Origin of the sequence: Streptomyces sp. enrichment culture (genome assembly GCF_964273255.1) — a bacterium.
In the GTDB taxonomy this organism is placed as follows: domain Bacteria; phylum Actinomycetota; class Actinomycetes; order Streptomycetales; family Streptomycetaceae; genus Streptomyces.
This window is the reverse complement of record NZ_OZ186835.1, coordinates 3,661,536-3,775,857: the sequence shown is the minus strand read 5'-3', so window position 1 is coordinate 3,775,857 and position 114,322 is coordinate 3,661,536. Positions and strand designations below refer to the sequence as shown.

Annotated in this window: 93 protein-coding genes, 12 tRNA genes, 1 other RNA gene and 3 pseudogenes (2 of these 109 only partly in view); 59 read left to right on the top strand and 50 right to left on the bottom strand. The window is 73.3% G+C overall.

From position 1 onward, the window contains the following. The 5 genes from ACSU53_RS16310 to ACSU53_RS16290 all read left to right on the top strand — a co-directional run. Window positions 1-4, top strand: a tRNA-Asp gene (locus ACSU53_RS16310); it begins 71 nt to the left of the window's first position. A 24-nt stretch (window positions 5-28) separates the two neighbouring features. Continuing rightward, window positions 29-102 (top strand) — tRNA-Phe (locus ACSU53_RS16305). Window positions 103-218: 116 nt separating this feature from the next. Continuing rightward, the gene (gene hrpA / locus ACSU53_RS16300) at window positions 219-4,196 is read left to right on the top strand and encodes an ATP-dependent RNA helicase HrpA (protein ID WP_437028452.1); all 3,978 of its coding nucleotides are present in this window, start codon (window positions 219-221) and stop codon (window positions 4,194-4,196) included. A 92-nt stretch (window positions 4,197-4,288) separates the two neighbouring features. Next, window positions 4,289-4,363: transfer RNA gene (locus ACSU53_RS16295), tRNA-Asp, on the top strand. Between the two features lie 641 nt (window positions 4,364-5,004). Further along, the gene (locus ACSU53_RS16290) at window positions 5,005-5,250 is read left to right on the top strand and encodes a DUF6274 family protein (RefSeq protein WP_437028450.1); all 246 of its coding nucleotides are present in this window, start codon (window positions 5,005-5,007) and stop codon (window positions 5,248-5,250) included. Between the two features lie 515 nt (window positions 5,251-5,765). Here ACSU53_RS16290 and bldC read toward each other — a convergent pair. After that, window positions 5,766-5,972: a developmental transcriptional regulator BldC gene (gene bldC, locus ACSU53_RS16285; RefSeq protein WP_003949541.1), complete on the bottom strand. Its 207-nt coding sequence runs from the start codon at window positions 5,970-5,972 to the stop codon at window positions 5,766-5,768. A gap of 551 nt (window positions 5,973-6,523) precedes the next feature. Continuing rightward, a complete protein-coding gene (locus ACSU53_RS16280; RefSeq protein WP_437028448.1) occupies window positions 6,524-7,366 on the bottom strand; it encodes a hypothetical protein in 843 nt (280 codons plus the stop codon). 247 nt (window positions 7,367-7,613) lie between these two features. Between ACSU53_RS16280 and ACSU53_RS16275 the strand changes: the two genes are divergently transcribed. Both ACSU53_RS16275 and ACSU53_RS16270 read left to right on the top strand, forming a co-directional pair. After that, complete coding sequence (locus ACSU53_RS16275) at window positions 7,614-8,702, top strand: Leu/Phe/Val dehydrogenase (RefSeq protein ID WP_437028446.1); 1,089 nt, start codon at window positions 7,614-7,616, stop codon at window positions 8,700-8,702. Window positions 8,703-9,024: 322 nt separating this feature from the next. Beyond that, complete coding sequence (locus ACSU53_RS16270; RefSeq protein WP_437028444.1) at window positions 9,025-9,276, top strand: DUF3073 domain-containing protein; 252 nt, start codon at window positions 9,025-9,027, stop codon at window positions 9,274-9,276. Between the two features lie 108 nt (window positions 9,277-9,384). Here ACSU53_RS16270 and purM read toward each other — a convergent pair whose 3' ends face one another. The 9 genes from purM to purS form a co-directional block, all read right to left on the bottom strand. Then, entirely contained in the window at window positions 9,385-10,464 is a 1,080-nt protein-coding gene (gene purM, locus ACSU53_RS16265) for a phosphoribosylformylglycinamidine cyclo-ligase (RefSeq protein WP_437028442.1), read from the bottom strand. 33 nt (window positions 10,465-10,497) lie between these two features. Further along, on the bottom strand, window positions 10,498-12,024 hold the full coding sequence (gene purF / locus ACSU53_RS16260) for an amidophosphoribosyltransferase (RefSeq protein ID WP_164338831.1): 1,527 nt from the start codon (window positions 12,022-12,024) through the stop codon (window positions 10,498-10,500). Window positions 12,025-12,086: 62 nt separating this feature from the next. Next, window positions 12,087-12,917, bottom strand: a complete 831-nt coding sequence (locus ACSU53_RS16255) for an META domain-containing protein (RefSeq protein WP_437028439.1) — start codon at window positions 12,915-12,917, stop codon at window positions 12,087-12,089. Between the two features lie 57 nt (window positions 12,918-12,974). After that, entirely contained in the window at window positions 12,975-13,772 is a 798-nt protein-coding gene (locus ACSU53_RS16250) for a sterol carrier family protein (RefSeq protein ID WP_437028437.1), read from the bottom strand. A 9-nt stretch (window positions 13,773-13,781) separates the two neighbouring features. Then, complete coding sequence (locus tag ACSU53_RS16245; RefSeq protein ID WP_437028435.1) at window positions 13,782-14,618, bottom strand: M23 family metallopeptidase; 837 nt, start codon at window positions 14,616-14,618, stop codon at window positions 13,782-13,784. 30 nt (window positions 14,619-14,648) lie between these two features. Further along, window positions 14,649-15,149 carry an ArsR/SmtB family transcription factor gene (locus ACSU53_RS16240; protein WP_437028433.1) on the bottom strand — a complete coding sequence of 167 codons (501 nt, stop codon included), beginning with the start codon at window positions 15,147-15,149 and terminating at the stop codon, window positions 14,649-14,651. A gap of 155 nt (window positions 15,150-15,304) precedes the next feature. Further along, a complete protein-coding gene (gene purL / locus ACSU53_RS16235; RefSeq protein WP_437028431.1) occupies window positions 15,305-17,563 on the bottom strand; it encodes a phosphoribosylformylglycinamidine synthase subunit PurL in 2,259 nt (752 codons plus the stop codon). Next, complete coding sequence (gene purQ, locus ACSU53_RS16230; protein ID WP_437028429.1) at window positions 17,560-18,240, bottom strand: phosphoribosylformylglycinamidine synthase subunit PurQ; 681 nt, start codon at window positions 18,238-18,240, stop codon at window positions 17,560-17,562. Before purQ ends, purL begins: the two co-directional genes overlap by 4 nt. Continuing rightward, entirely contained in the window at window positions 18,237-18,500 is a 264-nt protein-coding gene (gene purS, locus ACSU53_RS16225; protein ID WP_362093692.1) for a phosphoribosylformylglycinamidine synthase subunit PurS, read from the bottom strand. Before purS ends, purQ begins: the two co-directional genes overlap by 4 nt. Before the next feature lie 364 nt (window positions 18,501-18,864). Here purS and ACSU53_RS16220 point away from each other — a divergent pair, with 364 nt between their 5' ends. The 8 genes from ACSU53_RS16220 (at window position 18,865) to ACSU53_RS16185 (ending at window position 24,177) form a co-directional block, all read left to right on the top strand. Further along, window positions 18,865-19,182, top strand: coding sequence for a histone-like nucleoid-structuring protein Lsr2 (locus tag ACSU53_RS16220; RefSeq protein ID WP_437028427.1), 318 nt, complete (start codon window positions 18,865-18,867; stop codon window positions 19,180-19,182). Between the two features lie 496 nt (window positions 19,183-19,678). Continuing rightward, window positions 19,679-19,750, top strand: a tRNA-Gly gene (locus tag ACSU53_RS16215). A gap of 78 nt (window positions 19,751-19,828) precedes the next feature. After that, window positions 19,829-19,901: transfer RNA gene (locus tag ACSU53_RS16210), tRNA-Gly, on the top strand. Between the two features lie 398 nt (window positions 19,902-20,299). Then, window positions 20,300-21,304 carry an ABC transporter ATP-binding protein gene (locus tag ACSU53_RS16205; protein WP_437028425.1) on the top strand — a complete coding sequence of 335 codons (1,005 nt, stop codon included), beginning with the start codon at window positions 20,300-20,302 and terminating at the stop codon, window positions 21,302-21,304. Continuing rightward, on the top strand, window positions 21,301-22,113 hold the full coding sequence (locus ACSU53_RS16200) for an ABC transporter permease (RefSeq protein ID WP_437028423.1): 813 nt from the start codon (window positions 21,301-21,303) through the stop codon (window positions 22,111-22,113). Before ACSU53_RS16205 ends, ACSU53_RS16200 begins: the two co-directional genes overlap by 4 nt. A 38-nt stretch (window positions 22,114-22,151) precedes the next feature. Beyond that, entirely contained in the window at window positions 22,152-23,471 is a 1,320-nt protein-coding gene (locus ACSU53_RS16195; protein ID WP_437033235.1) for a sensor histidine kinase, read from the top strand. Next, window positions 23,468-24,082: a response regulator gene (locus ACSU53_RS16190; RefSeq protein ID WP_437028421.1), complete on the top strand. Its 615-nt coding sequence runs from the start codon at window positions 23,468-23,470 to the stop codon at window positions 24,080-24,082. Before ACSU53_RS16195 ends, ACSU53_RS16190 begins: the two co-directional genes overlap by 4 nt. A gap of 22 nt (window positions 24,083-24,104) precedes the next feature. Then, window positions 24,105-24,177: transfer RNA gene (locus tag ACSU53_RS16185), tRNA-Gly, on the top strand. A 63-nt stretch (window positions 24,178-24,240) separates the two neighbouring features. On the opposite strand, the gene ACSU53_RS16180 is transcribed toward ACSU53_RS16185, so the two are convergent. From ACSU53_RS16180 to ffs, 6 genes are all read right to left on the bottom strand, one after another. Beyond that, window positions 24,241-25,140 (bottom strand): phosphoribosylaminoimidazolesuccinocarboxamide synthase, encoded by a 900-nt coding sequence (locus tag ACSU53_RS16180; protein WP_437028419.1) that lies wholly within the window; start codon window positions 25,138-25,140, stop codon window positions 24,241-24,243. Between the two features lie 406 nt (window positions 25,141-25,546). Next, entirely contained in the window at window positions 25,547-27,040 is a 1,494-nt protein-coding gene (locus ACSU53_RS16175) for a N,N-dimethylformamidase beta subunit family domain-containing protein (RefSeq protein ID WP_437028417.1), read from the bottom strand. A 259-nt stretch (window positions 27,041-27,299) separates the two neighbouring features. Further along, a complete protein-coding gene (locus ACSU53_RS16170; RefSeq protein ID WP_437028415.1) occupies window positions 27,300-29,330 on the bottom strand; it encodes a hypothetical protein in 2,031 nt (676 codons plus the stop codon). 679 nt (window positions 29,331-30,009) lie between these two features. Beyond that, window positions 30,010-31,326, bottom strand: coding sequence for a phosphoribosylamine--glycine ligase (gene purD, locus ACSU53_RS16165; protein WP_437028413.1), 1,317 nt, complete (start codon window positions 31,324-31,326; stop codon window positions 30,010-30,012). A 99-nt stretch (window positions 31,327-31,425) separates the two neighbouring features. After that, complete coding sequence (locus ACSU53_RS16160) at window positions 31,426-33,750, bottom strand: DNA polymerase III subunit gamma and tau (RefSeq protein ID WP_437028411.1); 2,325 nt, start codon at window positions 33,748-33,750, stop codon at window positions 31,426-31,428. A gap of 61 nt (window positions 33,751-33,811) precedes the next feature. Continuing rightward, window positions 33,812-33,910: signal recognition particle sRNA small type (gene ffs / locus ACSU53_RS16155), an RNA gene on the bottom strand. A 72-nt stretch (window positions 33,911-33,982) separates the two neighbouring features. Here ffs and ACSU53_RS16150 point away from each other — a divergent pair. Continuing rightward, a tRNA-Ser gene (locus ACSU53_RS16150) sits at window positions 33,983-34,070 on the top strand. A gap of 189 nt (window positions 34,071-34,259) precedes the next feature. Here the strand turns inward: ACSU53_RS16150 and ACSU53_RS16145 are convergent. Continuing rightward, the gene (locus ACSU53_RS16145) at window positions 34,260-34,649 is read right to left on the bottom strand and encodes a hypothetical protein (protein WP_437033233.1); all 390 of its coding nucleotides are present in this window, start codon (window positions 34,647-34,649) and stop codon (window positions 34,260-34,262) included. A gap of 31 nt (window positions 34,650-34,680) precedes the next feature. Beyond that, window positions 34,681-35,286: a hypothetical protein gene (locus ACSU53_RS16140; protein WP_437028409.1), complete on the bottom strand. Its 606-nt coding sequence runs from the start codon at window positions 35,284-35,286 to the stop codon at window positions 34,681-34,683. A 485-nt stretch (window positions 35,287-35,771) separates the two neighbouring features. On the opposite strand from ACSU53_RS16140, the gene ACSU53_RS16135 reads away from it, so the two are divergent. Beyond that, window positions 35,772-37,496, top strand: coding sequence for a SpoIIE family protein phosphatase (locus ACSU53_RS16135; RefSeq protein ID WP_437028407.1), 1,725 nt, complete (start codon window positions 35,772-35,774; stop codon window positions 37,494-37,496). A 75-nt stretch (window positions 37,497-37,571) separates the two neighbouring features. Beyond that, window positions 37,572-38,432, top strand: a complete 861-nt coding sequence (locus ACSU53_RS16130) for a DUF72 domain-containing protein (protein ID WP_437028405.1) — start codon at window positions 37,572-37,574, stop codon at window positions 38,430-38,432. Window positions 38,433-38,564: 132 nt separating this feature from the next. Here ACSU53_RS16130 and ACSU53_RS16125 read toward each other — a convergent pair whose 3' ends face one another. From ACSU53_RS16125 to ACSU53_RS16105, 5 genes are all read right to left on the bottom strand, one after another. Further along, the gene (locus ACSU53_RS16125) at window positions 38,565-40,721 is read right to left on the bottom strand and encodes a copper resistance protein CopC (protein WP_437028403.1); all 2,157 of its coding nucleotides are present in this window, start codon (window positions 40,719-40,721) and stop codon (window positions 38,565-38,567) included. Between the two features lie 337 nt (window positions 40,722-41,058). Further along, complete coding sequence (locus ACSU53_RS16120) at window positions 41,059-41,952, bottom strand: SDR family NAD(P)-dependent oxidoreductase (protein ID WP_437028401.1); 894 nt, start codon at window positions 41,950-41,952, stop codon at window positions 41,059-41,061. Continuing rightward, the gene (locus ACSU53_RS16115; RefSeq protein ID WP_437028399.1) at window positions 41,949-42,428 is read right to left on the bottom strand and encodes a cupin domain-containing protein; all 480 of its coding nucleotides are present in this window, start codon (window positions 42,426-42,428) and stop codon (window positions 41,949-41,951) included. Before ACSU53_RS16115 ends, ACSU53_RS16120 begins: the two co-directional genes overlap by 4 nt. Beyond that, window positions 42,425-43,030 carry a GNAT family N-acetyltransferase gene (locus ACSU53_RS16110; RefSeq protein ID WP_437033231.1) on the bottom strand — a complete coding sequence of 202 codons (606 nt, stop codon included), beginning with the start codon at window positions 43,028-43,030 and terminating at the stop codon, window positions 42,425-42,427. The genes ACSU53_RS16115 and ACSU53_RS16110 overlap by 4 nt, the downstream gene beginning before the upstream one ends. A 1-nt stretch (window position 43,031) precedes the next feature. After that, window positions 43,032-45,176: a penicillin acylase family protein gene (locus ACSU53_RS16105; protein ID WP_437028397.1), complete on the bottom strand. Its 2,145-nt coding sequence runs from the start codon at window positions 45,174-45,176 to the stop codon at window positions 43,032-43,034. A 63-nt stretch (window positions 45,177-45,239) separates the two neighbouring features. Between ACSU53_RS16105 and ACSU53_RS16100 the strand changes: the two genes are divergently transcribed. Next, window positions 45,240-45,962: a siderophore-interacting protein gene (locus ACSU53_RS16100; protein ID WP_437028395.1), complete on the top strand. Its 723-nt coding sequence runs from the start codon at window positions 45,240-45,242 to the stop codon at window positions 45,960-45,962. A 115-nt stretch (window positions 45,963-46,077) separates the two neighbouring features. Next, complete coding sequence (locus ACSU53_RS16095; RefSeq protein ID WP_437028394.1) at window positions 46,078-46,698, top strand: HhH-GPD-type base excision DNA repair protein; 621 nt, start codon at window positions 46,078-46,080, stop codon at window positions 46,696-46,698. Between the two features lie 59 nt (window positions 46,699-46,757). Here ACSU53_RS16095 and ACSU53_RS16090 read toward each other — a convergent pair whose 3' ends face one another. Then, window positions 46,758-48,425 (bottom strand): helicase HerA-like domain-containing protein, encoded by a 1,668-nt coding sequence (locus ACSU53_RS16090; protein WP_437028392.1) that lies wholly within the window; start codon window positions 48,423-48,425, stop codon window positions 46,758-46,760. Between the two features lie 105 nt (window positions 48,426-48,530). Here ACSU53_RS16090 and ACSU53_RS16085 point away from each other — a divergent pair, with 105 nt between their 5' ends. Then, window positions 48,531-48,827 (top strand): type II toxin-antitoxin system VapB family antitoxin, encoded by a 297-nt coding sequence (locus ACSU53_RS16085; protein WP_004943146.1) that lies wholly within the window; start codon window positions 48,531-48,533, stop codon window positions 48,825-48,827. A 280-nt stretch (window positions 48,828-49,107) separates the two neighbouring features. Beyond that, a complete protein-coding gene (locus ACSU53_RS16080; RefSeq protein ID WP_437033230.1) occupies window positions 49,108-49,716 on the top strand; it encodes a LytR C-terminal domain-containing protein in 609 nt (202 codons plus the stop codon). Between the two features lie 266 nt (window positions 49,717-49,982). On the opposite strand, the gene upp is transcribed toward ACSU53_RS16080, so the two are convergent. Next, a complete protein-coding gene (upp, locus tag ACSU53_RS16075; RefSeq protein WP_362093739.1) occupies window positions 49,983-50,618 on the bottom strand; it encodes a uracil phosphoribosyltransferase in 636 nt (211 codons plus the stop codon). Window positions 50,619-50,753: 135 nt separating this feature from the next. Between upp and ACSU53_RS16070 the strand changes: the two genes are divergently transcribed. The 8 genes from ACSU53_RS16070 to ACSU53_RS16035 all read left to right on the top strand — a co-directional run bounded on the left by ACSU53_RS16070 (window position 50,754) and on the right by ACSU53_RS16035 (window position 55,538). Next, the gene (locus tag ACSU53_RS16070) at window positions 50,754-51,056 is read left to right on the top strand and encodes a hypothetical protein (RefSeq protein WP_437028390.1); all 303 of its coding nucleotides are present in this window, start codon (window positions 50,754-50,756) and stop codon (window positions 51,054-51,056) included. Window positions 51,057-51,409: 353 nt separating this feature from the next. After that, window positions 51,410-51,949 (top strand): tRNA adenosine deaminase-associated protein, encoded by a 540-nt coding sequence (locus ACSU53_RS16065; protein WP_437028388.1) that lies wholly within the window; start codon window positions 51,410-51,412, stop codon window positions 51,947-51,949. Window positions 51,950-52,005: 56 nt separating this feature from the next. Then, window positions 52,006-52,437, top strand: coding sequence for a tRNA adenosine(34) deaminase TadA (gene tadA / locus ACSU53_RS16060; protein ID WP_437033228.1), 432 nt, complete (start codon window positions 52,006-52,008; stop codon window positions 52,435-52,437). A 45-nt stretch (window positions 52,438-52,482) separates the two neighbouring features. Further along, window positions 52,483-52,567: transfer RNA gene (locus ACSU53_RS16055), tRNA-Ser, on the top strand. A 101-nt stretch (window positions 52,568-52,668) separates the two neighbouring features. Then, complete coding sequence (locus ACSU53_RS16050) at window positions 52,669-52,845, top strand: hypothetical protein (protein ID WP_437028386.1); 177 nt, start codon at window positions 52,669-52,671, stop codon at window positions 52,843-52,845. After that, complete coding sequence (locus ACSU53_RS16045; protein ID WP_437028384.1) at window positions 52,845-53,138, top strand: Dabb family protein; 294 nt, start codon at window positions 52,845-52,847, stop codon at window positions 53,136-53,138. Before ACSU53_RS16050 ends, ACSU53_RS16045 begins: the two co-directional genes overlap by 1 nt. Window positions 53,139-53,339: 201 nt before the next feature. Beyond that, on the top strand, window positions 53,340-54,386 hold the full coding sequence (locus ACSU53_RS16040) for a SigB/SigF/SigG family RNA polymerase sigma factor (protein WP_437028382.1): 1,047 nt from the start codon (window positions 53,340-53,342) through the stop codon (window positions 54,384-54,386). 249 nt (window positions 54,387-54,635) lie between these two features. After that, a complete protein-coding gene (locus tag ACSU53_RS16035) occupies window positions 54,636-55,538 on the top strand; it encodes an RNA polymerase sigma factor SigF (protein ID WP_437028380.1) in 903 nt (300 codons plus the stop codon). 261 nt (window positions 55,539-55,799) lie between these two features. Here the strand turns inward: ACSU53_RS16035 and ACSU53_RS16030 are convergent, their stop codons facing one another. Further along, entirely contained in the window at window positions 55,800-55,994 is a 195-nt protein-coding gene (locus ACSU53_RS16030) for a hypothetical protein (protein WP_362093753.1), read from the bottom strand. Between the two features lie 617 nt (window positions 55,995-56,611). Between ACSU53_RS16030 and ACSU53_RS16025 the strand changes: the two genes are divergently transcribed. From ACSU53_RS16025 to ACSU53_RS16015, 3 genes are all read left to right on the top strand, one after another. Then, entirely contained in the window at window positions 56,612-57,124 is a 513-nt protein-coding gene (locus ACSU53_RS16025; RefSeq protein WP_437028378.1) for a MarR family winged helix-turn-helix transcriptional regulator, read from the top strand. Between the two features lie 11 nt (window positions 57,125-57,135). Beyond that, the gene (locus ACSU53_RS16020) at window positions 57,136-59,811 is read left to right on the top strand and encodes an MFS transporter (protein WP_437028376.1); all 2,676 of its coding nucleotides are present in this window, start codon (window positions 57,136-57,138) and stop codon (window positions 59,809-59,811) included. Between the two features lie 261 nt (window positions 59,812-60,072). Continuing rightward, window positions 60,073-60,897: a YceI family protein gene (locus ACSU53_RS16015; protein ID WP_437028374.1), complete on the top strand. Its 825-nt coding sequence runs from the start codon at window positions 60,073-60,075 to the stop codon at window positions 60,895-60,897. A 62-nt stretch (window positions 60,898-60,959) separates the two neighbouring features. Here ACSU53_RS16015 and ACSU53_RS16010 read toward each other — a convergent pair whose 3' ends face one another. After that, window positions 60,960-61,661: an ANTAR domain-containing protein gene (locus ACSU53_RS16010; RefSeq protein WP_437028373.1), complete on the bottom strand. Its 702-nt coding sequence runs from the start codon at window positions 61,659-61,661 to the stop codon at window positions 60,960-60,962. 334 nt (window positions 61,662-61,995) lie between these two features. Further along, complete coding sequence (locus ACSU53_RS16005) at window positions 61,996-62,754, bottom strand: GAF and ANTAR domain-containing protein (RefSeq protein ID WP_437028371.1); 759 nt, start codon at window positions 62,752-62,754, stop codon at window positions 61,996-61,998. A 236-nt stretch (window positions 62,755-62,990) separates the two neighbouring features. On the opposite strand from ACSU53_RS16005, the gene ACSU53_RS16000 reads away from it, so the two are divergent. After that, window positions 62,991-63,356, top strand: a complete 366-nt coding sequence (locus ACSU53_RS16000) for an STAS domain-containing protein (RefSeq protein WP_437028369.1) — start codon at window positions 62,991-62,993, stop codon at window positions 63,354-63,356. A 9-nt stretch (window positions 63,357-63,365) separates the two neighbouring features. Next, window positions 63,366-63,833, top strand: a pseudogene (locus ACSU53_RS15995) (PPOX class F420-dependent oxidoreductase); the annotation flags it as partial. A gap of 130 nt (window positions 63,834-63,963) precedes the next feature. Here ACSU53_RS15995 and ACSU53_RS15990 read toward each other — a convergent pair. The 5 genes from ACSU53_RS15990 to ACSU53_RS15970 form a co-directional block, all read right to left on the bottom strand. Continuing rightward, window positions 63,964-64,743 carry a TetR/AcrR family transcriptional regulator gene (locus tag ACSU53_RS15990; RefSeq protein ID WP_437028368.1) on the bottom strand — a complete coding sequence of 260 codons (780 nt, stop codon included), beginning with the start codon at window positions 64,741-64,743 and terminating at the stop codon, window positions 63,964-63,966. Between the two features lie 264 nt (window positions 64,744-65,007). After that, complete coding sequence (locus tag ACSU53_RS15985) at window positions 65,008-66,549, bottom strand: MFS transporter (RefSeq protein WP_437028366.1); 1,542 nt, start codon at window positions 66,547-66,549, stop codon at window positions 65,008-65,010. A gap of 227 nt (window positions 66,550-66,776) precedes the next feature. After that, window positions 66,777-67,529 carry a response regulator transcription factor gene (locus tag ACSU53_RS15980; RefSeq protein ID WP_437028364.1) on the bottom strand — a complete coding sequence of 251 codons (753 nt, stop codon included), beginning with the start codon at window positions 67,527-67,529 and terminating at the stop codon, window positions 66,777-66,779. A 371-nt stretch (window positions 67,530-67,900) separates the two neighbouring features. Then, a complete protein-coding gene (locus tag ACSU53_RS15975) occupies window positions 67,901-68,818 on the bottom strand; it encodes an amidohydrolase family protein (RefSeq protein ID WP_437028362.1) in 918 nt (305 codons plus the stop codon). Window positions 68,819-68,872: 54 nt separating this feature from the next. Beyond that, on the bottom strand, window positions 68,873-69,766 hold the full coding sequence (locus tag ACSU53_RS15970; protein ID WP_437028360.1) for a DUF2797 domain-containing protein: 894 nt from the start codon (window positions 69,764-69,766) through the stop codon (window positions 68,873-68,875). A gap of 275 nt (window positions 69,767-70,041) precedes the next feature. Here ACSU53_RS15970 and ACSU53_RS15965 point away from each other — a divergent pair, with 275 nt between their 5' ends. The 3 genes from ACSU53_RS15965 (at window position 70,042) to ACSU53_RS15955 (ending at window position 71,577) form a co-directional block, all read left to right on the top strand. After that, window positions 70,042-70,473 (top strand): DUF7144 family membrane protein, encoded by a 432-nt coding sequence (locus tag ACSU53_RS15965; protein ID WP_437028358.1) that lies wholly within the window; start codon window positions 70,042-70,044, stop codon window positions 70,471-70,473. 98 nt (window positions 70,474-70,571) lie between these two features. Further along, complete coding sequence (locus tag ACSU53_RS15960) at window positions 70,572-71,066, top strand: potassium channel family protein (protein WP_437033226.1); 495 nt, start codon at window positions 70,572-70,574, stop codon at window positions 71,064-71,066. Window positions 71,067-71,178: 112 nt separating this feature from the next. After that, complete coding sequence (locus ACSU53_RS15955; RefSeq protein WP_437028356.1) at window positions 71,179-71,577, top strand: pyridoxamine 5'-phosphate oxidase family protein; 399 nt, start codon at window positions 71,179-71,181, stop codon at window positions 71,575-71,577. Window positions 71,578-72,221: 644 nt separating this feature from the next. On the opposite strand, the gene ACSU53_RS15950 is transcribed toward ACSU53_RS15955, so the two are convergent. Both ACSU53_RS15950 and ACSU53_RS15945 read right to left on the bottom strand, forming a co-directional pair. After that, window positions 72,222-72,294 (bottom strand) — tRNA-Arg (locus tag ACSU53_RS15950). A gap of 191 nt (window positions 72,295-72,485) precedes the next feature. Beyond that, window positions 72,486-72,576 (bottom strand) — tRNA-Ser (locus ACSU53_RS15945). A 177-nt stretch (window positions 72,577-72,753) separates the two neighbouring features. Between ACSU53_RS15945 and ACSU53_RS15940 the strand changes: the two genes are divergently transcribed. Both ACSU53_RS15940 and ACSU53_RS15935 read left to right on the top strand, forming a co-directional pair. Continuing rightward, window positions 72,754-73,383: an SSI family serine proteinase inhibitor gene (locus ACSU53_RS15940; protein WP_437028355.1), complete on the top strand. Its 630-nt coding sequence runs from the start codon at window positions 72,754-72,756 to the stop codon at window positions 73,381-73,383. A gap of 250 nt (window positions 73,384-73,633) precedes the next feature. Then, window positions 73,634-78,450: pseudogene (locus ACSU53_RS15935) on the top strand (PAS domain-containing protein). Between the two features lie 496 nt (window positions 78,451-78,946). Here the strand turns inward: ACSU53_RS15935 and ACSU53_RS15930 are convergent. The 3 genes from ACSU53_RS15930 to ACSU53_RS15920 all read right to left on the bottom strand — a co-directional run bounded on the left by ACSU53_RS15930 (window position 78,947) and on the right by ACSU53_RS15920 (window position 82,446). Further along, window positions 78,947-80,662, bottom strand: a complete 1,716-nt coding sequence (locus ACSU53_RS15930) for a long-chain fatty acid--CoA ligase (RefSeq protein ID WP_437028353.1) — start codon at window positions 80,660-80,662, stop codon at window positions 78,947-78,949. 62 nt (window positions 80,663-80,724) lie between these two features. Next, entirely contained in the window at window positions 80,725-81,285 is a 561-nt protein-coding gene (locus tag ACSU53_RS15925) for a SigE family RNA polymerase sigma factor (RefSeq protein ID WP_437028351.1), read from the bottom strand. Window positions 81,286-82,119: 834 nt separating this feature from the next. Then, window positions 82,120-82,446 carry a hypothetical protein gene (locus tag ACSU53_RS15920; RefSeq protein WP_437028350.1) on the bottom strand — a complete coding sequence of 109 codons (327 nt, stop codon included), beginning with the start codon at window positions 82,444-82,446 and terminating at the stop codon, window positions 82,120-82,122. A 360-nt stretch (window positions 82,447-82,806) separates the two neighbouring features. Here ACSU53_RS15920 and ACSU53_RS15915 point away from each other — a divergent pair, with 360 nt between their 5' ends. From ACSU53_RS15915 to ACSU53_RS15905, 3 genes are all read left to right on the top strand, one after another. Further along, entirely contained in the window at window positions 82,807-83,676 is an 870-nt protein-coding gene (locus ACSU53_RS15915) for a bifunctional DNA primase/polymerase (protein ID WP_437028348.1), read from the top strand. Window positions 83,677-83,750: 74 nt separating this feature from the next. Further along, window positions 83,751-84,182, top strand: a complete 432-nt coding sequence (locus tag ACSU53_RS15910; RefSeq protein ID WP_437028346.1) for a hypothetical protein — start codon at window positions 83,751-83,753, stop codon at window positions 84,180-84,182. 98 nt (window positions 84,183-84,280) lie between these two features. Beyond that, the gene (locus tag ACSU53_RS15905; protein WP_437028344.1) at window positions 84,281-84,841 is read left to right on the top strand and encodes a DinB family protein; all 561 of its coding nucleotides are present in this window, start codon (window positions 84,281-84,283) and stop codon (window positions 84,839-84,841) included. Between the two features lie 176 nt (window positions 84,842-85,017). Here ACSU53_RS15905 and ACSU53_RS15900 read toward each other — a convergent pair whose 3' ends face one another. Further along, window positions 85,018-85,332 carry a hypothetical protein gene (locus ACSU53_RS15900; RefSeq protein ID WP_437028342.1) on the bottom strand — a complete coding sequence of 105 codons (315 nt, stop codon included), beginning with the start codon at window positions 85,330-85,332 and terminating at the stop codon, window positions 85,018-85,020. 1,198 nt (window positions 85,333-86,530) lie between these two features. On the opposite strand from ACSU53_RS15900, the pseudogene ACSU53_RS15895 reads away from it, so the two are divergent. Next, window positions 86,531-86,893, top strand: a pseudogene (locus ACSU53_RS15895) (UTRA domain-containing protein); the annotation flags it as partial. Between the two features lie 148 nt (window positions 86,894-87,041). Here the strand turns inward: ACSU53_RS15895 and ACSU53_RS15890 are convergent. Continuing rightward, window positions 87,042-87,128: transfer RNA gene (locus ACSU53_RS15890), tRNA-Ser, on the bottom strand. Between the two features lie 64 nt (window positions 87,129-87,192). Continuing rightward, on the bottom strand, window positions 87,193-88,725 hold the full coding sequence (locus ACSU53_RS15885) for a S1C family serine protease (protein ID WP_437028340.1): 1,533 nt from the start codon (window positions 88,723-88,725) through the stop codon (window positions 87,193-87,195). 287 nt (window positions 88,726-89,012) lie between these two features. On the opposite strand from ACSU53_RS15885, the gene ACSU53_RS15880 reads away from it, so the two are divergent. The 3 genes from ACSU53_RS15880 (at window position 89,013) to ACSU53_RS15870 (ending at window position 92,082) form a co-directional block, all read left to right on the top strand. Continuing rightward, window positions 89,013-89,840 carry a glycerophosphodiester phosphodiesterase gene (locus ACSU53_RS15880; RefSeq protein ID WP_437028338.1) on the top strand — a complete coding sequence of 276 codons (828 nt, stop codon included), beginning with the start codon at window positions 89,013-89,015 and terminating at the stop codon, window positions 89,838-89,840. A 219-nt stretch (window positions 89,841-90,059) separates the two neighbouring features. After that, window positions 90,060-90,695 (top strand): ATP-binding protein, encoded by a 636-nt coding sequence (locus ACSU53_RS15875; protein ID WP_437028336.1) that lies wholly within the window; start codon window positions 90,060-90,062, stop codon window positions 90,693-90,695. Between the two features lie 418 nt (window positions 90,696-91,113). Beyond that, the gene (locus ACSU53_RS15870; protein WP_437028334.1) at window positions 91,114-92,082 is read left to right on the top strand and encodes a DUF5926 family protein; all 969 of its coding nucleotides are present in this window, start codon (window positions 91,114-91,116) and stop codon (window positions 92,080-92,082) included. Window positions 92,083-92,530: 448 nt separating this feature from the next. Here the strand turns inward: ACSU53_RS15870 and ACSU53_RS15865 are convergent, their stop codons facing one another. Both ACSU53_RS15865 and ACSU53_RS15860 read right to left on the bottom strand, forming a co-directional pair. Further along, window positions 92,531-92,920 carry a hypothetical protein gene (locus ACSU53_RS15865; protein WP_437028332.1) on the bottom strand — a complete coding sequence of 130 codons (390 nt, stop codon included), beginning with the start codon at window positions 92,918-92,920 and terminating at the stop codon, window positions 92,531-92,533. 543 nt (window positions 92,921-93,463) lie between these two features. Next, on the bottom strand, window positions 93,464-94,129 hold the full coding sequence (locus tag ACSU53_RS15860) for a bifunctional DNA primase/polymerase (RefSeq protein ID WP_437028330.1): 666 nt from the start codon (window positions 94,127-94,129) through the stop codon (window positions 93,464-93,466). 505 nt (window positions 94,130-94,634) lie between these two features. Here ACSU53_RS15860 and ACSU53_RS15855 point away from each other — a divergent pair. Together ACSU53_RS15855 and ACSU53_RS15850 are read left to right on the top strand one after the other, a co-directional pair. Then, complete coding sequence (locus tag ACSU53_RS15855; RefSeq protein WP_437028328.1) at window positions 94,635-96,161, top strand: PP2C family protein-serine/threonine phosphatase; 1,527 nt, start codon at window positions 94,635-94,637, stop codon at window positions 96,159-96,161. 126 nt (window positions 96,162-96,287) lie between these two features. Further along, window positions 96,288-97,760, top strand: coding sequence for an aminopeptidase P family protein (locus tag ACSU53_RS15850; RefSeq protein ID WP_437028326.1), 1,473 nt, complete (start codon window positions 96,288-96,290; stop codon window positions 97,758-97,760). A gap of 138 nt (window positions 97,761-97,898) precedes the next feature. On the opposite strand, the gene ACSU53_RS15845 is transcribed toward ACSU53_RS15850, so the two are convergent. After that, complete coding sequence (locus tag ACSU53_RS15845) at window positions 97,899-98,360, bottom strand: ATP-binding protein (protein ID WP_437028325.1); 462 nt, start codon at window positions 98,358-98,360, stop codon at window positions 97,899-97,901. 220 nt (window positions 98,361-98,580) lie between these two features. On the opposite strand from ACSU53_RS15845, the gene ACSU53_RS15840 reads away from it, so the two are divergent. The 9 genes from ACSU53_RS15840 to ACSU53_RS15800 all read left to right on the top strand — a co-directional run bounded on the left by ACSU53_RS15840 (window position 98,581) and on the right by ACSU53_RS15800 (window position 108,996). Further along, on the top strand, window positions 98,581-99,411 hold the full coding sequence (locus ACSU53_RS15840) for a hypothetical protein (RefSeq protein ID WP_437028323.1): 831 nt from the start codon (window positions 98,581-98,583) through the stop codon (window positions 99,409-99,411). 284 nt (window positions 99,412-99,695) lie between these two features. After that, complete coding sequence (locus ACSU53_RS15835) at window positions 99,696-100,442, top strand: YcnI family copper-binding membrane protein (RefSeq protein WP_437028321.1); 747 nt, start codon at window positions 99,696-99,698, stop codon at window positions 100,440-100,442. Window positions 100,443-100,537: 95 nt separating this feature from the next. Further along, on the top strand, window positions 100,538-101,194 hold the full coding sequence (locus ACSU53_RS15830) for an SCO family protein (protein ID WP_437028319.1): 657 nt from the start codon (window positions 100,538-100,540) through the stop codon (window positions 101,192-101,194). Continuing rightward, window positions 101,191-101,661, top strand: a complete 471-nt coding sequence (locus ACSU53_RS15825; protein ID WP_437028317.1) for a copper chaperone PCu(A)C — start codon at window positions 101,191-101,193, stop codon at window positions 101,659-101,661. The genes ACSU53_RS15830 and ACSU53_RS15825 overlap by 4 nt, the downstream gene beginning before the upstream one ends. Window positions 101,662-101,673: 12 nt before the next feature. Then, the gene (locus ACSU53_RS15820; protein WP_437028315.1) at window positions 101,674-103,956 is read left to right on the top strand and encodes a copper resistance CopC/CopD family protein; all 2,283 of its coding nucleotides are present in this window, start codon (window positions 101,674-101,676) and stop codon (window positions 103,954-103,956) included. Between the two features lie 6 nt (window positions 103,957-103,962). Further along, on the top strand, window positions 103,963-105,261 hold the full coding sequence (efeB, locus tag ACSU53_RS15815) for an iron uptake transporter deferrochelatase/peroxidase subunit (RefSeq protein WP_437028313.1): 1,299 nt from the start codon (window positions 103,963-103,965) through the stop codon (window positions 105,259-105,261). Between the two features lie 69 nt (window positions 105,262-105,330). Further along, window positions 105,331-106,263 carry a prephenate dehydratase gene (pheA, locus tag ACSU53_RS15810; RefSeq protein WP_437028311.1) on the top strand — a complete coding sequence of 311 codons (933 nt, stop codon included), beginning with the start codon at window positions 105,331-105,333 and terminating at the stop codon, window positions 106,261-106,263. Window positions 106,264-106,909: 646 nt separating this feature from the next. Further along, on the top strand, window positions 106,910-108,187 hold the full coding sequence (gene serS / locus ACSU53_RS15805) for a serine--tRNA ligase (protein ID WP_437028309.1): 1,278 nt from the start codon (window positions 106,910-106,912) through the stop codon (window positions 108,185-108,187). Then, window positions 108,184-108,996 carry an HAD family hydrolase gene (locus ACSU53_RS15800; RefSeq protein ID WP_437028307.1) on the top strand — a complete coding sequence of 271 codons (813 nt, stop codon included), beginning with the start codon at window positions 108,184-108,186 and terminating at the stop codon, window positions 108,994-108,996. The genes serS and ACSU53_RS15800 overlap by 4 nt, the downstream gene beginning before the upstream one ends. A gap of 113 nt (window positions 108,997-109,109) precedes the next feature. Here the strand turns inward: ACSU53_RS15800 and ACSU53_RS15795 are convergent. From ACSU53_RS15795 to ACSU53_RS15775, 5 genes are all read right to left on the bottom strand, one after another. Continuing rightward, window positions 109,110-109,228 (bottom strand) — tRNA-OTHER (locus ACSU53_RS15795). Between the two features lie 399 nt (window positions 109,229-109,627). Continuing rightward, entirely contained in the window at window positions 109,628-110,347 is a 720-nt protein-coding gene (locus tag ACSU53_RS15790; protein WP_437028305.1) for an ABC transporter permease subunit, read from the bottom strand. A gap of 9 nt (window positions 110,348-110,356) precedes the next feature. Next, window positions 110,357-111,268: an ABC transporter ATP-binding protein gene (locus tag ACSU53_RS15785; protein WP_437028303.1), complete on the bottom strand. Its 912-nt coding sequence runs from the start codon at window positions 111,266-111,268 to the stop codon at window positions 110,357-110,359. A 52-nt stretch (window positions 111,269-111,320) separates the two neighbouring features. Further along, the gene (locus ACSU53_RS15780) at window positions 111,321-112,238 is read right to left on the bottom strand and encodes an ABC transporter permease (RefSeq protein WP_437028302.1); all 918 of its coding nucleotides are present in this window, start codon (window positions 112,236-112,238) and stop codon (window positions 111,321-111,323) included. Continuing rightward, window positions 112,228-113,190 (bottom strand): ABC transporter ATP-binding protein, encoded by a 963-nt coding sequence (locus tag ACSU53_RS15775; protein ID WP_437033224.1) that lies wholly within the window; start codon window positions 113,188-113,190, stop codon window positions 112,228-112,230. The genes ACSU53_RS15780 and ACSU53_RS15775 overlap by 11 nt, the downstream gene beginning before the upstream one ends. A 204-nt stretch (window positions 113,191-113,394) precedes the next feature. Between ACSU53_RS15775 and ACSU53_RS15770 the strand changes: the two genes are divergently transcribed. After that, a protein-coding gene (locus tag ACSU53_RS15770; RefSeq protein WP_437028300.1) for an SDR family oxidoreductase crosses the window boundary here: on the top strand, window positions 113,395-114,322 show its 5' portion. 830 nt of this gene lie beyond the right edge of the window; 928 of the gene's 1,758 nt are visible here — the first part of the coding sequence; its start codon is at window positions 113,395-113,397; its stop codon lies beyond the right edge, outside the window.

The window sequence follows — 114,322 nt, the reverse complement described above, 5'->3', positions numbered from 1 at the left end:
ACCGCTGGTGTTTCACGTGAAACATCGCGGCTGGGTAGCTCAGTTGGTACGAGCGTCCGCCTGAAAAGCGGAAGGTCGCCGGTTCGACCCCGGCCCCAGCCACAGCAAAGGCCCCGATCACCGATCGGGGCCTTGTTGCGTCCCCCGGGTCCTGCGGCCCGGCTCCCCGGCAAAACCGTTGGCCGCGTATTTCCGCGGGATGAGATCCTGGAATCGGTATGTCTACGCACCCTGCCCCCGCTCTCGGTTCCCTCGCCTCCCGCCTCGCCGACCTGTCGCTGCGCGACGCGCACCGGCTCGGCCGGCGGCTGGAGGGCGCCCGCAAGATCCGCAAGCCCGAGGCCCGTGTCGCCGTGCTCGCGGAGATCGAGACGGAGGTCACCGGGGCCGAGGAGCGCATGGCCGCACGCCGCTCGCGCGTGCCCGAGGTGCGGTATCCGGAGCAGCTGCCGGTCAGCCAGAAGAAGGACGAGATCGCCGAGGCGATCCGCGATCACCAGGTGGTGATCGTCGCGGGCGAGACGGGGTCCGGCAAGACCACGCAGATCCCGAAGATCTGCCTGGAACTGGGCCGCGGCGTACGGGGCATGATCGGGCACACCCAGCCCCGGCGGATCGCCGCCCGCACGGTGGCCGAGCGGGTGGCCGAGGAGCTCGAATCGCCGCTCGGGGAAGCCGTCGGCTGGAAGGTCCGGTTCACCGATCAGGTGAACCCCGAGGCCACGTTCATCAAGCTGATGACCGACGGCATCCTGCTCGCGGAGATCCAGACCGACCGCGAGCTGCGCGCCTACGACACGATCATCATCGACGAGGCGCACGAGCGGTCCCTGAACATCGACTTCCTGCTCGGCTACCTCGCGCAGCTGCTGCCCAAGCGCCCGGACCTCAAGGTCGTCATCACCTCGGCGACCATCGACCCGGAGCGTTTCTCCCGGCACTTCGGCGACGCCCCCATCGTCGAGGTCAGCGGCCGGACGTACCCGGTGGAGGTGCGCTACCGTCCGCTGCTGGAGGAGGACTCCGAGGACGCGGACCGCGACCAGATCACGGCGATCACGGACGCGGTCGAGGAGCTGATGACCGAAGGGCCCGGGGACATCCTGGTCTTCCTCTCCGGCGAACGCGAGATCCGCGACACCGCCGACGCCCTGACGAAGAAGCGGTACCGCTCGACCGAAGTGCTGCCCCTGTACGCGCGGCTCTCCCATGCCGAGCAGCACCGCGTGTTCCAGCAGCACAGCGGCCGCAGGATCGTTCTGGCCACCAACGTGGCCGAGACGTCCCTGACCGTGCCGGGCATCAAGTACGTCATCGACCCGGGCTTCGCCCGCATCTCCCGCTACAGCCACCGCACCAAGGTGCAGCGGCTGCCCATCGAACCCGTCTCGCAGGCCAGCGCCAACCAGCGCAAGGGCCGCTGCGGCCGTACGTCGGACGGCATCTGCATCCGGCTGTACAGCGAGGACGACTTCCTGTCCCGTCCGGAGTTCACGGACGCGGAGATCCTCCGCACCAACCTGGCCTCGGTCATCCTGCAGATGACCGCGGCCGGACTCGGCGACATCGAGAAGTTCCCCTTCATCGACCCGCCCGACCACCGCAACATCCGCGACGGTGTGCAGCTGCTCCAGGAACTGGGCGCGCTGGACGCCTCGCAGAAGGACCCGCGCAAGCGGCTCACGCAGACCGGCCGCAAGCTGGCCCAGCTGCCGGTGGACCCGCGGCTGGCGCGCATGGTGCTGGAGGCCGACCGCAACGGCTGCGTCCGCGAGGTCATGGTGATCGCCGCCGCCCTGTCCATCCAGGACCCGCGCGAGCGCCCGGCCGACAAGCAGACCCAGGCCGACCAGCAGCACGCCCGCTTCCGCGACGAGACCAGCGACTTCCTCGCCTACCTGAACCTGTGGCGCTACGTGCGCGAGCAGCAGAAGGAGCGGGGCTCCTCCTCGTTCCGCCGCATGTGCAAGCAGGAGTTCCTCAACTTCCTGCGCATCCGCGAGTGGCAGGACATCTACACCCAGCTGCGCACGGTCGCCAAGCAGATGGGCATCCACCTCAACGACCAGGACGCCCCCGCCGACCGCATCCACGTCTCCCTGCTGGCCGGGCTGCTGTCCCACATCGGCATGAAGGACGTCAAGGAGTCCAAGGACTCCGCCCCGGCCGGCCGCAAGGACGGCGGGCGCGGCGAGTACATCGGCGCCCGCAACGCCAAGTTCGCGATCTTCCCCGGCTCCGCCCTGTTCAAGAAGCCGCCGCGGTTCGTGATGTCGGCGGAGCTGGTCGAGACGTCCCGGCTGTGGGCGCGGGTCAACGCGAAGATCGAGCCGGAGTGGGTGGAACCGCTCGCGGAGCACCTGCTCAAGCGCACCTACAGCGAGCCGCACTGGGAGAAGGACCAGGCGGCGGTGATGGCCTACGAGAAGGTCACCCTGTACGGCGTGCCGATCGTGGCGCACCGCAAGGTGAACTACGGCCGGATCGATCCCGAGGTCTCCCGCGAGCTGTTCATCCGCCACGCCCTGGTGGAGGGCGACTGGCGCACGCACCACAAGTTCTTCGCCGACAACCGCCGGCTGCTCACCGAGGTGGAGGAACTGGAGCACCGGGCCCGGCGACGGGACATCCTGGTGGACGACGAGACGCTGTTCGACTTCTACGAGCAGCGGATCCCCGAACACGTCGTCTCCGGCGCCCACTTCGACTCCTGGTGGAAGCGCAAGCGGCACGAGCAGCCCGATTACCTGGACTTCGAGCGGGAGATGCTCATCCGGGAGTCGGCTCAGGCCGTCACCAAGGCCGACTACCCCGACACCTGGCGGCAGGGTCCGCTGAAGTTCCGGGTGACGTACCAGTTCGAGCCCGGCGCCGACGCCGACGGCGTGACCGTGCACATCCCGCTCCAGGTGCTGAACCAGGTCACCGACGAGGGCTTCGACTGGCAGATCCCCGGCCTGCGCGAACAGGTCGTCACGGAGCTGATCCGCTCCCTGCCCAAGCCGGTGCGCCGGCACTACGTCCCGGCGCCCAACTACGCCAAGGCGTTCCTGGAGCGGGCGGTCCCGCTCCAGGAGCCGCTGACCGTGACGATGGCCCGCGAGCTGAAGCGCATGGTGGGTGTCCCCTTCGACGCGGAGGACTTCGACTGGTCGCGGGTCCCCGACCACCTGCGGATCACCTTCCGGATCGTCGACGAACGGCGGCGCACGCTCGCCGAGGACAAGGACCTGGAGGCGTTGCGGCTGCGGCTGAAGCCGCGCGCCCGCAAGGCGTTGAGCCGCGCCGCCGCGGCCACCGCCGAGCGCAGCGGCGGCGAGTCGCTGGAACGCTCGGGGCTCACCGACTGGACCCTCGGCACGCTCACCCGGGTCTTCGAGACCCGCCGGGCCGGCCAGCCCGTCAAGGCCTACCCGGCGCTGGTGGACGACGGCGACACCGTGTCGGTGCGGCTGTTCGACACCGAGGCCGAGCAGCAGGAGGCGATGTGGAAGGGCACCCGCCGCCTCATCCTGCGGAACATCCCGGTCAACCCCGCGAAGTTCGCATCCGAAAAGCTGACGAACCAGCAGAAGCTGGCGCTGTCCGCGAATCCGCACGGTTCGATGCAGGCGCTGTTCGACGACTGCGCCATGGCGGCGGCCGACCGGCTGATCGCCGACTTCGGCGGACCGGTGTGGGACGAAGAGTCGTACCGCAAGCTGTTCGACCGGGTGCGCGCCGAGATCGTGGACACCACCGTCCGGGCGGTGGGGCAGGTGCAGCAGGTGCTCGCCGCCTGGCAGGCGTGCGAGCGACGGCTGAAGGCGGTCCGCAGCCCGGCGCTCCTGGCGAACCTGCGGGATGTCCGGGAGCAGTTGGATGCGCTGGTGGGGCCGGGCTTCGTGACGGCCGCCGGACTGCGCAGGCTGCCGGACCTGATGCGGTATCTGGTGGCCGCCGACCGGCGGCTCCAGCAGATGCCCGCCAACGCCCAGCGGGACACCACCCGCATGGAGAAGGTCCGGGAGATGCAGGACGAGTACGCGTGGCTGCTGGAGCAGATGCCCCAGGGCCGCCCGGTCCCGCAGCAGGTGCGGGACGTCCGGTGGATGATCGAGGAGCTGCGGGTCAGCTACTTCGCGCACGCGCTGGGCACCGCGCACCCCGTCTCGGACAAGCGGATCATCAAGGCGATCGACGCGCTGGCACCGTGACGGTGCGGCCACCCAGGGTGAGTTCGACCAGGCGGCCACCCTCCTGTACAGTCTCTTTTCGCAGCGCACGGCAGTGACCGCGCCGCACATCTGGTCCTGTGGAGCAGTTTGGAGTGCTCGCCACCCTGTCAAGGTGGAGGCCGCGGGTTCAAATCCCGTCAGGACCGCATCACCGAGAAGGCCCGCCCCCGTGAGGGAGCGGGCCTTCCGCATGTCGGGCCCGGGGCCGGCACCCGTCCAGCACGGGCTCCTGGGCGGCGCCCAGCAACTGGTTCCGTCGGGCCCGGCGCGGCAGGCCGGTGGGCCCGGCACCGGTCGGACTCCGGGGCCCAGCACCGGCCGAGCCCCGCCCCGCCGCTCCCCGTCGCACGCCGCCCGGCCGTCCTCCGCACCGGCACGGCACGGGGCCGCTCGTCCCGGAGGGCCCGTGACCGGCGGTCGCCCAGCCGCACGGTCGACCGGCCGGCGGCCGTACGGCTCCACCCCGCACCTCCCGTCCCCGGTGACTTTTCACTCCGGCGGCAGGACGGCGGCTCCGCGCGCCGGGGGGCCGCCACTCCACGGCTTCGCCCCACGGCCCGTCACATGTGCCCGCACGCCGGTCGACCGCCCCCTGCCTGCCCCCTCCGTCCGGGCGACGCCGCTCTGGAAGCCCTCAGGGCCGTCCGGACCCACCGGCGTCGCGTCTCCGGCCACCGGGGCCCTGTGACGGCCCCGTACGGCCCTCAGGGCGTCTTGACGGGACCTCTTTCCCTCGGTAGTCCAGAAGACAGGGACCGCTTTCCCCGCGGCCCTCTGGAGGTGGCGCATGGCGGCTTCGGCGAGGCACGAGACGCGGGCGCTGCTCCGCGCGCACCTGTCGGCCGCGTCGGGGTACCGGCACGTCACCCGCCACTGTCCGATCTGTCATCGCCTGCTGCGGCTGGCGATGGACTCCGCGCCCCGCTCCGCCGGCTCTCCGGCGCGCACCCCGCAGGGGGAACCGGACGCGGCCCGTTCCGCCTCCGCCGAGGCCGAGTTGGCGCCCACCGAACCCAAGGCCCGGCCCCAATAGCGCATATGCCAACAGCTCAACAAGCCGGTCGGTATGTGACGGGTGTCACCGTATGAGTTTTGGGAAGTGTGGCACTTACCCCCGCCCTACAACGAGTCGATTTAATATGTGCAATTGCACTACCCCCGGCACGGTGGCCACGACTCCGCTGCGTCACCGGACGGCAGGTGCTCCCGGCGCCCCGCAGGCCCGCCGACCGCCCGGAGGGGTCCGCCGAGGGCCTGCCGCCGTCCGCTCCGCCCTATGAGCCGCCGGGCCCACGCGCCGTCCCGCACGGGCCCGTTGGGACCTCGCCCGCACCGCACACACTCGCACGGGGACGCACAAAAAAGATCGCGCTGGACCCGGCGGGAGTCCAGCGCGATCGACGACGCACCCGTGTTCAGTTGCCTGGGAAGCCCCTGGAGGCTTGGGCGAGGGGGCTGTTGGGGCAGTCCCCGCGTCGCTTGGAGCTGTGGTTCCGGGCGCTTCGGCAGGTTTGGGGACCAGCCGGATTGCCCAGGTCAATCAGTTGTTCAGGCCTCGCTGCGCTGCTGCGGAATGCCCGCGAGCAGGGCGCGGACCTCGGCTTCGCGGTAGCGGCGGTGCCCGCCGAGCGTGCGGATCGACGTGAGCTTGCCGGCCTTCGCCCAGCGCGTGACCGTCTTCGGGTCGACGCGGAACATGGTGGCGACCTCAGCCGGGGTCAGCAGCGGCTCGGCATCAGGGGTGCGAGCGGTCATGAGCGGCCTCCTCGGGAGAACCGAACCTTCTCGGTTCTTTCCTCTAAATTCTGCACCTTGACCCGCGTTGCCCGAAATGGCGGACGCGAGTCGAGTCGGTTATAGGACGAACGGCTTGTCCTCGGCACTACAACTACACCATCTGTCCAGCCGCGTCGGCCAAACCGATGGAATTGCCCTCCCAGGTGTTCATCAGCCGCGGAAGCCGATGGACCATGCCATAGCGGACAGTCACGCCACTGTGACGATCAGTCACAGGGCGATCAGGAGTCACCAGACCCCCCAAAGCGTGCAATGCTGAGAATCCGCCCATGATGGAGCACAGCAGGACGGAGGAGTCCTCCCCGGACTCCTTGTCCTATTTTGGCATGAGGGTGGGCAACGGGCGCAAGGGTCCCGTACGTGCGGTCCGTCACGCTTGACACGCTTGGGAGTTACGCCCGGATCGGTCTCTACGTCCGTTGTCGGATCCGCGTCGGCGTCCGCCGGACACCGACGACGCGTCACCTCAGGGCGATGACAGAACACCAAGACGGGCGTCAGGTCAAACGTCAGTTCGCGGACCGCAGATCGCGCACCGACCGCCACCGCTCCACCAGCCGCGCGTACGCGGCCCCGGCCCGCTCCCCGTCGCCGCGGCGGAGCGCCGCGATGCCCTCGGCCACGTCCGCGGCCGAGTGGTCCGCCTCCAGCGTCCCCGCCGGCAGGGCGTGCACCAGCCCGCCGTAGTCCAGCTCGACCAGTGACCGGGGGTGGAACTCCTCCAGCCAGCGTCCGATGTCGACCAGTCCGTCGATCAGGGGGCCCTCGTCCACGGCGTCCTTCAGCGCCCGCAGTCCCCGGGCCACCCGCCGCCGGGCCTCCACCATCGGCGTCCGGTACCGCAGCACCGGCGCCTCGTCCGCCGTGCCCTTGGCGTACTCGCGCTCCTCGTCGGAGACCAGGACGAACCAGTTGATCGGCACCTGCCAGGTCGCCGTGCGGATCCAGGGCCGGGCGTCGGGGTGCTCGCTGAGCCACCGCTCGTAGTCACGCACCGCCTGGTGCCGGACCACCGGGGGGATCAGGGCGTCCAGGACCGGCAGCGGGAAGTCCTCGGCGAGCTCGCCCAGGGCCTGCCAGCCGCGCAGCCGGGTGCGCCACGGGCAGACGCGGATCTCGCCGTCCTCCTCGAGCACGAACGCGTCGTCGCTCTCGTGAACGGGAACGGGCACCGGCGGCGTGGGCACCAGGTCGGTCAGCGCCCGGCGGAGCTCGTCCTGGCAGGAGGGGCGGTCGGGGCGGCGGGCGTAGCGGGCCCAGTGGCCGCGTTCCGGCTCCGGGAAGGCGGCCAGCGGTTCGTAGACGCGCAGGTAGGTCGCGTAGGGGACGATCACCGAGGTCACCTTGGGCACGCCTGGTCCCTCCCCCGCGCACTGCGTCGAAAACCTTCGGACACGACACCTCCGCAGCCGGGAATCCCCGGCAAATCGTCGCACGGCGGTACTCCGGTCGGAGGTGATCCTCACCACGGTGCCGCCGAACCGCCCGGCAGGCTCTAACCTCATGGTCACGACCCCCGCCGCCTCCCCGCTGCCACAAGCATGGGGGGCCTGGGGGAGTCCCGTCCCACCCGCCGCTACCGACTCAGGAGTCACCACCGTGACCGACGTATCTGACGGCGTCCTGCACACCCTGTTCCATTCGGACCAGGGAGGTCATGAGCAAGTCGTGCTCTGTCAGGACCGTGCCAGCGGCCTCAAGGCCGTCATCGCCATCCACTCCACCGCCCTGGGCCCCGCCCTGGGCGGTACGCGCTTCTACCCGTACGCCTCCGAGGAGGAGGCCGTCGCCGACGCGCTGAACCTCGCGCGCGGGATGTCGTACAAGAACGCCATGGCCGGGCTCGGACACGGCGGCGGCAAGGCCGTGATCATCGGTGACCCCGAGCAGATCAAGAGCGAGGAACTGCTGCTGGCCTACGGCCGGTTCGTGGCCTCGCTCGGCGGCCGGTACGTCACCGCGTGCGACGTCGGCACCTACGTCTCGGACATGGACGTCGTCGCGCGGGAGTGCCGCTGGACGACCGGCCGCTCCCCCGAGAACGGCGGCGCGGGCGACTCCTCCGTGCTCACCTCCTTCGGCGTCTACCAGGGCATGCGGGCCTCGGCCCAGCACCTGTGGGGCGACCCGTCGCTGCGGGACCGCAAGGTCGGGGTCGCCGGCGTGGGCAAGGTCGGCCACCACCTGGTGGAGCACCTGCGCGCCGAGGGCGCCGAGGTCGTGATCACCGACGTGCGCGAGGACGCGGTGCGCCGGGTCCTGGACCGGCACCCGCAGGGCGTCACCGCCGTGGCCGGCACGGCGGAGCTGATCCGCACCGAGGGCCTGGACATCTACGCCCCGTGCGCGCTCGGCGGCGCGCTGGACGACGACACGGTGTCCGTGCTGACCGCCAAGGTGGTCTGCGGCGCCGCCAACAACCAGCTCGCCCACCCGGGCGTGGAGAAGGACCTCGCCGACCGCGGGATCCTCTACGCGCCGGACTACGTGGTGAACGCGGGCGGGGTCATCCAGGTCGCCGACGAGCTGCACGGCTTCGACTTCGACCGGTGCAAGGAGAAGGCGTCGAAGATCTTCGACACCACGCTCGCCATATTCGCACGTGCGAAGTCGGACGGCATTCCGCCGGCCGCGGCGGCCGACCGGATCGCCGAGCAGCGGATGGCGGAGGCGCGCGCGGCACGGTGAGGCGGGACGTGCCGGGGCGGCCGGCCGCGACCGCCTCGCACGTCTGAGCGGTACCCGCCGGGGCGTAGTTGGAGAGAACTCTCACTTCTCCCGGCGGGTCGAGCGCCGATAAGTGGCAAAAATCGCGTTTGACCAGCGAGGACGAGGCCCTGCGGCGGTCCTGGGCACGGGCACGTCATGCGGGCGACGTACCGGATGGGCGCGGGCTCAGGTACCGTGGAAGCCACTACGGACCGGTCTCTCCGAGGAGAGTCCGTTCCGGACCATGAACGCGTGTCAAGACTCTGGGGCCGTCGAGCCCCGTCGTTGAGGGGGTCGAGCCATGGGGCGCGGCCGGGCCAAGGCCAAGCAGACGAAGGTCGCCCGCCAGCTGAAGTACAACAGCGGTGGGACGGACCTCACACGCCTGGCCGAGGAGCTGGGCGCATCGACATCGAGCACATCACCGGCCAACGGTGATCACTTCGACGCCGATGAGCATGACGACGACCTGTACGCACGGTACGCCGACCTCTATGAGGACGACGCCCAGGACGAGGACGGCCAGTCCTCGCAACAGCGTCGCGGCGCTTGACCTTGCACTGAGCAGCAGACCGGTCGGTGACGGAAGTCACCGGCCGGCTTCTGTGCTACCCGGGTTCGTGCTGCCCGCACCGTCCGTACGGGCAGCACCCCCGGGTGCTCACGTCGCGTAGTCACTCACCAGGGCGGCGCCCGTCGGGCGGTCGCCGCGTTCGGTGATCTCGCCGGCCACCCAGGCGTCCACGCCCCGGTCGGCCAGCGTGGCCAGGGCCACCTCGGTGGACTCCTGCGGCACGATCGCGATCATGCCGACGCCCATGTTCAGCGTCTTCTCCAGCTCCAGGCGCTCGACCGATCCGGTCCGGCCGACGAGGTCGAACACCGGGCCGGGCGTCCAGGTCGAGCGGTCGACCACCGCATGCAGCCCGTCCGGCACGACCCGGGCCAGGTTGGCCGCGAGCCCGCCGCCGGTGACGTGGCTGAAGGCGTGCACCTCGGTGGTGCGCAGCAGCGCCAGGCAGTCCAGCGAGTAGATCTTGGTCGGCTCCAGCAGTTCCTCGCCCAGGGTCCGGCCGAACTCCTCGATCCGGCTCTCCAGGGCCAGGCCGGCCTGGTTCAGCAGCACGTGCCGCACCAGGGAGTACCCGTTGGAGTGGAGTCCGGAGGCGGCCATCGCGATCACCGCGTCACCCGAACGGATACGGTCGGCGCCGAGCATCCGGTCGGCCTCCACCACGCCCGTGCCGGCACCGGCGACGTCGAAGTCGTCCTCGCCCAGCAGGCCGGGGTGCTCGGCGGTCTCGCCGCCGACCAGTGCGCAGCCGGCGAGCACGCAGCCCTCGGCGATGCCCTTGACGATCGCGGCGACCCGCTCGGGGTGGACCTTGCCGACGCAGATGTAGTCGGTCATGAACAGGGGCTCGGCGCCGCACACCACGATGTCGTCCATGACCATGGCGACCAGGTCGTGGCCGATGGTGTCGTAGACGCCCATGCGGCGGGCGATGTCGACCTTGGTGCCCACGCCGTCGGTGGCCGAGGCCAGCAGGGGACGGTCGAACCGCTTCAGGGCGGAGGCGTCGAAGAGGCCGGCGAATCCGCCGAGGCCGCCGAGGACCTCGGGGCGCTGCGTCTTCTTCACCCACTCCTTCATCAGGGCGACCGCGCGGTCGCCCGCTTCGATGTCGACGCCTGCGGCTGCGTAACTGGCGCCGCCCCCGTCAAGGGATGTCTGGGACATGGAGGTGAGAGCTTTCGTGTCGTACGGCAGGGCTTACGGGCGGCGGATCGCGTCGACCGCGGCCGGGGCGGCCGTACCGGCGGCCAGCTCCGTCTCCAGCAGCTGCTTGCCGAGGAGCTCCGGGTCGGGCAGGTCCATCGGGTACTCGCCGTCGAAGCAGGCACGGCACAGGTTCGGCTTGGCGATGGTGGTCGCCTCGATCATGCCGTCGATGGAGATGTACGCCAGGGAGTCGGCGCCCAGGGAGGTGCCGATCTCGTCGATCGTCATGCCGTTGGCGATGAGCTCGGCCCGGGTGGCGAAGTCGATACCGAAGAAGCACGGCCACTTCACGGGCGGCGAGGAGATCCGGATGTGGACCTCGGCCGCGCCGGCCTCGCGGAGCATGCGGACCAGGGCGCGCTGGGTGTTGCCGCGGACGATCGAGTCGTCGACCACGACCAGCCGCTTGCCCTTGATCACTTCCTTGAGCGGATTCAGCTTCAAGCGAATACCGAGCTGCCGGATCGTCTGCGACGGCTGGATGAACGTCCGTCCGACGTAGGCGTTCTTCACCAGGCCGGCCCCGAACGGAATGCCGGACGCCTCCGCGTAGCCGATGGCGGCGGGGGTGCCGGACTCCGGGGTGGGTATCACCAGGTCGGCCTCGGCGGGCGCCTCGGCGGCCAGACGGCGGCCCATCTCGACGCGCGACAGGTAGACGTTCCGGCCGGCGATGTCGGTGTCCGGACGGGCCAGGTAGACGTATTCGAAGACGCAGCCCTTGGGCTTTGCTTCCGCGAATCGCGAACTGCGGAGGCCGTTCTCGTCGATCGCGACGAACTCCCCCGGCTCGATCTCCCGGACGAAGCTGGCGCCGCAGATGTCCAGGGCGGCGGACTCGGAGGCCACCACCCAGCCGCGCTCCAGCCGGCCGAGGACCAGCGGGCGGATGCCCTGCGGGTCGCGGGCGGCGTAGAGCGTGCCCTCGTCCATGAAGACGAGGCTGAAGGCGCCCTTGACCAGGGGAAGGACGACGTGCGCGGCCTGCTCCACGGTCACCGGCTCGCCGTCGGCGGCACGCTGGCCCGCCAGCAGGGCGGTGATCAGGTCGGTGTCGTTGGTGGCCGCCACCTTGGGGGCGCGGCCGTTCTCCTTCGGCAGCTCGGCGACCAGTTCGGCGAGTTCCGCCGTGTTGACCAGGTTGCCGTTGTGGCCGAGCGCGATCGATCCGTGCGCGGTGGCACGGAAGGTCGGCTGGGCGTTCTCCCACACCGAGGCACCGGTGGTCGAGTAGCGGGCGTGACCGACCGCGATGTGACCCTGGAGGGAACCGAGCGAGGTCTCGTCGAAGACCTGGGACACCAGGCCCATGTCCTTGAAGACGAGGATCTGGGAGCCGTTGCTGACCGCGATTCCCGCGGATTCCTGGCCCCGATGCTGGAGGGCGTAGAGCCCGAAGTACGTGAGCTTGGCGACCTCTTCGCCCGGAGCCCAGACACCGAAGACGCCGCAGGCGTCCTGGGGGCCCTTCTCTCCGGGGAGCAGGTCGTGGTTGAGTCGTCCGTCACCACGTGGCACGGAACCGAGTGTAGGCGAGGTCGACCACTGGTCCGAATTGGGGATCCCGGACGAGCGGTGGCTCACCCGGCGGCGAAAGCCGGCACCTCGACGCCGTCGTCGCTGGTCAGCGTGAGATTCCGGTACTCGATGCGGTACTCGGCCCGGCCGTCGAAGAGCTTCAGCACCGTCTCCTCGACGTCCATGAGTGAGCCTTCGCACATCATTCGGGTCGTGGACGGGGCGCCGAGGGTGATATGGCCGTCGCGCACCGTGGCGTCGGCGCTCACGTGGTTGCACCCCGTGCTGCCGGAGACGGTGCCCTGCTCCCGGTCGACGGTGAGGTGGGCCCGGCCGTCGGCGCCGGGGAGCGCGATGCTCCACCTCGTGCCGCGCAGCGGTGCGTGCTCGGCACGGCTGAGCCGGACGGACGTGCCGTCGTCGGCGGTGAGGGTCAGCCGGTCGCCGTCGGCCCGGGTCGTCAGCGGCTGGTTCCTGAGGGTGTCGGCGAGGTGGCGCTCGAAGTCCATGACCGGCTCGGGGCAGGCCATCAGGGTGATGCCGATGGTGAGGGTCACGCGGTCGCCGTCGAAGGCGGCCCGGCCCCGGAGCCGGTTGCAGCCGTAGTTGCCCTCGGCCCTGCCCCCGTCGTCGACGGTGAGGTGGGCGTCGGAGGGGGCGCGGTGGGTGGTGCCGCCGGCGGTGACGCTGTCCACGTCCCACCGGACGCCGGCGATCCGCTGCTCCGCGCCTGCGGAACCGCTGTCCGTGCCGGCCCGTGCGGTGCCGCAGGCCGCCGTCAGCGGTAAGAGGAGGAGGGCGGCGGCGGTCAGGGCGGTGCGTCGCCTGCCGCGTTCCCCGGTGGTCCGCCGGATCGTCCGTCCGGTCGCCTGCTCGCGCTTCTGCCTGTCCATACCGGTCGGACGGGGAGGGGGACGAACCGGTTCCCTCCCCGCACCTCCCTCCCCGGGTCAGCCCAGGAGCGGCAGGTGGGGCCCCAGGTCCGCGCGCTCCCCGCTCGCGCTCACCTCTCCGGCGGCCACCGCGTCCCGCCAGGCGGTACGTCCGGTGGCCAGGCGGATCCAGGTCAGCGGGTCCGTCTCGACGACGTGGGGCGGTGTGCCACGGGTGTGCCGGGGCCCCTCCCCGCACTGCACCACGGCGAACGGCGGCACCCGCACCTCCGTCGAACCGCCGGGCGCCTTCCCCGCCAGGGTGTCGGCCAGCATCCGGGTGCAGACGGCGAGGGCCTGACGGTCGAGGGGGATCCCGAGGCCGGGGACGGCGGCGTTCAGGTCGTCGGTGTGGACGACCAGCTCCACGGTGCGGGTGACCAGGTGGCCGGTGAGGGCCGTGGCGCCGGCGCGCGGAGCGGGGGTCCGGTCCGGCGGGGCGTCGGACAGGTGCCGGGCCAGGTCTTCCCCGGTGCGGGTGAGGAGGCCGGCGAGGTCGGGAGTGGCCTCGGCAGGGGCCCGGGCGTCCCCGGCGACCGCGTCGGCGTGGGTGGCGGTGGCGGCCGGACAGTCCAGCAGGGGCGGATCGGGCTCCGCCGGTCCGTCCTGCTCCGGGGTGCGGCCGATGCTCGCGACGGTCGTCGCCAGGTGCGCGGCCAGGTCCCGTACGGTCCAGTCCCCGAGGCGCGTGGGCAGGGCGAGCCGCCGCTCGTCCAGGGCGCCCACCGCCTGCCGTACGTGCCCGAACTGGGCGAGGACGGCGGCGCGGGTCCTGACGGGGTCGTAACTGCGGGTGCGCTTCCTGGCCGGTGGCATGGCGGAAGCCTATGCGGGGGCCGCGGGCGCCGGCTCGGGTAGGTCGAACACCTCGCCGTTGCGCGGGACGCCGAGGCCGCGCCAGCGGAACGGGACTCCGCGCGCCGTGTCCGGGTCGGGACCGTCCATCAGCTGGAAGTGCAGGTGCGGCTCGGTGGAGTTCCCGGAGTTCCCGCAGCGGGCGACGACCTGGCCGGCGCGCACCGTGTCGCCCTCGCGGACCGTGAAGGAGCCGCGCCGGACGTGGGCGTAGGCGGCGTAGGTGCCGTCCCCGAGGTCCAGCACGAGGTGGTTGCCCAGGATCCAGCGGACGCCCGACATCTCGCGCACCGATCCCTCGGCCAGCATCAGGTACAGCAGCGCGGGCACGGAGGTGCGGCTGCGGTGGTCGCGCCGGCCGTCGTCGGCCCGTACGACCGTGGCGTCGGCCACGGCGAGCAGCGGGGCACCGTACGCCGGGAACTCCTCGGGGCGGCGGCCGAGCGGCCACAGCGCCGAGAACCCGGGGCGGGCGCCCGGCTCCGGTTCGGCGACGAGGTCGATGGCGTAGGTCTGGCCGTAGGCGTGGACCCCGTGGCTCGGCGTGCGGTCGGCCGGGCTGTTCAGCGCGGACCAGCGGCCGGTCACCGGCGGAGCGACCTCGACGGGCGGCCGGGCCGTGCCGGGGGCGTCGGGTGCGCCGCCCCAGCGGTTGACCACGGTGATCAGGACGTAGGCGAGGGCGAGCGGGAGGAGGTTCCACCACACGGGGTGGTCCCAGCCGAGGCACAGATGGGCGGTGACCAGGGCGATGCAGCTCAGCTGCAGGCCCCGGAAGACGGTCATGGCGATCTTGCGTACGGACATGGTTCCCCCGTGTCCTCGTCGGTGCGGTGGTCAGGGGCGGGCCGCCGACAGCGCCACCAGCAGCGGGACGACCCGGCCCGGCGGGACCTCGTGGCGTCCCCGGCCGGTGGTGTGCAGCCAGCCGGCGGCCGTGAGCTGGCGCAGGTGGTGGTAGATCTGGCCGGTGGTGCCCACGCCGTCCAGTTCGGCCAGCTCGGCCGCGGTACGGCGGCCGCCGGTGATCTCCCGCAGCAGCCGCAGCCGGACCGGGTGCCCGAGCGCGGCGAACGCCTCGGCGGCCTCCTGCCAGTCGGTGTCCAGGAGCCCTTCGGTGAGCGCCCCGTGCTGCCACTCGTACTGCTCCCCGGTGGGCAGCCGGACCGCCCCGGTGAACAGCACCCCGCCGTCGGCCGCGCCCAGCCCGGCGAGCTGCTCCTTGAACCCCTGCAGGGCCCAGAAGTCGCCCTCGCCGATGCGGGGTGCCGGGTGCTGCGCCTTCTCCAGTGCCGCCAGTCTCCGTTCGAGGTCGGCGACGCGCTCTTCGAGTTCCACACTCAGAGATTACGGAACTACGTAATTACGTGCAAGAGGCGGAGCGGCCCGGAAGACGACGCGAACGCCTCGTCCGGCCCGCCGCGCGGCCGGCGGGGACACGCGAAGCCCCCGCCCGGCGGACCGGACGGGGGCTTCGTGAGGTGCCGGAACCCCTACGCGAGCAGCGCGGGGATCGTCGCCTCGTGGGTCTCGCGGAGTTCCGCCAGGGTCAGCGTGAACTCGCCCTGGACCTCCACCGTGTCGCCGTCGACGACACCGATGCGGGTGGTGGGCAGGCCGCGGGCACCGCACATGTCGGTGAAGCGCAGCTCCTCCGAACGCGGGACGGCGACGATCGCGCGGCCGGCCGACTCGGAGAACAGGAAGGTGAAGGCGTCGAGGCCGTCCGGGACGACCAGCCGCGCGCCCTTCCCGCCGAGCAGCGCCGACTCGACGACCGCCTGGATGAGACCGCCGTCGGACAGGTCGTGCGCGGCGTCGATCATGCCGTCGCGCGAGGCCGAGATCAGGATCTCGGCGAGCAGGCGCTCCCGCTCCAGGTCGACCGCGGGGGGCAGACCGCCGAGGTGGTCGTGGACGACCTGGGACCAGGCCGAGCCGCCGAACTCCTCACGGGTGTCACCGAGGAGGTGGATGAGCTGCCCCTCCTCGCGGAAGGCGGCCGGGGTGCGGCGGGCCACGTCGTCGATGACGCCGAGGACGGCGACCACCGGGGTCGGGTGGATGGCGGCCTCGCCGGTCTGGTTGTACAGCGAGACGTTGCCGCCGGTCACCGGGGTGCCGAGCTGCTGACAACCGTCCGCCAGACCGCGCACGGCCTCGGCGAACTGCCACATGACCGCCGGGTCCTCCGGCGAGCCGAAGTTCAGGCAGTCGGAGACGGCGAGCGGCTTGGCGCCGGTCGTCGCCACGTTGCGGTAGGCCTCGGCGAGGGCCAGCTGGGCGCCCGTGTACGGGTCCAGCTTGGCGTAGCGGCCGTTGCCGTCGGTGGCGATGGCGACACCGAGCCCGGTCTTCTCGTCGACGCGGATCATGCCGGAGTCCTCCGGCATCGCCAGCACCGTGTTGCCCTGCACGAAGTGGTCGTACTGCTGGGTGATCCACTGCTTCGACGCCTGGTTCGGCGAGCCGACCAGCTTCAGAACCTGGTCCTTCAGCTCCTCGCCGGTCTCCGGGCGGGGCAGCTTGTTCGCGTCGTCGGCCTGCAGCGCGTCCTGCCACTCGGGGCGGGCATAGGGGCGCTCGTAGACCGGGCCGTCGTGGGCGACGGTGCGCGGGTCGACGTCGACGATCTTGCCGCCGTGCCAGTAGATCTCCAGGCGATCGCCGTCGGTCACCTCCCCGATGACGGTGGCGATGACGTCCCACTTCTCGCAGATCTCGAGGAAGCGGTCGACCTTCTCCGGCTCCACGACCGCGCACATGCGCTCCTGCGACTCGCTCATGAGGATCTCCTCGGGCGAGAGCGTGGAGTCGCGCAGCGGCACGTCGTCGAGGGTGACGCGCATGCCGCCTGAGCCGTTGGAGGCCAGCTCGGAGGTGGCGCAGGACAGGCCGGCCGCGCCGAGGTCCTGGATGCCGACGACCAGCTTCTCCTTGAACGCCTCCAGGGTGCACTCGATGAGCAGCTTCTCCTGGAAGGGGTCACCGACCTGGACGGCGGGACGCTTCGACGGCTTGGCGTCGTCGAAGGTCTCGGAGGCGAGGATCGACGCGCCGCCGATGCCGTCGCCGCCGGTGCGGGCGCCGTAGAGGATGACCTTGTTGCCCGCGCCGGAGGCCTTGGCGAGGTGGATGTCCTCGTGCCGCATCACGCCGATCGCGCCGGCGTTGACCAGCGGGTTGCCCTGGTAGCAGGCGTCGAAGACGACCTCGCCGCCGATGTTGGGCAGGCCCAGGCAGTTGCCGTAGCCGCCGATGCCGGCGACCACGCCGGGCAGCACCCGCTTGGTGTCGGGGTGGTCGGCGGCGCCGAAGCGCAGCGGGTCCACGACCGCGACCGGGCGTGCGCCCATCGCGATGATGTCGCGGACGATGCCGCCGACGCCCGTGGCCGCGCCCTGGTAGGGCTCGACGTAGGAGGGGTGATTGTGCGACTCGACCTTGAAGGTGACCGCGTAGCCCTGGCCGACGTCGACCACGCCGGCGTTCTCGCCGATGCCGACGAGCAGCGCGTCGGACTCGGGGGCCTTCTCGCCGAACTGGCGCAGGTGGACCTTGGAGGACTTGTACGAGCAGTGCTCGGACCACATCACCGAGTACATGGCGAGTTCGGCGCCGGTGGGCCGGCGGCCGAGGATCTCGACGATCCGCTCGAACTCGTCCTTCTTCAGTCCGAGTTCGGCCCAGGGCAGCTCGACGTCGGGGGTCGCGGCCGCGTGCTCGACCGTGTCCAGAGGCGTCCGGCTCATGCGTTGACCAGCTTCTTGAGGATCGAGGTGAAGAAGGGGAGGCCGTCGGTGCGGCCCGTGCCGATCAGCGGCTCGACGGCGTGCTCGGGGTGCGGCATGAGGCCGACGACGTTGCCCGCGGCGTTGGTGATGCCGGCGATGTCGTTGAGCGAGCCGTTGGGATTGAAGTCCACGTAGCGGAAGGCCACGCGGCCCTCGGCCTCCAGCTCGTCCAGCGTCCGCCGGTCGGCCACGTAGCGGCCGTCCATGTTCTTCAGCGGGATGTGGATCTCCTGGCCGGCCGTGTAGTCGGCGGTCCAGGCGGTGTCCGCGTTCTCCACCCGCAGCTTCTGGTCGCGGCAGATGAAGTGCAGGTGGTCGTTGCCGAGCATGCCGCCGGGCAGCAGGTGGGCCTCGGTGAGGATCTGGAAGCCGTTGCAGATGCCGAGGACGGGCAGGCCCGCCTTCGCCTGCTCGATGACGGTGTCCATGACCGGCGAGAAACGGGCGATGGCCCCGGCCCGCAGGTAGTCGCCGTAGGAGAACCCGCCGCACAGCACCACGGCGTCGACCTGCTTGAGGTCCTTGTCCTTGTGCCAGAGCGACACCGGTTCGGCACCGGCGAGACGGATCGCGCGCTCGCTGTCCCGGTCGTCGAGACTGCCCGGGAAAGTGACGACGCCAATACGAGCGGTCACTTCACGGCCTCCGCGACTTCCTCGACACGGACGGTGAAGTCCTCGATGACGGTGTTGGCGAGGAAGGATTCCGCAAGATCGCGGATGCGGGCGAGCGCGGCCTCGTCGACCGGCCCGTCAACTTCCAGTTCGAATCGCTTTCCCTGACGGACGTCCGAGATCCCGTCGAATCCCAGACGCGGCAGTGCGCGCTGCACCGCCTGGCCCTGGGGGTCGAGGATCTCCGGCTTGAGCATGACGTCGACTACGACGCGTGCCACTGGCACTCCCGGTGTGTGGTGCTGAGCAGGTCCCTTCAGACTACCCGTACAAAATTTCTACGCGAGTAGAGTTGGAGGAATCTACGTGACCCCGATCACGATTCGGCATCGCGGGGAGACAGCATGGAAAAGATCCGGGAAAGATCCGCCTTCTCTCCCCCGACGCTATTGCGCGCCGGACACGCGGGCAGATTTAGTCGGGCTTCCCATTGCATTGCCCGGCACTGTACAAATGAATTGTCATTAGCGGATGCTCTGCCCTATTACAGGGCCGACAGCCGACATCCAGGTGACGTCCCGGCACGTCATCGGCGACGTCATCGACAGGCGTCACCCGAGGTGTCGCACGAAGGGACCGATATTCGTGGCGCAGAAGGTCGTGGTCACTCTCTTTGACGACATCGACGGCTCGGAAGCGGCGGAGACGATCGCCTTCGGCCTGGACGGCACGTCGTACGAGATCGACCTGAACGAAGCAAATGCCGGCGAACTGCGCAGGGCGCTCGCCCCCTACGTCGAGGCCGGCCGCAAGCGCTCCCGCTCCGGCAAGGCCTACCGGCAGACCGAGGTCGCCCCCGACCCGGCGGCGGTGCGGGCCTGGGCCCAGGCGCACCGCATGGAGGTCCCGGCCCGCGGCCGCATCCCCAAGCGGGTCTACGAGGCGTTCGCCGCCGCCCGCTGACCGGGCGGACTCCCGGGCACCGGGCCGCGACACCGACCGCGCCACCGGGCTCCACGCGGCGTCCGGCCGCACGCGGCATCCGGATGCCCCGGCGGGCAGCTCGCGCTCCGCGCGCCGGGCCCGGCTCCGGACCGCGCGCCCCACGCGCACCACGGGCCACGCGCAGGGCCTCTCGTTCGGGGCCTCACGTTCGGGACCCCGCGTTCCGGACCACTCGTACCGGCCACGCGCACAGAGCCTCTCGTTCAGGCCCACTCGCACAAGCCCCCTCGCTCCCCGTGCGCCCTCCGCGCGCCCCCGGCGGGACGGTCCCGTGGACGCCCCGCAGCCGGCTGGGCCGTCACCCCGACGGGTCGCCGGCCCGCCCTGGACGACCGCTCCGACGGCCGGTCAGCCGGGGTCCGCGTCAACCGACTTGCGCAGCACCCCTGGTGATCAGCTAGAGTCTGGAGCACGCCGAAGGGCAGGGCCGAAAAGCCCGGCCCACGGAGTACATGCGGGTGTAGTTCAGTAGTAGAACATCCCCCTTCCAGGGGGAAGGCGCAGTGTGCAATTCCTGTCACCCGCTCTGCACCGCCACCGAGTGCCCTTGTGGATCAGGTAGGCTGGTGTTCGCACCGACCGGTGAAAGCTGGTCGGGAGCCACGCGGACGTAGCTCAGTTGGTAGAGCGCAACCTTGCCAAGGTTGAGGTCGCGAGTTCGAACCTCGTCGTCCGCTCCGGGAAGAAGACCCCGGTCCCCCAGGGACCGGGGTCTTCTCGTATGTGTGTGACGTGGTCCGCGTCGGCTCTGCCGGGAGCGATCCGGTCGGCGGGCTTCGTTCGGTCCGCCTCGGCCGGCCTCGACCGGTCGGCCATGAGCCGGCTCCGGCGCCCTCCGCGCCCTCTGCGTCTTTCCCACTCCCTGCTCCCCGCGCTCCCCGCGCTCTCCTAGTTCTCGAGTCCTCCGAGTTCTCCGAGTTGTCTGAGTTATCCGAGTTCCCTGCAGCCCTTGCTCCCCTTTCCTTCCTCCTCATCCCTGATGTCCTCCACGCTCCCGTCGGCGTCTGACATTTGTCATGGCGACCCGTGACACCCCGCACTGTCATGTGCCCGACCGGACAGTGAGGATGGGGGCATGTCAGGTTCAGGTATGGAGCACGAGCACGACCACGTGATCGAGGTCACAGGGCTGCGCCGGGTGTACGGGGACGGCTTCGAGGCGGTGCGCGGGATCGACTTCTCCGTGCGCCGCGGGGAGGTCTTCGCCCTGCTGGGCACCAACGGCGCCGGCAAGACCTCCACCGTCGAGCTGCTGGAAGGGCTCGCCGCCCCCGCCGACGGCCGCATCCGCATCCTCGGACACGATCCCTACACCGAGCGGGCCGCCGTCCGTCCCCGGACCGGCGTGATGCTGCAGGAGGGCGGCTTCCCCTCGGAACTCACCGTCACCGAGACCGCGCGGATGTGGGCCGGCTGCGTCAGCGGCGCGCGTCCCGTGGACGAGGCGCTGGCCACGGTCGGTCTGCAGAGCAAGGCCGGTGTGCGCGTCAAGCAGCTGTCCGGCGGTGAACGGCGCCGCCTGGACCTGGCGCTCGCCCTGCTCGGGGACCCCGAGGTGCTCTTCCTGGACGAGCCCACCACCGGTCTGGACGCCGAAGGCCGCCAGGCCACCTGGGAGTTGGTGCGCGCCCTGCGCGACCGGGGCACCACCGTCCTGCTCACCACGCACTACCTGGAGGAGGCGGAGAACCTCGCCGACCGGCTCGCCATCCTCCACCAGGGACGCATCGCCGCGGCCGGCACCCCGGCGGAGGTGACCGCCGCCCAGCCGTCCCGGATCTCCTTCGACCTGCCCGACGGCTACTTCGTCGGCGACCTGCCCCCGCTCGCCGAACTCGGCGTGAGCGACCACGAGACCGACGGCCGGACGGTCCGGCTGCGCACCCGTGAACTCCAGCGCGCGGCCACCGCCCTCCTGGTGTGGGCCGAGCGGGCCGGCGTCGAACTGCACCGCCTGGACGTGCGGTCGGCGTCCCTGGAAGAGGCGTTCCTCGGCATCGCCAAGGAGGCGTCCACGGGGTCGGCCACCGCCGGGACGCGGACCGCCGGCACGGACACCACGAAGGAGATCGCGGCATGAGCGGCGCCCAGCCGACCGTCACCCGGCCGACCGCCCCCCGGTCCGCCACCACCCCGGCGAGCCGGATGGCCGCCCTCGCCCGCGCCGAGCTGACCATGTACGGCCGGAGCAAGGGCACACTCTTCGCGGCCCTGTTCGTGCCCCTGGTGCTGCCCGTCAGCGTGGCCCAGGCCGCCGACGAGATGGACCTCGAGGGCGCCGGCCTGACCTTGGGCACCGTCGTGCTGCCCGCCGCGATCGGCTTCGCCCTGCTGTTCGCGGTCTACTCCGCGCTCGTCGGCATCTTCGTCACCCGGCGCGAGGAACTCGTCCTCAAGCGGCTGCGCACCGGGGAACTGCGGGACACCGAGATCCTCGCCGGGTCCGCCCTCCCCGCCACCGCCACCGGCCTCGTGCAGAGCCTGCTGCTGATGACCGGCTGCGCGCTGCTGCTCGACATGTCGGCGCCGTCCGCGCCGCATCTGATCGTCGCCGGGCTGCTGTTCGGGGTGGTGATCTGCGTGGCCCTCGGCGCGGTGACCGCCGGCTTCACGCGGACCACCGAGAGCGCCCAGGTCACGCCGATGCCGATGCTCATCGTGTCGATGCTCGGCTCCGGGATGACCGTGCCCCTGGAGGTGCTGCCCGACCGCATCGCCGCTTTCTGCGAACTGCTGCCGCTGACCCCGGTCGTCACCCTGCTCCGGGGCGGCTGGAGCGGCGACCTGTCGGCCTCCGACACGCTGTCCGCCCTGGGGCTGGCGGTGGCCTGGACCGCGCTGTCGGTGTTTGCTGTACGCCGGTGGTTCCGCTGGGAGCCCCGGCGCTGACCGACGGCGTCAAGTGGCGGAAGCGGGGCGAGCGGACCATGCGCAGGCCGGGCGGCTGGTGGCGGCGCAAGAGCACACCGGCGAAGGTGGAGACGTACACCCGGTGGTCGTTCCACTTCTTCGGGGTCATCGAGATCGCCACCGTGGGACTGGCCGTCGTCAGCATGGTCGGCGCCGCACCCGTGTCCCTGTTCCTGACCGCGGTCTGCGCGCACGGTGCCCTGAGCATGCTGACCGCCTCCCGCTCGGTGGACTGGATGCTCGGCCGCCGCCCCCGGCCCGTACGGCTGCTGTGGGCGCTCGGGGCACTGTCCGCCGCGGTGGCGGTGGCGGCCCTCGCGATCACCGCGCGCGAGCCCCGCGGCTCGGACCTCGCGGGGGCCGGCGTCTCGGTGGCCGGCACCGTGCTGATCTTCGGTACCGGATTCCTGGCCCTCGGTGTGCGCAGCCGACGCGAGGTGGGGGCGCTCGTCGCCGGGTTCTCCCTCGGCTCGGGCTGCGTGGCGGTGCTGGTGGGCATGCCCACGGCGGCCGCCTTCTTCATGGCCGCCTGGATCCTCGTCGGCGCCGCCCTCCTCGCCTTCACCTCGATGTTCTCCGGCTGGTTGCTGAACGCGGTGTTCGCGCTCGACGAGGCCCGGGAGACCCGGGCCCGGCTCGCGGTGGCCGAGGAGCGGCTGCGGTTCGGCCGGGACCTGCACGACGTGCTGGGGCGGAACCTGGCCGTCATCGCCCTCAAGAGCGAACTCGCCGTGCAACTGGCCCGGCGCGAGCGGCCCGAGGCGGTGGAGCAGATGATCGAGGTGCAGCGCATCGCCCACGCCTCCCAGCGGGAGGTCCGGGACGTGGTCCGCGGTTACCGGGAGGCCGACCTGGAGGCGGAACTCGCCGGTGCCCGCGGCGTCCTGGCCGCCGCGGGCATCGACTGCGAGGTGACCGGCCGGACGGCCGGACTGCCCGCCCGGGTGCAGTCCGCGCTCGGCTGGGTGGTGCGGGAGGCGACCACGAACGTGCTGCGGCACGGTGACGCGACCTGGTGCGCGGTGACGGTACGGACGGTGGAGGGACGCGTGGTGCTGACGGTCGAGAACGACGGGGCCCGCAGGGAGGGGACCGGCCTCCCCGGCGCGCCGCCGGACGGCCGGAGCGACGCCGCCACGGCCACCCGCGGCCCGGACGGGACCACCGAGGCGGCCGGAGCCGCTCTCACCGGCGGCTCCGGGCTGGCCGGACTGCGCGAACGGCTGGCCGCGGTGGACGGCCGCCTGGAGGCGGGCCGGGTCGACGGCGGCCGGTTCCGGCTGACCGCCGAGGTGCCGCTGGCCGCCGGCGGTCACACGGTGGAGGCCGCGTCGTGACCACGGTCGTACGGGTGCTGCTCGCCGACGACGAGCACCTGATCCGCGGTGCCCTGGCCGCGCTGCTCGGCCTGGAGGACGACCTCCGCGTGGTCGCCGAGGCGGCCACCGGCCCGGAGGCGCTGGCCATGGCGCGGGCGCACCTCCCCGACGTCGCCGTCCTCGATCTGCAGATGCCGGGCGCCGACGGTGTGAAGGTCGCCACATCCCTGCGCACGGAGGTCCCGGAGTGCAGGGTGCTGATCGTGACCGGGCACGGTCGGCCGGGGCACCTCAAGCGTGCGCTCGCGGCGGGGGTGCGCGGATTCGTCCCCAAGACCGTCAGCGCCCAGCGGCTCGCCGAGATCATCCGCACCGTGCACGCCGGAAACCGTTACGTGGATCCCGAGTTGGCCGCCGACGCGATCGCCGCGGGCGACTCCCCGCTGACCGTGCGTGAGGCGGAGATCCTGGAGCTGGCGGCCGACGGGGCACCGGTGGCGGAGATCGCGGAGCGCGCCGCGCTGTCCCAGGGGACGGTGCGCAACTACCTGTCGTCGGCCGTGAGCAAGCTCGGGGCGGAGAACCGTCATGCGGCGGTGCGCCTCGCCCGCGAGCGCGGTTGGGTATAGTTGCTCTCGCGCCACGGCGCACGCGGACGTAGCTCAGTTGGTAGAGCGCAACCTTGCCAAGGTTGAGGTCGCGAGTTCGAACCTCGTCGTCCGCTCCGGGAAAGAAGACCCCGGTCCCCCAGGGACCGGGGTCTTCCTGCGTCCAGGACCGGGGACTCTCAATCCCAGCCCGTACCGGTGAGCCGCTCGTACGCCTCCACGTACTTGGCCCGGGTCGCCTCCACGACGTGCTGCGGCAGCGGCGGCGGGGGCTGCTCGGCGGCGCGGTCCCAGCCGGACTCCGCGGACGTCAGCCAGTCCCGCACGAACTGCTTGTCGTACGACGGCTGCGGGCGGCCCGGCTCCCACTGGTCGGCGGGCCAGAAGCGGGAGGAGTCCGGGGTGAGCACCTCGTCCGCGACGACCAGGGTGTCGCCGTCGAAGCCGAACTCGAACTTGGTGTCCGCCAGGACGATCCCCCGCTCGCGGGCGATGTCCCGGGCACGGGAGTACGCCGCCAGGGTCGCCTGGCGGAGCCGGGCGGCGGTGTCCGCGCCGACCTGGCGGACGACCTCCTCGTAGGAGACGTTCTCGTCGTGCTCGCCGACGGCGGCCTTGGTGGCCGGGGTGAAGATCGGCGCGGGCAGCTCCGAGCCGTCCACCAGGCCCTCGGGGAGGGCGAGACCGCAGACGGTGCGCGTCTTCCGGTACTCGGCCAGCCCGGAACCGGTCAGGTAGCCGCGGGCCACGCACTCCACCGGGACCATGCGCAGGGACGTGCAGACCAGGGTGCGGCCCGCCCAGTCGGCGGGGGCGCCCGCGGGCAGCTCGGTGCTCAGGACGTGGTGCGGCACCAGGTCGGAGAGCTGGTCGAACCACCACAGGGACAGCTGGGTGAGGATCCGGCCCTTGTCGGGGATCTCGGTGGGCAGCACCCAGTCGTAGGCGGAGATGCGGTCGCTGGCGACCATCACGAGGTCGCCCGCCTCGTTGCGGTACAGCTCGCGCACCTTGCCGGTGTGCAGGTGCACCAGGCCGGGAACCTGCGTCGGCTCGGGCTTTTCTACGAATCCGGACACGGTTCCTCCCCGTGGTTCTGTCCTATGGCTCGATTCTCCCGCACGCGGGGACGGGTTCCGGCCGCGGGTGCCGGGCCGGGGCGCCCGAGGCGACAGGGAGCGGCCGGACCGGCCCGGGGACGGGCCGGGGACGGGCCGGGAGAGGGCCCGGGGGCCCGGCCCCCATAAAGGCCGAGAACCGAGGGCGGACCGCCGGGGCCTGGGGGCTACGGCGACCACGGGGTGCGGGCCGACGACGGACGCGAGGGCCGGGAGCCCGAAAGTCGAGGACAGGAAGGCGGGGCGCCGTGGGCGGACGCGGGTGGCGGCGCCGTAGGCGGGCGGCGGCCCGTGGTCGGGGGCGCCGGTCGTGACGGCCGCCGTCCTCCTTCCCGGTCGGTCCGCTCCCGACCGGGAAGGCCCCCGGTCAGTCCCGCTTGCAGATCCGGTCCAGGAGGTTGGCGGTGGCGCGCTGGATCCGGGGGTCGACGTGACCGGGGCGGTCCAGGGCCGGCGACCAGGCGCAGGTGCCCGAGGCGAACACCCACGCGCCAGACGGGGCCCGGTACAGCGAGGTGTCCTGGTGACGCCGCACGCCCCCGCCGTCGGTGTACGGGGAGTGCGCGAGCAGGACCCGCTCCTCGTGCACGGGCAGCGGTGCGCGCGGGAAGTAGCGGTCCGCCCCGCCCGCGACCAGCCCCTCGACCGCGTCACCGGTCCCGGCGCCGGTCGCCTCCCACAGCCAGTGGTCCGCGTTGCGCACCACCAGCGGGTGCGGCTCCGGCACCGGGCCCGCGTACTGGATGCCGAGCACGTGCTGTTCGGCGCGGTCGCTCTCCCGCCACAGCACCGGCCTGCCCGGTCCCCGGCGTTTGCGGCAGGTCAGCAGACGGTCGGGAACACCGGACGGCGAGGGCCCCAGCTCCACCTGCCGGTACAGGCTCCCGGCCGAGAGGAACACCAGCGACGTGCCCTGGTCGCGGGCCCGCTCCACGGTGGCGCGCATCGGCTTCGACCAGTACGCGTCGTGTCCGGGGAAGATCAGGCCCCGGTGGCGGGCCGGGTCGACCCGCCCGGCGTGCAGGTCGCGGGCGTCGGCGTAACCGAGGTCGTAGCCGTAGCGCTCGGCCCAGCGGATGACGTCGTAGGCGTGCCCGATGTGTGGCGGAAAACCGTCCCCCGCGTAGGGGCGGTCGAAGGAGACGGTGGTCGCGGCGTCGGCCTCGCCGAGGAGGCGGCCGTCCTCGTCCCAGGCGTGGTGGAAACTGGCGCCGGTGCGGCCGTCCCCGGGGTAGAGGTTGTACGCCTGCCAGGTCACGTCCGGCAGAACGAGGAGCAGGTCGGCCGGGCGGTCGTCGCGGACCGTGAACGGGATGTGCGAGCGGTACCCGTCGGCGGTGGTGAGCACGGCCACGTATGCGCCGACGCTCCAGTACGACGGGACCGGCAGCCGCCAGGACAGCCACCAGTGGTGGCAGGAGACCGTGCGGTCGGCGGTGAGCGGCGGGGGCTGCACGATGCCCGACAGGCGCGGACTCGACGTGATCTTGGTGCCGCCGTGGCCGTTGTAGTGGCCGATACGGTAGACGTCGACGGCGAACTCCTGGGGCGGGTCGACCGTGATGTGGAAGTCGATCGACTCACCGGGCGCGACGCCGCCGGCCGACGCGAAGCCCTTGATCTGCCGGTGCACGTCGTCGGCCACCCGGGGCCCGACCGTGCCGAAATCCCCTGCGCGGGCGTCGCCGGTGCCGGCCGCCGGGGGCGCCAGGTACCAGGGCGCGGGGCTGCCGGTGCCGCCGTCCTGCTGCTCACCCCCGCGTAACCAGGGAAGGGGTCCCGGGTTGCCCCGGGCGAAGGCGTCGTCGACGGTGTGTGCCCCCGCGCCCGGCGTCCCGCGGCGGTTCCGATCCGCACCCATGGTGGCTCCCCTCCTCGCGCACCCGGCCCGCCCTCTATGTGCTTGTCGTATGTCGCAAGCTCTTGCCAACGAGCGTGTGAACGGTCCCAGCACATCACATAACGCACGCACCCCGTCACCGGTCGTTGTGAATTGACCGAAAGCGGAAGGTTGACCTCCGGCGCGCGAGGTGGCGTACGGGGCGTGCGGGGAGGCCCGGGGGAGCGGGGGCCGATGCGCGAGGGTGACCGGGCGGGTACGGACGGGCCCGGGCACCGGCTCAGACCAGCCGGACGGGCTTCTCCGGGCGGATGCCCTGCCGGCACAGCCAGTCGCGCAGTGCCGTGGGGTCGCCGTCCTCGATCAGGCTCAGCACGTAGTCCGACAGGTCCGCGGCCCGCGCTCCGCCGACCAGCAGGACCGGTCCGTCGAGCCAGTCGAGCCCGGGGGCGGCGCCCGCGGTGTCCATGGCCGCGCAGCAGATCATCGCCGTGATGTGGTCCGAGAGCAGATCGCGGCCGGAACGCGGCGGCTGGAGCGGGAAGAGGGGGAGGGAGCGGTCGTCCCAGTAGGGGGCGGAATCGACGACGGAGTCGGACGGTCCCGGGGCGGCGGAGCCGAGGGGGGCGCCGCCCGCCGGGTCGGCGGGAGCGGCCGTGGTCCTCGCCGTGGCCGCGGCAGCCGCGGCGGCCTCCTCACGGGCCAGCTCGGCGCTGAGCCGAGCGGCCAGAGCCGCGCTGCGGACGGTGGTGCCGGAGAAGTCCTCGTCGTCCGCGTCGACGGAGTCGGCGGGGCCGGCGGGACCGGCGGGACCGGCGGGACCGGCGGGACCGGAACCGGGGGGTGAGGCCGGGCCACCGGCCGGCCCTGCGGACCCCCTTGCCTCGCCGGACTCTCCGGGCCTCATTGGCTCACCGGGCTCCATGGCCTCACCGGGCTCCACGGGCTCCACGCGCTCGGTGAGGACGGCGGGGCCGGCGGAGTCGGTGGAGTCGGCGGGTCCCCGCGTCGGCGACTGCTGCGGGGCCGACAGGTGGTCCAGGACACGGGCGAGGGTGGGGCCGTCGGTGCCGGGGGACCCGCCTCCGGCGGCGAGGCGCACGCCCAGCGCGTCCAGCACGCGGTGGAGGCGGGCCGCGTCGGTGCGCCACGTGCGGTCCACCACCTCCTCCGGATAGTCGCCCCAGTGGACGGGCGCCCAGTCCGGCCCGGTGTGCGCCGGGCCGCCGTGGAACAGCCGGGCGGCGAGCAGGGAGACGGCCTCGTCCACCGCGCCCGGCTCCTCCAACAGGTCACAGGCCGGGCGTTCACCGAGGCGGGAGGCGAACCCCTCGGCGAGACGGTCCCGCCGGGACAGCTCCGTCAGGGCGGCCACCACTCCGGCGTCGAGGTGACACGGCCAGCGGCCCATCCGCCAGGCGGGCAGCGCGACCCGGGTGAGCAGCCGGTCCCAGCCCGCGTAGGCGAGTCCCACCTGCTCCTGGGCGACGATCCGCAGCCCGTAGTCCACCGCCTGGGCGCGCTCGGCGGCCGCGGCGGCCACGGCGCGCTCCATCTCGGCGGCGTGCACACGGCAGCCCCGCAGCAGCGCCCGCGCCACCCAGGCGACGCCCGCCAGCACCCCGCGGAACACCGGTCCGCGGTGCGGCGCCGAGGTCACGGCCACGGCGGCGTCCAGCCCGCGCACGAAGCGGCGGGCGGCGGCTATGTCCGGGTGCGCCGACGGCCCCGTACCGGCGACGACCGGGGCCAGCACCGCGCGCAACTCCCCCACCCGCATCCACCACAGGAACGGCGAGCCGATGACCAGCACCGGCGCGGCACCGGACCGGTGCGCCGGGTACCGGCCCGCGCCGGCTATGTCGTCGTGCTCCTCGGCGGGGGGCGGGCCGTGGGCCCGGTGCGTGCGGTCCTCCAGCCAGCTGTCGCAGTCGGGGGTGAGGGCTATCGCGGACGGGGCGGGCACACCGAGGCGGTCGGCGAGATCGCGCACCATCCGGTAGAGATCGGGGGCGGCGTCCTCGGGGACCGGCACCGTGGGGCTCATGGCGGGGCGGGCGCGGGCGACCAGGAGCGCGACACCGGCCGCGGCGAGCAGGACGAGCACCGCGACGGGGACCAGCACCAGACGGGCGGCGTCCCAGCCCGGGCCGACGAAGTGGGCGGTGGGCACCCCGGCGAGCAGGATCACGGCGACGGAGGCCGGAAGGAGTGCGAGGGCCAGCGCCCGGCTGCGCACCCGCAGTACGGCCACGGCCCGGGAGCGCGCGGCGTGCGCGCCCGCCTCCACACCCATCCCGCTTCCGCTCATGGTCCGGCCCTGACCCCTCCCGTCGGTACTGCGGCTGTCCTGGCGTTGCTCACTCCCCCACTGTGGCACCCGTCACTGACATCGCAATGCCGGTGGGCCAAGTGCCGGAACACATGCGCGGCACCATAGTTGCGGCCCCGGCCCTCGTCAGCCGGTTGGCGGATCGCTCACCCGATGGAATGGCTTTGGGCAAAGGTGGCTGACGATGGCATGCCAAACACCCCGGCCCCGCACGGGCGCCGGACCCCGGACGGGCGCCGGACCCCGGACGGACGTCGGACCCCCGACGGACGTCGGGCCCCGCACCTGAGACGGCTGCGGGGCCGGACGGGTTGTCCGGGTGGCCGGAAGAGGCGGGTGGACGCGGAGCGGGCCGCGGTCTTCCGGCCACGGGGCTCGGCGCCGGCCCTCCTCCGGCTCGTGCGGGCCGCGCACCCGTTCGGCGTCCGGCCGCAGCGGTCCCGCGGCGTGTCCGCCGGCGCGGCGGCCGGGTGCGCCGCGTCTCCGGCGGGCCCGGGTGCCGTGGGACACGGGGCGCAGGAGTGGCATGCCGCGGACGCGGGCGCCCGTAGCCGCGACCGCGCGGGCGGCGGACGCCGCTCTCCCTGCCCACCGGCGGAACCCGGCCGCCGCAGCAGCAGCAGCGGGCCGGGGATGCCGGACGGCGAGGGCGGCGCTGCTACGGCGTCCGCGAGGTCGCCTCGGCCACCGCCTCGGCCGCGACCTGCGCCGTGCGCACCGCGTCGACGGCCTGGGCCGCCTTCGCGGCGATGTCGGTACGGTGCTGCCCGCCGTCGAGCCGGATGCGCCCGACCGCACGGTAGGCACGGTCACGGGCCTCGGTGAGGTCCTTGCCGGTGGCCGTGACGGACAGCACCCTGCCCCCGGCGCTGACGACCGCGCCGCCCTCGCTCCGCGTCCCGGCGTGCAGCACGTACGCGCCCGGAGCGTCCTGGGCGACGACCTCGTCGAGCCCGGTGATCGGGTCACCGGTGCGGGGGGTGCCCGGGTAGTTGTGCGAGGCGACGACCACGGTGACCGCGGCGTCGTCGCTCCAGCGCAGCGGCTCCAGGTCGGCGAGGCCACCGGTGGCCGCGGCCATCAGCACCCCGGCCAGCGGGGTCTGCAGCCGGGCCAGGACCACCTGCGTCTCGGGGTCGCCGAAGCGGGCGTTGAACTCGATCACGCGGATCCCGCGCGAGGTGATGGCGAGACCGGCGTAGAGCAGGCCGGAGAACGGGGTCCCGCGGCGCCGCAGTTCGTCCACGGTCGGCTGCAGCACCGTCTCCATGACCTCGTCGACCAGCTTGGGGTCGGCCCACGGGAGGGGCGAGTAGGCGCCCATGCCCCCGGTGTTCGGTCCCTCGTCGCCGTCGAGGGCCCGCTTGAAGTCCTGGGCGGGCTGGAGCGGGACGACCGTCTCGCCGTCGGTGATCGCGAAGAGGGAGACCTCGGGGCCGTCGAGGTACTCCTCGATCACCACGCGGCCGCAGGACCCGGCGTGCGCCGCCGCGAGGCCGAGGTCGTCGGTGACGACGACGCCCTTGCCCGCGGCGAGCCCGTCGTCCTTGACGACGTAGGGGGCGCCGAAGGCGTCGAGGGCGGCGCTCGCCTCCTCGGGGGTGGCGCAGACGTACGACCGCGCGGTGGGCACGCCTGCCGCCGCCATCACGTCCTTGGCGAAGGCCTTGGAGCCCTCCAGCAGCGCGGCCTGACGGGAGGGGCCGAAGACGGGGATGCCCGCCGCGCGCACGGCGTCGGAGACCCCGGCGACGAGCGGTGCCTCCGGGCCGACCACCACGAGGTCCGCGCCGAGCCGGGTGGCCAGGGCGGAGACGGCCGCGCCGTCCAGGGCGTCGACCTGGTGCAGCTCGGCGACCTCGGCGATGCCGGCGTTGCCCGGGGCACAGTGCAGCGCGGTGACGGCGGGATCGAGGGACAGGGAGCGGCACAGGGCGTGTTCGCGGGCGCCGCTGCCGATGACGAGGACCTTCACGGCATCAGCCTAACGGCAGAACGGGGGCTCCCTTTGTGCGGGCTTCCGAGGAAGCCCGCACCGCGCGTTCGTACGTTCCTCCAGTCGCCGGGCGTCCGGTCAGTCGTTGCTGAACTCCTCGACCACGGTCGCGCCCAGCTCCCGGACGATCAACTCCTGCCCGGACAGGGCGGATTCGTCCAGATCCGGGTCGTCGTCCTCGGGGATGTCGTCCTCGGGGGACACCGGCGGCGGCGGTTCCGGAGCGGCGGGTCCGGACGCGGGGGCCGGGGTTCCGTGACCGGCCGCCGGGGCCGCCGGGGCGGCGGCGGACCGCACGGGCCCGTCGCCCCCGGGTCCGGACGGCGCCGCGGGACGGGCAGCGGACGGACGCGGTGCGCCCCCGCCCCCGTATCCCGCGCCGGGCCCGGAGCCGGGGCCCTGACCGGGGCTGCCGGCTCCGCCGCCGCTGCGGCCGCCGGAAGGACCGGACGGGGCGGGGGGCATGCCACCGCCCCCGGAGGGGTCGACGACCGCCTCGATCCTCCACTGCACCCCGAACTGCTCCCCGAGCGCCTGGCGCAACACGTCCTCGCTGCCGCTGCTCAGGAAGTTGTCGCGGGCGCCGGCGTTGACGAAGCCGATCTGGAGGGTGGCGCCGTCGAAGCCGGTCACCTGGGCGTTCTGGCTGAGCAGGATCCAGGTGAACCGGCGGCGGTTCTTCACCGCCTCCAGGATGTTCGGCCAGAGCTGCCGCGGGTCGAGCCCGCCTGCGCCGGACGGGGCCGGGGGCGCCGCCGGGGACGGAGCCGACGGCACCGGGGCGGCGGGGGGCCCGGCGGGACCGGCGGCGGGTGCGGCAGGGGACGCCGGGGGCGCGGGCGGCCGGGCACCGCCGCCCGCCGGGGCGGCCGTGGGCCAGCCGCCGGGCCGTCGGCCACCCGTACCGGCGGAGGCCGCGGTGGGCCAGGCACCGGGCGCGTCGGAGCCGCCCGGGGGCGGGGCGGCGGGCTGGGCGGGCGCCGGGGCCGCCGCAGGCGCGGCAGCCGCGGGAGGCGGCGGGGCCGGGGACGGTGCGGGGGCGGACGGGGCCGGGGGCTGTTCGGCGGCGGGAGGGGCACCGGCGCCCGGGCCCCGCACCGCCGCCCGTGCGGCGGCCGGCCCGCCTCCGGGCGGCACGGGCGCCGCGGCGGCCCCGTGGGGCTGCGCGGCGGCCCCGTGGCCCTCGGGCCCCGGCGCGTACCCCATCGCGGGCATCCCGGCGGCACCGCTGCCGGCCGAGAAGTTCACGCCCCGCTCGATCCGGTCGAGACGGGCCATCACCGACCGCTCGTCGCCGTAGGCGGCGGGGAGCAGCACACGGGCGCAGATCAGCTCCAGCTGGAGGCGGGGCGAGGCGGCGCCGCGCATCTCGGTGAGCCCCTCGTTGACGAGGTCGGCGGCACGGCTCAGCTCGGCGGCCCCGAACGTGCCGGCCTGGGCCTGCATCCGCTCCAGGACGTCGGCGGGGGCGTCGATGAGCCCCTTGTCGGCGGCGTCGGGCACGGCGGCGAGGATCACCAGGTCGCGCAGCCGCTCCAGCAGGTCCGTGACGAAGCGCCGGGGGTCGTTGCCGCCCTCGATCACCCGGTCCACGACCTCGAAGGCCGCCGCACCGTCACCGGTGGCGAAGGCCTCCACGACGGAGTCGAGGAGCGACCCGTCGGTGTAGCCGAGGAGGGAGGTCGCCATGGCGTACGTCACACCCTCCTCGCCGGCCCCGGCGAGGAGCTGGTCCATGACGGACATCGAGTCACGCACGGACCCGGCGCCGGCCCGCACCACGAGCGGCAGCACGCCGTCCTCGACCGCGATGCCCTCGCGGCCGCACACGTCCCCGAGGTAGTCGCGGAGCGTGCCGGGGGGCACGAGCCGGAACGGGTAGTGGTGGGTGCGCGACCGGATGGTCCCGATGACCTTCTCCGGCTCGGTGGTGGCGAAGATGAACTTCAGGTGCTCCGGCGGCTCCTCCACCACCTTCAGCAGGGCGTTGAAGCCCTGCGGGGAGACCATGTGGGCCTCGTCGATGATGTAGATCTTGTACCGGCTGTGCGCGGGCCCGAAGAACGCCTTCTCCCGCAGGTCACGGGCATCGTCCACACCACCGTGGGACGCGGCGTCGATCTCGATGACGTCGATCGAGCCGGGCCCGTTGCGGGCGAGGTCCTGGCAGGACTGGCACTGGCCGCACGGCGTCGGCGTCGGCCCCTGCTCGCAGTTCAGGCACCGGGCGAGGATCCGGGCGCTGGTCGTCTTGCCGCATCCGCGCGGACCGCTGAACAGGTACGCGTGATTGACCCGGTTGTTCCGCAGCGCCTGCTGCAGCGGGTCGGTGACATGCTCCTGCCCGATGACCTCGGCGAACGACTCCGGGCGATAGCGGCGGTACAGCGCGAGAGACGACACGCCTACGAGGTTATAGGCGCCCACCGACATCCGGCCCCGCCCACCGGCCGGGCCCCCCGCACACGCAAGCGCCCCCCACGCACCCGCCAGAGCCGACCTACCCTTGCTGCCTTCCGGCCCTGGGGGAGTTCAGTCAGATAGCGCCGCGTGAGGGGCTGCGCACAGGCTACCCCATCCCGGGGGCGGGGAACGAGTTCGCGAGCACGCCTCCGGGTCATGTAATGTTTCCGGCGGAGGATTCGCCTAGAGGCCTAGGGCGCACGCTTGGAAAGCGTGTTGGGGGCAACCCCTCACGAGTTCGAATCTCGTATCCTCCGCCAGTGCCTCACCGGGCACGATGTCGAAGGGCCCCACCGTTCGCGGTGGGGCCCTTCGACATCGTCGCCCCCGGTGTCCGTCCGGGCCCACGGCGCGGGCCGGTCGAGGTGGGCGACGGCATGGGCGGCGTGGAACCGGTGGCCGCTGCCGCCGGCCGGCACCGGGCCGGCGGCAGCGGCACCGCTCCTCCTCTACCAGCCCGTCATGACGGTGCCGAGCGCCAACGGTGCGGCCACCAGCGCCACGATCTGCACGCGCAGGGGATGCCGGTCGTCGACCGCGGTCCAGCGGCAGGCGGCGAAGGCGGCGACGACACCCAACGGGAACAGGATCGGAACGGACTCGGACAGTCCGCTGCGGGTCCCTCCCACGTACGCCGCGGCCCAGGAACCGGCCAGACCGACGAGGACGGTGAAGAAGACCTTCCCCGCGCTGAACCACTCGCGTTCCATCAGGTCCGCGAGCTCTCCGTAGGCGGCGCCGGAGCGTCGTTCGCGCACAGCGGCCACGGCGAAGGCACCCAGGAGCAGGGCTGCGCCGGCGACGAAGCCCCAGCGCAGGACATCGGCCACGAGATCCATGGTCACCCCCCCATCCCTTCAGGTCCGCCGTTCACCAGCAGTGCTTGATCACGCCATCGACCCCGAGAATGCCGGCGGCCATCCCCCCGATACCGGCGCCGGCCTCCTCGAAGACCTCCGTGATGCCCTTCTTGAAGGTCTTGCCCGCCTTCTTCTTCGACCGGATCTTCGCGACCACCTTCTTGATGCCACCGAGCTTGTCGATGGCCTTCTTCATCTTGTAGATCTTGGCGGCGGCGAAGACGTTGGAACCGATGGCCAGCAGGATGCCCCGCGCGCATCCGGCGGCGCTGAACTTCATGACCTGGATCCCGCCGCCGGTCTCGGCCGGCATCCGCTTCTGGAGGTACCGCACGGTGGCTTCGTCGCCCTGGGCGAGCACCTCGTCGGGGATGTCCGTCAGGACGGTGAGAGCCTCTTCGATCCCCGTCAGGACCTCGTCCTCCGTGCCGATGCCGTCGAGCCCGGCTCCGCCGTCGGCGGACGTCACCGGACCGGAGGCGGCTCGAGCCGAGCCCGAGAGGTCCGCCCCGTGCGCGGCGCCCGTGGTCGCCAGGACGGCACCGGCGGTCACCGCCGCCACGAGCATGGCGGAGGTGCGGGTGAAGATGCTGAATCGGGTGGTGCAGTGCTGCACGGCTACTCCGTTTCGGAACATGCGTCGGGCGCGCTACGCCCCCAACCCCGTGTTTCGCGGGGACGCTGCGCCCGGCTGGTCGACACCCATGTGATCAACTTCGGGACTCGCCCACTGTGACGGAGGCCCCAGTTCCGGCTCAGATGTTGCTCAAAACGGCCTGATGGCAACGGAAAGTGACGCCAGGACGCGTGAGGACCGAATCGCCCGAGCCGGCGTCCGCGTCCAGCGTCCTCCTGCTCCCGTCCACGGCGACGTCTCCATCCCCTGATCTCACCGCGCGGCCCCCGCCAGGCGCGCCGTCGCACACGTGCTCGTACCTCCCGCCTCGCGCCCCCACAGCGCGCCCGTCCGCCGCAATGAGTGACCGGAATCGCGGCCGACAACCCGTGCATCGGGGCATAGGAACGGAGAAGGCGCGCACACACGGGGTGCGCGTGTCACCGTGTTGTGGGGGACGAGCCCGATGCCAGGAAGGCGAGAAGATGGTGGGACAGGAGAGGGCGCAGGCCGAGCAGGAGCAGTCCGCGACCGGGGCCCTCCCCCACCTCGTCCCGGCGTTGGAGGCCATCGGGGCGGGCGCCTACGTGGCGGACGAGCAGGGGCGGATCATCGCCGTCAACAGCCACGCCGAACGCCTGCTGGGCCGCACCGCCGCCGAACTCGCCGGGCAGGACGCCCACGACCTTCTGCACCGCGGACCGCAGGGGGAGCGGTTGCTGACGACGCAGTGCGCCATGCGCCAGGCGTTCCACACCGGGAGTCCGGCGCAGGGCGACAACGAGCACTTCGAGCGCGGCGACGGTTCCCTGGTGTCCGTCTCCTGGACGCTGACGCCGTACGCGCTCGGCGACGCGGAGACCGGGACCCTCGTGGTCTTCCACACGCCCGGGCGGGCGGGCGACGCGGCCCGGGGCAGGCAGCGCACCGTCGAGACGCTCACCGACTACGAGCGCCTCGCCCTGCTCGCGGAGACCACGACCCGGCTGACGTCCACCCTGGACGTCGACGAGGCGCTGGACCGGCTGGTCCGGCTGGTCCTGCCCCGGCTGGCGGACTGGGCGGTCGTCGACCTGATCACCGAGCGGGACGAGGTGTGGCGCACGCTCGTGGTGCAGGCGGACGGCGACAGCCTGGTGCGTCACGAGGAGCTGGAGGGCCCCATGCCGCCGGTTCCGGAGGAGTCGCTCATGCCCCTGTCCAGGGCCCTGCGCGGCGTGGCGTCGGCGCTGGCCGGCGCCGACACCTACCGGGGCACCGAGCCGGACTCCGGCATCATGGTCGAGCAGCGGCACCTGTTCGAGACGGCGGGCATCCACTCCGCGGTCATGGCACCGCTGCGCAGCACCCGCGCCGTCCTGGGCGCCGTCACGCTGGGCCGCTCCAAGCGGGGCGCCTTCACCTCCGCGGACCTGCCCCTGCTGGAGGACATCGCCCGCCGCGCCGGCCTCGCCCTGGACAACGCGCGCCTCTACCAACGTCAGCGCAAGGTCGCCGAGACGATGCAGAACCACCTGCTGCCCCACCTCCCGCAGGTGCCCGGACTCACGCTGACGGTGCGCTACCTGCCCGCCCCGGACGCCTCGCACGTCGGGGGCGACTGGTACGACGTCTTCACCCTCTCGGACGGCACCACGGCCCTGGCCATCGGCGACGTCGTCGGTCACGACCTGGAGGCCGCGGCCGGCATGGCCCAGCTGCGCAACATGCTCCGCGCCTACGGCTGGGCCCAGCAGGAGCCCCCCAGCCGGGTCGTCGAGCGGCTGGACGCGGCCATCATGCCGATCACCGACGTCTCCATGGCCACGCTGGTCTTCGCACGGCTGACCCGGACGGACGACGGCCACTGGCAGCTGACGTGGACCAACGCCGGCCACCCGCCGCCCCTCCTCGTCACCCGGGACGGCCTGGCCGAGTACCTCACCGACGGGCACGGCATCCTGCTGGGCACCGGTGTGACCATGCCCCGCACCGACGCCACCGTCCGGCTCCCCCCGGGCAGCACCCTGCTGTTCTACACGGACGGCCTCGTGGAGGCGCCCGGCCACACCCTCGACGAGGGCATGCACCGGCTCCGCCAGCACGCCGCCGCCCTCGCCCACCGCCCCCTGCCGTCCCTCACGGACCAGCTTCTGCGCCGGGTCCATCCGCCGGGCCACGACGACGTGGCCCTCCTCGCCCTGCGCACCCCGCGACGCGAGCAGCCCTAAGGAGGGTCCGACATCTGCCCGCGGCGTCGCGAACGCGTCGGCGCACCCCGCCCGTTGGCGGGTAACCGGGGGCCCATGGGTGACATTCTCGTGGGGACGTGTTCGTGGACCGACCGGGCGCTGGTCGGGAGCGGGTGGTATCCGCCGGGCCGGCGGGACGCCGAGGGGCGGTTGCGGTACTACGCGGAACGGTTCCCGGTGGTCGAGGTCGACGCGTCCTACTACGCGCTGCCCTCCGCGCGGAACAGCCGGCTCTGGGTGGAACGGACGCCGGAGGACTTCGTGTTCGACGTCAAGGCGTTCTCGCTGCTGACCGGGCACCCCACTCGCAGCGCGGTGATGCCGCCCGGGCTGCCGCCGGACGGCCGGGATCCGCGGGTGCTGGACGAGGTGTGGGAACGGTTCGCCGAGGGGATCGCCCCGCTGCGGGAGGGCGGACGGCTGGGTGCCGTGCTGTTCCAGTTCCCGCCCTGGGTGCGGGCGGAGGCGCGCGGGGAGGCCTTCGTGGAGGAGTGCGCGCGGCGGGCGCGGGGCTGGCCGGTGGCCGTGGAGTTCCGGCACCCGTCGTGGTGGGCGAGGGAGCGCGCGGACCGGACGTCGGCGCTGCTCACCCGCGTGGGGGCGGCCGCCGTCGGGGTCGACATGGCGCAGTCGCTGCCGGCGTCGATCCCGCCGGTGGCGCCGGTGACCTCGCCCCGGCTGTCCGTGGTGCGCTTCCACGGGCGCAGCACCGCGTGGGGCCGGGGCAGCAAGGAGGACCGGTTCCGGCACCGGTACGAGGAGGGCGAACTCGCCGGGTGGGTACCGCGGTTGCGCGGGCTGGCCGAGCGGGCCGGACAGGTGCACGTGCTGTTCAACAACTGCTGCGGCGACGCGGCCGTGCGGGCGGCGGAGGACATGGCCCGGCTGCTCGGCCGCGCCCGGGTCGGCGGGTGAGGCCGCCGACCCGCTCGGCCCGGCGCGGCCCGGCTCGGTACAGCGCGGGCACGACGCGGGCACGGCGCGGGCACGGCGCGGGCACGGCGCGGCAGGTGGGCCTCGCCCGCCGGGCCGTGCGCGTGCGAGCCGTCAGCGGGTGATCCGTATCCGCCGGGTCTCGGTCACCTGGTCCACCTCCGACACCCGGACCGTCGTCTTCATCGTCCAGGTGCCCTCGATCGGGAGGACGAGGTCACTGGTGGCCCAGTAGCCGCCGCGGTCGGTCAGGCGCGCGTCGATCGGTCCGATGTCCTTCGCCTCCAGGGTGAAGGACAGGCGCACCTCCGGGACGATGGCCAGGGCGCCGCTGGGGCCGAAGGTGACCGCCTGGACGCTGTTCTCCCCCACCCGGCCCGGGTCCAGGGTGAGTTGGACCGTGCCGTTCTTCCCGGGGCCGATGTCGTAGGGGATGGTGACGGACGTCGCCGCGGGGAGGCCGGCCACCTGGGGCGGGCCGGACGCCTCCGCCTCGGCCTGGGCGCGGGCGGGGAGGGTGCTGGTCAGCACCGTGGTGATGAGCAGGACCACGACGGCCACCGCGACCTCGACCAGGACCGACAGCCGCAGCGCACGCCGGTGCAGGTCCTCCGGGGTGTCCGGGGAGCCCGGGGTGTCCGGGCCGGCCGCGGACTCCGTGGGAAGGGTGGCGGCGTCCGGGGAGCCGGACGGCTGCGGGCCCTCAGGGGTGCCCGAGACGGAGGAGGGAGCGGGGGAACCGGACGGAGCCGAGGAGGCGCCGGGGGCGGGCCGGTCCCCGGCGGCCGCCCCGTCCGAGGCCTCCCCGGCGCCCGGGGTGGCCGGGGTGTCCGGGCTGCCCGGGGCGTCGTCGCCGAGGGACGCGGTCGCGCGGGCGGCGCCCGGTTCCCCTCCGGCCGGCGAGGCCGCCGGTGCCGTGCGGGGGTCGCCGCCGACGGTCACCAGTTCCGGCACCGGGTCCGGTACGGGCGCCGCCTCCGGTTCCCGGACCCGGCCCTGGGCCAGGCGGGCCGTCCAGCGGCGCGAGAGACCGGCCACCAGCAGCAGCACGGCCACCGCGACCAGCTTGGCCGTCAGGGTCCTGCCGTAGGGGGTCCCGGTGAGCGCCGCCCAGGAGCCGAGGCCGCGCCAGGACTGGTAGACGCCGGTGACGGCGAGGACGACCACCGAGAGGAAGGCGACGCGGGAGAAACGCGTGACGGTGGCGGTGGGCGGCGGGGTCTTCGCCCGGAACAGGAGGACGAGCAGGGCGACGAGGCCGCCGAGCCAGCACGCCGTCGCCAGCAGGTGCACGACGGACGACGTCATCGCCACGGGGACCTGGATGCCGGCGGAGGCGTGCTCGGCCGCCGCCCAGGTCAGCGCGAACCCGACGGACAGGGCACCGCCCGCCGCGAGGTGCGGGGCGGTGGGGCGCCGGCCGTCCTCCCGGCGGCGGGCGAGGCGGAGCAGGAACACCCCGGCCAGCAGGGTCAGGACCAGCCGGGCCATCAGGGCCAGAGCGGGGCGCCCGCCGAGCGCCCGGCTGACGGCGGCCGTGTCGAAGACGCCGGACGGCGGCGCCGCGGACTCGAACGGTGCGCGCAGCACCAGCAGGACCACGGTGGAGCCGAGCAGGGTCCACCAGCCGGTGAGCAGGGGCAGCCGCAGCGGGGCGGTGTCCGTCGGGCGGCACAGGGCCACGAACGCCGCCGCGCCGATGAGCAGGACGGCGGCGACGTACGCGAGGTAGCGCGCGGTGTTGTAGAGGCTCGCGGTCACCGGGTGCTCGCCCGGGTCGGTGGGGGCGGCGGGCGGGGTGGGCGAGGGTTTGCCGATGGAGAAGGTGAAGGCGCCGGAGGACGGATGGCTGTCGGCGGAGATCACCCGCCAGGCGATCGTGTAAGTGCCCTCGGCCAGGTCGTCCGGCAGCTCGACGACGGCGGTGTCGGAGGCGCCCTCGGCGTGCCGGGGCTCCTCGACGTGCACGCGGCGGTTGTCGGGGCCGTAGATGCGGACGGAGTCGTCCATCAGGCCGACGGACTCGGTGAAGGTCAGGGTGACCTGCTCGGGCACCGTCTTGGCGACGCTGCCGTCCTCGGGATCGGAGCCGCGGAGGGCCGCGTGGGCGGAGGCCGGACCCGCGCTGCCGAGGAGGAGCAGGACGAGGACGCCGCCCAGCAGCACCAGGGCCCGCAGCCGCCGGGGGACCGGAGCGCCCGACCCCCGCCGGGCCCCGCACACCACCCGGTTCCTGCCGCCGCCCACCGACTCGCTGCGCCGTTGTTCCACGTCGTACCGCCTCCCGGCCTTCCGGCTCCGGAGGGGGTACGGATACCGGGCCCGGTCTGCTCACCGGCGATGGCACCGTCCCTCGCGCCGGCCGCTCCGCCGGCCCGCCAGGGGTCGTTGCGCCGCCGGAACACCCGGTCGTTCCTCGGTCGCTCCTCGGCTGCCCCCTCGGTTCGTTCCGTCGGTTCGTTCCGTCGGACGTTCCGCCGGCCCCCGCCGCCGCTCACGCCGCGCGCCGTCCCCTTCGGGTCGAGTTCCGGTTCCGGTTCTGGTCCCGGGTCCGGGTCCGGTTCCGGTCCCGGGTCCGGTTCCGGTCCGCCCCGATCGCCGCCCGTGCTCACCACGTGGGCCGGGCCGTCGCACCCCCGTCGACCACCAGGTCGTGGCCCGTGACCCAGGAGGCCAGCGGGGAGGCGAGGAACACGCAGGCGTCGCCCACGTCCTCGGGTCGGCCGAGCCGGCCCACGGCGGACGCCTCGCGCCAGCGCCGGACGCCGTCCGGCCAGTCGTCCTCCAGGCCCGGCCGTTCGACGAGCCCGGGCGAGACGGTGTTGACGCGCACGCCCCAGGGCCCGTACTCCTGCGCCGCCGAGCGGGCGTGCATCACCACCGCGGCCTTCGAGGCGCCGTAGTGGGCGTGACCGGGGGCCGGGTGGCGGGCCTCGACCGAGGCGATGTGGGTGACGGAGCCGCCGTCCCCGTCGCGCATGAGCAGCGCGGCCTCGTGCGTGCAGGCGAGGACGCCGGTGGTGTTGGTGTCGACGACCTCCCGCCACTCGGCGGCCGTCATGTCGGCGAGGGTGCGCAGCGGCTGCACCCCCGCGTTGTTGACCAGGGCGGTCAGCCGGCCGCCGCCCCACTCGGCCGCCTCGCGCACCACTGCCCGGCAGGCGTCCTCGTCGGTCAGGTCGGCCCGCAGCACCACGGCCGCACCGCCGGTCTCCCGGATGCGGGCGGCGACCTCGCGCGCGGGTGCCTCCGCCGTGCGGCAGTGCAGTGCCACCGCGGCGCCTTCCTCCGCGAACCGCAGGGCGATGCCCCGGCCGATGCCCCCGCCCGCGCCCGTGACCAGCGCGACCTGACCGGCCAGCAGGCCGCGGCCGGGCGCGGGCGGCCCGGGCGGCGGCCGTCCCGGCGCTCCGGGGGGCACCGGTTCCGCTTCCCGTTCCCGTCCCGCATCCCGCTCCGGTTCGCGCTCCGGTTCCGGCTCCCTCGGCCCTCGTCCTGTCATGGGCGGCACAGTTCCACGATCCGGTCCGCCTGGTCCGGGTAGCGCGCCGTCAGGTGCTCGGCGACACCGTGCTCGTAGTCCCCGTAGGTGAAGCCGGGGGCCATCGTGCAGCCGAACAGGGTCCACGCGCCCCCGGGTGCCACCCGGGCCCCCATCCAGGTGCCGGCGGGCACGGTGAGCTGGACGTGCTGGCCGCCGAGGACGTCGGGCCCCAGCACCGGTGTGCGGGTGCTGCCGTCGGGGGCGAGGAGCAGCAGCCGCAACGGGTCGCCGAGGTAGTGGTGCCAGACCTCGTCGCCGGGCAGGCGGTGCAGGGCGGAGAAGTCACCGGGCCCGGCGGTGAGGAGGGCGACGATCGCCGTGCCCTCGGGACGGCCGTCGGGCCGCGCGGGACCGGTCCAGGTCCGCCGGAACAGGCCGCCCTCACGCGGTATCGGCTCCAGCCGGTAATGGTCGACGAGTTCGTCGGGGGTCACCCGCCGAAGGCTACCTCGCGGGTGAGGAAAGCCAGTTGGGCCTTCTTCTCCGGCAGGTACACGTCGGGCAGGTCGACTTCCGGGAGGACGACCACGGGTCCCGTCCGGAAGCCCTGCCTGCGGAAACGGGCCACGGCCTTCTCGTTCGCCACGTCCGGGTCGATCACGACCCGCTCGCGGTCCAGCCCCACCAGCACGTATGTAGCGACGGCCCGGAGCAGCCCGCCGGTCCAGCCGGGCGAGCCCCGCCCGTCGGCGGGGGCCAGCAGCAGGTGGACGCCGATGTCGCCCGGCCGGACGGGGTAGCACTCGCCGACCCGGTCCGCCCCGGGCTCGTACGTCTGGAGCAGCGCGGCCGGGGCGCCGTCCTTGAGGACGAGGTACGCGTGGTGGGTCTCCAGGGTGTCCATGTGGGCGTAGATCCCGGCGACCTGCTCCTCGGTGAGGCCGTTCATGCCCCAGAAGGAGGCGCGTTCCTCGCGGACCCAGCGGTGCAGCAGGGGCGCGTCGGCGGCCGGGTCCACCGGCAGGATGCGCACCGGGCCGAAGCCGTCGACGAGTTGTTCGTGCACGGCCGGGCGGGCGGCGTACGGGTCGGGCAGGTCAGACATCGCTCTCCTTGTGCAGCTGGGCCCAGTCCGTGACGACCGGGACGAGGTCTCCCGCGAGCCACAGGGGCTGCTGGTCGCGGTGGTGGGGTGAGCCGGGGGTCCCGGACGCGCCGAACGGCACCACCCAGCCGCTGTCCTCGCGGCGGGCCAGGTCCCAGACGTAGCGGGCGGCCGGCCCGCGGGCGGCGAGGTCGGTGAGGCCGGGCACCGGGGAGGTGCACAGCACGCAGTCGTGGTCGCCGGAGAGTCCCGGTTCGTCGACGGGCTGCCCGGGCGGCAGGGCGCGCCAGGGCACGAGGCGGTGGATGTCGCCCCAGGTGCCGGCGGGCGGCCGGGCGGCCACCTCCTCCAGTGCGGCCCGGGCGGCGGCCGCACGGTCGATGCCGAACAGGTCGTCGGCGGTGAGGAGGTGCTCCAGGGCGTGTCCGATCCGCGGCACCAGCGCCAGCCAGGGCAGGTAGACCTCCGGGTACGCGGGCGGGGTGGCCAGGGGGGCGAACGCGGGCTCCGCCGCGAGGCGTCGCACCAGGGCGCTCCGCACCGCCGCGAAGGCCGCCGCGTCGGCGCTGCCGGCGTCCATCCGGCGGTCCCAGCGCAGCAGGCGGTCGCGCAGGGCGGCGGCCGGGGCGCCGAGCGGTTCCCCGGAGCCGTCACCGTCGCCGGGGAGAGCGGCGAGGAGGTCCAGGACGGGGGCGGCGGACGCGAGGTGGGTGTCCATGTGGATCGCGGGCATGCCGTCGGCCGACCACTGCCGCCGCCCGGCCAGCAGCGCGGCGATCCGGTCGGCGCGGTGCGGCGGTGCGAACTCGACGCCGAGCGGGGCGGACGGGCCGCGCTGGTTGGCCATCACGGCGACGCCGTCGGTGAGCGGGGCGCGCGGCGGCTCGTGCCAGCCCTCCCATGCGTGGCCGGGCTCCCAGGCGGGCACGGGTCCCTGGCCGTTGGCCCCGTCGCGCAGCGGCACCCGGCCGGCCACCCGGTGCAGGGTGCCGCCCTCGGTGTCGGCGGCCTGGAGCACGTTGACCGGCTCCGCCCACCGGTCGGCGGCCCGGTCGACGTCGGCGACCCGGCGGGCCCGCAGCAGGGGCAGCAGCGCGGAGAAGCCCAGGTCGGCGGTGACGCGGGGCGGGTAGCGCAGGGCGAGGGCGACCGGGGGCGCCGCGGCGGCGGTTCCGCCGTCCTCCAGCCCTTCGGGGCCGCCGATGACGACCGGACCGCGGTCGGTCTCGATCACCTCGACGGGGACCGGTTCCTGCCCGGCCACCTCGATGGACTCGGTGTGCCGGGCCGCCCGCCGCCACGTCCCGTCCGGCCCGAGCGCCTCCACGCCCGCGCCGGTGCGGCGCAGCCGCTCGCGGTACAGGTCCTGGTAGTCGGCCATGGCGTTGGTGATGGCCCAGGCGACGGTGCCGGTGTGGCCGAAGTGGGCGATGCCGGGGACGCCGGGCACGGCGAGGCCGACGACGTCGAACTCCGGGCAGGACAGGTGGATCTGCTGGTAGACGCCGGGGTCCTCGATGAAGCGGTGCGGATCCCCGGCGATGACCGCCCGTCCGGTGACGGTGCGTTCGCCGGAGACGAGCCAGCCGTTGCTGCCGGAGGTGCCGGGGCCGTCGGCGGCGAACAGGCCGACGGCGTCCGGGCCGAGGTGTTCGGTGACATGGGCGCGCCACAGCTTGACGGGGAACCCGGCGAAGAGGATGTGCGTGGCGAGCCAGACGGCCAGCGGGGTCCACGGCTCCCAGTGGCCGGGCTCCAGCCCCACGCGATCGAACTCCGGTGCGGTGCCGCCGGGTTCGCCGTCCCGCAGCGCCTGCAGGCCCTCGTTCACGCCGTCCACGTAGGCGCGCACCCAGTGCGCCGTCTCCGGGTCCCGCCGTTCCAGGGCGGTGAAGCAGCGCTGCGCCGTGTCCGCCAGCCTGGCCCGCCGGGCCAGCCGGTCCCAGGACAGCGCCTGCGGGCCGAGGAAGGACGCCGAGGTGCCCTGCGCCCTGTGCCGCTCGACCTCCAGCTGCCAGGCCCGGTCGAGGGCGGTCACCCTGCCCTGGACACGGGCGAGTTCGCGGACGCCGCCCGCGCGCAGGTGCGGGATGCCCCAGGCGTCACGAAAGATCTCGCCGGCCACTGTGCCCCTCATTCCCTTTAGGTTAGGCTCGCCTAAGTAAACGTGACGGGATCGTACGCGAAGGGTGAAGACGCGATGGGGCAGGGGCGGGGTTGGGAGGGCGCGGTCCTCAAACTGCTGCGCGCGAAGGACTTCACGTTCACCGTGACGGACACCGAGGACGTCACCGACGACTACCGGCGGCTGCGCTTCACGGACGGAGGACTGCTGGCGGCGGCCGGCGTCCACCCGACCATGTGGGCCCGGCTGTGGTTCGACAATGCGGGCAAGCCGCACCAGCGGGCCTACACCCTGGTCGACCCCGACCCCGCGACGGGCACCTTCGCCCTGGAGTTCGCGCTGCACGAGGGGTGCGCCAGCGACTGGGCGCGGGCGGCGAAGCCCGGTGACACCATCGAGGCCACCCTCCAGGGCACGGGTTTCGACCACCCGGAGCCCGCCCCCTCGCACGTCCTCGCGGTCGGCGACCCGGCCTCGCTGCCGGCCATCAACTCCCTGCTGGGAGCGCTGGGTTCGGCACCGGCCACCATCTGGTTCGAAGGCACCCTGGACGGTCTGCCGTCGGCGGCGGACCCGGACCGGCACGAGGTGCGGGAGGTCCCGCGCCGTGACGCGGGCGCCGGCCTGGTGGAGCGGGTCCGGGCCGAGTTGCCCGACCTGCTGCGGGCCACCCCCGACCCGTACGTCTGGATCGCCTGCGACACCGCGACCACGCGCACCCTGTCCGCCTTCGCCCGCAAGGAGCTGGGCGTGCCCAAGCAGCGGATGCAGGCCCTGGGCTACTGGCGCGCCACCTGAGCCGGGCGGCCCGGCGGCGGGTGCCCGGCGCCCCTCCGCCGCGCCGGGCGTCCACCGCGCGCGGGCCGGGCGTCCACCGCGCGCGGGCCGGGCGGGGACGCGCGATCATCGGGGCATGGACGTCACACTGCACCTCGCCCAGGACCCCGACGCCGACGCGCTGCTCGGCCGCAGCCCGCTCGCCGCGCTGACCGGGATGCTGCTCGACCAGCAGGTCCCGATGGAGTGGGCGTTCAAGGGCCCGGCGACGATCGCCCGGCGGCTCGGGTCGGACGACCTGGACGCGCACGAGATCGCCGCGTACGACCCCGAGGCGTTCGCCGCCCTGCTCTCCGAGAAGCCCGCCGTGCACCGCTACCCGGGGTCCATGGCGGGCCGCATCCAGCAGCTGTGCCAGTACCTCGTCGAGCACTACGACGGGGACGCCGAGGCCGTCTGGCGTGACGTCGGGACCGGTACCGACCTGCTGAAGCGGCTCCAGGAGCTGCCCGGGTTCGGCAAGCAGAAGGCCCAGATCTTCCTCGCCCTGCTCGGCAAGCAGCTCGGCGTGCGTCCCGCCGGCTGGCGCGAGGCGGCGGGCTCCTACGGCGAGGAGAAGTCCTTCCGTTCGGTCGCCGACATCACGGGGCCGGAGTCGCTGGCCAAGGTCAGGGCGCACAAGCAGGAGATGAAGGCCGCCGCGAAGGCCGCCAAGGCGGAGAGGACCGCGCGGACCCCCAAGCCCCCGGAGGGCTAGGTCCTGTCGGCCCAGGAGGGCCGACGGGAGGCCGCCACGGGACGGCCCGGCCGCGCCCGCTACCTCCCGCGCCTCCGGCGCCGGGCCGTGCCGAACAGCGACCTGCTGATCTCCCGGCCGATCTGCGTGCCCAGGGACCGGGCCAGCGACTGGAACACCCCGCCGCCCGCCACCTGCTCCACCACCGACGGCTTCTCCTCCCCCCGGTCCGACGCGCCGCCGTGCCGCGACCCCCGGGATTCGTGGGGCTCGTGGCGCTCATGCGGCGCGTGGGACTGCCGGGACTCCCCGCGGGAGGCGGCCCGCCCGCCGCGCCCGTCCCCGGACGGCCGTCCGGCGAGACGCTCGTACGCCGACTCGCGGTCCACAGCCTGTGCATAACGTGCGTGGAGGGGCGAATCGCGGACCGCGCGCTCCAGCTCCGCCGCGTCGGCCGGGCCCATCCGGGACTCCGGCGCCCGCAGGCGGGTCACGGCCACCGGCGTCGGGGCCCCCGTCTCGCCGAGCACGGTCACCACGGCCTCCCCGATGCCGAGGCCGGTGAGCAGCTCCTGAAGGTCGTAGGCGGAGTCGGGGAACGTGCGGACCGTCGCCCTGAGGGCCTTGCGGTCGTCGGGCGTGAAGGCGCGCAGCGCGTGCTGGACGCGGTTGCCGAGCTGGGCGAGCACGTCGCCGGGCACGTCCTCGGGCGTCTGCGTCACGAAGAACACGCCGACCCCCTTGGACCGGATCAGGCGGACGGTGCGGGTGAGGGAGTCCAGGAACGCCTCGGAGGCGTCGTCGAACAGCAGATGTGCCTCGTCCAGGAAGAAGACCAGCCCGGGCCGGTCGACGTCGCCGACCTCCGGGAGGTCGTGGAAGAGGTCGGCGAGCAGCCACATCAGGAAGGTCGAGAAGAGCCGGGGCCGTTCCTGCAGGGCGGGCAGTTCCAGCACCGAGACGATCCCGCGGCCGTCCTCGGCGGTGCGCAGCAGTTCCCCGGTGTCGAACTCCGGCTCCCCGAAGAACGCGCCGGCCCCCTGTGCCTCGAAGGCGGTGAGGGACCGCAGGATCACCCCGGCCGTGGCCCGGGACAGGCCGCCGACGGCGGTCAGCTCCGGCCGGCCCTCGTCCGAGGTCAGGAAGGTCACCACGGCCCGGAGGTCCTTGAGGTCGACCAGCTCCAGCCCCTTGGAGTCGGCGTAGTGGAAGATCAGCGCGAGCGACTGCTCCTGGGTCGGGTTGAGGTCGAGCACCTTCGCCAGCAGCAGCGGCCCGAAGCTGGTGACCGTGGCGCGCAGCGGGATGCCCTGGCCGGCGCCGCCGAGCGCGTAGAACTCGGCTGGGAAGCCGGTCGCCGTCCACGTCTGGCCCACGTCACGGGCCCGCTCCTCGACCCGCGGCCCCGGTTCACCGGGCGTGCGGATCCCCGAGAGGTCGCCCTTCACGTCGGCGAGGAAGACCGGCACGCCCTGGGCGGAGAGCTGTTCCGCGATCAGCTGGAGCGTCTTCGTCTTGCCGGTGCCCGTGGCTCCCGCGACCAGCCCGTGCCGGTTGAGCATCGCCAGGGGCAGCCTGATCGCGGCGTCCGCCCGGCACTGCCCGTCCCACACCAGGGCGCCGAGGTCGAGCGCGGGCCCCGGGAAGGCGTAACCGGAGGCGATCCGCCGGGCCGGTTCCGGGAGGGCGGGCGCACCGCCGGGGTTTCCGGGAGCAACGGCGCGCTCCGCTGTCTCACGCTCGCTCATCACGGCCCCCTGTTCCCGGTACGTCCCGCTTTCGGATGTCTTTTCCAGCGTGGCACTGCGGCGCCATGGCTGCGCCGGGAAGCTCTTGACCGGTAGGCTTTCCGTGTGATCTTCAAGCGCATCGGAAACGGCCGGCCGTACCCCGACCACGGCCGGGAAAGCACCCGGCAGTGGGCGGACGTGGCGCCGCGCCCGGTCCGCCTCGATCAGCTCGTGACGACCAAGCAGCAACTCGACCTCGAGACTCTGCTCGCCGAGGACTCCACGTTCTACGGCGACCTCTTCGCGCACGTCGTGAAGTGGCAGGGCGACCTGTACCTGGAGGACGGCCTGCACCGCGCGGTACGCGCGGCGCTACAGCAGCGCCAGGTCCTGCACGCCCGCGTGCTCGAGCTGGACTGACCGTCGCCCGGCCGGACCTCTCGGCCTGCGGGTCACCGACCGCCGGGGTCCCGGCCGACGGCGTCCGGGCCGGGGCCGACAGGGCGCCGCCCGACCGGCCGCCCACGGGCCGGCCGGAACACCCCGCACCCCCGCATCCCGCGCATCCGTCACCCCGAAGGACCGTTTGGCCCTTTCGGGTTCTTTCGTATGCCCGTACGTGCAGTCGAATGATCATCTGGTAGGCATTGCCGCCGGAGCGCACTACGCTGCGCTCATGAGCATGCTGACTCCCCCGGGCATGGGCGGCCAGTACCGGATCAGGGGTGACAAGTACCCGCGGATGCGCCGTCCCCGGCGCCGCGGTCGGCTCGTGCTCCTGGGCACCGCCTCCGTCGCCGTCCTCGGCGTGGGCGGCTGGGGCACTCTGCAGCTCATCGACGTCTTCACCGGCGGCGGCGACTCCGCCTCCGCGGTCGGCACCAAGGCGGCGTGCGCCGCCGAGGCGAGCCCTTCGCCCAGCCCCCGGGTGCTCCCCCGGCCCAGCGGGATCACCGTCAACGTCCTCAACGCCACCACCCGTACGGGGCTGGCGAAGAAGACCGCGGACGAGCTGAAGAAGCGGGGCTTCAAGATCGGCGAGGTCGGCAACGCGGCCAAGGAGTACGACAAGAAGGTCAAGGGCACCGGGGTGCTGCTCGGCCCCTCCGCCGCCCTCAACACCACGCTGCCGGTGCTCGGCACCCAGCTCGCCGGGGCCCAGCCGCGCACCGACGCGGCCCGCAAGGGCACCGAGGTCGACCTCATCCTCGGTGACGGCTTCACCCGGCTGACGGACAGGGCGGCCGCCGACCGGGCCCTGACCGCACTGACGAAGCCGGAACCGGCACCCACCGGGAAGAAGTGCTGAACGGGCGGGCCCGCACGGGCCGCCCAGCCGTGGAAGGCGACCGGTGAGCCCGCACCGGGCACCGGCGGCGCACGGCGCGTGAGCCGGACCGGCGGCCACCCCGCAGGGGCGCCCCCGGCCCTGCGCGGCAGAGCGCCGACGGACCGCCGTCCCGGCAGCGCCGCCCCCGCCCGGGCCCACGCGGCCCCCCGTCCCCGGCTGCCCGGCTGCCCGGTTGCTCAGCCGCTCGGTGACTCGGCCACCCGCTCCTCGCGACTCGTTGCCCGCTACTCGGCCGCGCCGTACATGCGGTCGCCCGCGTCCCCCAGGCCCGGCACGATGTAGCCGTGCTCGTTGAGCCGCTGGTCGACCGAGGCGGTCACCACCGTCACCGGCGTGCCGGCCAGCTCGCGCTCCATGACCTCGACGCCCTCCGGCGCGGCCAGCAGCACCACGGCGGTCACGTCGTCGGCGCCCCGCTCGATCAGCTCCTGGATCGCGGCGACCAGCGTGCCGCCGGTCGCGAGCATCGGGTCCAGCACGTACACCTGCCGCCCGGAGAGGTCCTCCGGCATCCGGGTGGCGTAGGTGGACGCCTGGAGGGTCTCCTCGTTGCGGATCATGCCGAGGAAGCCGACCTCCGCGGTCGGCAGCAGCCGGACCATGCCGTCGAGCATGCCGAGGCCGGCCCGCAGGATCGGCACCACCAGCGGGCGGGGGTGGGACAGCTTGACGCCCGTGGTCCGCTCGACCGGCGTCTGGATGTCGACCTGCTCGGTGCGCACGTCGCGCGTGGCCTCGTAGGCGAGCAGGGTGACCAGCTCGTCGGCGAGACGGCGGAAGGTCGCGGAGTCGGTGCGCCGGTCGCGCAGCGTGGTGAGCTTGTGGGCGACCAGCGGATGGTCGACGACGTGGAGACGCATGCCCCCACACTAACCGGGCGCCGGAGGCCCGCAGTCCCCGCGCAGGGCAAGCCACCTGCGGCATCACCACCCGTTCACTGGCGTCAAACCCCCCGTCCGGGGGAAGGTGGGTGGGACGGACTGGGGTGGTGAACGATGCCGGAGCAGGATGCCCGACGCGATCCGTCGAGGCGCGCGGCCCCCGGCGAGAGCGTCGGGGAGACCGTCGGAGCGGTCCCCGGGGAGATGCCCGGGGAGACCCCCGGCGCGGTGCTCCGCACGGGCCCGCGCACCGCGGCGGAACGGGCCGCCGAGACGGAGGCCGAGCGGCGCAGACGACGCGCCCTGTTCCTGCGGGAACTGGCGGAGGCCCGGGCCCTGCGCGACCGGGTGCAGCCCCGCCGCGCCAAGGCGGCCAGGCTGCGACACGCGATGCGGATGCGAACGTTCCGCTGGTAGTCCGGGCGCCCACACCCCACGGACACCGCCGGGCGAGGCCGGAAGCGGCGGGACGCCACGCGGATTCGCCCGCCGGACCCGCGCGCGGGAACGGCCCGGCCGCGTACCATCCGGGCGTGAGGGCACACGCGGCGGCATCGGACCGCGGGTGGCCTCGACCGGCGCGCCGGTGACCGGAACGCGCCGGGCCCCATGCGATCAAAACTGCGGGACACAGGGAGTCGAAGACATCCCCTGACGGCCTTGTTTCTGCCACGATTCCGAGTGGGCGGGGCTCTCGGAGCACTCCACGCCCACAACCTCCGCCGGGGGAACCCCCGACCGGCACGCCTCTGACCAGTGGGAGAGTCACGGTGTACTTCGCCGCACTGCTCGCGCGCACCGAAGACGGGTGGGAAGCGAGCGACACGGAGCTCGACGATGTGGAGACCCTGTCGGATCTGGCCGACCTGGCCCGGGAAGCCTCTCCCGACGAGGACACGGTGCTCGTGCTGATCGAGCAGGAGGACGGCTGGTTCGGGGTCGTCCGCGTGGACGGCGAGGAGGACCCTCGCATCTACGTGTCCGACGCCGCTGCCGCCGCCCGCAGCAGCTACGGCGAGATCCTGCTCACCGACGAGCTGCTCGGCCGGGAGCCCGGCGACGACGGCGCCGACCTGGACGCCCTCGACCTCGACGGCACCGAGGACGGTGAACCGGACGACGACGAGGACGCCGACGCCCCCGGCACCGCGGGTTCCGCCGACGCGGTGCCCCACGGCCCGGTCGGCGACGCCCAGGTCCTGGAGGACCTCGGGGTCAGCGAGAAGGAGCTGCGCTCGATGTCGTCGGACGCCCTCAACGAGATCGCCGAGGTGCTGGGCGCCTCGGAGGTCCTGGAGACCGTCCGCTGACCGTGCCGACCACCCACAGACCGCCCGACCCGGTGCGGGACCCCTGGCGGCCCGCCATGCGCCGCGCCCTGGACGAGGCCGGACGCGCCGTCCGGGGCGGGGACGTACCCGTCGGGGCCGTCCTGCTCGGCCCCGACGGCACCACCGTGCTGGCCACCGCCCACAACGAACGCGAGGCCGCCGGGGACCCCACCGCGCACGCCGAGGTGCTCGCCCTGCGCCGGGCAGCGGCCCGGCTGGGCGAGTGGCGGCTCACCGGCTGCACCCTGGTGGTGACGCTCGAACCCTGCACGATGTGCGGGGGCGCGGTGCAGCAGTCCCGGGTGGACCGGGTCGTCTACGGCGCCCGCGACGAGAAGGCCGGCGCCGTCGGTTCCCTGTGGGACGTCGTCCGCGACCGCCGCCTGAACCACCGGCCCGAGGTGATCGGGGGCGTGCTGGCCGAGGAGTGCTCCGCGCTGCTCACCGAGTTCTTCCGGAGCCGGTGAAAACCGATTTCGGAGCATCCCCCACCGTGCTGTAAGGTCTCCCTCGGTAGCGTGTCCGAGCGGCCGAAGGAGCTCGCCTCGAAAGCGAGTGTGGCGCAAGTCACCGTGGGTTCAAATCCCACCGCTACCGCTGGTGAAGGGCCTCGTCGTCAGACGGGGCCCTTCGTGCGATCATGGGGCCCGCTCGGCACGTGCGACACCGGCACAGCACTGGGACTGGGGAGGGCCGCGATGGCGGTGAACGCGAAGAAGGTCGCCGTCTACGCGGTGGTGGCGTTCGCGGTGTATGTGATCATCACGGATCCGGCCAAGGCCGCCGACTACGTCCAGGTCGGCTTCGAGGGCATATCGGACGCGGCGAAGGCGATCGGCGACTTCATGACCTGGGTCGCCAACGGAGGCAAGTGATGATCCGTCACCTGGTGCTCTTCCGGCTGGGCGAGGGCGTGCAGCGGGACGATCCGAGGGTCGTGAAGGGCGTCGAGGCGTTCCGGGCGCTCGGGGAGAAGATCCCCGAGGTGCGCTTCTGGGAGTGCGCCTGGAACATCACCGACCGGCCGGTCGCCTACGACTTCGCCATCAACTCGGCCTTCGACGACGAGGACGCCCTGCGCCGGTACCTGACGCACCCGGATCACGAGGCGGGCGTCGCGCTGTGGCGCGAGTTCGCCACGTGGGTGATCGCCGACTACGAGTTCTGACCCGGCCGCCCGGCCCTTCCTGAGCCCTCCGCCGTGATGGCGGGGGGCTTTCGTGCGCCTGACGTGCGCCATTATGTGACGTTTCACGGCCAACACGGAATATGCGGGTGCTTGCACACAGTGAGCATGTCTTGTGATGCTATGACCGCTTTTGACGGATGAGTTGACGGACGTTCGACCGATGAAGAGGTGGCGTTGACCGTGTCGGCCAGTACTGCGCCGCCCCAGGACCAGGTGTCCGCCCAGGCTCCGGCTCCGGCCCGCTCCCCGGACCCCGTCCCGGCGCCGGCCACACCGTCCTCCTCGGGCACGCAGCCGCCCGCCGGCACGCAGCCCCCGGGCAGCGCGGGCAGCGCGGGCAGCGCGGGCAGCGCGGGCAGCGCGGGCGGTACGCAGGCTTCGGGCGGCACGCGCACCCCCGCCGGTTTCCGGGCACCCGCGACGCAGGCCCGCGAGGGCGAGGCGGAGCCGACCCCGGCCAAACGCCGGGGCGCGGACACCAGGGCGCTGACCCAGGTGCTCTTCGGTCAGCTCAAGGACCTGGAGCCGGGCTCCCCCGAGCACACCCGGGTGCGCGCCGCGCTCATCGAGGCCAACCTGCCCCTGGTGCGTTACGCGGCCGCCCGCTTCCGCTCCCGCAACGAACCGATGGAGGACGTCGTCCAGGTCGGCACCATCGGGCTCATCAACGCCATCGACCGGTTCGACCCGGAACGGGGCGTGCAGTTCCCGACCTTCGCGATGCCGACGGTCGTCGGCGAGATCAAGCGGTACTTCCGCGACAACGTCCGCACCGTGCACGTACCGCGCCGGCTGCACGAGCTGTGGGTACAGGTCACCAGCGCGACCGAGGACCTGACGACCGCGTTCGGACGGTCCCCGTCGACCGCCGAGATCGCCGAGCGGCTCCGCATCACCGAGGAGGAGGTGCTGTCCTGCATCGAGGCGGGACGGTCGTACCACGCCACCTCGCTGGAGGCCGCCCAGGAGGGTGACGGGATGCCCGGCCTGCTGGACCGGCTCGGCTACGAGGACCCCGCGCTCGACGGCGTGGAGCACCGCGACCTCGTCCGCCACCTCCTGGTCCAGCTGCCCGAGCGCGAGCAGCGGATCCTGCTGCTGCGTTACTACAGCAACCTCACCCAGTCGCAGATCAGTGCGGAGCTCGGCGTCTCCCAGATGCACGTGTCCCGGCTCCTGGCGCGCAGCTTCCAGCGGCTGCGATCCGCAAACAGGATCGACGCGTAACCCGTACGAGCGCGATTCGCTCGTCAGTGCCCATTCGACCCCTCACCCCCCGAAATCCCGTCAGAACCCTTGTTTCCAGGGCCGATTCAGGTCTCAGATGTCGACATGTCACTTCAGAGCGTTGCCGACATGTGACATTCTGCGGGAAGAGCGTTTGCCGGAGCTCCGGCTCCGGTATTCAGGTGAAGGCTGCGTTCCTCGCTCCGGGGAGCGCCGGCCGCGACCGTCCCGCGACCCAAAGGGGGTGGCATGTCCGTAGAACAGGGCAGCTCGAAGGTGCTCACGCCCACGGAGAGCGAGTCAGCTCCCCATGCTCTCGACGCACTCGGCCCCATCGATGACGCACCGGCCCTCCCGGCCGAGCCGGCGCCCGGCCTTCCGGACTCGGCGGCCATCGACACCCGCACCCTGTCCCGCTCCCTGTTCCTGCGGCTCGCCGCGCTCGACGAGAACAGCCCCGAGCGCGCCTACGTCCGGGACACCCTGATCGAACTCAACCTCCCGCTCGTGCGGTACGCCGCGGCGCGCTTCCGCTCGCGCAACGAGCCGATGGAGGACATCGTCCAGGTCGGCACCATCGGCCTGATCAAGGCGATCGACCGCTTCGACTGCGAACGGGGCGTCGAGTTCCCGACGTTCGCGATGCCGACGGTCGTCGGCGAGATCAAGCGGTTCTTCCGCGACACGTCGTGGTCGGTGCGGGTGCCGCGCCGGCTGCAGGAGCTGCGCCTGGCGCTCACCAAGGCCAGCGACGAGCTCTCCCAGAAGCTGGACCGCTCGCCGACGGTGCCCGAACTCGCCGCCGTGCTGGGGGTGTCGGAGGAGGACGTCGTCGACGGCCTCGCGGTCGGCAACGCGTACACGGCGTCGTCGCTGGACTCCCCGGCCCCCGAGGACGACGGCGGCGAGGGCTCCCTCGCGGACCGCCTCGGCTACGAGGACGCGGCCCTGGAGGGCGTGGAGTACCGGGAGTCGCTCAAGCCGCTGCTCGCCAAGCTCCCGCCGCGCGAGCGGCGCATCATCATGCTGCGCTTCTTCGCCAACATGACCCAGTCGCAGATCGGCGAGGAGGTCGGCATCTCCCAGATGCACGTCTCGCGCCTGCTCACGCGGACCCTGTCGCAGCTGCGCGAGGGGCTCATCTCCGACTGAAGGCCGAGGACCTGACGTCCTGTCGGGCCGAGGACCTGACGTCCTGTCGGACGGATCCCGGGCGTCGGCCCGGTGGAGCGCGGGGCGGTGGCCCGGCGGGGCCACCGGGGCCGGCGCGGGACGGCACGCGCGGCTGAGCGCCGCGCGGACCGCCGGGCGACCGGCCCGGCCGTTCCACCGTGATGGGTCGGCAGGCCGACGTACGTCAATGGCCGCCGGTGCGCCCCTCAGGGGCGCGACGGCGGCCGCCGCATGTACCGGTTACTTCAGCGCCAGCCAGGCCACCGCCGCGACGACGGCCACGGCGACGACGACACCGACGATCAGGCCGATACGGGGCCCACCGCTCGACGCGGCGGCCTGCCGGCCCTGCGGGGCCTCGTCGACGAACGCGCGGAACATCTGGGTGCTGCCAGCGGGGTCGTGGTTGCCCTGGGGGCCCTGGGTGTTAGCCATGGCCCGAGACCCTAGCGAATCCGGTACGACCAGCCCAAGCGGGGGCGGCGCCCGAACAGCCGTACCGGGAGGGGCGCGAGCCGTCCGGACCCGGGGCACGGGAAGAGAAGGAGAGGACAGGGGGAGGAGACAGGAGGAGGGGGCAAGGGGAGGGAACAAGGGGAGGAGACAGGGGAGAGGCGGGAGAGGGGCCGAGAGGCCACCCGCCGCCCGGTCGGCGGAGCCGAGGGGGCCGAGGGAGGGTAAGGGGGCCGAGGGAGGACGGCGGGCCGGCTGCGCGCCCCTCACTCCTGCGCGACTCCGTGTTCCCGGCACCCCACGGGCCGCGGACCCGGCATTCGCGCTCCCTGTGTCGCGCGGCCCGCGCCACCACGTCTCCCGCGGTCGCCCCCAGCACTCCGGTCCTCCCGCTCCCGTACTCCGGTCCTGCTCCGCCGCCCCCGCCCGCCTGGCCCGGCCCTCGCCTCCCTGCCGCCCCCACCGCACTGACCTGGACGTTTACTGACGCAATACTTGCCTTTGCCAAGTTTTTGAGGTGGACCCCCCGTTTTTGTTTGCCTGCAGCAATCATCTACCTGCATGGTTGCTCCAAGCAACGAACACGGGAGATGCATGCCATGGCCGCGCAGGCCCTGTACGAGGAGCTGGTCAGGCAGTTCAGTGCCTTCGGCGCGGTGAAGCGCGAGATGCGGCGGCTCACTCCGCCCGAGTGCCCCAGCGGGTCCGCCACCGTGCTGGCCCTGCTCGGACGGCACGGCGACATGCGCATGAGCCGGATGGCGGAGCTGCTGGCCGTGGACCTGTCGGTGACCAGCCGCCACGTCGCCCATGCGGCCGACCGCGGCTGGCTGGAGCGCCTGCCCGACCCCGCCGACAAACGCTCGCGCATCCTGCGTCTGACCCCCTCGGGCCGTGACCGGCTGGACGAGCTGTTCCGGCACACCACCCGTCTGCTCGCCGAACGCCTCGCCGACTGGTCCGACGACGACGTCACCCTGCTCGCCCACCTCATGGCACGCCTGCGGGACAGCTTCGACGACTGCCGCACCGGCTCCCGCCCGGTGGCGTCCGTCCCCCGGCCGGCGGCTCCCGGATCCGAACAGACCACCCGTACACCCGCAAGCACATGAGAAGGACGTCCATGGCAACGACCACACCATCCGGTGTGCGGGCTCATGCCAAGCACGGGGGAGGCTCCTCCGAAAGCCAAGCTCCGATGACGCACCGACAGATCATGGAGGCGCTGTCGGGCCTGCTGCTCGGCATGTTCGCCGCGATCCTGTCCTCCACCATCGTCACCAACGCCCTGCCCGAGATCGTCGCCGACCTCGGCGGCGGCCAGAGCGCCTACACCTGGGTGGTCACCGCCTCCCTGCTGGCGATGACGGCGTCCACCCCGCTCTGGGGCAAGCTGGCCGACCTGATCAGCAAGAAGGCCCTGGTCCAGATAGCCCTGGTGGTCTTCGTCATCGGGTCCGTGGTGGCCGGCATGGCGCACAACCCCGGCACCCTGATCACGGCCCGCGTCATCCAGGGCCTGGGCGCCGGCGGACTGTCCGCCCTGGCGCAGATCATCATGGCCGCGATGATCTCCCCGCGTGAGCGCGGGCGTTACTCCGGTTACCTGGGCGCCACGTTCGCCGTCGCGACCGTCGGCGGACCGCTGCTCGGCGGTGTCATCACGGACACCAGCTGGCTCGGCTGGCGCTGGTGCCTCTACGTCGGCGTGCCGTTCGCCGTCATCGCGCTGCTCGTCCTGCAGAAGACGCTGAACCTGCCCGTGGTCAAGCGCGAGGTCAAGGTCGACTGGGCCGGCGCCTTCTTCGTCACCGCCGCCGTCTGCCTGCTGCTCGTCTGGGTCACCTTCGCCGACGACAAGTACGCCTGGCTGTCCTGGCAGACCTACGTGATGGTCGGCGGCTCGATCGCCCTGACCCTGGTCTTCCTGTTCGTCGAGAGCCGGGCGGCCGAGCCGATCATCCCGCTGCGCCTGTTCCGCAACAGCACCATCACGCTGGCCTCCCTCGCCTCGCTGTTCGTCGGCATCGCGATGTTCGCGGGCACGGTCTACTTCAGCCAGTACTTCCAGCTGGCGCGCGGCCAGTCCCCGACCATGTCGGGCGTCATGACGATCCCGATGATCGGCGGCCTGTTCGTCTCCTCCACGGTGTCCGGTCTGATCATCACCCGGACCGGCCGGTGGAAGAGCTGGCTGGTGGTCGGCGGCGTGCTGCTCACGGCCGGCCTGGGCCTGATGGGCACCATGCGCTACGACACCCCGTACTGGCGCATCGCCCTGTTCATGGGCCTCATGGGGCTCGGCGTCGGCATGATGATGCAGAACCTGGTGCTCTGCACCCAGAACCAGGTCGCCCCGAACGACCTCGGTGCCGCCTCCTCGGTCGTGACCTTCTTCCGGTCCCTCGGCGGCGCGGTGGGCGTCTCGGTGCTCGGCTCCGTCATGGCCTCCCGGATCAGCCACTACGCCACGGACACCATCGGCACCCTCGGCCCGCAGGACAGGGCGGCGGCCGCCGAGTCCGCCGGCAGCGGCGCCATCCCCGACATGGACCTGCTGCCGCCCGGCATCCGCACCTGGCTGGAGAGCGCCTACGGCCACGGCATCGCCGACATCTTCCTCTACGTCGCGCCGATCGCGGCCCTGGCCCTCGTGGTGACGCTGTTCATCAAGGAGGTCCCGCTGCGCACGTCCGCTGCCCTCGCCCAGGCCGCCGAGTCCCCGTCCACCGCCACCATCACGGACGCTGCCGCGCCGGACGCCTCGTCCGGGACCGTCGCGTCCGAGAACGCCGCGTCCGGGTCTGTCGGGTCCGGGATGGTCACCTCCGAGGGCGCCACGGACCAGAACGACGCCGCCGCGTCCGGCACCGACGGTGCCGCTCCCGTCCCGACGGGCACCGACGAGGCACCGGGCGCCTCCGCCGCCCTCGCGGACCCCGGTACCGGTACCGCGCTCGGGGCCACCGACGGCCGGCCGTTCACCGCCGTGGCCACCGTCGCCCGTCCGGAAGGGCCCACCGGGGGCGGTGCGCCGGCCGGGATCCCGGTGCGGGGAGTCGTCCGGGGTGCCGAGAGCGCGCCCGTGCCGCACGCCGCCGTCACGCTGATCTCCCTGTCCGGGCGCCAGCTGGGCCGGTCGGTGGCGCAGGCCGACGGCTCCTACGCGGTCGACGCTCCGGGCGCCGGCTCGTACGTCCTGATCGCGGCGGCCGACGGCCACCAGCCGCAGGCGTCCACGGTCGTCGTGCACGGGGAGCCGGTCGGCCACGACATCCTGCTCAGTGGCACCGGCTGTCTGACCGGCGTGGTCCGCGCGGCCGACGGCGGCCCGGCCGTCGCCGGGGCCACGGTGATCGTCACCGACGTGCGCGGGGACGTCCTGGCCACCGGGACCACCCGCCCGGACGGCGCCTTCTCCCTGTCCGAGCTGGTGCCGGGCGCGGTGACCGTGGCGGTGAACGCGGCCGGCTACCGGCCGCAGGCCCTGCCCGTCGAGGTGGGCGGCGCCGCCACCACCGGCCTGGAGATCGAGCTGACGCCGGGCGCCCGCCTCCAAGGGGTCGTCCGGGCCCCCCACGGTCCCCTCGCCGACGCCCGGGTGACGCTGGTCGACGCGGCGGGCAACGTGGTCGGCACGACGACCACCGGGGCCGACGGTGCGTACGCCTTCTCCGACCTGGACGGCGGCGACTACACGGTCATCGCCACGGGTTTCCCGCCGGTGGCGACCGCCCTGACGGTGTCCGGCGGCGGCGTCGACGACCACGACATCGACCTCGCCCACCCGGGCGAGTGACCCCACCCCGGCCCGTGGCGGGAGACGCGTCCTGTAGCGGAGACGCGTCCCGCCGCGGGCCGGTCCCATGTGCGCGCCGGCAGGGGATCCGCGGGCCGGACAGGCCGCGGGGCCGACGGGCCACGCCGAGCCGACGGGCCGCGCCGAGCCGGCGGGCCGCGCCGACAGCCCCACAGCCCCACAGCCCCACAGGCATACAGGCAGACAGGCCGGCAGGCAGACAGGCCGCGCCAGGCTCCAGCAGGAAGAAGAGACAACGGGATGCCACTGACCGCCAGAGTCCGGACCCGGGACGGCTGGCCCGTCGCGCACGCGGTCCTCACGCTGACCGACGCGGCCGGCGGCCAGGTGCTGCGCGCCGAGGCGGACGACCAGGGCGCCGTCCACGACCCGGCCGCGCTGGCGCCGGGCGCCTACACGGTGATCGTCACGGCCGTGGGTCACGCCCCCGCCGCCGTCAGCGCCGTCGTCACCGACCACGCCGGCTCGGTCACCGTCGGCACGGTGACCCTGGCCCGGCAGGGAGGGGCCGAGCTGCCGCCGCCGGGGCCGTGGACGGTCGACCCGGCCCACTCGAACGTGGCCGCGGTCGCCCAGCACCTGGGCTTCTCCAGCGTGCGCGGACGGTTCACGGACTTCTCCGCACGGATCGAGATCGCGGCCGGTGACGTCACCGCGTCCCGGGTGGAGGCGGAGATCCGGGCCGCCTCGATCGACACGGGCAACGACATGCGCGACACCCACCTCCGGTCGGCGGACTTCCTGGACGCCGGCCGGCACCCGGGCATCACCTACCGGTCCACCGGCCTCACCGCGGCGGGCCCCGACCGCTGGACCGTCCACGGCGACCTGACGATGCGCGGCGTCCGGCGGCCCGTCGACCTGGACCTGACCCACCTCGGCACCGGCCCGGACCCCTGGGGCGGCACCCGGGCGGCGTTCCGGGCCACGGCCGAACTGCGGCGCGAGGACTTCGCGATGCACTACAACCAGGTCGTCCGGGCCGGCATCGCGGCCGTCGGCACCACGCTGCGGGTGGAGCTGGACATCCAGGCGGTGCGGGGGACGTCCCTTCCGGCCGGGTGAGAACCCTCGGCTCCGGCCGGTGGGGGCCGCAGTACGGGCGGTACGGGCGCCGCTGGAAGCCCTCAGTTCCGGCCGGGTGAGAACCCCTGGGCCGTGCGTGCCACCAACTGCCCGCACAGATCACGGAGCTTGACGTTGCGGTCCTGCGACACGCGGCGCAGCCGTTCCAGCGCCCGGTCGGCGTCGATCCGCTCGCGGGCCATGAGGATGCCGATCGCCTGGTCGATGATGCTGCGCGAGAGCAAGGCGGTGCGCACGTCCGCGGCGGTGCGCGCGCGGTGCTCGATGTGCAGGGCGGTGCTGACGGCGTCCGCCGTCCTGGCCGCGAAGACGCGGGCCCGTTCCCGCCCGCCCTCGAGCGCTCCGGGCTGCTCGGCGTAGAGGTTGAGCGCGGCACCGCGGCCGTTCGTCACGTCCAGGGGCACGGCCAGCACGCTCCGCACCCCGGCCGACAGCGCGTACCGGGTGTAGTCGGGCCAGCGGGACTCCACGGCCAGGTCGGGGGCGTACTGCTCGCGGCCCGTCTCGGCCGCTTCCACGCACGGGCCGGAGCCGTTCTCGTACTGGCGCTGGTCCAGTCCGCTCGGCAGGCCGTCGCTGCCCGCCAGGGTGAGCAGCCGGTCGGCCCGGCGCACGGTGATGCTGCACGCGGACGTCCCGCGCACCTCCTCCACCGCGCGGTCCGTGAGGTCGCGCAGCAGAGTGTCGAGACCGCTGCTGCGGGCCATCGCGTGGTCCAGCGTGTCGGGCGTCTCGGATGTCATGACCGTACGGATATCCCGTCGGCGGCCGTTGACGCCACCGGGTCCGGTCGACGGCCGGCCCCGGCGGGAGCCGGGGGTTGTGGCAGAGCCCGGCGGGCCCGCGTTCCCGCGGGGAGACCGGCGGTCGAACGGGTCGTCGGACCGACGGCCGGCCGTCCGTCGGCCGTCGGTCGGCCGTGGGTCGGCCGTCGGTCGGCCGTGGGTCGGCCGTCCGTCGGCCGTGGGTCGGCCGTCCGTCGGCCGGGCGGGCGATCCGCGGGCGGGCGGCGACCACCCCGGCGCGCGGGTCGAGCGCGCGTCCCCAGCGGGTTCCGCCGACCCGCCCGCGGCCGGGTCAGCGGCCGCCCTCGGGGCTGTTGAGCGAGTCGACGATGCGGCGGGCGAGGTCGCGCAGCTTGGTGTTCTCCCGCTGGGAGGCGCGCACCAGGCTGTCGAAGGCGGCGGCCGCGTCCATGTCCATGCGCTCCATGAGGATGCCGGTGGCCTGGCCGATCAGGTCACGGGTGCGCATGGCCTCGGTGAGCTGCTCGCGCACGGTGGCCGAGTCGAGGGCGATGCCCACGTGGGCGGTGAGCAGCCGGCCCACCCTCCGGGTGGCCTCGTCGAAGGCGTGCGGCTTGCGGGCGTAGACGGTGAGCACGGTGAGCCGGCGGCGTTCGGCGCGCAGGCGCAGGGACAGCGCGGACCGCAGACCCAGGTCGGACAGGACGCGCCCGGACTCGTCCCGGGTGCTGTCGGCCACCTCCGCCACCGGGGCGTGCCAGAGCCGGTCCCAGTGCGGCCGGACCCGCTCTCCGGAAGCTCCGTCCTCCGGCGGGCCGGTGTCCGGCTGTTCCTCGGCGAGCCGCACGACGTCGTCGGTCCGGGCGAGGGTGCGGCGGCTGCCCCGTTCCATGCTGCAGATCCCCGCGTGCTCGGCACCGGGCATCAGTTCCACCGCGAGCCGGACCGCCGTGTCCAGGGCACTGTGCGGGGTGGAGGTCTCGTGCAGTCGCCGAGCCGCTCCGGTGAGCGCCTCCGCCAGGTCGAAATCATCCGGAAATCGGGGCAATTCAGGAAACCGGGACGCAACCACCACGAACCTCTTCGGCATGCACGACCGTCGGCCGTGCGCAGGAGAGCTCCGCAGCACATTCCTGACTGCGAGCACAGGACGCTGGCAACTCTAACTGCTCGGTAGCCGCGAGGTGACGCCCGGACCTCGGCCCCGGACCCGGCGGGCGGCACTGAACCACGGCTTCCGCCCGTGCCCGGGTCGTGGTGGAATGGACGCCCGGGTCAGGAAGTGGCCGTACGGAAAGCCGGACGAACGACTGCCAGGTGAGCGCCGTGCCCTACTCTCCCCCTCCCCCCGCCTCCACCGGACCTCCCGAGTACGTGCTCCTGCCGCTGCCCGAAGAGGTCGACATCGCCAACGCCTCCGGGCTCCTGCCGCTCATCATGGCCGGCGCCGGCACCCACTCCCACGCGCCGAGGACCCTCGTCCTCGACCTCACGCACACCCGCTTCATGGACTCCCAGGGCATCCGCCTCGTCAACCAGGTCCGCCGCGGGCTGCCTCCCGGTGTCCGGCTGCACCTCGTCGCCGCCCCGGGCAGCGTGGTCGGCCGCCTCCTGGAGCTGACGGGGCTGCGGCGCGACGTGCCCGTGTACGACAACGCGGCGGAGGCCGTGGGAGCGGCGGTGCCGTCCTAGAGTTGGCCCATGGCACCCCATGTGGCGACGAACACCCGTGTGTCCCTGGACGAGTTGCTGGACTTCGTCCGTCCCCGGCACCGAGCGGTCCTGCTCACCCGCCGCGCCGACGGCGGCCCGCAGGGCTCGCCGCTGACCTGTGGGGTCGACGACTCCGGCCGGATCGTGGTCTCCACGTACCCGGAGCGCGCCAAGACGCGCAACGCCAAGCGGGACCCGCGGGTCTCCCTGATCGTCCTCAGCGACGACTGGAACGGGCCGTGGGTGCAGGTCGACGGCACGGCCGAAGTGCTGGACGTGCCCGACTCGGTGGAACCCCTCGTGGAGTACTACCGGAACATCGCGGGGGAGCACCCCGACTGGGACGAGTACCGGGCGGCGATGCTCCACCAGGGCAAGTCGATCCTGCGGATCACCCCCGAGCGGTGGGGTCCGGTCGCCACGGGCGGCTTCCCGGCCCGCCTGGTGGAGGGCGACGGGGCCGGGGGCGGGGAGGCAGGAGAAGAGGGAGAGGGAGAAGGAGAAGGAGAGGGAGAGCGAGGGCTGAAGGGGGCGGCCGAGGGGCGGGACGCGGAGGGCGGCGCGGACGAGGAGGAGGCCCGGGCGGTCATCCCCGGCTGCGGGCCACCATCGCCTCGATCCCCGCGACCAGCAGGTCCAGCGCGAAGGCGAAGTCCCGCTCCATCATCTCCTCGACCGTGTCGCCGCCCCGGGCGTCCATGATGCGCGTCGACTCCTGGATGACGTCGGGGGCGTCCGACGACTCCGTGACCGCGCTGAGGGCGTTGCGGTGGTACTCGTCCGGGGTCATCCCCGTACCGGCGACCCGGTCGAGGAAGTGACCCTCGATCGTGCCGAACCCGTACACGAACTGGAAGACGGCCGCGATCGCGCCGGTGACGCCGTCCGCGGGGAGCCCGGTCCTGCGGATGACCTGCTGGACCGCCCCGGAGAACGCCAGCGCGTTGGGCCCGATGTTGAGGAAGCTCCCGGCCAGCGGCGACAGCCAGGGGTGCCGGGCCAGCAGCCCGCGGTACTCCTTCGCCAGGGCGCGCAGTTGCTCGCGCCAGTCCTCGTCGGCCGCCGGGCCGGGCAGCACGAGTTCGCCGAAGGCGGCGTCCAGGGCGAGTTCGAGCAGGTCGTCCTTGGTGTCCACGTACCAGTAGACGGACATCGCCGTCACGTTCAGCTCGGCGGCCAGACGGCGCATGGAGAACTTGCCCAGGCCCTCGGCGTCCAGGAGCCGGACGGTGACCTCGGTGATCCGCTCGCGGTCGAGCCCGGACGGCTGCCCCCCGCCGCCGCGCCCGCTGCGACGGGGCTCCCCGCCCGCCAGCCAGACGCTGGGGCGCGCCGCCCGCCCGGACCCCTGGGCTGCCCTCGCCATGGCGCACCTTTCTCGACGTACTGCTCCCCTCATGCTAGGCGGTGCCGGACACCCGACCGGCGGGCCCGCACCCGGCGACTGCCGTCGGGCGCGGGGAGCGGGCGCGGGGAGTGGGCACCGGGCGCGGGGAGCGGGCGCGGTCAACGGGTGCGGGGAGCGCGGGGAGCGGGCGCGGGGCGCCGCGTTCAGGCCGCGGCGGGGGGTTGCGGGTCCGGCCCCGGCCCCCTGCGCGCCGCACCGCTGCCCCGCGGACCGGAGGGCGGCTCAGGGCGACTGCGGGGCGTCCGCCCGCTCCGCCCGTCGCAGCAAGGCCGCGGCGAGCAGCCCGCCGAGCAGGACGGCGACGGCGCCCACCAGTTGGCTGGTCTCCAGGCCCGAGGAGAACGCGTCGGTGATCCTCCCCCGTTCGCCCGGGGAGTCCGCCGCGGCCAGCGCCGCCGGGAGGGACGTCGCCGCCACCGGGATGAGCGCCGCGAAGCGCGCGTTGAGCACCGCGCCGAGCACGGCGACACCGAGCCCGTTGCCGAACTCGGCCAGCGTGCCGTTGATCCCGGCGCCCACACCCGCCTTCTCCCGGGGGATGGAACTCATGATGGCGTGCGCCATCGCCGGGTTGGCGATCGCACAGCCGAGGCCGATCAGGACGAGGCCGAGCAGCGTGCCGGCATACCCGTGCCCGGTGAGCGTGGCGATGGACGCCAGCCCGGCGGCCATCATCACCATGCCCAGGGCGATCGAGACCGGCGTGCCCAGCTTCAGTGTCCACTTCGCGGACAGGCCGGTGAAGTTGAGGGCGACGACGGTCAGGGCCAGCGGCGCCGTGCGCAGTCCGGCCTCCAACGGCCCGTAGCCGAGCACGAACTGGAGGTGCTGGGTGAGCAGGAAGAGGGCGCCGCCCATGCCGAAGGTGATCAGCACGGCTCCCGCCACTGCGCCCGTGAACCGGCGGTTGCGGAAGAACTGCGGATCGAGCATGGGATACGGGATCCGGCTCTCCCAGTAGGCGAAGACCCCCAGCACGAGCACCGCGGCCGTCGCCGTCGCGAGCACCCGGCCCGAGGACCAGCCGTACTCGGGTCCGGAGATGATCGCGTACACCAGGGCCGACATGCCGATGGTGGACAGCAGGGCCCCGAGCAGGTCGGGGCGGTCGCCCTGCCGGTTCCGGGACTCCGGCACCAGGGCGACCACGGCGACCAGGCCGAGGGCCACCACCGGCAGGTTGATCAGGAAGATCGCCCCCCACCAGAAGTGGTCCAGCATGAAACCGCCGACCAGGGGCCCGGCCGCGAAGCCGAGGGCGTTCACGGCGCTCCAGATGCCGATCGCCCTCGGCTGCTCCTCGAGCGTGAAGATCTGCATCGCCACGGCCAGCGTCGTGGTCAGCAGCAGCGCCCCGCCGACGCCCATTCCGGCCCGCGCGGCGATCAACTGGCCCGAGCTGTCCGCCAGTCCGGCCACCAGCGAGCCGGCGCCGAACAGGGCGAGGCCCGCGACCAGCATCTTCTTGCGCCCGTAGCGGTCGGCGGCGTTGCCCGCGCTCAGCAGCAGGCCCGACTGCACCAGGGAGTACGCGTTGATCATCCACTGGATGTCGGAGGTCGACGCGTCCATCTCGCGGGTGAGCGAGGGGATCGCGACGTTCAGGACGGTGTTGTCGAGCAGCACGGTGAGCTGCGCCAGGCAGATGACCCCGAGGATCAGCCAGCGTTGCGGGTGCCCCCCGACGGAGACGGGGACAGCAGCCGGATCCGCGAGCCGACCGGGGGCCTCGTGGCCGGGTTCCCGGGAGGACGATGTGGTCATGTTCTACACCGTAGAACATTCACCATACGGTGTACAAGACGGGCCGCGAACAGAGGGGGAGGACAGGGCGTGGGCGCCGGAGACGGGGACGGGGAGGGCGTGGGCGTGGGCGCCGGAGAGGGAGACGGAGGAGGAGGGGGCGTGGGGAGCGAGCGGGGTCGGGAAGGCGGCGGGGACGATCGCCGAGCCGGGGGTGCGCCCGGGGGGCCCGGGGCGCACCGGGACACTCAGGACGCTCGGGGCGTGGCCGGACGGAGCAGGTACCCCGCGCCACGGCGGGTGTGGATCATCGGCTCCCGGCCGGCGTCGATCTTCCGGCGCAGGTAGGAGATGTACAGCTCGACCACGTTGGCCTTGCCGCCGAAGTCGTACGACCACACCCGGTCCAGGATCTGTGCCTTGCTGAGCACGCGCCGGGGGTTGCGCATCAGGTAGCGCAGCAGCTCGAACTCGGTCGCCGTGAGGTGGATGCTCTGGCCCGCCCGCGTGACCTCGTGACTGTCCTCGTCGAGGGTGAGGTCACCGACGACCAGCAGCGACTCCGCACGTCCGTCGTCCCCCGCGGAGCGCCGGATCAGCCCGCGCAGCCGGGCGACGACGTCCTCCACCCCGAACGGCTTGGTGACGTGGTCGTCCCCGCCCGCGGTCAATCCGGCGACCCGCCGGCCGGTCCCGTCCCCGGGGGTCAGGAACAGCACGGGGACGTCCGGCAGTTCCCGGCGCAGCCACCCGAGGACCTCCGGACCGTCCATGTCCGGCAGCACCGTGTCCATCACGACGGCGTCCGGACGGAACTCCCGCGCGGCCCGCACGGCGTCCCGGCCGTCGGCCGCGCTGCGGATGTGCCAGCCCTCGCAGCGCAGGGCTGTGGAGAGCAACGCGGTGACCGACTGCTCGTCGTCCACCACGAGCACGCGGACGGGCGGCCCGTCCGTCGTCGGCGATTCGATGGTGCGCCCCTGGGGCGAGGTCGTGGTCATACCGGACAGCGTGTCCGGGCCGTCTGAGAGCGCCCTTTCGGCCTTCTGTGTTTTTCCTGAGAAACCGCGCGGCCCGCCGCTTCCAGGAGGTGCCCGGGACTCCTCCACCGGCCGGCGGGACGACCGGGTCCCCGCGGGACGGCCGTCCGTGCAGCCGCCTCCACCGTCCTTACCGGCTTTCACCGGCCTTCACCGGCCGGCCTGCCTGCCCGTCTGTCTTCCGACGGGCCCGATCGGCCTGACCTGCCCGACCGGCCCGATCCGCCGGCCCGATCCGCCGGCCCGACCTGCAGGCAGACCACCAGGGCGACGCCACCCGGTGAGCCAAGCCGTCGGAGGGCGATCCCGTCACCCCTCGGGCAGCGTCCCCGTCACCCCTCGGAGGGCGGCCCCGGCAGCCCGAACAACCGGGCCGCGTTGTCGTGGCAGACCGCTCTCAGCCACTCCGCCCCGAGGTCCAGCCGCTCCAGCGCCCGCAACTGGTGGAGGTAGGGGTACGGGATGTTGGGGAAGTCCGTGCCGAGCAGTACGCGGTCACCGAGTCCGGCCAGCCGGGGCAGGGCCCGCCGCGGGAACGGTGCCAGCCGCTCGCTGAAGTCGGTGAACGCCATGGTGGTGTCCAGGCGCACCTCGTCGTACCGCTCGGCCAGGTCCAGGAAGTCCTCGTACTCCGGCATCCCGAGGTGCGCCACGATCAGCCGCAGCCGGGGATGCCGGGCCAGTACCCGGGCGACGGGCTCCGGCCCCGTGTGCTTCCCCGGCGCCGGTCCCGAACCGCAGTGGATGACCACCGGCACCCCCGCCTCGGCGAGCAGCCCCCACGCACCGTCGAGCGCGGCGTCGGCCGGGTCGTACGCCCCCACCTGCACGTGGGCCTTGAAGACCCGCGCCCCGGCCTCGACCGCCTCGCGGACGTAGCCTTCGACGCCCGGTTCGGGGAACAGGGTGGAGGTGTGCAGGCAGCCGGGCGTGCGGCGGGCGAAGTCGGCCGCCCAGCCGTTCAGCCACGCGGCCATGCCCCGCTTGTGCGGGTAGAGCATCGAGGTGAAGGCCCGCACCCCGAACGCCTCCAGCAGCGCCGCCCGTTCCCCCTCCTCCTGCCGGTAGGTGATCGGCCACTCGACCCCGCCGGTCATCGGCCCCAGAGCGTCGAAATAGGCCCACACCTTGGCCAGCACCCGCTCCGGCATGAAGTGCGTGTGCACGTCGACGAGTCCGGGCAGCCCCAGCCCCTCCCAGAATCGCCGTACGTCCGCGGCCTCGGCTGTGGTGGTGGCGTGATCGCTCATGCCGTCCACGATCACCCGGGACCACGCTCCGGGTCCACACCCCCGCGCCCGGCCTCAGAACAACCCGTCTTGCACGCCCCAGCCCTCCCCCGCGCCGCCGCCCCGCACGTCCCGTACCGGCACGTCGAACGTCCTCCCCCCGCCGGGCACCAGCCCCCACCCCGTCAGCAGCCGCGTGTCCAGCACCACCGCGCCGCGCCCGTCGGCCGGTACGAGGTGCAGGTCCGGCCCGGCGGCGGCCACCAGTTCCCCGGCCACCGCGCCCCCGGCGACCAGCTCGCTCACCTCGCCGACCGCGCCCGGGGTGCCCGGCAGCCCGAAGACCCCGGCGTGGTCGACCGGCCGGAACGGCTCACGACCGAGCGACTCCGGCCACCCGTCCAGTCCGGCCGCCCGCCCGTGCAGGTCGGCCAGCTCGGCCGCCCGTTCCTCCTCCGTGCCCGGGAGCGCACCGCGTACCGCCCGCCTGGCCGCGTAGGGGATGCGGTCCGGCACCCGGAGCGCGGCGCGGAGCAGTTCCTCGGTGCGCCGGGCCGCCATCAGCGGACCGGTGCCCAGCCAGGTGAAGCAGACCGCTCCCTGCTCCAGCAGGCGCGCCGGGCCCCGCGCCGCGGCGGTGATCCCCACCTTGACCATCCCGGGCCCGAACCACGCCAGGTAGACCCGGTACGGCCGCGGATCGTCGGCCAGGGTGTCGGCGGCCACGGAACGGGCCCGGTCCAGCCGCGCGCACTCCTCGCACCGCGCCCCCGTGCTCCGCGCCGGAACCGCGGCACCGAGCGGACACCTGTGCCCCCGCGCCCCCACGCAGGTCCGCCCACCCCCTTCCGCGACCGCGAAGGCCACCCGTTTCCCCCAGGTCAGCGCGGACCGCCGGCCTCCGTCCCAGACCAGCACGGGACCGTCAGCCGACCACCGCAGCCCCGAGCATCTCCACGTCTGTGCCATCCCCGCCGAGACTAGGACGCCCCACTGACAACGCCCTCGCCCACCGCCAGGCCCCCTGCTCCCGACCCGCTCCCCTGCCGCCGGTCCACGCCCCGCCTGCCGCCGGGATGCCCGGACATCACGCCCCCACTGCGCCCGGCGCACGCCCCTTCACCCGGTCCGGCGCTCCCCGCAAGCCGGGCGGGCCGTTCGAGGTGCCGGGTCCGCCCCCTGGTGCCAATCTGAATGGGGGGAGGGCCGCTCGGGGACCGCACGGAAGCCGAAAGGGCGAGAACATGGCGACCAACGTCGGCAGCACACATCACCACCGGACCGCATGGGAGCCCGAGAGCGCCTGGGCAACCGGCTGGACCACGGCCGCAGCGGTCCTGATGACCTTCGGCGGCATCATGGCGATCTTCCAGGGCGCCGCAGCCATCGCCAACGACGACGTCTTCGTCGTCACCGACGACTTCGCCTACGCCTTCAACCTCACCGGCTGGGGCTGGGTGCACCTCATCCTCGGCGCCCTGGTGATGCTGGCCGGCATCTCCTTGTTCCGCGGGGCGACATGGGCCCGTGTGGTGGGTGTCGCACTCGCCGGACTCAGCATGGTCGCCAACTTCGTGTGGCTGCCCCACGCCCCGGTGTGGTCGATCGTCCTCATCGTCATCGACGGCTTCATCATCTGGGCCCTGTGCGCACCGCGCCGCGAGGTCAGGGCGTAGCGCCCCGGCGACCGCCGCCCGCACCGCGTCCGCGCCGGCGGCCCGGAATGGAGCACGAGCGGTCACCGCGCCCCACGGTGTGGCGGGTGTTCTGGCCGATGCTCGTCCAGCTCGTCGCCGTGACCGTCATGCTCACCGCCTTCTTCCTGCTCCCCCTCGACGGACTCGGCCCACGGCGCCCGGTGCTCAGCTGGCTCCTCTTCGGCCTCGCCCTGGCGCTGGTGGCCGGCCTGCTGCTCCACCAGGTCGTCCACGTCCTGCTCGACCACCCCAGGGCGCGGCCGGGGCTGGTCATTCCCTTGCTGATCTGCCTGTCCATCCTGGTCTTCGCGACCGCCTACCAGGGGCTGGCCCAGCACCCGGGAGAGGTCGAGGGCCTCGAAACCCGCCTCGACAGCCTCTACTTCACCCTCGTCACCCTGGCCACCATCGGCTACGGCGACATCACCCCGCACGGCCAGTCCGCCCGGCTGGTGACCATCCTCCAGATCCTCTACACCTTCGTCTTCCTCACCGCCTCGGCCACCGCCCTGACCCGCTACCTGCGCACCAACCTCCAACACCGCCGACGTCCACGGGGCGACGACGGCTGAGCCCCGGGGCGGCGCCGGTGCGCGGTGCCGCCGGTGTCGGGGGGCCGCGCGGGGCGGGGGTGCCGGTGGGCGCTGTTGCCGGTCGTCGACGCCGTGCAGCAGTCTTCTCCGCATGGACGTCTGCGCGTTCCTGTCCCGGCCGCTGGTCGCCCGCGTGGCGACCAGCGGCCCGGAGGTCCGGCCCGTGTGGTTCCTCTGGGAGGACGGCGCCTTCTGGTGGCTCACCGGTCCTTACTCCCGGCTGGAGCGACTGCTCACCGAGGACGCGCGCGTCGCGCTGGTGATCGACACCTGCGACCTGGCGGCGGGAACGGTGTTCTCCGTGACCTGCCGGGGAGAGGCCGAGGTCGTCCCGCTGGACCGGGCCAGGGCGGTCCGGAAGCTGACCCGCTACCTCGGCCCCGAGGACCGGTGGCCGGCACGCTTCTCGGCACCGCTGGACGACCCCACGACCAGGATGGTCCGGTTCACCCCCGACCGTCCCCCTCGGCTGCAGGACCGGTCCTGGTGAGAGCACGGGACGCGCGGCGGACGCGCCACGGCCTCCCGTCCGGCAGGCCCATCGATCCGGTGCGCCGGTCCTTGCCGGCGGACGCCTGGGCCCTATCGGGCCGCGCGAGGTCGTTCGAGGTCCGGCCAACGGCAACCGACGGCGACGGGCGAGCCACCGCCGCACCGACAAACTCCACGTCGGAGCACCCGGGCCGGACGGGCTTCACCCGAGGGGTGGAGGTCAGGCGGGATGCGATCCTTCCTGCCACTCGACCCCCCGGAAACGCCGGCGCATTCCCACGGCCTCGTCACTAGCCTCGGTCCAGTGAGCGAAGACGCCCGTCTCCTGGCGAACCACCGAGTCCGCCTAAGGGCACCCTCCTGGCCGAGGTCGTGGCTGCCGCGGGTCGTCTCGCTCAGGTGATGGTCGCGAACGACCTGGTGGAGCTCTCTGCGCTGCAGGACGCTGGACACGTACGCGCACGTGACGGGGACGACGCTGCGGGCCGCCGCCGACCGGCGGACGACGCCTTGGGGCCGGACGACGATCAGGGCGACGCGGAGGACGAGACGGCCGCCTGGACAGCGCCGCCCGGGGACGTTGATGTCACCCACTGACGTCAGAAGCCCCGCCGGGCGAATCGGCGGGGCTTCTGATCTGTGTGCACTCGGCAGGATTCGAACCTGCAACCTTCTGATCCGTAGTCAGATGCTCTATCCGTTAAGCTACGAGTGCTTGTCTGTTTCTTCAGTTTTCTCGCCGCTCCCGGACCCTGCGGCCCGTCGCGGCGACAGGAAGAACATTACATGACTGCCGCCGCCATGTGAAATCCATTGGCCTCACCCCTTGTGACCTGAGCAAACGTGATTTTGGGGCGTGATCACGACGAAGCCCCGGCCGCTGGGGACCGGGGCTTCGTGAGGGGGCGGAGGCGGAGGGATTTGAACCCTCGATGGGCTTTAAGGCCCAAACCGCATTAGCAGTGCGGCGCCATAGACCGGACTAGGCGACGCCTCCCCGCACCACCTTCCGCGCGCGAGCGCGAGCCGGTGGTGCGTGCCGATGATGACACAGCCGCGCGGGCTGCCACCAATCGAGGCCTACGGTACTAGGCAGGCAGGCCGCAGGGCAAAGCTCTTTCGGACGGCACGCCGCCGGGCGCAACGTCCCGCGCGCTCGCGCGTTGATCAGGGCATGTCGCAGGTCATCACCCAGGGCACCGCTCTCCACGGGCCCGCCGCCGCCCCCGCGCACGGCCCCACGTCCGCCGTCCTCCCGCACGCGCCGGCGCGAGGGTCCGCCGCCGGGCCCGGTGCGCGGCACGCCGCCCGCGGCGCGCTGCGGCGGTTCGTCACCGCCGTCGCCGTCGTCTCCGCCGCCCTCGCCACGGTGTCCGCGGCACCGGCCGCCGCGTCCGCCACGCCCACCACTCCCCTGGGGCCCACCGCGTCCGCGCGGGGTGAGGACCGTCTCACCGTCACCGTGAGCGGCATGGGCAGCGGCGTCGACGGCACGTACGAGGTGACGTGCCGACCGGGCCGCGGCAGCCATCCCGATCCGGAAGGGGCCTGCGCCGCGGTCGAGCGGAACACCGGCTGGGGACGGGACGCCTTCGCCCCGCCGCGGCAGGACGCGATGTGCACCATGCAGTACGGCGGCCCCGCCACCGCCCACGTCACCGGCAGCTGGGCCGGGCGTCCGGTCGAGGCGACGTACGACCGCCGGAACGGGTGCGCGATCGACCGCTGGGACGCACTCGTGCCGCTGCTGCCCGCGGCGGGTTCCGGGACGGGTTCGGCGACGGGTTCCGCGACACCTTGGTAACGAAGCCGGGAAACCGGGGCGCACGGTACGTAAAGGGGCGGTGCGGGGCGGGGCGGCGTCGCCGCAGGCCGTCACGTGTTCTGCGCGATCCGGGCATCGGATCGCCGTCACTTCGTCGTGCGACCTCCCTCTCATCCGGCGCCGCGGCCGCAACCCCAGCCCTTAGACTCCCTCGCGTGACACGTTGCGGGCAGGTTGGCAAGATGGCCCGAACGGTCGGCACGTCGCGGTAACAGGGAGGAAGCGTCTCGTGAGCAGCAGGCCATCCCGAGGCGCTGCTCGCCTCGCAGCCATACTGGACGCGCTTCCCGACGCGCTCGTCCTGGTCAACGCCAACGGGACGGTCGTCAACGCCAACACCATCGCCCTGGAGGCCTTCGAGACGCCGGGCACGGCGCTGGTGGGGCGCGGACTGCTGGATCTGCTGCCGGAGTTCGACTCCAAGCTCATCCCCGGTTCCATGCGCCGGCCGGACCACATCGACCCGCGGGCCCGCACCAAGCCGACCCGGATGACGGCCCGGCGGACCGACGGGTCGGAGTTCCCCGTCGAGGTCACCAGCGCCAACCTGGAGACCGGCCAGCAGGCCTACGACACGTACGGCTACACCGGCGACGAACTGCTCATGCTCGTCGTGCGCGACCTGTCCGGCACCGTGGACACCGAGGCGGAGCTGGCGCGCTCGCAGCGGCAGACCGAGATGATCCTGCGGGCCGCCTCCGAGGGCGTCGTCGGCACCGACACCGACGGACGGATCGTCCTGGTCAACCCGGCCGCCGCCCAGATACTGGGCTACCGGGCCAGTGACCTCGGCGGACGCGAGCTGCACACCCTCGTCCTGCACTCGCGCGCCGACGGTTCCCCCTTCCCGTACGACGAGTCGCCGCTGGCCGACACGCTGCGCTCCGGGCGCAAGCACCGGGTGCGCGGGCAGGTCCTCTACGCCAAGAACGGGGACAAGCTGCCGGTCGACCTCACCACCGCCCCCGTGCGGGACGGCGACCAGCTGGTCGGCGCGGTGATGACGTTCACCGACCGGCGGCCGTACGACGCGCTCCTGCAGGAGAAGGAGGACGCGGCGCAGCGGCACGCCGAGGAACTGGAGCGGCTCGCCGAGGAGCACGCCTCCGAGCTGACCGCCCTGCGCCAGAGCCACGTCACCGAGCTGGAGGAGCTCACCGAGCGGCACGCCGAGGAACTCGCCGCCAACGAGGAGCGGTACGCGGCCCTCGGCGAACGGGAGAAGGACCGTTACGAGGCGCTCACCGCCCGGCACGACCAGCTGCTCACCCTGCTCGGGCAGTCGCTCCGCGGCCCCCTGGACGAACTCCGCCGCGAGCTGTCCGCCCTGGCGGCCGACGACGCCGGGCAGTTGTGGCCCGAGGCGAACCAGGTGCTGCACCACCTGTCGGCCGGCTACGCGCGCATCACCACCCTCATCGACAACGTCCTCGGCTACCAGCGGCTCGACACCGGGACCGAGCAGGTGGCCCGTACCAAGGTGCTGCTGGACGCCGTGGTCGCGGCCGGTGTGGACGGGGCGGTGGAGCTCATCGGGCCGGGCCGGGTGCAGTTCGCCGTGCACGCGCCGCGCATCGAGGCCGAGGTCGACCCCCGCCTGCTCGCCACCGCCCTCGCGCACCTCGTCGCCGACGTGGCCGGGGTGGACGCGACCGGCAACAGCCCCGTGTCGGCGGGCGGTTACCTGGACAACACCGTGGTCGTCGCCGCCGCCCAGCGCGGCGAGGTCGTCCGCATCGAGGTCCGCGGCCCGTACAGCGGCGGCGACCCGGTGCACGAGCCGATCGTGCGGGGCATCGTGCGGGCGCACGGCGGTGTGCTGCAGACCCACGAGGTGCCCGGGATGAGCGGCAGCGCGTTCGTCCTGGAGGTGCCGATCGGCGCCGGTGCCGGAGCCGTTCCGGCCGCCGAGGTGGAGCTCGCCGGGCCGCCCCCGGCCGAGGCCGCCGCCGGCCACGACACGGCCGCCCAGCGGCCGTCCGGCGGACGGCGGCGGGCGCGACGGGCTTCCGTGGACGCCTTCCTGGAGAGCGAGGTGCCGGGCCCCGACGCCCCCGTCGGCGCGGCGGCCGGTGACGGCGGAGCCGGCCAGGGCCAGGAGAGCGCACCGCCGACCGGCCGGCGCAGGCGACGGGCGGCGGCCGCGGAGGCCGCTCCGCTGCCGGCACAGGCCACCGGCGAGGGCGCCGTCTCCGCCGGGACCGGCCGGCGTCGCGGCCGTCCGGCCGAGGACACGGACGCCGGCGCAGGCGCGCGTGCGGGTACGGGTGCCGTCGTCGCCACGGCCGGGGACGCCGCAGGGGTCTCCGAGGGCGCCGTGATGACGGCCGCCGAACACGCGGCGGGCGCCGCCGCGGCGAACACCGGACTGGGCGGGACCGTACCGCCGCAGGGCGTCCCCGCCCCCTCCGGCCGACGGGCTCGGCGTGCCGCCACCGAGCAGCACGCACTGCCCCCGGCGCTGCCCGCGCCGTCCGGCCCCGACAGCCCCAACGGCCCCACTGCCGACGGCCAGGCGGGCCCGCAGCAGCCGCAGCAGCAGCCGACGGGGCGCCGTCGGCGCGCGCTGGCGGCGGCGACGGAGCGGGCCGCGGCGCAGCAGGCGGCTCCCCGTACGTCTTCGCGCTGCCGCCCGCCGACGGTGATCAGACGGCCGGAGCCGGGGCGGCCGCCGTAGCCGGTGCGCACCAGGCCGAGGTCGTCGGGCAGGCCGGTCCCGACGGGCAACCGCCGCAGCCGTCCGCCGCGGTGAACGCGGCGGCGGCAGTACCGGCCCCGGCGGCCCCGGGGATGGTGTCTGTCGAGGAGGGCCGCCACGACGCCGTACCGCACGACCAGTCCGGCGACCACACTCCGCCGCAGCCCCACCCCACCAGCGCGCCGACCGGCCGCCGCAGGCGCGTCGCGGCGCCGCAGGCCGACCCCGCAGCCCTGCCGGCCGACGCCGGGCAGGTCGCCGCGCAGGCGGCGCCTCCTCACGGTGCCGCGCCCCAGGGAGCCGTCCCGCCGGGTGCCCCGGTGCCGCCCGGCCCCGCCGCCGGGCAGCCGATGCCGGTGACCGCCGCCGCACCTCACGCCGCCGGGGGACAGGTCGCGGGAACGCCGCAGCAGCCGGCCCCGGTGCCGCCGCAGGGTGCCGCTCCCGGGCCGGCCGCGCCGCCGCACGGTGGTCCGGTGGACCCGGGCACGGCCTCGGCTGCTCCCCAGGGCACCCCGCTGCCCGCCCCCCAGGTCCCGGTGCCTGCTCAGGGCGGCCCGATGCCCGCCCAGGGAGGCGCTCCCGCCACGGCCCCGGGCGGACCGGTACCGCCGCAGGGGATGCCGGTCGCGCCGCAGGGCACCGCGCAGGTGCCCCCGCAGGGGGCCGTCCCCGTGGCCCGGCAGCCCCAGCCGCAGGTGCAGCCGCAGGCCGCCGGCCTGCCGCTGCCGCCCCCGGACATCGCCCAGGTCGCCGGGGCGCCGCAGCAGGCCGACGCGCCCCCGGCCGGTGCTCCGCCCGCCGTCGCACCGCAGCAGTCCCAGGCAGTTCCGCCGGTGACCGCACCGCAGCAGGCAGCCCCCGCGCAGCCTGTCGCCGCCCAGCCGCTGCCCGCCGAGGCCGCCCCCGGGCAGCCCACCCCGGCGGAGGGCACCCCGGCCCCGCAGGCGTGGCCCGCCGTCGGTGACACCGGCGGCGCCGGTACGCCCGCCGCGCCCACCGCGCCCGCCCCGGCTCCGGCCGGTCCAGCGCCCGGGCCGGCGGCGCAGACGCCCGCCCCGGCCGGTCCGGCGCCCGCAGCGACCGGGCAGGCAGGGCAGGCCGCGCCCGAGGGAGCGGTGGCCGCGCCGCGGGCCGCCCAGCCGCTGCCGGCGGAGGCCGCCGTCCCCGTGGACCCGAACTCCACCCAGGGGCGGGCCATCAGTGTGCGGACGCTGGGGCAGGGGGTGCCGTTCACCCGGCAGGCCGCCCAGGTGCAGCAGCCGCTGCCGACGGCCACCCCGCCCCCGCACCAGCCCGGAGGCTCGGGCCGCCGGCGCAAGCTGGGGACGCGTACCGAACTCGCCGCCGACGTCGACGAGCAGGCCGCACGCCCGCACCCGCCGCAGGCCGAGCAGGCCGCCGCCCGGCCGCAGCCGCCCGCCCCGGGACAGCCGCAGGCCGCCCAGCCCCAGCATTCGCTCGCCGGTCAGTCGCGGCTCGCGCCGGCCGCGGAGGGTGCCGGCCGCTCGTACGCGATAGGCGCGCCGGACGCGGACGCCGCCGAGGGTCCCGAACCGCTGGACGGACCCGGTGGGGCCGTCGAGGTGGCCGATCCGCCCCGGCCGCAGCCGATGGACGACGAGATGCCGCCGGAGCCGCTGGACAATCCGCGTCGGCTCCTGGTGTGGCCGGCGCCGGACGTCTCCACCCAGCAGGCGCTCAGCGACCGCGGCTACCGCCCGGTGATCGTGAACTCCCGCGAGGAGGTCGACGCCCAGATCGCGGCCTTCCCGGCGGCCCTGTTCGTGGACCCGCTGACCGGGCCGATCACCCGTACGGCGCTGCAGTCGCTGCGGCAGGCGGCCGTGGCGGCGGAGGTGCCCGTCCTCGTCACCGCCGGGCTCGGGCAGGCGTCGCGGGACGCCGCCTACGGTGCCGACCCCGCCGTGCTGCTGAAGGCGCTCGCGCCGCGCGACAGCGAGCAGCACCCGCCGCGGGTGCTGCTGATCGAGGAGCACGCGGAGATCGCGCTGGCCCTGACGGGCACGCTGGAGCGGCGCGGGATGCAGGTGGCGCGGGCCGCGAGCGATGCCGACGCGGTGTCGCTGGCGGGACAGTTCCGGCCCAACCTGGTGGTGATGGACCTGATGCAGGTGCACCGGCGCCAGGCCGGGATCGTGGACTGGCTGCGCGCGAACGGGCAGCTCAACCGCACGCCGCTGGTCGTCTACACCGCAGCGGTGGAGCCGGCCGACCTGCCGCGGCTGGCCTCCGGTGAGACCGTGCTGTTCCTCGCCGAGCGGTCCACCAGCTCCGAGGTGCAGGAACGCATCGTCGACCTGCTGGCCCGCGTCGGCACGAACTGACCGCCGAACCGGCCGGCACGTCGGACGCAGCGGGTGCCTGGCGGGAGCGCCGAGCGCGCTGAGCGCTTCGGGCATTTCGAGCACTTCGGTCATGCGAGAGCCGGATGGCGGCCCGGGTGCGGTACAGGGCGCGGCTCTCTGCGCATGAGCCATGCCCGGCCGTCCGCCAGCCCGCCCGCCCCGGGGCAGGGACCCCGGATGCGGCCGGCCCCACCGGACCGACTGCCCCAGGGGCCCGGCCGCGCCCCTCGATTGGTCGCGCACGCCCCGGGACAACGGCCGCGCCGGGCAAGGAACCGTTCTCCGGTCCCCTGCCCGGCGCGGCCGGCCTACGGTCGGTCCCCCGCCGGGACTCAGACTCCCGGCGGGGTCTCCCGGCGGGGTCCGGCCCCGGCGGGCGTCGGACTCTCCCCGCGGTGCCGGGACTCCCCGCGGTCCTGGGACTCCCCGGGGACTCGGCGGATCCCCCACAGAACGGGGGTGTGTCACTCGTGCGTCAGATCTGCGTGACGTCCAGCGAGCCCTCGGCGTACTGCTTGCGCAGCACCTTCTTGTCGAACTTGCCGACGCTCGTCTTCGGCACCGACTCGATCACCGTCCAGCGCTCCGGGAGCTGCCACTTGGCGATCCCGCGGTCCTCCTGGAGGAAGGCGCGCAGGGTGGTGAAGTCGGCGGTGGAGCCCTCCTTGAGGACGACGGTGGCCAGGGGGCGCTCGCCCCACTTGTCGTCCGGCACGGCGACCACGGCGGCCTCGGCCACGTCCGGGTGGGCCATCAGGGCGTTCTCCAGCTCGACGGAGGAGATCCACTCGCCGCCGGACTTGATGACGTCCTTGGCCCGGTCGGTGAGCGTGAGGTATCCGTCGGGGCTGATGATGCCCACGTCACCGGTCTTCAGCCAGCCGTCCTCGCTGAACTTGTCCGCGGGGCGCAGCGGTTCCTCGCCGGGTCCGTTGTAGTAGGCACCGGCGATCCACGGCCCGCGCACCTCCAGCTCGCCCGCGGACTCGCCGTCCCAGGGCAGCCGCTCGCCGCCGGGGCCGGTCAGCCGGGCCTCGACACCGGCCGGGAAGCGGCCCTGGGTCAGCCGGTACGCGAACTCCTCGTCCGTGCCCACGGCGTGCGCCGGCGGGCGGGCGACCGTACCGAGCGGCGAGGTCTCCGTCATGCCCCAGGCGTGGCAGACCCGCATGCCGAGCTGGTCGAACGCCTCCATCAGGGAGGGCGGGCAGGCCGAGCCGCCGATCGTGACCTGGGTGAGGGCCGACACGTCCCGCGGGTTGGCGGTGAGTTCGGCGAGCAGGCCCTGCCAGATGGTGGGCACGGCCGCCGCGTGGGTCGGCCGCTCGCTCTCGATCATCCGGGCGAGCGGCGCGGGCTGGAGGAACCGGTCCGGCATCAGCATGTTGACGCCGGTCATGAAGGTGGCGTGCGGCAGCCCCCACGCGTTCACGTGGAACTGGGGGACGACGACGAGGGAGGTGTCCTCGTCGGTCAGGCCCATCGACTGGGCCATGTTGACCTGCATCGAGTGCAGGTAGATCGAACGGTGGCTGTACACGACGCCCTTGGGGTCGCCGGTGGTGCCGGAGGTGTAGCACATGGCCGCGGCCGCACGCTCGTCCAGCTCGGGCCAGTCGTAGGCGACGGGCTTCCCGGCGAGCAGGTCCTCGTACTCGTGCACCTGCACGGAGACGTCCGCCAGGGCGGAACGGTCACCGGGGCCGGAGACGACGACGTGCTCCACGGTCTTCAGGTGGGGCAGCAGCGGGGCGAGGAGTGGGATCAGGGACCCGTTGACGACGACCACCCGGTCCGCGGCGTGGTTGACGATCCAGGCGAGCTGCTCGGCGGGGAGGCGGAGGTTGAGGGTGTGCAGCACGGCGCCCATCGAGGGGATCGCGAAGTACGCCTCCACGTGCTCGGCGTTGTTCCACATCAGGGTCGCGACGCGTTCGTCACCGGTCACCCCGAGATCGTCGCGCAGGGCGTGGGCCAGCTGCGCGGCACGGGCACCGATCTCCGCGTAGGAGCGGCGCTGCGGCTCGCCCTCGCCCGTCCAGGTGATGACCTGCGATGTGCCGTGGATCGTCGACCCGTGGGCGAGGATCCTCGAGATCAGCAGCGGTACGTCCTGCATGGTGCTCAGCACGGAGTCCTCCTGGCGACATTGCCTACGCGCGGGTAAGGGTTGCGCTGATTCTGCGCACATACCACGCGGTATGTCACTAGGGGAGCGGTGATCGATCACCCCACAGCTCGCGACGATTCACCTCAGAAGCGAACAAACCCCAGTTCAGGGTCATCGCGCAGCTTCCCGAGCGCACGGGAGACGGCCGACTTCACGGTCCCCACCGACACGCCCAGCACCTCGGCCGTCTGCACCTCACTGAGGTCTTCGTAGTACCGCAGGACGACCATCGCCCGCTGCCGTGCCGGGAGCCGCATGATCGCCCGCCACATGGCGTCGCGCAGCGCCTGCCGTTCGGCGGGGTCGTCGCCGCCGGACACCGGGTCCGGCTCGGGCAGCTCGTCGCAGGCGAACTCGTCGACCTTGCGCTTGCGCCACTGGGACGTCCGGGTGTTCAGCAGGGCTCTGCGGACGTATCCGTCGAGCGCGCGGTGGTCCTCGATCCGCTCCCACGCCACGTACGTCTTGGCCAGGGCGGTCTGCAGCAGGTCCTCCGCGTCGCTGGGATTACCGGTCAGCGATCGGGCGGTCCTCAGCAGCGCGGGCTGGCGGGCCCTCATGTACGACGAGAACGACGGGTACACGAGGGTCTGCGCCGGTGGAGCAGCGGCGTTCGAAGCGCGGGTGCAGACGGGTGTGGTCATGGCTCAACGCTATGAGCGACGGCCGCCCGGCGGATCGCCCGCAGGTCCCGAAGCCGCGTCCCCCTCAGGTTGTAGGGGTGGGGACTGCCGCACCTCCTGAAGGTGGACGTGGGGAGGAGACCCCCTGAGGGTTCTCCCCCGAGGGGCCGGCCCGGCAGAGCCCGTCCGTGCCCCTTCCACCGAGGGCCGAGGACCGCCCCCGGGCCGCCGGGCACCCGCACCCGCACCCGACGAGCACGGCGCACGGGTCGGGCGGACAGCCGTGACGCGCCGCTGCGGGACCGGGGGCCCGGTGCCGCACGACCAGGTCGGCAGGCATCGCCGCGGCCGAGTCGGCGGATGGCCACGGCCGCCCGGGCCCCGTCCCGGGCGGGTCCTGGACTGTTCGCCCCGCACTTCCTGCGCCGGGTCCGCCTCCACCGGGTCCACCTGCACCGGGTTCACCTCTTGCACCGGGTCCATCCGGCCCCCTCGTCTCACATGCCGTCCTGCCCTGACACTTCTGATACACCGCTCGCGCCGCATGGGTTCCCTCTTCCCTCCTTCCACTTCCTGATGAGACGTCAGCCCTGCCCCGTCGGTTGACCGCGCAGGCAGGCCCCGTCAACCGACCGCCGACCGCCGACCGCCGACCGCCGCCCAGCATCGGCCCCGTCACCTCAATCGGCCCCCAGGCACTCCGCCCGCACCAGCGCTGCAACGCCCCACCGACCGCCCGCCGGACCGGACGCCCCCCACACGCCTGCGCGGCGGCACCGAAGCACCGCCGCGCAGACGCCCTGCACCCTTGAAAGCACACCCCCACCGTCCGGGGCCGCGGACGGCCCCGTCACCTCACCACCAGAGCGGCGTGAAGCTGACGGCCACGTTGTCGTTGCCCTGGTTCAGCGCCGTGAAGGCGGACCCGTTCACCTGGGCGGTGTTGCTCTGGTTCGAGGCCCCGGAGCCCACGGCCTGCTGCTGCGTGGTGGCGGAGTTGCCGAAGTTGTCGCCGCCCACGCCGCTCCCCACGACCCCGGCCGCGGCACTCGCCGCCGTCGCGCTCGATCCGTTGTCCGCGAGGGCGCCGTTGTCCGCCGCCGCCACGCCGGTGAAGAGGGCGGCCGCGAGCGGCAGGGCGGAGACCGCGGCGATGACGCGGGCGGTACGGATGCTTGCCATGTTGTGTTCCCTCCAGAACCAAGGACGCACCGGCCGTAGGCGGCCTCCGTGCGTGAAGGACGACTTTCACCGGGGCAGTTGGCCGGCCGCCCCGAGCTGCTGTGCACGACGTCGCGTGATCAGAGTTGCCCATCCCCTCCCGCCGAACCACCCCGGAAGGCCGCATTCGCACGCAAGCGTGATGACATGTCGATAAACCCCTTTCCGTGACGCAAATGCCATCTCGCTCGAACCAGACACTCCGCCCCACTCCCCCCATGAGCAGAAGCGTTACGGCACCACCCCGTCGACCTGCTCGCGGGCTGCGAGCGGCACCCGCACCCCCTTTCCTTTTTCGAACGCGCGTACGAAAATGGGCCCATGGCCACCACCGACCGGCAGGCCACGACCCTGGCCCTCGCGCACGCCCTGTCAGCCGCCGAACGCGGACTGGCCGTCATCCCCCTGTCCCGGACGAAGCTCCCGGCCCTGCGATCCCCCCACCGCGACGACCCCGCCACCCCCACGCGCTGCCACGGCGCCTGCGGACGCTTCGGCCACGGGGTCTACGACGCCTCCACCGATCCCGTCCGCATCCGCCGGATGTTCGCCGCTGCCCCCCGCGCCACCGGCTACGGCATCGCCTGCGGCCTGCCCCCGCATCACCTCATCGGCGTCGACCTGGACACCAAGACCGGCACCGACGCCTCGGCCGCCCTGCGCGAGCTGGCACTGCGCCACCTGTTCACGATCCCCGCCACCGTGGTGGTTCTGACACCCAGCGGCGGACGCCACCTGTGGCTGAGCGGCCCGCCCGACGTCGTCGTCCCCAACTCCGCGGGACGGCTCGCCCCCGGCATCGACATCCGCGGTGCCGGCGGCTACCTCGTGGGCCCCGGCTCCCGTACGGACCGCGGCACCTACACCGCCGCGCCCGGCACCGCCCACCTGCCCCCGGCGGCCTGCCCGCCCGCCCTGCTCCGCATCCTCCTGCCGCCGCCCCGGCCGCACCACCCCACGCCCCCGTCGGCCGGCGGACACGGCCAGGGCCTGGTGCAGTTCGTCCTCGCCGCGCATGAGGGGCAGCGCAACACCCGCCTGTTCTGGGCGGCCTGCCGCGCCTACGAGGACGGCATCGGACCCGCCCTCGTGGACCCACTGGTCCACGCCGCCGTCGGCGCGGGCCTGTCCGAACGCGAGGCCAGAGCGACCATCGACTCCGCCGCCCGCATGACCGGTCACCTCCCCTGACCTGCCCCGACCGCCCGCACCAGCCCCCCGAATATCGAAAGACCCCGATGCACCACCGCTCTAAAGTGCCGACCATGTCGCTCGCCCGCGTCCTCCTCACCTCCGGCCGCACCGTGGAGCTGTCCGAGCTGCGCCTGTCGTCGACGTACGGCGGTCTGCTCGAGGGCTACCCCTGCAAGCCGCTCAACGACATGAAGATCGACGGGCTGTTGCGGTCCGCCGCGCAGTCCTTCCCCGGCACCCCGGTGCACCTGATCACGCCCCCGCGCGACTACCCCGACCAGTACGCGGGAGCCTTCGGCCCGGTCGAGGTACTCCCCGCCGTCACCTGCGTCGGCGCCTTCCGCTCCGCCGCGCTCGACCCGGCCCACGACCCCGTCCTCCACCGCTCGCGCCTCACCGTCGTCTGGTTCCAGCCGACGTCGCTCCTGCCCTCGGACTGCGAGGCGGAGCCCGGTCTGCGGGACATGGCGTGGGAGCAACTGGCGGAGGACGAGGAGTTCTAGCCCAGCCGAAGGAAGCGACACAGCAGCCCCGGGAGATTCCGGCACCGGCCCTCTCCCTCCCTCTCAGCCCGCCCCGACAGGAAGCCGAAATACCCCTCATGAACGCCGCCGCCCCCGAACCCGCCCGCCCCGCTCCCTCTCGTCGCGACCTTCTGGCCAAGCAGTTCGAGCTGACCTGGTCCCTTTTCGAGTACCACCTGGAACGGCTGGAGCCGGAGGACTTCCTGTGGGAGCCCGCCACCCCCTGCTGGACCCTGCACCGCACGGCCGACGGAACGTGGGTGCCCGACTGGGCGGAGACCGAGCCCGACCCGGTCCCGGTACCCACCGTCGCCTGGCTGACCTGGCACCTCGGATGGTGGTGGAGCGTCGCCCTCGACCACCTCGACGGCCGCCCGCCCCGCGAGCGGACCGACATCGGCTGGCCCGGCGAGGGCACCCCGACCGTGGAGTGGCTCCGTTCCCTGCGCACGGAGTGGCTGACCGCGCTCGACCGCCTCACCGACGCCGACCTCGACGCCACGGCCCCGTTCCCCTGGCCGGACGACCCGGCCCACAGCGTGGCCGACATGCTCGCCTGGGCGAACGCGGAGCTGATGAAGAACGTCGCCGAAATCGGCCAACTGCGGCTGCTCCACGCCGTCTCGCGGCCCGGGTGAGCGGCGGCGACCGCAGCAGCCGGACGCGCCGGGCGACCGGGGAGCCCAGCGGGCGCCCGCCTCGGGGGCGGCAGGCCGCCCTGAACCACGCCCGCTGCACGGTGTACGGGCCGACGGCGGACGGGAGGGGAGCTGGGGTGAGTGGTGGGACTCTCCGGCTTGTCAGGCCCGCGCTGTCAACCGGTGGCCAGTGAAGAGACCAGCACCGCCCCGAACCCGAGGACGGTCAACTGCACAACGCCAGGGATGCGCCACCCCAGGGCGAGAAAACCACCGCCTGTCAGTACTGCGCCGCCCCCCAGAAGCCACAGTGCCTGCGACGCCGCCCGCGACGCACTCGACGGTGCGACGCCGTCGCTTTCGTAGCCGTCGGCCCATCCCGCCATACCAACGCCGTACACCGACCAGGCGATGAGCACGAAGTCGATGACGAGCAGCACCACGCCGACCCCGATCTGCCGGCCGATTGACGGCTCATTCGCCCGTCTCATGCCCACTGCCGTCCTGCAGGTGACGCTCCACTGAATGCATGCGATCAGCGTGGTGTTGCAGCGGGCACTGCACATGAGTACTGGTACTCAGCTGCGCCGCTCTCGTCGGGCACCGGGCCAGACCTGTCGCCCTTTCCCCAGTCGTGCCCGATCAAGCGGGAAAGCGGGCAGAACACCGGGCAGTCTCGGTGTCCGGACATGGGAACGACCCCCGACCGATCAACCAGGTCAGGGGCCGTCCCCGCTGCTCTCAGCGCGGAGGCGGTGGGATTTGAACCCACGGTGACATCGCTGCCACGACGGTTCTCGCGACCTTTCACCGATCACGCAGGGCGACCGCTCCCCCGCAGGTCAGACGGGTGCAAGCATCCTGGCGAGCCGTCATCATCGTCTTCGTGCCCGCTGCGTGCCCCAGAGGAACACTCATGCCCGCCGAGTCTCACGCTGTACCCGGCGTACCTCCCTCACAGTGAGCGCCCCGGCAGCCGCTGTCCCAATAACGGGAAGAACCGGCAACAGCACCGAGATACCCCACTCAACGAAACCTGTATCCACGGGTTCATAGCTGCCCCACGGTTTACGCACAACTCGAACGACTTCTCCCGGACGGCCTTCGTGCTGGACCTTCACCGTGTGGGTCTCATTGCCCACCTGAGGGCCACTGCAGACAGAGCGGCTTCCTGCGCGCCCTGCGCTCTCGCTATGGCACTCCGCGAGGCGAATCTGAACGGCGTCTCCCCACAGTTCCAGCCGCGCGAGGCCGGTGATCACAGTCCAGGCCACCGCTGCGGTACCTAGCAGGGTAAGCACGCTGTAGCCGGCGATCGCGCGCCGTCGCCCCTTTGTCATAGGCACAGCATGCCCGCGAGTCTGATCAACACGGTAGTCAGAACTGTTCCACCCGGAAGGGGCACGAGAATGGCTGCCGTCACTCGCAAACCCGACGGGACACGGAGGAACGCCCCCTGACCGTCCTGGTCAGGGGCGTTCCTCCGGAATGCAATCGGGCAATCGCCATTCGGCCTGTGCCACCGATCGGCCGCAGATCACACAGGCGCCGAGGTGGCACCATCGTCTTTGTCGTCGTGTCCGCTGAGCCAGGAGTCAGCCGCTCCCCCCCACCTGAGTAGCCATGCCCAGTTGCACCGACTCGACGTTGTCGGCCAGTCGGGACAGGTAGCTGTCGCTGTCGTCGGTAGTCCGTACCGCGTACGAGTTCCTCGCCGACGGCAAGCCGGTGCAGCGGTCGACGAGCTGGGAGCCGTACGACTTACCGCCGGCACGCTCGTCGTCCTCCCCGAGGGCGGGCCGCACGCCGGGGCAGGGGTCGTGAACCGCACGGCGGAGATCGGCATCAACCGTCAGCCACGCCGTGGAGCAACCGGAGCCCCGGCAGGCGACCGCCGATGAGGCCTCACTCCTGGGCATCCAGAAGGGCTCACTCGCCACGCACATCCGACGTACGTACTACAGCGACCAGGGCCGCCCCGTGGAGATCGCGGCCATCGTGGTGCCCGCCGCACTCTGCGAAATCGACTACGAGATCCCGATCTCTCGATAGCCCTCCGCGCGTGCCCCCTACGTGCCCCTTGCGTGCCCGTGCGAGCGGGAAACCGCGGAGAGCAGCGGGGAGCCGCAGGGGCCGGACATCATGAGGACGGCCCCCGACCGATCAACCAGGTCAGGGGCCGTCCCCGCTGCTCTCAGCGCGGAGGCGGTGGGATTTGAACCCACGGTGACATCGCTGCCACGACGGTTTTCAAGACCGTTCCCTTCGGCCGCTCGGGCACACCTCCCCGCGCCGGCCGGTGATCGGCGGCGCGGGGACCAGGGTAACGGGTCGGTGCGGGCGGGGTGGGGTCAGCTGTCGCCGACGCGGGCGCCCAGGGTGAGTTCCGTGGTGCGTTCCTTGCCGCCGCGCTCGTAGGTGAGGGTGACCTCGTCGCCGGGCTTGTGGGTCCAGATCTCGCCGATGAGGGTGGGCCCGGAGTCGATGACGCGGTCGTCCAGCTTGGTGATGACGTCGCCGGGTTCGAGGCCGGCCTTGTCCGCGGGGCCGCCGGGGTCGACGGGCTCGGAACCGCCCGCGCCCTGCTCGGTGATCTTGGCGCCGCCCGAGCCCTCCTCCAGGGAGACCGAGGCGCCGATCTTGGCGTACACCGGCTTGCCGGTCTTGATCAGTTCCTGGGCGACGTACTTGGCCTGGTTGATCGGGATGGCGAAGCCCAGGCCGATGGAGCCCGCCTGGCCGGTGCCGAAGCCGCCGTTGCTGGTGGACTGGATGGCGGAGTTGATGCCGATGACGTTGCCCTGGGCGTCGAGCAGCGGGCCGCCCGAGTTGCCGGGGTTGATGGAGGCGTCGGTCTGCAGGGCGCTCATGTAGGACGCCTGGCTGCCGGTGCCGTCGCTGGAGGCCACGGGGCGGTTCTTGGCGCTGATGATGCCGGTGGTCACCGTGTCGGACAGGCCGAAGGGGGCGCCGATCGCGATCGTCGAGTCGCCGACGACGACCTCGTCGGAGTTGCCCAGGGGGAGGGGCTTCAGATTCGACGGGGCGTCGTTGAGCTTGATGACGGCAACGTCGTAGCCCTGGGCGTGCCCGACGACCTCGGCGGCGTACTTCCTGCCGTTCGGGAAGGTCGCCGAGACCTTGCCGCCGTCGACCGCGTCCGCCACCACGTGGTTGTTGGTGACGATGTGGCCCTGGGTGTCGAAGACGAAGCCGGTGCCGGTGCCGCCCTCGCCGCCGCGGCCCTCGGCCTCGATGGTGACGGTGCTCGGCAGCGCCTTGGCGGCCACCGCCGCGACGGTGCCCGGGTCGCGCTTGACGTTGCCGCCGCTGGTCGACGCGGAGACGGTGGTGGAGTCGCCGTTGTCGTTGTTCTTGGCCAGCGTGTAACCGAGCCCGCCGCCGAGGCCGCCGGCGAGCAGCGCGGCGGCCGCGATCGCGGCGATCAGCCGGCCGCCGCCCTTCTTCCCGGGCGCCGGCGGCTGGTACGAGGAGCCCCAGCCACCGCCTCCGGGGCCCTGCCCCGATCCGCCGTCGCCGTCGCCGTAGGGACCGTGGGGCCCGGAGCCGCCGCCCTGCGCCGGGGTGCCGGGCGGCGGGGGCGGGGGCCAGGAGGCGTCGGGCGCCGAGCCCTGCGCGCCGCCGTGACCGGGCTGGGGGCCGCCCGGCGCACCGTGGGCTGCGGTGGCCGCGCCGTGCGCCGGGGCCCCGTAAGCGGCGTGGCCGGGGGCGGACGGCGGGACCGGAGGCAGGGGCGTCGTCGGGTTGCTTCCCGCGTCGGGGGCGGGGCGCTCCTGAGGTGCCGGAGCAGCGGGGGCATCCGTCCGCGTGGGCGGGGCGGACGGCGCCGGGGGGACCGCGGTGCCCTCGTTCTCGGTGCTCACAGCTTCTCTCCTCGATCCACGCTTCGTCTCGGTCGCATTCGGACACGCGCGTTCACAGTCGTCGTCCGGTCCGACGCGATGCGGTCCGGCAGGTTCTCTTTGTATGACGTCAGCTTTTCCCACGGGCCGTCAGGGCACGATAAGCCGTTCCTGTGGGTCCGGAGTCATTCTTTATATAGGGCATTACTCACTTAAGGCGCGCCATTCCGATGCCTCCGACCGAACGTCCGCACCGTTCTTTCCGCACCGACCGCACAGGTACCCGCGCGCGGTGGCACCATGACGCAGTGACCCACGCACGCCAGCACCTCACCCAAGTCGTCGCACACCGCGGGGCCTCCGAGGACGCCCCCGAGCACACCCTGGCCGCGTATCGCAAAGCGATCGAGGACGGTGCGGACGCGCTCGAATGCGATGTACGCCTGACCGCCGACGGTCATCTGGTCTGCGTTCACGACCGTCGGGTCAACCGTACGTCCAATGGGCGCGGTGCGGTGTCGGCGCTGGAGCTCTCCGATCTCGCCGCCCTGGACTTCGGCTCCTGGAAGGCCCGCGACTCCTTCGCCGGACGCGCCGAGGAACCGGACTGGGAGCACCGTCCCGAGGACCGGGAGGCCACTTCCGTACTCACCCTGGAACGGCTGCTGGAACTGGTCGCCGACGCGGGGCGCCGGGTGGAACTCGCCATCGAGACCAAGCATCCCACCCGCTGGGCGGGCCAGGTCGAGGAGCGGCTGCTGGTCCTGCTGAAGCGGTTCGGGCTGGACGCGCCGGCCGACCCCGCGGACTCCCCGGTCCGCGTGATGAGCTTCTCGGCACGGTCGCTGCACCGCGTACGGGCGGCCTCCCCGACGCTGCCGACGGTGTACCTCATGCAGTTCGCCTCCCCCCGGCTGCGCGACGGGCGGCTGCCGGCGGGCGTCGGCATCGCGGGCCCCTCGATCCGGATCCTGCGCAGCCACCCCACCTACATCGAGCGGCTGAAAGAGTCCGGTCACCAGGTGCACACCTGGACCGTCAACGAGCCCAGCGACGTGGACCTCTGCGTCGGCCTCGGCGTGGACGCGATCATCACCAATCGCCCGCGCGCGGTGCTCGACCAGCTCGGTCGCTGAATCCGCACACCCGGCACAACCCCCGCCACCTGCACACTCCGGCCTCACACCCGGGAGCGTCACCGAAGCGGTACGTCACGGATGCACCGGGATGACGCACACCTCTTGACCGCACCCTTACCTCCGGAGCATCCTCACGTCTCGGCCACACCGAAGAATTCCAGCCACATGATGACGGGGAGTGCTCCGGCGCGTTCGGTGCGTGTTCACTCGTTTCGAGTGCGTCACCGCACAGGGATCGGCCGGTTTCCGGTTCAGGCCAATGGGGCATCCACACCGTGGCGTGGGGCAAAGGAGGTCTCGGGGGTGGCGTTGGTGGTGGCACAGGAGGTGCCCGCGTCGTCGTGCATGGCCGTACCCCACGGCCCTGCGGGCGTGGGGGAAGCGCGGCACCGCATGCGCACGCAGCTGCGTGCGAGCGGCGTCGCGGACACGGTCATCGACGACGCCGTACTGATCCTTTCGGAACTGCTGAGCAATGCCTGCAAGCACGGCAGACCCCTCGGCGACGCCCTGGCGGGCGACGGGGACGTGCGCGCCGCCTGGCGGATGGATCCGTGCGGCCGGCTCGTCGTCGAGGTCACGGACGGCGGCGGCCCGACCCGCCCGGCCCCGTCCACACCTTCGGTGACCGCGCGCGGCGGCCGGGGGCTGAACATCATCACCGCGCTGGCCGACGACTGGGGCGTGCGCGAGGTCCCCGGCGAGGTCACGGTCTGGGTGATCCTCCTCGACGCCGTCCGCGACCCCGCGGCCCGGCACCGGCGGGCCGATTTCGCCGCGCAGGTGGCGGCCCCCTCCGTGGCCGACATCCCCGGGCTCGGCTTCGCGGACGCCTTCGACGACCTCGACTGAGCACCGCGGCCCTCACGGACGGGCGGCGGAGGGCAGCGGAGGACAGACGTCAGGGCTCAGTGGCGTCGTGCCTCCGGCGGGCGTGGTCCCCGTGCCGGCGTCGGCCCCCGTGCTTCCCGCGCACCCCGTCAGTCGCGCGTCCCGTCAGTCGCGCATCCCCGCCGCTCGCAGGGCCCGCCGCCCGCCGGCGACCCACACCGCCGGCCCAGTGCCTCGTCCCGCGCCCGCACCGCCGGTCCAGCAGCCTCGTGCCGCGCCCCGCCGCCTCCCCCGGCGGCTCCCCCGCCCGCGCCGCGGCCTCCCTCCGTCGTCGGCTCCCGCGTCCAGGCGGCCACGCGTCCACGGATACGGACCGGCGCCGGGCGAACGGCTAGGCTCGCGCCCGTACGAGACGAGCCGTAACCGGGAGACACCCACGATGGCCAAGAAGCGCCCCCAGACGAAGGCGGCCAAGCGCCCGCAGCTCACGGACGGGGAGATCCCGGTCGTCGGTGCGCGGGAGCCCTGCCCCTGCGGCAGCGGCCGCCGCTACAAGGCCTGTCACGGACGGGCCGCCGCGCACGCCGTGACCGAGCTGGTGCACCGCCCCTTCGAGGGCCTGGCCGGTGAGTGCGACTGGGTGGCGCTGCGGGAACTGGTGCCCGCGGCCACCGTCGAGCTCACGCTCAAGGACGGCCTGCCCGAGGGCGTCCCGTCGGTCACCCTGGCGACGGTGCTGCCGATGGCCTGGCCCGCGCTGCGCCGCGACGACGGTTCCGTCCTGCTCGGCCTCCAGAACGACACCTCCTCCGGCGACATCAGCCGCGATCTGGCCGACACCCTGCAGCGCGCCCTGGAAGCCGCTCCGGGCAACCCGGTCCAGGGCCGGCGCGCCCCGGCCGACGCCCCCCGGCTGCAGGACCTCCTCGACCCCGAGGGCGCGTTCGAGCCGGTCGTGCACAGCGGCTTCGAGTTCTGGGTGCCCGACTCCGAGAACGCCACCCCGGACGTGACGGCCTCGCTGGAACGCGCCAACGCCGCCGCCATCCCCACCGTCAAGCTGACGGGTGTGGACGCGGCCTACTGGTGCGAGACGCCCGAGAAGAACCACCTGCGGTGGGTCATGCCGCACCCGGAGGAGCAGCTTCTGGACGCGCTGGCACGGCTGCACGCGGCAGGCCGCTCCTCCCTCGGCGAAGGCACCCGCCTGGTCGGTTCCTTCCGCGCCCACGGGCTCACCGTGCCGGTCTGGGACCTGCCGCGTGAGGTTCGCGCCGAGGACGTGGAGAAGCCGGCAGCCGAGTTCGCCGAGCGGCTCGCCGAGGCGCTGGCTTCCGAGGCACCCCTCAGCGCCGACGAGCGCCGGGCGCGGGGCGGTCTGACCAACCGCCAGGTCACGCTGAGCTGACGTCCGTCCCGGGCTCCGGTGGTGCTGATCCGCTGACCGACCGATCAGCACAACCGTCCCGGTGGAACCACCCGCTCCGTGCGCAACTCCCGGTCGCCGCAAGCAAGTCGGTGACCGGAAAAGCTGAGATCGAATTTGCGAACAGCCGATCTCTTGTTACCGTTCCAGTAGCCCGGTTGCTGGTGCATCCCCCGTCGCCAGCAACCGGGTCTTTCCGTGCGGCGGGCCGTTCACAGAACGCGGTCGGGTGTCAACCGACAGTTCGCCCGGACAAGTTGCCGCGGGGAGCACCCGCCCGCACCCACGGCCGCCCGCCCGCGGCACCCGCACCGCCCCGGTCCACGGCATCCCCGCTCGCTCCGCCCACGGATCCCGCCCGGCACACCCGTTCCGCGTCCTCCCCACCGGTACGGCCGTCCCGCCGCCCGCCTCCTCGGCCGCAACGCGGTCAGTCGCCGGGCGGATTGCTCCCCGACCGCAGCAGCAGGGGACCGTGTCCGGCCCGGCCCGCGAACTCCGTCACCGCCTCGTGGTCGCCGAGTTCTCCCCGCCGCGCCCGCCGGGGCGTCTCGCAGACGGCGGGTTCGTCACCGGCCTCCACCGCGCAGTGCACGCGCACGCTGCGGCCGCCGGGCGACATGAGGCCGAGGACCACGGACAGTGCCGTGCCGGTGGCGTTGCGGTAGTACGTGCGCCCCCAGATCTCCTCGCCCCGCGCGACGACGCAGGTCTGCGCCTCGATGCCCTCGGGGGAGGAGAGTTCGGGGCCGCAGCGCAGGACCAAAGGCGTCGACGTGCCGGCCGACGTGCTGCCGGCGCGGCCTCCCGGGGCGTGCACCGCACCGGACGGCGCCGGGCTGCGGTTCCCCGGCCACCCGTCGACGGCGTGCCACCCGTCGTCGGCACGCGTTCCGCCGGCCGGGGACCGCGCGCCGCCCCTCGCGTTCCACACTTCCGGCGCGGCCCGCACACCGCGGGCCGCAGCGCTCCCCGCGCCATCGTCCTCCGGGCGTCCCCCGCTCCCCGCGTCCTGGGCACCGGCGGCACCATCCGCCACGCCGCCCGCGTCCCGCCCGGCAGTCGTTCCGTGCGCGCCCCGGGGCACGACCGGCGTGTCCGACGCGTCCGGCGACGCAGGACCCGGGTGGGACCGGCCCCACGACCCCGCCCCGCCCCACAGGCCGGACGGTCCACCGGATGGCGGCAGCAGTGCCGGCGGCAGTGCCGCCACCACGCAGGCCACGGCAGCGCCCGCGAGGGCGAGCAGACGGGCAGGAGCACGGACTGTTCGGGGGTCGGTGGCGCGCCCCCCGGCATGACGCGGCATGGCTCCGCAACCTAACGTCCCCGGGCCGCCGCGGTGGGCGCCGCGCCGGGGCGTCTACAGCTCGGGCGCGCTCACACCCGTACGAGTGAGGGTGTCGACGACGGCGTCCACCACGGCCTCGACGTCGGGCACCCACGGGGAGGCCGAGCCGGGCAGCGGCGCGCGCTCCCAGGTGATGTCGCCCTGGCCGGTGCCGGACGGCGGCAGGGCGAGGTAACCGCCCTCGCCGTGGAAGCGGAGGGAGCCGGGGACGAAGTCCTTGGCGTACAGCAGCTCACCGAGCTGCTCCAGGGAGTACGGCTTGACCAGGATCGACCAGCGGGCGGGCGAGGCGACGACCGGGCCGAGGCGCATGCCGAGGCGGTCCAGGGCCTGCAGGGCGCGGGCGGCCGGGCCGGCGGGCAGGGACACCGCGCAGGGGGCCTGGCCGCCGGTGGCCAGGATGACCGGTGCGGTCGGCCGGTTGCTCCACCACCAGCGCACCATGCGCGCGTCGGTGGTGGCCGCGAGCAGGCCGGGGTCGAAGGGATGCGCACCCGGCACCGTGCACTCCGGGTCGGGGCAGGCGCAGCGGGACCGGTTGTCCGGGTCCGCGGCCACGCCCGGGAGTACCGGCCACTTCCATTCGGTGGCGAAGGTCAGGGCCGCGCCGATCAGCTCAGACGCTCCGTCGCCTCGCCGGGACAGGAACCTGCGACGCCTTCCGGGGATCTCGCGCATGAGCGCTCGTTCCTTTCCGTTGCACGCCTGGCAACACCGTGGTCCACATCACAACATGTGTCGATCGCTTCACTGTGCGTACCTGTTGGCGCATCACACCCCTGCTCCGGGCAAGGGGAACCCCTATGGGCCGAGCATGGGCTGCCTCCGCGGCCGTTCCACCCATACTGCGTCCATCAAGAGCGCGGGTACGGCGTGGGGGTGGCGAAGTCTGGCGTTTGCCGTCGCGCGTATTTCTCTCCGCCTCCGCCACGGGAGGATGGGGCACGGTCGTCGGTGGTTAAGACGCTCGGGTCCGTCGCCAGGTTCCCGAGTGATTCCCAACCACCCCTGGCCTTCACCGAGTACGTACCCATCACGACCGTTGTGACGCTCCGTCGAGCAAGGCCAGTCGACCGCAATAAGCCTCCCCTTGAGGCAGTTTCAAGCCAATTCCTTCCACCGGCAAGGGGCCGGGAGGAATTTCCCCTCCCGTCCCACGGACACCAGGAATCCCAGCAGGACAATGCTGGACATCTCCTCACGAGTACGTGTACATGTGGAGACACTGCCGGCGACGCAGAATGACATGGGGGTTTGCGATGCTTTTGAGCAGTACGTACCGGTCGGAAAGCCGGACGCCATGAACGCCCCGCACCCTCCGAAAGTGGCCGGAATCGATTCAACGGTTCCCGCGCCCGCACACACTGTCGCGTCCGTTTCGACGAGTACCTCCCCGGGCGCCCCGCAAAACCCGCCTCACCCACCCGGCGCACTCCTGCAGGACCGTCTCGCCGGCTGGGTGTCGGACCTCACGACCCTCCACGAGCTCACCGAGCGCCTGGTGCGCACGGACACGCTCGACGCGGCCCTCCAGGAACTGCTGCGCGCGGGGGCCGCCCTGGTCGGCGCGCGCCGGGGCCTGGTGGTCCTGGAGCCCGCCGACGGTCTCGGCCCCGACACCACCACCGGCCTCGGCCTGGGCCGCGCCGACCTCGGGCACATCGAGACGGTGCCGCGCCACTCCCTGCCCTACGGCAGGATCCTGGACGGCCTGCCGGGCACCGACGACGGTGTCGTCGAGGCGGACCTGTTCGCTGAGAAGGGCCTGGACCCCCGCCACCGGGACGTCGCCGCCCGGCTCGGCTACGCCGCCAGCTACGCCCTCCCCCTGACCGCCGCTGCCGCCACCGACGACGCGCGGCGGCTGGGCGCCGCGGTGTGGCTCTACGACGAGCCGGCCGAGCCGTCGGAGCACCGCCGGCACCTCGTGGGCCTGTACATCCGCTACGCCGCCGAGCACCTCGCCCGGCTCACCGAGCTGGAGCGCACGCGCGCCTCGATGGCCACCATCGCCGACGAGCTGCTGCCCTCCCGCCTGCCCCGGATCCCCGGCGTCCAGCTGGCCGCCCGGCACCGCACCTGCGCCCGCGGCGGCGGCGACTGGTACGACGCGCTGCCGCTGCCGGACGCCGCGCTCGGCCTGGCCGTCGGCTCCGTCACCGGCTCCGGCCCCAGCGCGGTCGCCGCCATGGGCCGGCTGCGGGCCTCCCTGCGCGCGTACGCCGTGATGGAGGGCGAGGACCCGGTCGCCGTCCTGTCCGACCTGGAGCTGCTGCTGCGGCTCACCGAGCCGGCCCGGTCGGCCACCGCCCTGTTCGGCTACTGCGAGCCCGCCCTGCGGAAGATCACCCTGGCCGGGGCCGGGCACAGCCCTCCCCTGCTGCTGGGGGAGCACCGCACCGAGTTCGTGGAGACGTCGGTGTCCGCCCCCCTGGGCATGCTCGCCTGCTGGGAGGCGCCGAGCGTGGAGATCCACGCGGAGCGGGGCGAGACCGTGCTGCTCTACACCGACGGGCTGCTGCACCGCACCGGCGACCGCACCGACCGGGCCTTCGCACGGCTGCACGCGGCGGCCGCCGGCGTCCCGACGGCGCTGCGCGGCGACCCGGGCGCGGTCGCCGACCACGTCCTGCGCACCGTGCTGCCCGACGGGGCGGACCCGGCGGACCCGGCGGAGGACGTCGTCCTGCTGGCGGCGCGCTTCGAGTAGGCGGGCGCGAGCGGCGGCCCCGCGTCTCCCGTGCGCCCCCCGTAACAGGTCTTCGCCCCCGGTGACCGTTTCACCCGGCCGTACGATGGAGGCTGGTCCAGTGCCGTATCGAGGAGGATGACCGCCGTGGCAGAAGAGCTCCCGGAGACCCCGGAGACCGCCGGCCCGGAGACTGCCGAAGAGGAGCCCGTCAAGCAGCGCAAGAACGGCCTGTACCCGGGTGTGTCCGACGAGCTCGCCGAGAACATGCGCAGCGGCTGGGCCGACACGGAACTGCACGACCTGGAGCCGGTCCCGCAGGCCGTCGAGACCGCCGCCCGGCGTGCCACGCTGTCCGCCCGCTTCCCCGGCGAGCGCCTGGTCGTCCCCGCGGGCAACCTCAAGACCCGCTCCAACGACACCGAGTACGCCTTCCGCGCCTCCGTCGAGTACGCGTACCTCACCGGCAACCAGACCGAGGACGGCGTCCTCGTCATGGAGCCCACCGCCGACGGCCACCGGGCCACGCTCTACCTGCTGCCCCGCTCCGACCGGGAGAACGGCGAGTTCTGGCTGGACGGCCAGGGTGAGCTGTGGGTCGGCCGCCGCCACTCCCTCGCCGAGGCCGAGAAGCTGTACGGCATCCCCGCCTCCGACGTCCGGGAACTGCCCGGCGCGCTGCGCGAGGCCACCGGCCCGGTCCGGGTCGTGCGCGGCCACGACGCCGGGATCGAGGCGGCGCTCACCGACAAGGTCACCGCCGAGCGCGACGAGGAGCTGCGGGTCTTCCTCTCGGAGATGCGGCTGGTCAAGGACGACTTCGAGATCGGCGAGCTGCAGAAGGCCGTGGACTCCACCGTGCGCGGCTTCGAGGACGTCGTGAAGGTGCTCGACAAGGCCGAGGCCACCTCCGAGCGCTACATCGAGGGCACCTTCTTCCTGCGCGCCCGCGTGGAGGGCAACGACGTCGGCTACGGCTCCATCTGCGCGGCCGGCCCGCACGCCACCACCCTGCACTGGGTGCGCAACGACGGGCCCGTGCGCTCCGGCGACCTGCTGCTGCTCGACGCCGGCGTGGAGACGCACACCTACTACACGGCCGACGTCACGCGCACCCTGCCGGTCAACGGCCGGTACAGCGAGCTGCAGAAGAAGATCTACGACGCCGTGTACGACGCCCAGGAGGCCGGCATCGCGGCGGTGAAGCCGGGCGCCAAGTACCGCGACTTCCACGACGCCGCGCAGCGGGTGCTGACCGAGCGGCTCGTCGAGTGGGGCCTGGTCGAGGGCCCCGTGGAGCGGGTGCTGGAGCTGGGCCTGCAGCGCCGCTGGACGCTGCACGGCACCGGGCACATGCTCGGCATGGACGTCCACGACTGCGCCGCCGCGCGGACCGAGACGTACGTCGACGGCACGCTGGAGCCCGGCATGGTGCTCACCGTGGAGCCCGGCCTGTACTTCCAGGCCGACGACCTGACGGTGCCCGAGGAGTACCGCGGCATCGGCGTCCGCATCGAGGACGACATCCTCGTCACCGAGGACGGCAACCGGAACCTGTCCGCGGCCCTGCCGCGCCGCTCGGACGAGGTCGAGCAGTGGATGGCCGGCCTGAAGGGCTGACCCGGGCCGCGGGGCCCCGAACGGGGAACGGCCGGGCAACGCGTGTGCCCGGCCGTTCCGCTGCTTCCGTGCCCCCGCCACCGTGGGGCACTGGACGCCCGGCGCCCCGGTGGCGGGGTGGACCGAAGTTAACCGAAGTTATACGGCGACGAGCGGGGCGTCCTCGCGCCACTTGAGGATCTTGTCAAAGCTCACCACGGCGCCGCTGCGGTCCGGCTTGTTGCCGATGTGGACGTGGTCGGCGAGTTCCCGGATGAGGCAGAGTCCGCGGCCGTGCTCCGCGTCCGACGGGGCCGGGCGGGCCGGGGGGCGGGTGCGTCCACCCGCGGCGGGGAAGCCTGGCCCCGTGTCGGCCACCTCGATGCGGCACTTCTCGCCGTCGAGGTAGGCGGTCACCCGGTAGGCCTCGGACCCGCCGTCCCGGGTGCCGTCCCCACCGTGCTCGACGGCGTTGGCGCAGGCCTCGCTGAGGGCCACGGAGAGGTCGTAGGAGATGTCGGGGTCGACGCCCGCGGTCTCCATCGCGCCGAGCAGCAGGCGCCGGGCCAGGGGCACGCTCGCAGCGTCGCGCCGCAGATGGAGTGACCACCAGATGCTCATGCTCCAGCCTCCCGGCCGCGGCTCGACATACCGTTACGTATTGCCCTGAGTACCCACTCGTAAGCGCGCAGTCGGCGTGATGCCGCCCATATGGCGGGTGCGCCGGGGAGCCGACCGGTGTATGTGGGACGGGCCGTGGCAGAGGTGATCTTCCGGTCGTAGCGCATCTTGCGGACCTGCCGTACGGGGGCCGTGGTGCCAGTGCGATGATGAGGCCGCCATGACTGCCCCCCACCCGCGCACGGCGCGCACCGGACGAGGACTCCAGGTCCTGCGGGCCGCGGTGTTCGCCGCGGTCTGCGTCGTGCTGGCCGGGGCAGGTCACACGCTCGCCGCCCATGACGCCGTCCCGCTGTGGACCCTCGTCGCGGGCTTCCTCGGCACGGCCGCCGTCGCGGCGCCGCTCGCCGGGCGGGTCCGGTCGGTACCGGGCATCACCGCCCTGCTGGCGGCCTGCCAGACCGTGCTGCACACGCTGTTCGGTCTCGGGCAGCACGGCGCGGCCGCCGCGTCGTCCGCCGGCTCGGCGTCGGCCGCGTCGGACGCGTCCCTGATCGCGCAGGCCGCGCGGCTGGTGTGCGGGACCACGGCCGCGGCCATCAGTCCGGCGCAGGCACAGCAGATCCTCACGGATGCGCGGATCCCGCCGAGCCCGGGGGCCGGACACGCGGCACACGCCCAGGCCGGCGCCGCGCCCACCGCGGCGGACTTCTGGGTGACGCTGCTGCCGTCCCTGCCGATGCTGCTGGTGCACCTCTTCGCGGCCCTGGCCACCGGCTGGGTGCTGCGCCGCGGGGACCAGGCCCTGCTGCGGCTGGCCGAACTGTCCGCGCACGGGGTCGCCGAGGGCGCCCTCGTCCGGGCGCTCCGGGCGGCGCTCGCCCTGGTGCGGGTCCTGCGCGCGGGGCTCCCCGGGGCGCCGGAGGCGGCTGTCCGCGCGCCGCGCACCGCGCTGCTCGCGCCGCCCGCACCCCACACCACCGCACTCCAGCACACGGTGATCCGCCGCGGCCCGCCGGCCGCCGGTGCCGCCCTCGCGCTCGCCGCCTGACGCGCCCACGTTCCGATCCACCGCTCCGCGACCGCCACCGGTCCCACGGCATCCCCGGTCTCCGGCCCGGCCCCCGGTTCCTCCGGCCGGGCCCCGGCCCACCGGGCAGCCGCCGGGTCCGCGACGGCCGGTTCGCGGTGAGGGGCGGGCGTCCGCGTGCGGCATGCGCGCGAGCGGGTCCGTTCACGTGCGCGCCCGGCCGCGTCCCTCGGGAGGACCGGCACCGCGCGGCGCCACGTACCCCTCACCGTCAGCGAACCTCAACGAAGCGGAGTGCTTCTGCCATGAAGGCTTCCCGTCTCACCACCGTCGGCGCCGCCGCCGGCATCGCCGTTCTCGCCCTGTCCGCCCCCGCGGCCGCGCACGTCAGCGTGCAGCCCGAGGGCGAGGCCGCGAAGGGCGGCTACGCGGTCGTCAACTTCAAGGTGCCGAACGAGCGCGACAACGCCTCCACCACCAAGCTGGAGGTGACCTTCCCGACCGAGCACCCGCTGGCGTCGGTGATGCCGCAGCCCGTCGACGGCTGGGACGTCAAGGTCACCAAGTCCAAGCTGGACAAGCCGCTGGAGATGCACGGCAAGAAGATCGACGAGGCCGTCACCAAGGTCACCTGGACCGCCGACGGCGACGGCATCGAGCCGGGCTTCTTCCAGAAGTTCCCGGTGTCCGTCGGCACGCTGCCCGAGGACGCCGACGACCTCGTCTTCAAGGCCCTGCAGACGTACTCCAACAAGGAGGTCGTCCGCTGGATCGAGGTGCCGCAGAAGGGACAGGACGAGCCCGACTTCCCGGCGCCCGTGCTGACCCTGGCGGAGGCGTCCGGTGACGGCCACCACGGCGCGTCGGACGACAAGGCCGCCGACGAGGCCGGTTCGGCGGAGAAGGCGTCCGCCGAGACCTCGGCGGCCTCCGACTCCGACGGCGCCGGCTCGGACACCACGGCCCGCGTGCTGGGTGTCGTCGGCATCGTGGTCGGCGCCGTCGGCGTCGCCTACGGCGTACTCGCCGGGCGCAGGCGCACCACCGCCTGAGCCCGGCCCCATCTGAGGCGGCCACCGGGAGGTCCGCGGTTGCCCCGCGGCCTCCCGGTGCCCGCCGGAGCACTCACCACCGGGACACCCATCTCATGCGCAAGAACACCTTCGCCGCGGCCGCGCTGCTCGCCGCCGCGTCCCTGACCCTCTCCGCCTGCGGCGCGAACGACGACAACGGTGACAAGCCGGTCGCCGTCGTCTCCGAGGAGGCCGGAGCCGAGAAGGCGGCCACCCTCCTGGACAAGCCGTTCGAGAAGCCCGACCTCGTCCTCACCGACACCCGCGGCAAGGAGTACGACTTCCGCGAGGAGACCGCGGGCAAGCCGACGCTGATCTACTTCGGCTACACGCACTGCCCCGACGTCTGCCCGCTGACGATGAACAACATCGCCGTGGCCAAGAAGCAGCTCTCCCAGGAGCAGCAGGACCAGCTGCGCGTCGTGTTCGTCACCACCGACCCCGAACGCGACACCTCGGCCGCCCTGGGCAAGTGGCTCAAGGGCATCGACCCCCAGGTCGTCGGGCTGACCGGGGACTTCTCCACCATCCAGGCCGGCGCCCGCACCCTGGGCATCTCCATCAACCCGCCGCGCAAGGACGACCAGGGCAAGACGGTCTCCGACCACGGCACGCAGGTCGTCGCCTTCTCGCCGAAGACCGACGCCGGCTACCTGCTCTACGACGACGAGGCCACCGTCGACGACTACACGGCGGACCTGCCCGCGATCCTCAAGGGTGAGGCACCGTGAGGCGGGTCGCGGGCGCGGCCCTCGCCGTCGCGGGAGCACTGGTCCTGGCCGGCTGCGGCGGCTCGGACTCCGGCGGGAAGGACTCCGGCGGCGGCACCCCCGACCTGTCCGTCGGCTCCGCGTACATGCCGCAGCCGGTGTCGGACATGGCGGCCGGGTTCCTCGTCATCACCAACAAGGGTGACGCGGCCGACCGGCTGACCTCGGTGGACAGCGACGTCGCCGCCTCGGTCACCGTGCACGAGACCGTGGACGGGTCCATGCGGGAGGTCGACGGGCTCGACATCCCGGCGAACGGCCGCCTCGTCCTGGAGAGCGGCGGCAACCACCTGATGTTCGAGGACCTGAAGCGGAAGCCCGAGGAGGGCCAGAAGGTCTCCGTCGAACTCCGGTTCGCCGAGTCCGGCCCCGTCACGGTCGAGATCCCGGTCAAGGCCGCCACCTACACGCCGAAGCACGGACACTAGGGAGATCCCCCCGTGACCCAGACCATCGCGCCCCGCGTCCGGATCCTGGTGCTGCTGTTCCTGGCCGTCACCGGTGCGCTGCTCGCCGGGGCCGCCCCCGTCTCCGCGCACGCCGCGCTGACGGACAGCGATCCCCGGCAGGGCACGGTGGTCGACACGGCCCCGGCCCAGGTGTCGCTCACCTTCTCCGAACCCGTCGCGATCAGCGACGACGCCCTGCGCGTGCTCGACCCCAAGGGCAAGCGCGTCGACCGGGGCGACCCGGACAACCCCGAGGGCACGACGTACACCGTGCGCCTGCACGGCGGACTGCCCGACGGCACGTACACGGTGACGTACCAGGTCGTGTCGGCGGACAGCCATCCTGTCGCCGGAGCCTTCAGCTTCTCCATCGGCGCCCCCTCCGAGACCACGGTCTCCGTCTCCGGCCAGGCTCCCGACGACGGGGTGGTCGGGCTGCTGTACGGCCTCGGGCGCTACGTGGCGTACGCCGGGTTCGTGGTCCTGGTGGGCGGAGCCGCCTTTGTCCTCGCCTGCTGGAGCCGCGGGTCCGGGGTGCGGGCGGTGCAGCGGCTGGTGGTCGGCGGGTGGCTCGCGCTCACCGCGTCCACGCTGGGCATGCTGCTGCTGCGGGGTTCCTACACCACGTCGGGGGCCGTCGGCGACGTCTTCGACCTGTCGCTGCTCGGTCAGGTGCTGCAGACGAAGACGGGTGCGGCCCTGGTCTCCCGGCTGCTGCTGCTCGCGGCGGCGGCGCTGTTCATCGCCGTGCTGTTCGGCGCCTACGCCCGTCCGGCGGGCGCCGGCGGGGACGAGGACACGGACACCGGGAGCGGCAGCGGCGCGGGCGAGGGCTCCGACCGCGGGTCCGCCCCGGGTTCCGGCTCCGGCTCGGATTCCGGCTCCGGCTCCGGCTCGGGCTCGGGCTCCGGCTCGGACGCCGGTGAGGACGACCGCAAGCGGGACCTCACCTTCGGCCTGGCCATCGGTGGGACCGTGGTGGCGGCCGGGCTCGCGGCGACCTGGGCCCTCTCGGAGCACGCGTCGACCGGGATCCAGACGGGCATCGCCATGCCGGTCGACGTGATCCACCTGCTGGCCGTCGCCGCCTGGCTCGGCGGGCTCACCACCCTGCTCGTCGCGCTCTACCGGGCGCCCGCACCGACCCCGGTCGGCCCTCAGGCGGTCCGGCGGTTCTCGAAGATCGCCTTCGGCAGCGTCGTCGCCCTGGTGCTCACCGGGATCTACCAGAGCTGGCGGCAGCTCGGCTCCTGGTCGGCGTTCACCGACACCCGGTACGGGCAACTGCTGCTCGCCAAGATCGTGCTGGTGGCCGTGCTGGTCGGGATCGCCTCCCTCTCGCGCCGGTGGACGGCACGGCTCGCGGAACCGGCGGCGTCGACGGCCCAGGTGCCGGCCGCGCGCCGGGAGAAGACCCGGATGCAGGACCGCGCCGAAGACCGCGCGGAAGACCGGGCGAAGGCCCCGGCCGCCGCCCCGGCCGGCCCGACGGCGACGGCGGACGAGGACGCAGACGCGGATGCGGATGCGGATGCGGATGCGGAGGGTCACGGCAGCGGTGGCGACGGCAGCCGGAGCCACGGCGGGGCGGACGCCGCGACCGGCGGCCCGGCGGACGAGGACGGCCGGCCCGGCGGCTCCTCCGAGGCGGCCGACGCGGCCGACGCGGCCGACGCGGCCGACGCCGTGCGGGCCGCGCAGCTCGCCCGGCAGCGGGCCGCGGTGGAGCGGGCCCGGGAGAAGCGGATGCGGGACGCCGACCCGAACCGGTTCGGGCTGCGCCGTTCCGTACTCGCCGAGGCGGGCGTCGCCGTCGTGCTGCTCGCCGTCACCACCGTCCTGACCCAGACCGAGCCGGGCCGGACGGAGCAGGCGGCACAGGCCTCCTCCTCGGCGTCGGACGTGCCGTCGGCCGCCACCGGCCAGGGCTCCGGCGCGGTGACCCTGAACATGCCGTTCGACACCGGGAGCGCACAGGGCAAGGGCGTCGTCACGGTCGACCTCGACCCCGCCCGGGTGGGCAACAACGCCGTGCACGTCTACGTGGAGCGCACCGACGGTACGCCGTTCGACATCCCCGAGGTGAAGGTCGCCTTCACCCTCGCCGCGAAGGACATCGGACCGCTGCCCGTGGCCCCCGACCGCATCACCGCCGGACACTGGTCGGCGAGCGGGGTGCAGATCCCGTTCGCCGGAGACTGGAAGGTCGAGGTGACCGTGCGCACCTCCGACATCGACCAGGTGACCGTTTCCAAGAACGCGCAGATCGGCTGAACGACCATGCCCGACCAGTCCCTTCCCGAGTCCCGTACCCCGGAGGCACCCGAGGCTCCCGAGGCGGCGAGCACCGCGGGCGCCGCCCCGGACGGCTTCTCCCGGCGCCGCCTGCTCGGCACGGCGGGGGCCGCGGGGATCGTGTTCGGCGCGGCGGGCGGTGCCGTGGGGTACGCGACGGCACCCGCCGGTGCGTCGACCCCGCTCGCCTCGGTGGGAGAACGCCGGCTGATGTTTCACGGGAAACATCAGCCCGGCATCACCGAGGGACTTCGCGCGCGGGGTCATCTCGTCGCCTTCGACCTCGCGCCCGGGGCCGGGCGCAGGGAGGCCGCGGCGCTGCTGCGGCGCTGGTCCGAGACGGCACGCCGGCTGATGGCGGGCGAGCCGACCGGGCGGGACGACACCGGCGTGGCCGGTGACGCCGGACCCTCGTCCCTCACCGTCACCTTCGGTTTCGGTCACGGCTTCTTCGCACGCACGGGCCTGGAGAAGCAGCGGCCGGTCGCCCTGGATCCGCTGCCGGACTTCTCCTCCGACCGGCTCGACAAGAAGCGCAGCGACGGTGACCTGTGGGTGCAGATCGCGGCCGACGACGCCCTGGTCGCCTTCCACGCGCTCCGCGCCGTGCAGAAGGACGCGGGGTCGGCGGCACGGGTGCGCTGGCAGATGAACGGCTTCAACCGGACCCCGGGTGCCACCGCCCGCCCGATGACGGCCCGCAACCTGATGGGCCAGATCGACGGGACCCGCAATCCCAAGCCCTCCGACACCGACTTCGACGAGCGGATCTTCGTCCCGGACGGGGGTGAGCCGGCCTGGATGGCCCACGGCTCCTACGTCGTCGTGCGCCGGATCCGCATGCTGCTGGACGACTGGGAGAAGCTGCCGCTCACCGAGCAGGAGGCGGTCATGGGGCGCCGCAAGTCGGACGGCGCGCCCCTGTCCGGGGGCACCGAGACGTCCGCCATGGACCTGGAGAAGACGGATTCCCGGGGCAACCTGGTCGTCCCCTTCAACGCTCACGCACGCATCACCCGCCCCGACCAGAACGGCGGCGCGGCGATGCTCCGACGCCCGTTCTCGTACCACGACGGCATCGACGCCGACGGGGTGCCGGACGCGGGACTGCTGTTCATCTGCTGGCAGGCGGACCCGTTGCGCGGCTTCGTGCCGGTGCAGCGCAAGCTGGACCGGGGCGACGCCCTGACCCCGTACATCCGGCACGAGGCCAGCGGGCTGTACGCGGTGCCGGGCGGTGCGGCGGAGGGAGAGTACGTGGGCCAGCGGCTCCTGGAGGGGTGATGGCCCCGCTGTCACTCCTCGGTGGCGTTTTCGCGGAGCGCAGGGGTGTGAGGCCATTAGGGTGAAGGCATGCCAGCGAGCTACGCGTACCTCGGCCCCGAGGGCACCTTCACCGAAGTCGCCCTGCGCACCCTGCCGGAGACGGCCACCCGGGAGCTCGTCCCGTACGTGTCCGTGCAGTCCGCGCTCGACGCCGTGCGGGCGGGCGAGGCGGAGGCCGCGTTCGTGCCGATCGAGAACTCCGTCGAGGGCGGGATCACCACCACCCTCGACGAGCTGGTCGCGGGCAGCCCGTTGATGATCTACCGCGAGGTGCTGCTGTCGATCACCTTCGCCCTGCTGGTCCGTCCCGGCACGAAGATGTCGGACATCAAGACGGTCACGGCGCATCCGGCGGCCCAGCCGCAGGTCCGCAACTGGATGAAGGCGCACCTGCCGGACGTGCACTGGGAGTCGGCCGCCTCCAACGCGGACGGCGCGAGGCTGGTCCAGGAGGGCCGGTACGACGCCGCCTTCGCCGGGGAGTTCGCGGCGGCCCGGTACGGACTGGTGCCGCTGGAGACCGGGATCCACGACGCGGAGAACGCCCAGACCCGGTTCGTGCTGGTGGGCCGGCCGGCCCGGCCCGCGGCACCGACGGGGGTCGACAAGACGTCGGTGGTGCTGTGGCAGCGGGACGACCATCCCGGTGGGCTGCGCGATCTGCTGGGGGAGTTCGCGACGCGCGGTATCAACCTGATGCTGCTCCAGTCCCGGCCGACCGGAGCGGGCATCGGCAATTACTGCTTCTGCGTCGACGCCGAGGGCCACATTTCCGACCGCCGGGTCGCCGAGGCCCTGATGGGGCTGAAGCGGATCTGCCTCCAGGTGCGCTTCCTGGGTTCCTATCCCCGTGCCGACGACGGCCCGCGGGCGGGGCGTCCGGTGCTTCCGGGCACCTCGGACGAGGAGTTCGTGGCGGCGGCGGACTGGGTGGCACGCTGCCAGGACGGCCGGTTCTGACACCCCGGACGCCTGGGGTGCGTGGTGCCCGTCGGCCGGATGGGTCGGTGGCGGGGCCGGTCCGGTGCACCGGCGGCGCCGGTCGCGGACCGACTGCTCCCGGTGCCGCCGGTGTGGCCGGTCCGACCTGCTGATTTTCGCCATCCACAGAAGTTATCCACAGGTCCGCTTCTCGACCTGGGGACAAGTCGACAACAAGGTGCCATACGGTCGACAAATCGCCCTTCGGGTCATGATCACCCCCAACCTTCGACACAGCACCCTTCGTCCATGCATTTCCTGGGGTCAACCCTTTGGGGCGATGTCTTTCCACTCGAAAGTGGGGATAAAGGGAGGTCGCGCCGGGAATCCTCGACGTCGGCCGAGCCTTTCGGAGTGATCAATTCCGATGTCCACAGATCTTCCCCACACCCTGTGGAAAACTTTGCGCAGACCGGGGGCCGCTGTGGACAACCAGTCCTCAAGTCCCGTACACCGCAAGGGAATCCAGTCAACCACCGCGCCCTGCACTCCTCCGTTCCGGGGATGCGGGTCTCTGAATTGACCTGGGGAACACTCCAGGCAATTGACCTGAAACGGAACGTAAGGGATCCGCGCCGCACTAGTGGGTCGTGGCCCGTGACCGGGCACCGGTAGCCTTGACCGCGTGATTGACCTTCGCCTGCTCCGTGAGGACCCCGACCGTGTGCGTGCGTCGCAGCGCGCCCGTGGAGAGGACGTCGCGCTCGTCGACTCCCTCCTGTCCGCCGACGAACGGCGCAGGTCGTCCGGCGTCCGCTTCGACGAGCTGCGTGCCGAACAGAAGGCGCTCGGCAAGCTGATCCCCAAGGCGTCCGGCGACGAGAAGGCCGAGTTGCTGAAGAAGGCCGGTCAGCTCGCCGCCGAGGTGAAGGCCGCCGACGCCGAACGGGACGCGGCCGACGCCGAGACCCAGGAACTGCTGCTCCGGCTGAGCAACCTCGTCCACCCCGACGTGCCCGTCGGCGGCGAGGAGGACTTCGTCACGCTGGAGACGCACGGCACCGTCCGGGACTTCGGCGCCGAGGGCTTCGAGCCCAGGGACCACCTGGAGCTCGGCCAGATCCTCGGTGCCATCGACGTCGAGCGCGGCGCCAAGGTCTCCGGCTCCCGCTTCTACTTCCTGACCGGTGTCGGCGCCCTGCTGGAGCTGGCGCTGGTGAACGCGGCGCTCGCCCAGGCCACCGCCGCGGGCTTCACCCCCATGCTGACCCCGGCCCTGGTCCGCCCCGAGTCCATGGCGGGCACCGGTTTCCTCGGCCAGGCCGCCCAGGACGTCTACCACCTCGAGAAGGACGACCTCTACCTGGTCGGCACGTCCGAGGTGCCGCTGGCGGCCTACCACATGAACGAGATCATCGAGGCGGACCGCCTGCCGCTGCGCTACGCGGGCTTCTCGCCCTGCTTCCGCCGCGAGGCCGGCTCGCACGGCAAGGACACGCGGGGGATCTTCCGCGTGCACCAGTTCGACAAGGTCGAGATGTTCTCGTACGTCGCCCCCGAGGACGCGCAGGCGGAGCACCGGCGGCTGCTGGAGTGGGAGAAGCAGTGGCTGACGTCGCTGGAACTGCCGTTCCGCGTGATCGACGTGGCCTCGGCCGACCTGGGCTCCTCGGCGGCGCGCAAGTACGACTGCGAGGCGTGGATCCCGACCCAGGGCAAGTACCGCGAGCTGACCTCCACCTCGGACTGCACCGAGTTCCAGTCCCGCCGGCTGCAGATCCGGGTCCGCGAGGACAAGAAGGTGCGCCCGCTGGCGACGCTCAACGGCACCCTGTGCGCCGTCCCGCGCACCATCGTGGCCATCCTGGAGAACCACCAGCAGGCCGACGGATCGGTGCGCGTCCCCGAGGTGCTGCGCCCCTACCTGGGCGGCCGTGAGCTGCTGGAGCCGATCGCGAAGTGAGTACCGCACCGTCGTCCTTCCCGTACCGGCTCGTCGCGACCGACCTCGACGGGACGCTGCTGCGTGACGACCACTCGGTGTCGCAGCGCACCCGGGACGCGCTCGCCGCGGCCACCGCGGCCGGCGCCGCCCACATCGTCGTCACCGGCCGCGCGGTGCCCTGGACCAGGCCCATCCTCGACGACCTCGGGTACCGGGGTCTCGCGGTGTGCGGGCAGGGCGCCCAGGTGTACGACGCGGGCGAGCGCCGGCTGCTGACGTCGGTCACGCTGGACCGGCAGCTGGCCGGCGTCGCGCTGGCCAAGATCGAGGCCGAGACCGGCCCGCTGCACCTCGCGGCGAGCCGCGCCGGGCTGGACGGCGAAGTGCTGGTGGGGCCCGGTTACGAGGTCGTGGGCGGGCTGCCCGCCACCCCGTTCACCGACGCGTCCGACCTGTGGACGGCGCCCCTGAACAAGCTGTACATCCAGCATCCGTCGCTGACTTCCGACGAACTCGCCGACGTCGCCCGGCGCACCGCGGGCGGCTTCGTCACCGTCACCATGGCGGGCGAGGGCATCGTCGAGCTGCTCCCGCTCGGGCTCTCCAAGGCCACGGGGCTGTCGCTCGCGGCCCGCCGCCTCGGCGTCAAGGCCACCGGGACCATCGCGTTCGGCGACATGCCGAACGACGTCCCGATGTTCGCCTGGGCCACCCACGGCGTGGCCATGGCCAACGCCCACGCGGAGCTGCGGGCGGTGGCCGACGAGGTGACGGCCTCCAACGAGGAGGACGGCATCGCCCTCGTCCTGGAGCGCCTGCTGGGCTGACGCACGGCGGGAACGGGACCGGCGCACGCGGACGCGCCGGGCTTCCGCGCCGGACTCCCTCCCGTTTCATCCCGCCGGTCCTGCGCTGCCGCGCGTGGGGGTCCGGCGTCTCGCGGAGGATGCACGGATCGAACGTGCGCGGGCTCGCGCCCGACCGCGGTTCACCCGTGGCCCCCGACGGTGCGTGCCGGACCCCGTGCGAACCGGTGCCTTGCCTCTCGGCCAATCCTCCGGGTGGGCGGCCCACGCGCTGTGCGGGCGCGTGCTCGAAGCGGCCGCCCCGGGCAGCTCCCGCGTGCGGGGCGGACTCGACGGAGCGCTGGGAACCGCTCCGGAGTCCGCCGCGGGCTGCCCCGAAGGAAGCAGGACCGACTGCCGTGCAGGTGCGCCGTCCCGCTCCACTCCCGGACCATGACGCCGGACCTTCCCGGCGTTGCGGACACCCCCACTGTGCCCCGCCGGACAGGACGGACGCCACCGAATAAAGCAGGCGGACGGGGCCCGCGCCCCGGGTGCACGCGCACCCTCCGCGGCCCCGGCAACGCGCGCGGCGGGCGGTGCGTCCGGCGCCTGCCGGAACTCCACCGCCCGCCGTCGCGGACCGGTCAGGGACGGCGGCCGTCCCGGGTGGTCACTCCTCCCCGGCCAGGGTCAGCGCGCGCAGCTTCTGCCCCGCGTACCAGGTGGCCAGCCCGGTGACCACGACCAGCAGGACGGTCGCCGTCGTCAGACCGACGTCCGAGGTGACCAGCGTGCCGTCGCTGACCTTCTCGGCGACGGCCAGCGCCCACTGCTGGACGCTCAGCGTGCGCGCCCCGGACACCAGGGAGCCGAACAGCGCCTCCCAGACCAGCGCGTACACCAGGCCGAACACCACGGCGTGCCGCGAGACCGTGCCCAGCAGCAGGAACATCGCCGCGTACGCGATGGAGGCGACCAGCGCCGCGACCGTGTAGGCGACGGCGATCTGCTGGCCGTTGCCGTTGAGGATGAAGCCGGCGATCAGCGTCGGCACGGCCGAGAAGACCATGGTGACGGCGATCGCGACGATCAGCTTGGTGAAGATGATGGTGGGCCGCTTGATCGGCTTCGACAGCAGGTACACCACCGAGCCGTCGTCGATCTCCGGACCGATGGCGCCGGTGCCCGCGATGACGCCGATGATCGGCACCATGGTGGCGAGCGCGAGCCCGCCGAGCACGTCGGCGGCCGTCTGGTCGTCCACGCCGGCGAGTGCGCGCACCGCCAGGGAGATCACGATCAGCAGCAGCGGCAGGGCGCCGAGGATGAGGGCCCGGCGACGGCCGAGCAGGGCCCGATAGGTGAGCCGGGCGACAGTGGGGTCGTACATCAGGGCCTCCTACGCCGCGACCAGGTACGAGAAGACGGACTCGAGGGACTCGTCCGACGGCGAGACCGTGAGCAGGCGGATGCCGTGCTCCTGGGCGACCCGGGGCAGCAGGGCCGTGAACCGGCCGAAGTCGACGGCCTGGATGAGCAGCGCGCCCTCGCCGTGGTCGACCTCGATGCCGGACGTCGACGGGTCGGCGATCAGCGCGGCGGCCAGCGCCCGGTCGTCGCTGGAGCGCACCAGGTAGCGGTGCGGCCGGTCCGTCATCAGGCGCCGGATCTTGCGGAAGTCGCCGCTGGCCGCGTGCCGCCCGGCGACGACGACCTCGATGTGCCAGGCGAGCTGCTCGACCTCCTCCAGGATGTGGGAGGAGAACAGCACCGTGCGGCCCTCGTCGCCCATCCGCCGCAGCAGGTCCATCAGCTGCATCCGCTGGCGCGGGTCCATGCCGTTGAAGGGCTCGTCCAGCAGAAGCAGGGACGGCTCGTGCACCAGGGCGGAGGCCATCTTCACGCGCTGCCGCATGCCCTTGGAGTACGTGGCGATCTTGCGGTCCTGCGCGTACTCCATCTCGACCGTGGCGAGGGCCTTCTGCGCCGCCTGGGCGCCCAGGCCGTGCAGCTCCGCGTTGGCGAGGACGAACTCCCGGCCGGTGAGGAAGTCGTACATCGCCTCGCGCTCGGGGACGACGCCGATGTGCCGGTAGATCTGCTCGTTGCGCCACACCTGCTGCCCGTCGAGGGTGACGGTGCCGGTGGACGGGGCCAGGAAGCCGCCCATCATGTTGATGAGGGTGGACTTCCCCGCGCCGTTGGGCCCGAGCAGGCCGGTGACGCCCGGGCCGATGGTCATGGTGACGTCGTTGACGGCGACCACGTTGCCGAACCAGCGGGAGACGTGGTCGATGGAAAGAGTGCTCATGAGCGCAGCCCATTCCTTGGAAGGGTGGTGGCGGGTGACGGGCTGGGCGGGGTCACGTTCCCACCTTCTTGTAGCGGCGCACCAGGAGGCCGTAGCAGCCGGCGATCAGGCCCAGTGCGAACAGGACGTACACCACGCCCTCGACGGTGCCGGGTCCGGTGCCGCCCGGGAAGGTGGACGTGGCGCCCAGGAAGGCGGACTGCACGCCGTCGAGGACGGTGACGGGGGAGAACAGGCCGATCCAGGCCACGGTGGCGCTGCCGCTGCCCTGGTAGTCGGCGATCGCCTGGAGCGTGGAGACGGCGCCGTAGGAGATGGTCAGGACGGCGATCACGGCGGCGATGCCGAAGCCGCGGCGCGGGGTGACCGACGCGATGACCAGGCCGATGCCGGCGAAGAGCAGCGAGAGCAGTGCCACGGAGACGAGTCCCTGTGCGAATCCCTTGGTCTGGTCGGCGAAGTCCAGCTTGGCGAGCAGCGCGCCGATGTACAGCACCAGCAGCGGGGCCGCGGTGAGGATGAACAGCGCGGACGCGAGCGCCGCGTACTTGGCCCGTACGTAGTCGGACGTCTCGATCGGCCGTGAGAAGTACAGCGGCACGGTCTTGAAGCGCAGGTCGCGCGAGACGGACTGGGGTGCCTGCGAGGCGACGTACAGGCTGATGACGGCCTGCATGATGATCGCGTAGCGGGTGTACTCGACGGGCAGGTCGTTGGCCTTGGTGGTGACGGCGACGGCGACCATGATGGCGGCCGGCACGCACATCACCACGAACAGCAGCATCGGCAGCACCTTGGACTTCACCGACCGGCCGAGGCCGTAGGAGCCGCGCAGCGACTGCGAGTACAGCGACAGCCTGGCGTACGAACGGCCGAGACGGGGGCCGTCGTAGGAGCGGTAGCCGATGTTGTGGATACGGGTGTCACCCGATGCGGTGGCGGGTGTGCCGACGGACTGCTCAGCTGCCATGACCGACCGCCTCCTTCCGCGTCTCGTCGCTGTTCTGGAAGACCTCGGAGATGTGGTGCCGGCGCTGCTCCATGCGCACCAGGCCGAGACCGAGGCCGGCGATGACGTCGCGGACCAGGTCGTACGTCTCCTCGCCCCGCGCGGTGAGCAGCAGCACGTGTCCGGCACCCGGCAGTCCGCTGCCGTCCTGCACGGCCACCCCGCGCGCGAGGAGGGCCTCGCGCACCGCGCGCGTGCCGTCCGGGTGCTCGTCGGTGTCGGTGACCTCGATGGCGAGGGTCGTGGTGGTCTGGGTGAAGTCCCGCGTGGAGCTGGAGCGCAGCAGCCGGCCGCCGTCCACGATGACCACGTGGTCGCAGGTGCGTTCCAGCTCGCCGAGCAGGTGCGAGGTGACCAGGACCGAGATGCCGAAGTCGGTGTGGATGCGGCGGATCAGGCCGAGCATCTCGTCGCGGCCGACCGGGTCGAGCCCGTTGGTCGGCTCGTCCAGGAACACCAGCTGCGGGTCGTGCACCAGGGCCTGGGCCAGCTTCACCCGCTGCTTCATGCCGGTCGAGTAACCGCCCATGGGGCGGTACCGCTCCTCGTAGAGGCCGACGTGGCGCAGGGTGTCCGCGGTGCGCTCGCGCGCGGCGGTCGGCGGCAGACCGGACATGCGGGCCATGTGGACGACGAACTCGGTCGCCGAGACGTCCGGCGGCAGGCAGTCGTGCTCCGGCATGTAGCCGACCCGCTCACGGATGGCCGACCCCCTGGTGGCGACGTCGAGGCCGAGCACTTCGGCGCGGCCCTCCGTGGCGGGGGACAGACCCAGCAGGATCTTGATCAGTGTGGACTTGCCGGCCCCGTTGGATCCGACGAGTCCGGTCACACCGGGCCCGACGTCCACGGAGAGCCGGTCAAGCGCGGTCACCCGGGGGAACCGCTTGCTCAGGCTTTCGGTCGCGATCACAGTCACGGAGTAGACGGTAGTGACCCACCGCACGCCGGTCGTCAGACCCCAGAGCCGTCTTGGTGTCCGCCTGGAGTCGTACGGGCCCGTAGGGGGAGCCATGCCTGAGGGCTATACGGCCGCCGCCCCGGCCCTCCGGGACGGGCCGGAGGAGGCCGGGAGACCCTGTTGACGGATGTTCTGACGACTGCGAGATTCGCCGGTATGACGGGGATCGAGGGGGCGCGTGAGCGCCGGGTGCACGCGGGGGACGTCGAGCTGTGCGTGGCCGAACTGGGCACTGAGGGACGGCCCACGGTCGTCCTGGTGCACGGCTATCCCGACAGCAAGGAGGTGTGGGGACGGCTCGCGCCGCGCCTCGCCGAACACTTCCACGTCGTCGCCTACGACGTCCGGGGCCACGGACGCTCCTCCGCGCCGTCGCCGTTACGCGGCGGATTCACGCTGGAGAAGCTGACCGACGACTTCCTGGCCGTGGCGGACGCGGTCAGCCCCGGCCGGCCGGTGCACCTGGTGGGGCACGACTGGGGCTCGGTCCAGGCGTGGGAGTTCGTGACCGTCGCCCGCACCGAGGGCCGGATCGCGTCCTTCACCTCGGTGTCCGGCCCGTCCCTCGACCACTTCGGCCACTGGATCAACGGCCGTCTGGCCCGGCCCACCCCGCGGCGGATCGGACAGCTCCTCGGGCAGGGCGCCAAGTCCTGGTACATCTACCTGCTGCACACCCCGGCCGTCCCCGAACTGGCCTGGCGCGGCCCCCTCGGCAAGCGCTGGCCGCGCATCCTCGAACGCGTCGAGAAGGTGCCCGGCGGCGACTACCCGGCCCCGACCCTGCCGGACGACGCCGCCCACGGGGCGTGGCTGTACCGGGACAACGTCCGGCCCCGGCTCCGGTCCCCGCGCCCCGACGCGTACGCCCACGTGCCCGTTCAGCTGGTCACCCCGCTGGGCGACCGCTTCCTGTCCGAGCAGCTCTACGACGGGCTGGAGCAGTGGGCGCCGGACCTGACCCGGCGGACGCTGCCCGCCGGCCACTGGGTGCCCCGCACCCGCCCGGACCAGCTGGCCTCCTGGGTCACCGACTTCGTCGGCTCCGTCGAGGAGGGCCGCAGCCGGGCGCCGGCCCCCGCCC

What these genes read in the sequence shown, in the direction of transcription:
- hrpA (WP_437028452.1), top strand. Translation starts at nt 219, where the DNA reads ATGTCTACGCACCCTGCCCCCGCTCTCGGTTCCCTCGCCTCCCGCCTC.
- ACSU53_RS16290 (WP_437028450.1), top strand. Translation starts at nt 5,005, where the DNA reads ATGGCGGCTTCGGCGAGGCACGAGACGCGGGCGCTGCTCCGCGCGCAC.
- bldC (WP_003949541.1), bottom strand. Translation starts at nt 5,972, where the DNA reads ATGACCGCTCGCACCCCTGATGCCGAGCCGCTGCTGACCCCGGCTGAG.
- ACSU53_RS16270 (WP_437028444.1), top strand. Translation starts at nt 9,025, where the DNA reads ATGGGGCGCGGCCGGGCCAAGGCCAAGCAGACGAAGGTCGCCCGCCAG.
- purM (WP_437028442.1), bottom strand. Translation starts at nt 10,464, where the DNA reads ATGTCCCAGACATCCCTTGACGGGGGCGGCGCCAGTTACGCAGCCGCA.
- ACSU53_RS16255 (WP_437028439.1), bottom strand. Translation starts at nt 12,917, where the DNA reads ATGGACAGGCAGAAGCGCGAGCAGGCGACCGGACGGACGATCCGGCGG.
- ACSU53_RS16250 (WP_437028437.1), bottom strand. Translation starts at nt 13,772, where the DNA reads ATGCCACCGGCCAGGAAGCGCACCCGCAGTTACGACCCCGTCAGGACC.
- ACSU53_RS16245 (WP_437028435.1), bottom strand. Translation starts at nt 14,618, where the DNA reads ATGTCCGTACGCAAGATCGCCATGACCGTCTTCCGGGGCCTGCAGCTG.
- purL (WP_437028431.1), bottom strand. Translation starts at nt 17,563, where the DNA reads ATGAGCCGGACGCCTCTGGACACGGTCGAGCACGCGGCCGCGACCCCC.
- ACSU53_RS16205 (WP_437028425.1), top strand. Translation starts at nt 20,300, where the DNA reads ATGTCAGGTTCAGGTATGGAGCACGAGCACGACCACGTGATCGAGGTC.
- ACSU53_RS16200 (WP_437028423.1), top strand. Translation starts at nt 21,301, where the DNA reads ATGAGCGGCGCCCAGCCGACCGTCACCCGGCCGACCGCCCCCCGGTCC.
- ACSU53_RS16195 (WP_437033235.1), top strand. Translation starts at nt 22,152, where the DNA reads ATGCGCAGGCCGGGCGGCTGGTGGCGGCGCAAGAGCACACCGGCGAAG.
- ACSU53_RS16175 (WP_437028417.1), bottom strand. Translation starts at nt 27,040, where the DNA reads ATGGGTGCGGATCGGAACCGCCGCGGGACGCCGGGCGCGGGGGCACAC.
- ACSU53_RS16170 (WP_437028415.1), bottom strand. Translation starts at nt 29,330, where the DNA reads ATGAGCGGAAGCGGGATGGGTGTGGAGGCGGGCGCGCACGCCGCGCGC.
- ACSU53_RS16145 (WP_437033233.1), bottom strand. Translation starts at nt 34,649, where the DNA reads ATGGATCTCGTGGCCGATGTCCTGCGCTGGGGCTTCGTCGCCGGCGCA.
- ACSU53_RS16135 (WP_437028407.1), top strand. Translation starts at nt 35,772, where the DNA reads ATGGTGGGACAGGAGAGGGCGCAGGCCGAGCAGGAGCAGTCCGCGACC.
- ACSU53_RS16130 (WP_437028405.1), top strand. Translation starts at nt 37,572, where the DNA reads ATGGGTGACATTCTCGTGGGGACGTGTTCGTGGACCGACCGGGCGCTG.
- ACSU53_RS16120 (WP_437028401.1), bottom strand. Translation starts at nt 41,952, where the DNA reads ATGACAGGACGAGGGCCGAGGGAGCCGGAACCGGAGCGCGAACCGGAG.
- ACSU53_RS16105 (WP_437028397.1), bottom strand. Translation starts at nt 45,176, where the DNA reads ATGAGGGGCACAGTGGCCGGCGAGATCTTTCGTGACGCCTGGGGCATC.
- ACSU53_RS16100 (WP_437028395.1), top strand. Translation starts at nt 45,240, where the DNA reads ATGGGGCAGGGGCGGGGTTGGGAGGGCGCGGTCCTCAAACTGCTGCGC.
- ACSU53_RS16095 (WP_437028394.1), top strand. Translation starts at nt 46,078, where the DNA reads ATGGACGTCACACTGCACCTCGCCCAGGACCCCGACGCCGACGCGCTG.
- ACSU53_RS16090 (WP_437028392.1), bottom strand. Translation starts at nt 48,425, where the DNA reads ATGAGCGAGCGTGAGACAGCGGAGCGCGCCGTTGCTCCCGGAAACCCC.
- ACSU53_RS16080 (WP_437033230.1), top strand. Translation starts at nt 49,108, where the DNA reads ATGGGCGGCCAGTACCGGATCAGGGGTGACAAGTACCCGCGGATGCGC.
- upp (WP_362093739.1), bottom strand. Translation starts at nt 50,618, where the DNA reads ATGCGTCTCCACGTCGTCGACCATCCGCTGGTCGCCCACAAGCTCACC.
- ACSU53_RS16070 (WP_437028390.1), top strand. Translation starts at nt 50,754, where the DNA reads ATGCCGGAGCAGGATGCCCGACGCGATCCGTCGAGGCGCGCGGCCCCC.
- tadA (WP_437033228.1), top strand. Translation starts at nt 52,006, where the DNA reads ATGCGCCGCGCCCTGGACGAGGCCGGACGCGCCGTCCGGGGCGGGGAC.
- ACSU53_RS16050 (WP_437028386.1), top strand. Translation starts at nt 52,669, where the DNA reads ATGGCGGTGAACGCGAAGAAGGTCGCCGTCTACGCGGTGGTGGCGTTC.
- ACSU53_RS16045 (WP_437028384.1), top strand. Translation starts at nt 52,845, where the DNA reads ATGATCCGTCACCTGGTGCTCTTCCGGCTGGGCGAGGGCGTGCAGCGG.
- ACSU53_RS16035 (WP_437028380.1), top strand. Translation starts at nt 54,636, where the DNA reads ATGTCCGTAGAACAGGGCAGCTCGAAGGTGCTCACGCCCACGGAGAGC.
- ACSU53_RS16030 (WP_362093753.1), bottom strand. Translation starts at nt 55,994, where the DNA reads ATGGCTAACACCCAGGGCCCCCAGGGCAACCACGACCCCGCTGGCAGC.
- ACSU53_RS16025 (WP_437028378.1), top strand. Translation starts at nt 56,612, where the DNA reads ATGGCCGCGCAGGCCCTGTACGAGGAGCTGGTCAGGCAGTTCAGTGCC.
- ACSU53_RS16020 (WP_437028376.1), top strand. Translation starts at nt 57,136, where the DNA reads ATGGCAACGACCACACCATCCGGTGTGCGGGCTCATGCCAAGCACGGG.
- ACSU53_RS16015 (WP_437028374.1), top strand. Translation starts at nt 60,073, where the DNA reads ATGCCACTGACCGCCAGAGTCCGGACCCGGGACGGCTGGCCCGTCGCG.
- ACSU53_RS16010 (WP_437028373.1), bottom strand. Translation starts at nt 61,661, where the DNA reads ATGACATCCGAGACGCCCGACACGCTGGACCACGCGATGGCCCGCAGC.
- ACSU53_RS16005 (WP_437028371.1), bottom strand. Translation starts at nt 62,754, where the DNA reads ATGCCGAAGAGGTTCGTGGTGGTTGCGTCCCGGTTTCCTGAATTGCCC.
- ACSU53_RS15990 (WP_437028368.1), bottom strand. Translation starts at nt 64,743, where the DNA reads ATGGCGAGGGCAGCCCAGGGGTCCGGGCGGGCGGCGCGCCCCAGCGTC.
- ACSU53_RS15985 (WP_437028366.1), bottom strand. Translation starts at nt 66,549, where the DNA reads ATGACCACATCGTCCTCCCGGGAACCCGGCCACGAGGCCCCCGGTCGG.
- ACSU53_RS15980 (WP_437028364.1), bottom strand. Translation starts at nt 67,529, where the DNA reads ATGACCACGACCTCGCCCCAGGGGCGCACCATCGAATCGCCGACGACG.
- ACSU53_RS15975 (WP_437028362.1), bottom strand. Translation starts at nt 68,818, where the DNA reads ATGAGCGATCACGCCACCACCACAGCCGAGGCCGCGGACGTACGGCGA.
- ACSU53_RS15970 (WP_437028360.1), bottom strand. Translation starts at nt 69,766, where the DNA reads ATGGCACAGACGTGGAGATGCTCGGGGCTGCGGTGGTCGGCTGACGGT.
- ACSU53_RS15965 (WP_437028358.1), top strand. Translation starts at nt 70,042, where the DNA reads ATGGCGACCAACGTCGGCAGCACACATCACCACCGGACCGCATGGGAG.
- ACSU53_RS15960 (WP_437033226.1), top strand. Translation starts at nt 70,572, where the DNA reads ATGCTCGTCCAGCTCGTCGCCGTGACCGTCATGCTCACCGCCTTCTTC.
- ACSU53_RS15955 (WP_437028356.1), top strand. Translation starts at nt 71,179, where the DNA reads ATGGACGTCTGCGCGTTCCTGTCCCGGCCGCTGGTCGCCCGCGTGGCG.
- ACSU53_RS15940 (WP_437028355.1), top strand. Translation starts at nt 72,754, where the DNA reads ATGTCGCAGGTCATCACCCAGGGCACCGCTCTCCACGGGCCCGCCGCC.
- ACSU53_RS15930 (WP_437028353.1), bottom strand. Translation starts at nt 80,662, where the DNA reads ATGTGCGCAGAATCAGCGCAACCCTTACCCGCGCGTAGGCAATGTCGC.
- ACSU53_RS15925 (WP_437028351.1), bottom strand. Translation starts at nt 81,285, where the DNA reads ATGACCACACCCGTCTGCACCCGCGCTTCGAACGCCGCTGCTCCACCG.
- ACSU53_RS15920 (WP_437028350.1), bottom strand. Translation starts at nt 82,446, where the DNA reads ATGGCAAGCATCCGTACCGCCCGCGTCATCGCCGCGGTCTCCGCCCTG.
- ACSU53_RS15915 (WP_437028348.1), top strand. Translation starts at nt 82,807, where the DNA reads ATGGCCACCACCGACCGGCAGGCCACGACCCTGGCCCTCGCGCACGCC.
- ACSU53_RS15910 (WP_437028346.1), top strand. Translation starts at nt 83,751, where the DNA reads ATGTCGCTCGCCCGCGTCCTCCTCACCTCCGGCCGCACCGTGGAGCTG.
- ACSU53_RS15905 (WP_437028344.1), top strand. Translation starts at nt 84,281, where the DNA reads ATGAACGCCGCCGCCCCCGAACCCGCCCGCCCCGCTCCCTCTCGTCGC.
- ACSU53_RS15900 (WP_437028342.1), bottom strand. Translation starts at nt 85,332, where the DNA reads ATGAGACGGGCGAATGAGCCGTCAATCGGCCGGCAGATCGGGGTCGGC.
- ACSU53_RS15870 (WP_437028334.1), top strand. Translation starts at nt 91,114, where the DNA reads ATGGCCAAGAAGCGCCCCCAGACGAAGGCGGCCAAGCGCCCGCAGCTC.
- ACSU53_RS15860 (WP_437028330.1), bottom strand. Translation starts at nt 94,129, where the DNA reads ATGCGCGAGATCCCCGGAAGGCGTCGCAGGTTCCTGTCCCGGCGAGGC.
- ACSU53_RS15855 (WP_437028328.1), top strand. Translation starts at nt 94,635, where the DNA reads ATGCTGGACATCTCCTCACGAGTACGTGTACATGTGGAGACACTGCCG.
- ACSU53_RS15845 (WP_437028325.1), bottom strand. Translation starts at nt 98,360, where the DNA reads ATGAGCATCTGGTGGTCACTCCATCTGCGGCGCGACGCTGCGAGCGTG.
- ACSU53_RS15840 (WP_437028323.1), top strand. Translation starts at nt 98,581, where the DNA reads ATGACTGCCCCCCACCCGCGCACGGCGCGCACCGGACGAGGACTCCAG.
- ACSU53_RS15835 (WP_437028321.1), top strand. Translation starts at nt 99,696, where the DNA reads ATGAAGGCTTCCCGTCTCACCACCGTCGGCGCCGCCGCCGGCATCGCC.
- ACSU53_RS15830 (WP_437028319.1), top strand. Translation starts at nt 100,538, where the DNA reads ATGCGCAAGAACACCTTCGCCGCGGCCGCGCTGCTCGCCGCCGCGTCC.
- efeB (WP_437028313.1), top strand. Translation starts at nt 103,963, where the DNA reads ATGCCCGACCAGTCCCTTCCCGAGTCCCGTACCCCGGAGGCACCCGAG.
- pheA (WP_437028311.1), top strand. Translation starts at nt 105,331, where the DNA reads ATGCCAGCGAGCTACGCGTACCTCGGCCCCGAGGGCACCTTCACCGAA.
- ACSU53_RS15790 (WP_437028305.1), bottom strand. Translation starts at nt 110,347, where the DNA reads ATGTACGACCCCACTGTCGCCCGGCTCACCTATCGGGCCCTGCTCGGC.
- ACSU53_RS15785 (WP_437028303.1), bottom strand. Translation starts at nt 111,268, where the DNA reads ATGAGCACTCTTTCCATCGACCACGTCTCCCGCTGGTTCGGCAACGTG.
- ACSU53_RS15780 (WP_437028302.1), bottom strand. Translation starts at nt 112,238, where the DNA reads ATGGCAGCTGAGCAGTCCGTCGGCACACCCGCCACCGCATCGGGTGAC.